Raw genomic sequence first — 115,343 nt, forward strand, 5'->3', positions numbered from 1 at the left:
CAAGCAAAGGTTATGTCACAGTAGAAATTGAGGATAACGGTCAGGGTATTGATGAGGAAGTTAAAAAGCGTATTTTTGAACCTTTTTATACCACCAAAAGAGTTGGAGAAGGAACCGGGCTTGGATTGGCTGTGTCATATTTTATTATAACTGATCTGCATAAAGGTAAGCTGGAAGTATTTTCTGCTCCGGGTAGCTGGACCAAGTTTATTATTTCCCTGCCTGTTGGGGAGATTCGTCCTGCCTGATTTATGGTCAAGAAGCTCACTTCTTTCGTTGCTCATGACTAAAAAAAATTAATTTTGTGCCGATAGAGATATGGGTTGTTTAGAGGGCATAGAATCAACAGCCGCTCTGGGCATGAATGTTTTGCAATATAAATAATGTAATTAATAGCGGTTTGCAGTTTGACAAAACGAAAGCAGGTATTATTTCATATTTCTATAGGGTTATCGGTACATCCCTTTTTGCTTTTGTGAGAAAGGGATATCGCTGCTGGAGAGAAGCAAAGAATCCCGGTACCCGTTAAGCTTGAAAATTATTCGTCTTGTTAATTATTTAACTGACATTCAACATAACTTTTTTACCTGATTTGGTGTCCAGCCTGTGAACGGACGTATTGTTTGTTCTCGATTGGTTAATAGACGTTTCCGGGTTAAAGACAGGAGGATAAATGTCGTCCACAGTTTATGAAGGTGGCAATGCATCCACTGAACAAAATATTTTACCAATGATGTCCCTGCGGGAAGTTGTTATGTTCCCGCGTTCCATAGTGCCGCTTTTTGTCGGCCGTGAGTCTTCCATTAAAGCTATTGAAGAAGCAATTGCCGATTACGATAAGAAAATTTTTCTGGTCACTCAGGAGTTTCCCGAAAAGGAAAAGCCTGAGCCGGAAGATCTTTTCCGTGTCGGAACTGTCAGCAAAATTCTGCAGATGCTCAGACTTCCTGACGGCACTATAAAGGTGCTCTTTGAAGGGATTCACCGTGCGCGTTGGAATCCTGAGTCTGATGATGTTGTTTTCGGCGAGAATTTTCCCCTTGTGACTTTTGAAAAGGTGGAAGACCTGCCAGCCGAGGAACACACCACAGAAGCTCTGGTTCGTTCCGTTCATGAAGCCCTTGAAAAATTTGGCAAAGTGAACAAGAAAATTGCTCCGGAAACTATTCTGGCCATTTCCACTGTTCGCGAATCAGGCAGACTCGCCGATTCCATCATGCCGCACCTTAAAGTAGAATTCCTCAAAAAACAGTCCATTCTCGAAATGGTTGATCCCATTGAAAGACTGGAAGCTGTTTATGAATTGCTGCTTGGCGAAATTGAAATCGTGTCCATTGAAAAACGGGTTAAAAACCGTGTTAAAGGGCAGATGGAAAAGAACCAGCGTGAGTACTATCTCAATGAGCAGCTCAAGGCCATTAATAAAGAAATGGGCCGTGAGGATGACCCTCAGGCGGAAGCTCATGATCTTGAAGAGCAGCTCGAAGCAAAGAACATGGACGATGAATCCAAGGAAAGAGTACGCAAGGAAATTAAGAAATTGCGTCAGATGGCTCCTTCGTCCGCTGAATATACTGTTGTCCGCAATTATGTGGACTGGATTATGGAGCTTCCGTGGAATAGCTACAAAAAGAATAAGCTCAACATAGCCGAAGCTCGTAAAATTCTGGATGAAGACCATTACGGCCTTGAAAAGCCCAAGGAGCGCATCCTTGAGTATATGGCCGTACAGGCTCTGGTGGAAACAATAAAAGGCCCCATTCTTTGTTTTGCGGGCCCTCCCGGAGTAGGTAAAACTTCCATTGCCCGTTCAATCGCAAGGGCCATGGATCGCGAATTCGTGCGCCTCTCTTTAGGCGGAGTTCGTGATGAAGCCGAAATTCGCGGCCACCGCCGTACCTATGTAGGCGCGCTGCCGGGTAAGATTATCCAGTCACTGAGACGCTGCGAATACAGTAACCCGGTCATCTGTCTTGATGAAGTGGATAAGATGAGTACCGACTTCAGGGGGGATCCTTCTGCGGCTCTCCTTGAAGTTCTTGATCCTGAGCAGAACGGCACTTTCAATGATCATTATCTTGATCTTGATTACGATCTCTCAAAGGTATTCTTTATTACCACTGCAAATGATCTGCATTCCATCCCACTGCCTTTGCAGGACAGAATGGAGATTATTCAGCTTCCCGGTTATCTCGAAACCGAGAAAGTGCATATTGCCAAGGATTTTCTGCTTCCGAAGCAGATTAAGGAGCATGGATTGAATGAGGATAACCTCGCGGTTTCCGATAATGCCATGACCGAGATTATCCGTACCTACACACGCGAAGCCGGCGTTCGTAACCTTGAACGCGAACTGGCAAAGGTCTGTAGAAAGACCGCCATGCAGATTGTTGAGTCCGAGGACAGAGAGAAAAGTATGCATGTGACAACTGCCAATATAAGCAAGATTCTCGGTGTGCATAAGTTCCGTCATGGATCAAGTGAAGAAAAGTCTCTTGTGGGCGTTTCCACCGGTCTGGCATACACTCAGGTAGGCGGCGAAATGCTTATGGTCGAAGTCGTGCTCATGCCCGGTAAAGGCAAGGTTGTTATTACCGGTAAGCTGGGTGACGTTATGCAGGAGTCAGCACAGGCGGCACTCTCATATATCCGGTCCCGTTCCGATTTGTTCGGTTTGAAACCGGATTTTCATGAGAAGATCGATATACATGTCCATGTGCCCGAAGGAGCCACCCCCAAGGATGGTCCTTCTGCAGGGATCACATTGTGTACCGCTATAGTCTCCGCATTCCTTAATGTTCCGGTTCGCCATGATCTGGCCATGACCGGAGAAATTACCTTGCGCGGACGTGTTCTGCCCATCGGTGGACTTAGGGAAAAGCTGCTTGCGGCTCACAGAGGACTCTCTAAGACCGTTCTCATACCCATTGATAATAAGAAAGATCTTAAGGAAGTACCCGATGCTATCCTGAAGGATCTCGAAATTATCCCGGTTGAGAATATGGATGAAGTGCTCAGCTGTGCTCTGGATAGTCTTACTGCCGAAGAATTGTTCCGTGGCAGGGATAGCATTACCCCTATCGCCCTTAACCTGATTAAGGAAGAATATCAGACTCAGCCGCATTAAGTCGCCTTAATGATTAAATTATCTTGTAAGGATGCCCCGTTTGGGGGCATCCTTTTTTTTGGTTTATTTTATACAAGGGTGATTTGTGTTATCGTTTGGTATGGGGAGTATTTATAGAATATATGGGAATTTTTTTTGTGTAAAAAAATTAGGCCAGGGAGCAAAGGTTGTTCTGGTCTTTTTATTGGTGTTAATCGGTTATATCAGTTCCAGCGCCTCCGGGCGCAATGATCTCAATAAAATACTTAACGAGGCCATTTATGAATTGAAGATTCCCGGAGCGGTAATGGTTGTGGAAACTCCTGAAGGAATGATCTGGAATTACAGGGCAGGAGTACGCAGATTCGGGAGTCCTATGCCCATGAGCAGGAATTTAAAGTTTCGCATCGGAAGCTTGACCAAGACATTTGTCGCTTCACTTACTCTTATGCTCGTTCAGGAAGGCAGAACTAATCTTGATACTGAAGTTCATAAAATACTTCCGCAGGTCATTACGAAAGATAATCATGTCACAATCCGCCATTTGTTGCAGATGAGAAGTAATCTGGGAGATTTCACCACCGACAGGAAATTTTTGAAGCTGTTCAGGGAAAGACCCTGGATGCATTGGGAGCCAGAAAAATTATTGAAATTCGGAAAGCCCGGGCATCATGGTCCGGGTAAAAAATTTAAATATAATAATTCCAACTATGTGCTGCTCGGAAAGATTATCGAGAAAGTGACAGGCGATAGTTTTGAAAATCAGGTTTTCGAGCGAATATTGAAGCCTCTTAAATTAAATTCAACCTCCTTTCCGGTTAAGAGTGCCAATATCCCAGAGCCTTATGCAAGAGGATATGATTTTAATCCCAAGACAGGTGTGATTAAGAATTTGAGTTTAATGATTAATCCTTCGTGGGCATGGTGTTCCGGCAACGGTATTTCCAATGCTTCGGACCTGCTGAACTGGATTAAGGCGTATCTAACCGGCTATGGAATTTCTGAAAAACTCTTGGCTGAACAGATGACGTTTTTGCCGGTTAATTACGATCGTATCTCATACGGGCTGGGTGTTATGAATAGGTATAGCGCAGTGGGGCATAATGGAAATTTTGCTGGAATTTATTCAGCTGTGGCATATAGATATAAAGGATATTACATTGTTATCTTAACCAACGGTCAGGCAAAAGGGGGAGGGAACACGGCAACTGCAGAATCTGTATTCTGGCATGTGGTGAAGAATTCAGCCTTATTCAGTAATCGTTAAAAACTAAAGCTGAATCCCAGCCCCAGACCTGTAGTTTTCGGTGGATCGTTCGGCCCGTCAAGATTATCATAGTGATCATCATCCAGCCCGAAAATCAAATTTGTCTTAACTGAATCATTAATGTGCAAACCGTTTAAAATAGCACTTAATGATGTTTCATTTTCAGTGGTGATAATTGTTTCCGTGTCCAGTTGTTCTCTAGCGGATTTGTAGCCGAAATCAGCGGCATATGCATTTGTAAGCCCCCAAAAGAGCAGTGCGGCTGTGATTACTATTTTTTTCCACATATTCCACCTTCCCGTTGTTGTGTAGTCTTTTACTCCCTTGGTATATAATTATACAAAATACGGGCCAGTGAATTGTAATGCCAATAATTCAATTGGATGGCGTAATTGAAATTTTAAATGTTGTATGCAGACCGGAAAAATAATCGATTATTAGTTTAAAGTTTATATTAAAGCAGGACAAAAATACCCGTCTCAGCCGATAAGAAAAGCTGACCGGACTGGTTCATAATTGAATTTTATATGAACTATGATGAGATTTAATTTCACACATATTCGTTACTGAAGAACTTTTTGTTAAAATGTGAAAATTTTGAAGAAAATTTTGATCTTCTTTATCTCAAATTTTCGAATATAATTTCAAATTGTTACAATTGTGTTACGATTTATTCTCGTTATTGTCTGACAAAACCGGATTGACAACGATTGAAATCAATCTAAGGTATCTAAACCTTTTGTAATTTGCAGAGGTAACGTGTTGAGTTACAGGTCTGGGATGTTCCTCGTCGAGGACGGGAGGATATCATTAATGCGGCTTGATCCTGCCGGTATTTCCGAGAGTCCTGTACAAGATGTTGCATTGTGAACTTTACAGCAGTCCGGTGTAGAGGTGTACCGGGCATTTGCGGAGTTTACGTTATAATCTTAGTGACCGGGGTTATCCGGTAACGGGATTAAATTTTAAAGTTGAGGAATGTGAAAATGGTTAAAAAAATTATTCGCCCATTGATTCTCGCCGTTTGTCTGGCAATGATTGCCGTTACGGCTTTTGCGGCTGCGCCGAAGTATGTATTTTACTTTATCGGTGACGGTCTCGGACCCAGCCAGCGTATGGCTGCGGAACTGTACAATAAAATGGAAAAAAAAGATGCAGAAGCTCATCTGGTGATGAATACTTTCCCTCAGTCAGCATTGGTAACTACTTATTCGGATAACACTCTGATTACCGACTCAGCTGCAGGCGGCACCGCTCTGGCTTGCGGGTATAAGACAACCAACGGTTATCTCGGTAAATTGCCTGACGGTACCGATATTAAATCCATTGCCGAAGCAGCAAAAGACAAGGGGTATGCAGTAGGCATCGTAACAACCACCCGCCTTACCCATGCGACTCCTGCCGCATTTTCTGCCCATAACACTGACCGCAATGCCGCTAATGCTATTGCAGTTGATCAGGCGGATTCAGGATATGATTTCTTCGCGGGCGGCGGATATCGCTATTTCGTTGCCAAAAACAACGCGCAGGGTCTGAAGTCCAAGCGTAAAGATGACGTGGATGTTGTTAAAATGTTTGCGGATCAGGGCTACAAAACCTTTGTTGGGGATTCCACACGTGATGCTTTCCGCGCTTATAAACCCAAAAAAGGTGAAAAAGTTTTTGCCGCATTGACCTACAGCCACCTTCCCTACGAAGTTGAGCGTCGTAACAGCAAATTGACCGTAAACAAGCTGCCCTCACTCAGTGAACTGACCGGAAAAGCCGTAGAATCCCTTTCCGCACAGGAAAAGCCCTTCTTCCTGATGGTTGAAGGCGGTCGCATCGACCATGCTGCTCACGCTCATGATGCGGCATCTACTATTCTGGATACTCTGGCCATGGATGAAGCTGTAAAAATCGCATACGACTTTTACAAAAAACATCCTGAAGAAACTCTGATTGTTACTGCCGCCGACCACGAAACAGGTGGAGTAGGACTCGGAATCTCCATGGACTCCAAGGGTTATTTTCTTAAGCTGAAATCTCTTGAAAATGTTCGTGTTTCTGCTGAAGACAATCTGAACAAATATTATAACAAGCTCGCCCAAAAGGTATCCGATCTTAAAACACGCCATGCTTCCTTTATCGCTTACGTTGAAAAAGAGTGGGGCCTGACTGATCGCACTGAATCTGAAAATAAGGTTCTTGCCGATGCCATGGATGTTCAGGACAAAAACCAGAATCTGCCTGAAGAGAAGAAAGTAAGCTACGGTTATTCCTACACACCAACCATGGTGGCCGTAACTGATCTTGTGTCCCAGAGAGCCCGCATCTCCTGGACTTCTTTTGTGCATACCGGAACTTTTATTCCTGCAACTTCTATTGGTGTAGGATCTGAAAAGTTCAACGGCTTTATCGACAACACCGATATTCCAAATCGCATTGCTGAAATTATGGAAGTTAAACTTTCTGACATCAAGCATACCGATTCCAAAGCTCTGTTGGGTAAGACCTTTGGTCCTCAGAAAAAATACTCTAAGATTCCTTACAACAAATAATTGTATTTGAAGTTGGAATTTGTCTTGATGAGGTCCCCGTTTGCGCGGGGGCCTCTTTCCATCTTATGAGGTAACCATGAAAAGGTTCGCATCAACTTTATTTTTTATCCTGATGATTGCAGGTATTCTCGCCGTCTTGCAATATGAGAACAACGGCCCTGACCTTAAGGCCGGAACTCACGAATTGCGGGCGACTGTTACCGCAGTAAATAATGAAGCCCTTGTGGAGATGGGGACGGCCCGCATCGGAGGCCAGCATGTTACGGCTATCCTGCAGGAAGGGGAGGCAAAGGGACAGACTGTTATCGGAGTCAACCAGCTTTCAGGACAACCGGATATCGATGAAATTTTTCATCCCGGCGATACAATTCTCATGGCCGTACGCATAGTTGACGGAAAACCCGTTGAAGCACGGGCAGTCAATCAATATCGTCAGGGCTGGGAACTGGCTTTGTTCGGAATTTTTGTCGTTATTTTGCTGATATATGCCAAGGCTATCGGCCTGAAGGCATTATTCAGCTTCATCACCAGTTTTTACATTATCTGGAAATTCCTTATTCCGGGGCTGCTCGGCGGTGGTAACCCCATCCTTTTGACCGTAATTACCCTTACTTTGCTCACCGTGGTGATCATTACTTCTGTCGCCGGATTCTCACGGGTAACGGCAGTGGCTACGCTTGGCACTCTCTGCGGTCTGCTGCTCGCGCTGACCCTGACTCTGTTTTTCGGAGAAAAGCTCAAGCTGGCAGGCATGACAGCCCCGTTTGCGACCCTGCTGATATTTTCAGGTCACTACAATCTCGATATGCTCGATATTTTCTATTCCTCGGTTATTCTCGGAGCATCCGGTGCGGCAATGGATATAGCAATGGATGTCGCCGCATCCATGAATGAGGTGCTCGATAAAAAGCCGGACATATCTCGCAGGGAACTCATTCGGTCCGGTTTCAATGTAGGTCGCATGGTCACCGGAACTATGACCACAACTCTGCTCCTTGCTTATTCAGGCGGTTACCTGACCATGCTTATGGTTTTCGTTACCAAAGAAACTTCATTTACCCGCATGCTGAATTTTAAACTTGTGGCCGCGGAGATTTTCCGTACTTTGGTCGGTAGTGTCGGGCTGGTTATGGTGGCGCCGATAACGGCGATGCTGGCGGGATTCATCTTGTACAGAGTTGGCAAAAAATAAGATTAAAAAACAGCCGCAATATTCAGGATATCTTTCGTGATATTGCGGCTGTTTTAATTTTGTGGTCTTATTAAGAGTTACATGCGAAGCTAAATAGAGGCTTTGAAAGGGATGGCGGCAAGGGGAGGCTAGCTCCAGATAAATTTAAAAGGGCAGCATTCTCCGCCTTGTGCGAGAGTTGTTTCACGGACCATGCTCAGGTGCTCGCTGTATCCTTTGGCGAACGGTTCGTCTCGTGAGCAGGATAACAGAGTGCACAATTCTTCGGGTAACCCCATTGCGCGATATGATTCCTGATAACGACAGCGGACTACTTTTATGGTCAATTCGTTCTCGTTGATGGAAATATCTGCAACTTCGATGGCGTTTTCTGTTTTCCACATTTCTACTACTGTTGAGAAATGCTCAAGGTTGGGATCATCAACCTTTGCGGCGAAAGCCCGACCAGCTTTAAGGGCTGATCTCTGCAGGTTTTCAGTTATGATCTGTAAAGCCTTTTCCTGACCGAATTGATCGGTCATTGTGGCGTAAAGCTCGCCATAAAGTTCCGCTTCGATGAGGCGCCGGGAAATTTGTGATACAGGTTGTACTTTCATAATTAATCCAAAAGAGTTAAAGACTGTTTTGTAGATGAACCCGAATTCACGAGGAGAATAATGCGATTCAGGATTTTAATACTTGTTATCTCGGCTGTTTTTTTGTGCGGCTCTGTTGCGGCTGCAGATGAGCTGACCACCGAGATTCAGAAATCATACGATTCTATTAAAACGTTCAGTGCCGATTTTACCCAGACTTTGACCAATGCCGCAAGCAAAGAACGGGACCTTCGTTCCGGTAAAATTATTTTTAAGCAGCCATCTCTGTTGCGTTGGGAATCCGTTAAGCCGGAGCAGGAACTGCTTATAGTCGGCGATTCCATTGTCTGGGACTATTTCCCTGAAGATCAATTGGTGCTGAAATACCGAACCAAACAGCTTTTTAATTCCAAAACCATGATCAAATTCATTTCCGGGCAGGCCAAGCTCGAAGAGGATTTTGTGGTTGAAAATCAGGGAGATGATAACGGGCTTATCAAGCTAAAGCTGCTCCCAATCGAACCCGAAACAGGCATGGTGTTGGCTTATGTCTGGGTTGATCCGGTGAAAAAGATGATGCAGAAGGTTCTGGTTGTCGATTTTTATGGAAATGGCAATGAGGTTTCCATGAGTAATATTCAGATTGATCCTGAAGTGAATGAAGCACAGTTTCAGTTCACTCCGCCTGAAGGCGTGGATGTGGAAGATAATACTAAAAACAATTAGGGAGTGTTCCCGCAGCCTTTCGGCCGGGGCGACTTCTATGAAAAAGGGCCGGATTTGATCATTAAATCCGGCCCTTTTTTTAATTAATTTTTAAATCTTTTTTCAGCAGACTTAATTCTTTTTCGCTTAATTCCCGCCATGTTCCGGGCTTAAGCTTGCCCAGTTCAATTCGACCCTGCCGGATTCTTTTAAGACGCAGTATAGTCTTTTTATATTCTCCGAACATACGCCTGATCTGGCGGTTGATTCCTTGGCGCAGTTCCATTTCGTATTTAGTGGTTTCACCCACTTCAGAGACGGTTTTTATCTTTACCGGTGCCAGCAGTTCGTCCTTATCATCGAGGAACATACCGTTTTCCATTATGGAAATCTCTTTGTCCGAAAGCTTTCCGCGTATGGTCACATGATATATTTTCGGCAGGTGCCATTTAGGATGCGTCATACGATTACAGAGTTCACCATCCGTTGTCAGGAGAAGCAGACCTTCGGAATAGAAATCGAGCCGGCCTACTGGAAAAACCCTGCGGCTCACTATTTCAGGTGGCAGCAGATCCATCACGGTCTTGCGGCCCTGGGGATCTTTGGCCGTGGTCACGGTTTCAATGGTTTTGTGCAGCATGATGTAAAGATCTTTGGATTTTTTGTCGTGCTGAACCAGTTGGCCATTGACTTCCACATGGTCATTTTCCGGATCAACTTGAATGCCGGGTGAATCCGCAAGTTGTCCGTTGATTTTCACCTTGCCTCTCTGGACAAGTTCATCAGCTCCGCGGCGGGAAGCCAGCCCGGCAGATGCTATATATTTATTCAATCTGATTGTTGATTTTTCGGTCATATGCCTGTCAAAAGTTATAGGTACACTTGAAGGGTAGAGCCCCTTGAGGCACCTTCTTAAGCTTTAATGACTTTGGTGGCAAGCTGCATGCTGGTAACCACATCAAGCATATTAGTGGTTTCACCGACCTGTTTTTTATCGAGCAGTTTAAAATGATCCAGACAGGTTCCGCAAACGAGTATTGATACGCCGGACTTCTCAAGTTCCTGAAGTTTTTCAAGGCACTTACTGTCTTCGGTGGCGAGTTTTACCGCGCTGTTGACCATTATGATTCTCCAGAGAGAGTCGCCCAGCTCTGGCAGGGTGGAGATGAAATTAAACATAAGCCCGGCGCCCAGCTTATCATCACCGCTTCCGAGAAATTCACTATTCAGAAAAACTAGGGTTTTGCTTCCGACTTCTGCGATTTCTTCATCACTCATGACGTTACACACTTCGCATTCCTGCGCAGAAGTGACGTCGGTGACATCTTTTTTGCCTTTCACGACAAAGGTTCCATCCTTATCTTTGACACTTACTTCGTAACCCTTAGTACCCATGAAACGGGATACATTTTCTTTCGCCGCTTCATTATCCACGATAATTTTGATCTTGGCGGGATTCTCGGATTCGATAGCATTCTTACATTTGAGCACAGGCTGCGGACAGGGCAATCCTTTACAATCTATTTTTATTGACATTTTTTAGGTCTCCTTTTTTAATAATTTTAAAATAACAGTATGCGTTTTGTGGTCAAATCGATTAATTTGATTGTTTTTAGGTTGGGCTATAGAAAAAAACTATCATTGTAGAATAGACACTTGCGATTGATGGAAATGAGAAGTAAGGAAAGAGCGCTGTCAGTATTTAGCAATCATCAAGGAGTCAAATTTGCCCAAAGGCGAAAAATATAGCTATCTGAAAAATAAGCATCTTGTTAAGAGATGTCTTTCATATTTCGGACCTTACAAATTTAAGGTTTTTGTTTCATTTGTTTCTATGGCTGTTGTTGCTGCGGCAACAGCTGCCACCGCGTATCTTATCCAGCCTGCCATGGATGATATTTTCATCAACAAGGACCGCGAGGCATTAATGCTGGTGCCAATCGCCTTTGTGATGGTTATGCTCATAAAAGGTTTATTCCGGTTCCTTCAGAGTTATTTGATGAACAGTGTCGGTTTGCTGGTGCTTGAGCAACTCAGGAACGATTTGTTCAGCAAAATTATCTGTCTGCCGATGGATTTTTTCGAGGAAAGTCAGGTGGGCATGCTCATGTCCCGCATTTTGAACGATGTTATCGAAATAAGAGCCAGTCTGCCTTCATTCATAATGATGATCCGCGAGATATGCACCATTATCTGTCTTATCGGGCTGGTCTTTTATCGTGATGCATATCTGGCTTTCTTTGCGGTGTTAGTGCTGCCGCTGGCTATTTTTCCATTTTTTTATTTTGGGAAAAAGCTGCGTAAGCTCGGTCGCAAGAATCAGAGCAAAATTTCGGATATTAATGCCATGCTGCAGGAATCTTTCAGCGGGGTGAAGGTCATCAAGGCTTTTGCCAATGAAAAGCATGAGACAGACAAATTTGCTATAGAAAATAACCGTCTGGTCAGCATCGCCATTAAGTCCGTTTTGAACAGCGAGCTTTCGTCGCGAATTATGGAGATAGTCGGAGCCTTCGGCATTGGTCTTGTTCTCTGGTATGGCGGGTCACAGGTTATTGACGGTCATTCCACACCCGGTACATTCTTCTCGTTTATTGCCGCGCTGGTGATGCTTTATGAACCGATCAAGAAAATCAATACTTCCAACCATACTATCCAGCGAGCTCTGGCTGGTGCGGAAAGGGTTTTTGAGATTCTTGATTCGCCCGGTATTAATGCTGAACAGGGCGGTGAAGTAGAACTTGATCCGAATTTTAAAAAACTTGAAATCAAGAATGTGACCTTCAGCTATTCTTCATCAGAAAAACCGGTTCTCAATAACATTAATCTCGTTGTTGAGACGGGGCAGAAGGTGGCAATTGTCGGTCCCAGCGGATCAGGAAAAACTACGCTGGTTAATCTTATCCCCCGTTTTTATGATGCCGCACAAGGGGATATCGTGCTTAACGGCAAATCCGTCCACGAATATTCACTTAATTCTTTGCGTTTGAATATAGGTATGGTTTCGCAGGAAACGTTTCTTTTCAACGCCTCCGTACGCGATAATATCTCGTATGTGACTCTTGGTTCCGATCTTGAAAATGTGCAGGAATGCGCTAAAACAGCTTTTGCCCATGAGTTTGTTGAAAAACTCCCTGAGGGTTATGAGACCCTGGTCGGCGAGCGTGGGGTAAGGCTTTCCGGCGGTCAGAAGCAAAGGCTTACCATTGCCCGCGCCCTGTTCAAGAATCCGTCGCTTCTCATTCTCGATGAGGCGACCAGCGCTCTTGATACAGAAGCTGAGCGCATCGTGCAGATGGCTCTTGAAAATCTTATGAAGGACCGGACAAGCATTGTGATTGCCCATAGGCTTTCCACTGTTCTTTCCGCTGATATGATTGTCGTCATGGAAAAAGGTGAAATTGTATCCAAAGGAACTCATAAAGAACTACTGAAAAAATGTCCGCTTTATACAAAACTCTACAATATGCAGTTTCAGGATAATTCGTAGTTATGAAGTTGAAGGTTGATCCGGTCATATTCGCACCACAGATAGCTTTTCTGTATCGCTGGTGGGTGCGTACTTTGCGCTTTGATGTTGACGGTTATGACACTATCATCCGCTTGCGTGAGCAGGGAAAACCACTGATGTTTGCCCTGTGGCATAGCGAGCTTTTCAGCCTGATAGGGCTGGGTTTCCTGAAGAATCTACCGCTGGTTACCATGGCCAGCGATAGTAAGGACGGGCAGCTTATAACCGAAGTTCTGGAATGCATCGGATATGAAGTTGCGCGTGGTTCATCCAGCCGTGGAGGCATGAAAGCCATGCTCGGGGTGGCCCGGGGAATGCGCAAAGAAGGAAAGATCGGGGCTATAACCATGGATGGACCCAAGGGGCCGCGACATAAGATTAAGCCGGGGATTCTGGCTATTGCCCAGAAAACAGGTGCCACAATAATTCCCATGCGGGCCTATGCTTCCGCTCCTGTTGTTTATGAAAAATCATGGGACAGGTTTGAATTACCAAAGCCGTTCACTACCTGTAAGATTCTTGCCGGTGAGCCGTTTACCGTTTCGGCTAAGAAGCTTGATCACACAGTACTGGCTGAAGAGGCTCTCCGTCTTGAAATAATTATGAAAAGTATGACTGTGGATTAGAATTACTTACTCGGATAAAGCAAAAGCCGCCTTGTTCCTTTGATGGATCAGGGCGGCTTTTTTTATTGCTTTTCATAAGGAAGTTATATTCCGGCTGCGGTACTCAGTCGCTCGATTAGTTTTTCAAGTTCCTGCGCGGTGCGGGCCAGTGAAGTAATGGAGGCTGCGGATTTCTGCATGTCCTCTTTTGTGTCTCCGGCAAGCATTTTGAGGTCTTCAACACTTTTATGAATCTGATCGTGAGCTTCTGACTGCTGGTCCGTGGCCTGTGCTATTTTTTCAATTTCCGTGGCTGTGTCCAGCGACATACCGGATATTTTTTGAAATGCTTTCACAGACTTGTTTACAAGTTCGCTGGCATGTTCCACTGCTTGCACAGTCTGGTCGGTATTATCAATATTTTCTTTTGCGGAATTCTGAATGCTCTTGATAGCATTCTCCACTTCTCTGGTGGACTGCATTGTTTTTTCTGCCAGCTTACGAACTTCATCCGCTACAACCGCGAAACCGCGTCCGGCTTCACCTGCGCGGGCGGCTTCGATCGCTGCGTTCAGGGCCAGCAGGTTAGTCTGGTCTGCGATATCATTTATCACTCCTATAATTCCGCCGATGGACTGGCTACGATCACCTAGCTGGTGCATATTATCTTTCACCTTATCAGAAAGGGTCTGTAATTGATCAATCGCCACGCTGGTTTCAGTCATGGTCTGCATGCCTTCTTCTGCTCGTGTGCGGGTCTGTTTGGCCTGATCGGATGCAATTTCCGCATTGGTAACCGAATTCATGAGGGTTTGGTTCATTTCAGTAATGGCTTGGGATGAATATTCAATGCGGTCAAACTGTTTTTCTGTGTTTGAGCTGACCTGATCAACCTGTTCTTCCATTTCAGATGCGCCTTGTGTGAGGTATTTAGAAATGGATTGGGCCTTCTCGGTAATTTCCACCATTACCTTGTGCTGCTCACCTATCTGTTTTTCTTTCGCTTTCATGTCGCTAAGGTCGACGATTATTGCGAATCCCCCGATCAATTCGTTATCAAGATCATAGAGCGGTGCGGCATCAATGCGGACATCACGGAAGTTGTCTTTTTTGGTCTTCCAGCGACGTTCCACGTTTAGGATCGGTTTCTTTTCATCAAGACAACTGGTCAGTATCCCTTTTTCACCGGGAGGCGCCTGCAAAAGTTCTTTTACCGGGCGTCCGATCCAGTTGTCGCATGATTTACCGCTTTCCATAAGCTCGCATAGGGGGTGGTTTAGATAAGATATTTTTGCGTCGGTGTCTGATATGAGGCAGGGGACTGTCATTCCGTCGAGCATGCCTTGTGAAAAGCCAAGCTTATTTTTAAGTTCCCCGACCATGATCTGTATGCCGTCAGCGAGGTTTTTGATCTCACTTTTGAATTTTCCTTCAAGTGATGCTTTAAAGTTTCCATTGGCAATTGAACTGACGAAATTCTCAATTCGTTCCAGCGGCCCGAGTATGGAGCTGCGCAGAAAGAGAAGCGTGACGATAATTACGATAACGGCAGTGACGACTGAAATGATAAGTGAGAAATTCCTGAGCCTTGTCACGGCGCTGAAGGCTTCATCCTGATGAATCTCCGAGATGAGGGCCCAGCGTGTATTTCCTACATCAATATGTGTGAAGGCTACTAATTGCTCGATTCCGTTTGTGTCTTTCATCAGGGCGGTATTATGCTTACCTTCAAGAGCCTGCCTGACTGCTGTGGAGTCAACTTTTCCTTTATCGGGATTACTGAATGAATTTTTTACCGTGCGGTATTTCGGATTTAGGTCCGAGTCTGAACGCATCAGCAAATCAGGGCCGACAAGGTACGATTCACCTGTTTCGCCCATACCGGAACGCAGGGTCATAATTGAGTTTATTTCACCAAGGGGGATGCGCAGGGCAACAACTCCCTGAATGTCACCGGCATGAGATCGTACTGGAGCGCATACAAATGCTACCGGAACACCGCCCATGGGAGCGTATGATTCAAAGTCCGCGAAGACGATTTCGCCCTTTACCGCTTTTGCAAAAGCACGGCCCAGATTTGTGTTTTTGTATTTACCTTTTTTTATGTCCGCTCCGAGATCCTTTTCTTTTTTAACGGAGTAGAGCACCCGGCCATAATCATTAATTAGGATAGCATCATCGTAGCCAAGCGTTTTTACGAAAGGGGTAAAAGGGGCTGAGGCATATTGATGAAGTTCTTTATATTCATCAGAGTCAACATCCATGGGTTTACCGGGAACAGCATATTCCATGGCATATTCACCCACCAGTCCTACCGCATTATATACTTCCTTAACATTAGAGAATAATTCAACTTCATGAAACCATTTATGTATAAGGTCATTAAGGTTTTTCTTTTTAACATCACGGACAGATTCCAGTTGTCCGAACGCCTGATCGGATAATGCTCTGGAAGCCATATTCACGCTCAAAGTTCCAATGAGAATCAATGGAATTAGACCTATGGCAACGCAGAAAGTAATTAGCTTTAATTTTAAAGACATGCAGAAGTTCCTCCTCGGCATTGGTTGAGGCGAACTTATGTGTATAAATTGATGATACCATGTCCTGAAGGTTACAATTAGGTTAAGCTTATTTGATTACACGTAGTTAGATTGTTTTATACCAGTTATTTCAAATGGTATCGGGCGTTCCTTGGTTAGTTTTGAGTTACAATTTTCAGGTCATATTTTTCTTTGAATGTTTTAACTTCTCGGGTAGTTGACAGTGGTTTTCATTTTCAATATTGTTCACCCTGTTTTCATAAAAATAAACCGGACAGGAATTTGGTATAAGATGAGAAAGATAGCAGATTTTTTTAAAAGAAGAAGCGGAAACTGGAACAGCGTCGCGAGCATGACTGTGCATCAATTTGCAGAATCTCTTGGTAATGCGATTGATGCCAAGGATCATTACACATGCTCACATTCTGAAGAGGTGGCGGTTGTCGCACAGGCTTTGGGTGTGCAGCTAGGCTTGTGCAAGCATGAGTGTGAATTGCTGCATATAGCCGGTCATCTGCACGATATCGGTAAAATAGGTTTACCTGATGCAATTTTGAAGAAAACGGGCCGGCTGACTGAGGAAGAATATGAAATAGTAAAACAGCATCCGGCAATTGGAGCGGATATTGTTAAACCTGTGGCCTCTGTTGCCGGGCTGGACCGGATCACAGGTATAATTCTACATCATCACGAAAGATATGACGGCGGAGGGTATCCGCATGGACTTAAGGGAGATGACATTCCGTTCGGCGCAAGAGTTATAGCGGTGGCTGATACTTTGTCCGCCATGGCCAGTAACCGTCCTTACAGGAACGCAATCGAGTTCAGCAGAATCATTGAGGAAATAGAATCCTGCTCCGGCAGTCAATTTGATCCACTTATTGTCTCGGAATTCTTGAAAATTTCAGATAAAATCCATGATTATTTTGTCGCTGGTAACGAACCTTGTGAAGAATCTTATGAGCCTCAAAGTTTTGGAATGGCGCAGCATATTTCAGCAGTTAATCAATAATGGCGTTTATGGTTATTTAATTTTTTCTCAAGTTCTCGCACTGCCAGTGAGCAAGGGAAGGTAAGGATGAAGTACATTACAATAACCAGAGACCATATTTCAAAAGTACGGTATGTAGCGGACATTAATTCCTGACCGGCAAAAGTGAGTTCCTGAATAGATATTACTGAAACTATTGACGAGTCTTTGATGGTCGAAATAAATTGTCCTGCAAGAGGCGGCAGTGAGTTGGAAAAAGCCTGCGGTAGAATAATATGGATCAGCTGCTGCCGTCTTGTGAGGCCAAGGGCTGCTGAAGCTTCCCATTGCTCCCGGTCAATTGATTCGATACCTGCGCGTATAATTTCTGTGATATAGGCGCCCTCAAAAAGGGCCATGGTAAGAACCCCTGAAAGAAATGCGGGCAGCTGTTCCACGGGGCCGAACAATATCGAGATTATGGGAGAATTACTGGCATCCAGTGAATATGACAGCTCGGTAATCCCGGTGGCCTGCATTATCTGGTCGCCGAGAAAAAAGTAGAAGATAAAGATCAGCACCAGCGGAGGAAGGTTCCGCACCAATCCCACGTAACTACCGGAAATCATCCGCAGTAGAGGGCGAGGGCTGATCCTCCATATTCCCATGACTGTCCCGGTCAGCAGGGCCAGCAGAATAGACCAGATGGAAAGACGCAGTGTGACCAGCAGGCCACGGGTAAGCATCCCCGCCTGCCAGTCCCCGGAAGAAGGATCGAAGCGAATGATATAACCGGGTATTACGGACCAGTTCCAGTTATAATTCAGGCCATGTGCCAGATGCCGGAAAATTAAAATAACTCCTCCCATGATGCAGGCCAGTACCAGCGCATCACGGGAGGAGATTCTTTTGGGTGAATCAAACATTTAAGGACTATTCTACCTGTGATTTCCATTCATCGGTTTTAAACCAGTAATTGTAGCGTGCTTCGAGCCAGCCTTCGGAATTGCAGACTCTTATCCAGTTGTTCAGGTAGTTCAGGAAATCAGGATCTCCCTTTCGTACTGCAAAACCGATCGGTTCACTGGTAAAATCGGCCTGAAGGGGCAGATAGAGTTTACCGGGATATCTTTTGACCAGATTCTCCGGTAGCGGGTTAGAGGCGACAAGGCAGGCTGCTTTGCCGTTAAGCAGTTCTTGAATGGAGGCTGCTTCGTCATTGAATTTAAGTATTTTGGCTTTAGTGAGAAAGTTTTTCGCTGCCTTTTCCGCTGTGGTGCCGAGGCGTACGGAAACGCGGGTATTGGCATTATTGAAATCGGCGAGGGATGATTTGTCCGCGGCAACATCTTTGTTAGCAACAATGGACATGCCGCTGAATTCATACGGATCGGAAAAATTGACCTTCAGGTTACGTTTTGGGGTGATGCCCATGCCGCCGATAATAATATCGAATTTTCCGGTCAGCAGAGCAGGGATGATGCCATCCCATTTGGTGGGGATAAAACGGATTTTTACACCCATGTCCGAGGCAAGACGTTTGGCTACATCAATTTCAAAACCAATGAATTTACCATTTTTATCTTTCATGGCCCATGGCTTGAAAGTAGAAAATCCAACTCTGAGGCTTTTGCGTTTAATCACTTGTTCAAGAGCACTGTCCTTTGCAAGAGATTGTCTTGCATCTCCAGCCCATACAGCTGACGAAAGGCCCATAATAAGGAGCACAGTGGTAATGCCCACGCTGACGGTTTTCCATAAGGTCATTTTTTCCTCCGGAATGTTTAGTCGGTTGTTACCATTCGCTTTTGAATTTTCGTGCCGCGTTATCCAACGCCCATGAAAGCAAAAGCGTGATTGAAAGATATATGGCTGCAACAGTAAACCATATTTCAAAAGTTAAAAAGGTTTCGGAAATTATGGACTGTCCTTGCATGGTTAAGTCGTAGATGGCGACCGTACTGACCAGTGCGGAATCCTTGACCAGCGCGATGGCCTGGCCTGCCAGCGGCGGAGCGATGCGCGGTACGGCCTGTGGCAGGATGACGTTGTAGTAGGCAAAACGTTTATCTCCGCCAAGACTGAAGGCCGCTTCCCATTGTCCTTGGTCGATGGAGGTTATCCCGGCCCGGAAAATTTCTGAAGCGTAGGCTCCCTCGAACAGGCTTAGCGCGATGACTGAAGCCCAGAATCCATTAATGCCTATGATCGGCGCAATGACAAAATAAATGAAGAAAAGTTGGATCAGCAGAGGAGTATTACGGATAATCTCGAGGTAGACGCGGGCAATGCATTTGGCTGCAAAGGAGCTGGAAAGGCGCATCAGGGCGGTTCCCAGACCGATTGTAAAGGTCAGCACGAACGCCAATCCTGTAATTTTCAGGGTAACTGCCAACCCCTGCATCAGAAGGCCGGGGGTGAATTCCCCGTTATTAATGGAGAAAATAAATTTCGGAACCTGAAACCATTGCCAATTATAGCCAAGTGATTCAGTTCCCCGGTATAGAAAATAGCAGAAACCGCCGACAATCACACAGAAGATCAGGGAGTCGAAAAGGAATATTCTTTTATCCTCGGGCGTTATTCGCTGGCCGTAAGTATTAAACATAATACCTGACTACTATGAAATTAAATACAAATCTAGCTGGTAATTAGATAACGCAGGTCAATGACAATTTGGATGAATTGCTGGTGTTTTTTTACTATGAACAGAAAAAATCCCTCTCAATTCTTAAAATTGAGAGGGATTTTTTGATTGCAATGGGAGTGCTGGTTAGATCATTCCGGCTACTTTGGTCATTAGGCGGACAAGTTGGTTGGTGAAGCTTGCTTCATTGTCATACCAGATGATTAGTTTGAGCATCTTGCCTTCCATGACTTCAGTAAGCGGACCATCCACGACACCGCCGTGGGTATCACCGAGGTAGTCAGTGGAAACGAGGGGCATTTCAGTATAGCCCATGTGTTCATTGGCCGCTTTGGCGAGCACAGCGTTAACTTCTTCCTTGGTGGTATTGCGTCCGAGATCGCAGGTAAGGTCCACGAGGGAAACGTTAGGTGTTGGAACGCGGATGGACATGCCGTCCAGTTTTCCTTTCAGTTCCGGGATGACCATAGTTACCGCTTTTGCGGCTCCTGTGGTGGTCGGTACCATGTTTACAGCACAGGCACGGGCCCGGCGGATATCTTTATGGGAACCGTCCAGAACTCTCTGGCTCATGGTGTAGGCATGCACAGTTGTCATCAGGCCGCGTTCAAGGCCGAATTCATCATTGATTACTTTGGCAACCGGTGCAAGACAGTTGGTAGTGCAGGATGCGCCGGAAACAATGTTGTGTTCCGGTTTGATCTCTGCATCGTTTACACCCATGACAACAGTCAGGTCGGCATCAATACCGGGGGAGCTGATGATAACTTTCTTCGCTCCGCAGGCCAAATGCTTTTCGCAGCTGGCGCGATCACGGAATTTACCTGTGGTTTCCACAACCATTTCGCAGCCGAGGTCTTTCCAAAGCCATTCGCCCGGAGCGCATCTGGTTACTTTGATCTGTTTACCGTCGATGGTAAAACCTTCATCATTTGCTTCAACATCAGCATGAAAGGTTCCATGTACGGAATCGTGTTTAAAAAGAAGGGCTAGGTCTTCATTCGATGCTCTTGCGTTAATAGCTACCAGATCGAAATCTTTACTATTATGAATCAGACGGACAAGGTAGCGCCCGATTCTTCCAAACCCATTAATACCAACTTTTACAGCCATTACTTGTTTTCTCCTTATTCTGTCTCCTTTTCCTGAATGATAGAAACGGTTTTTCTGCCAGTTTCGTCAAATTCAGCAAAAAGGCGGCGGAACACTGAACAGCCGCTATTTTCCCTGGTGCGGCAATGTTCCTTATCCGTAGACATGCTTCCCTTTGGTATCTTAGTTATTAAGATACGGGTCCCTGGTTTATTTTATTACAGGCCGTTTTTCCCTGGAAACGGCCTGTAAAAATTATGCTTTGTTGGAGCAGCCCAGCACATTGATGATCTTGTGACGGACCATTTCCTTAACTGCCTTGCGAGATTCGCCCAGATAGCCTCTGGGATCGAAAACGGTGGGGTTCTCTGCCATAAACTTGCGGATAACTGCGGTCATAGCGAGACGGATATCGGTGTCGATATTGATTTTGCAGACTGCTTTGGATGCGGCCTTGCGCAGCAGGTCTTCAGGAACTCCCTTTGCGCCGGCGATATCTCCGCCGAATTCGTTAGCCATGGCTACGAATTCAGGAACAACGCTTGATGCGCCGTGCAGTACGATGGGGTAGTTCGGCATCATGGAAGCAATTTTATCGAGACGGTCAAAGTCCAGTTTTGCTTCGCCTGTGAATTTGTATGCGCCGTGGCTGGTTCCGATAGCTATGGCAAGTGAGTCGCAGCCTGTGCGTTCTACGAATTCAACAGCTTCATCAGGATCAGTATAAATAGTTTTTTCGGAAACAACATCTTCTTCTACACCGGCGAGGCGTCCCAGTTCTGCTTCTACCCAGACACCTTTATCATGCGCGTATTCAACTACTTTGCGGGTTTCAGCTATATTTTCATCAAAAGGAAGATGTGAACCGTCGATCATTACGGATGTGAATCCACCGTCGATTACTTCTTTGCAGATCTCAAAGTTTGCGCCGTGATCGAGATGCAGTACAACCGGAAGGTCACTTTCCTGTAATGCGGCCTCCATCAGTTTGGTAATGTAACCGAGTCCTGCGTATTTTTTGGCACCGGCGGAAACCTGAAGGATGAGGGGAGCGTTCTCCTCGCAGCCCGCTTCCATGATTCCCTGTATGATTTCCATATTGTTCACGTTAAACGCGCCAATGGCATAGCCGCCGGCATAGGCTCCTTCGAACATTTCCTTGGGCGAAACTAGTGGCATTGTAATCCTCCTTAGTGGATAACTATACTTAAATGATGAAGCGGCAGTTCTTCTGAAATTTTTAAAAGGCAGATAAAATCATCCTCTGCCATACTTCCCTTATTCAGTTTTTATTGCCGCAAATTGGTTCCAAATATATCCTGTATATCCTATCTGTAAACAAAATGTCCACATCCTTTGTAAAAGGACATGGACTATACACCTAAATTTTTCTCCAGAGTCGCAATTGCCTCCCTATCGGTGAAATCGAAATGCAACGGAGTCATGGTGATGTGCCCTCGAGTCAGCAGGTCCCGGTCAGTGCCGGGGCTGATTTTTTCCTTGGGCATTACCCCGTCAAGCCAGTAATATTTATGGCCGCGCGGATCTTCACGTGTTTCATACCAATCCTGCCATGATACTCGGGTGTGGCGGCATATTTTCAGTTCACCGGCATTTTTGACCGGGACCGCCGGAAAATTTAAATTGATGACTGTCTTTTCTCCGAGACTACCCCAGGGAATTTTATTGATCAGTTCAGCACAGTAATCGCCCTGATCTGTTAATTCTTCAGGTTTAAAACTGTCATAGGATACGGACATGGCCGGATACCCCATGAGTGCTCCTTCAGTTGCGGCGGATACTGTTCCAGAGTATAAAATGTCCACTCCGACGTTGGCGCCGCTGTTGATTCCGGAAACCACTATGTCCGGTTTTGTCTCCAGCAATGTGGTCAGGCCGAGTTTTACGCAATCCACCGGAGTGCCGTAGACTCCCAGTCCGGTAAAGCCGTCTTCTTCAAATTTCTTGACACGAAGGGGGGAAGAGAGCGATACGGCGTGTCCTACAGCGGATTGCTCCGCAACAGGGGCCACAACCTGAACGTTCATGCCGGCTCTTTTCAGACCATGATACAGAGCACGCAAGCCAACGGCTTGAATACCGTCATCATTGGTAAGAAGGATGTTCATGAGCTTTCTCCGGTGTTCATTACAAAAATAATTGGACAGCCATCCCGTGGGTTGACTATAAATACAAATTTCGGGCAGTTATATAAACGCCCTCGGCAAGTTTTAAAAAATGCATCGCCTGATGGCGAGGTATCAAAGCAATTCAGGAATAGCAAGAAGTGTCGCAAAAATATACATATATTAAAGATCTTATAAACGGAGAGAGAATAAAAGATATATTTCTCATCGCTGATGCACAATTGCGTGAATCGAGGAATGGCCCGTTTTGGAATTTGCGTTTGCAGGATAATTCCGGTGCCGTGGAAGCTAAAATATGGAGCCCTTTAAGTCAATCTTTCCGGTCTCTTGAGGCTGGCATGTTCGTGGTTGCCGGTGGAATGGTCGGTTCGTTTCGTGATAAACCGCAACTCACCGTGGAAGTTCTTGAAGTGCTTGATCCTGACCGTGCCGGGCTGGATATTACAGATTTTTTGCCTTCAAGTGCGGAAAAGCCCGAAGACATGATGCAGGAACTTGATTACCTGATAGCTGAACATATGGTTCATATTCCATGGAAAAAGTTTTGCCGCAAAGTGCTCAAGGATGAGATAATTTATAGCAAACTCCTGACCGCTACAGGTGCTAAGGCTGTCCACCACGCTTATGTGGGCGGATTGCTGGAGCACACATTGTCCGTTGCCAAGTTGTGCATGTCTATCTGCGATAATTATCCTGATGTTGACCGTCAGGTGGTTCTGGCAGCCGCTATCTTTCATGATCTGGGAAAAGCTTGGGAGCTATCGGGCGGATTGACAAATGATTATACCGATGAAGGGCGTCTACTCGGGCATATTCATATAGGCGTAGAAGTTTTAGAGCCTTTTCTGAATAAGTCAAAAGATCTTGACCAAAAGTTAAAGCTTCACTTGAAGCATTTGATTCTTTCTCACCACGGTGAGTATGAATACGGAGCTCCTAAACGACCTAAGACCCCGGAAGCATTTATTTTACATTTTGCTGACAATATTGACGCAAAAATGAATACAATTTTCGCAGAATTAGGTAAATTGGACAGATCGGACAGTAACTGGACACCGTATCAGCGGTTTCTGGACAGATATTTATACAAGGCGGAAAAATCACCTGATAACCCGTCGAGCAAGTGTGAACTTAAAAAATCGGAGGCTCAATGTTCATTACCTTTGAAGGGATAGAAGGAACCGGTAAAACTACACAGATCAAAATGCTTACCGCTTTTCTTGAAGAATCCGGTCATGAAGTGCAGGTTACACTTGAGCCGGGGGGCAGCCGTATCGGTACGGAATTACGTAAGATTCTTCTTAATATGGATAGTACGGATATAACAGGAGAGTGTGAGCTCTTTCTGTATCTTGCCGATCGGGCCCAGCATGTGGGACAGGTTATAAAACCGGCGATAGATGCTGGTAAGATTATCATATCTGACCGATTTGCCGATTCTACTATAGTTTATCAGGGGTATGGTCGCGGTCTTGACCCCAAACTGCTGCGGGAATTGAACGATGTAGCTGTTTCCGGAAATTGGCCGGACTTGACGATCCTGCTCGATATAGATCCGGAAATTGGTCTTAAACGGGCCATGACCCGCAATCTGCAGGAAAATAAAATGCAGGAAGAAGGGCGATTTGAAGCTGAATCTCTTGAATTCCACAGTCTTGTCCGTGAAGGTTATCTGACTTGGGCTGCTCTTAATAATGATAGAATCGTAGTGATTGATGCCGATCAGACTCCTGATGAGATCTTTGCGGAAATTAAAAAGACGGTTTTGGAGCGTTTGGCGAAAATCTGATTTTAAGTTTTCTCTTATCGATATTTGTTATTAATAACGCAGTCTTAATGGCTGCGTTTTTTTTGGCAGCAAAGATGTGTTATTTTTTTTAATTTAATGTGAATAGTGTAGTTGTTATTGTGAACGCTGATTTTAGCTAATACTATTTACTTTTTTTGTTTTTATACGCCTAAGAGTGCACGTATTTAAAAAAAGTAATATTATGTGTTATTTTTATCTATAATTCGACAAAATTCGTATCTAAAACAATAATCTGCCATTAAGGGTTGACGCTGTAATAGTAAAATGATTTAAGAGTAATTAGAATTTTCAATACATTAGCGTTCGAATGAAGGACAAAATCAGAGTGATACTGTCTGAAATTGAATGTTGATGGAGAATAAAATTAGTACGCATTGCGGTTTGGGGGCGGATATGTTTCTACCTTTGGATTGAAGACCGCGATGTCAGAGGGGTAACCCCACTGATCTTTAATTAGAGGATGGAGGTTTTTATGAAATTCTCTGTGGGACTCGGAAAAGTTGGAGCGGAAGAACGCCTGGAGCAGAATGGCGTTTCCCGCCGCGATTTCATGAAGTTCTGCGCAACAACTGCCGCTGTAATGGGAATGGGACCTGCTTTTGCGCCAACTGTAGCTGAAGCCCTAACCCAAAAAAGGCGTCCTTCTGTTGTTTATCTGCATGCAGCTGAATGTACCGGCTGTTCAGAGGCTGTTCTTCGTACTGTTTCGCCGTATATTGATGCGCTAATTCTCGACACAATTTCCCTCGACTACCATGAAACCATCATGGCTGCCGCAGGACATGCTGCCGAAGAAGCATTACATCAGGCTGTCAATTCACCAGAAGGTTATATCTGTGTAGTTGAAGGCGGTATACCCACTGCAGATGGTGGAGCTTGGGGTAAAGTGGGCGGTAAGACCATGCTGGAAATCGTGGAAGAAATCGTACCGCACGCTAAAGCTACTATCTGTATCGGAACCTGTGCCTGTTACGGTGGTGTTCAGGCTGCTGCGCCGAACCCGTCTAAGACAAAAGGTGTTTCCGCTGCTCTTGGTGGCGTGACTACTGTAAATCTGCCCGGTTGCCCGACCAACCCGTTCAACTTCGTAGGTACCGTTGTTCATTACCTGACCAAAGGTATCCCCGAGCTTGATGATGTTGGCCGCCCGAATCTCTTTTATGGTGAGTCTGTGCATGATAACTGTCCGAGACTTAAACATTTTGATAATGATGAATTTGCACCTTCCTTCTCATCCGAAGAAGCCAAGAAAGGTTACTGCCTGTATGAGCTGGGATGTAAGGGACCGGACACCTACAATAACTGTCCGAAAGTCAAGTTTAATCAGACCAACTGGCCTGTTGAGGCTGGTCACCCATGTATCGGTTGTAGTGAGCCCGATTTCTGGGATGAAATGAGCCCGTTTTACGAGCAGAGCTAGAGCTGTAAACTAAATAGAAGTTTAAGCCAACTTTCTATTCATTTGGAGGATTGTATATGTCTGGTTGCAAGGCTAAAACGGGCCCCGCTGTAATGGCGACCCCTTTTGATAAAAAATACACCGGTCCGGTGATTGTCGACCCGCTTACCAGGATTGAGGGTCACCTCAAGATTGAAGTTGAGGTCGAAAACGGTAAAGTAAGTAATGTTTGGAGTAGCTCCCAGCTTTTCCGCGGTCTTGAAATTATTCTTAAAGGCCGTGACCCGCGTGATGCACAGCACTTCACCCAGCGTTCCTGTGGTGTTTGTACTTACACTCATGCGCTGGCTTCCACACGTTGCGTAGATAACGCTGTCGGCGTTGATAAAAATCTGCCCGAAAATGCACGTCTTATTCGTAACCTCGTGCTTGGTGCTCAGTATCTGCATGACCATATTGTGCATTTCTATCATCTGCATGCTCTTGACTGGGTTGACGTAGTAGCTTCTCTTCAGGCTGATCCCGTTAAGGCGGCTAAGATCGCTAACAGTCAGTCTTCCCGCGTTACCAAAGCAGAAGATCTTAAAGCTGTTCAGGAAAAACTTAAAAAGTTTGTTGATTCCGGTCAGCTTGGTATCTTCACCAATGCTTACTTCCTCGGTGGACATGATGCATACTACCTGCGCCCCGAAGAAAACCTTATTGCCACCGCTCACTATCTTGAAGGTCTGCATCTTCAGGTTAAGGCAGCACGCGCAATGGCTGTTTTCGGCGCTAAAAACCCGCACACTCAGTTCACCATCGTTGGTGGTGTAACCTGTTACGACTCCTTGACTCCTAAACGTATTCAGGAATTCAAGGATCTTTATAACGAAACAATGGCATTTGTTAACGAATGCTACATTCCTGACCTGCTGATGGTTGCTTCCTACTATAAGGACTGGGCTGGAATCGGTGGTACCACCAACTTCCTGACCTTTGGTGAATTCCCCGATGTTGAAGCAGACATTCACAGCCGCTTCCTCGAGCAGGGTGTCATCATGAATCGCGATCTCAGCAACATCATGGATTTCAACCCTGAGTCAATCAAGGAAGACATCAGCCATAGCTGGTATGACGGTGACTCTTCACTGCATCCTTATGATGGTGAAACTGAGCCTAAATACACCAACTATGAAGACCGTGATCGCTATTCATGGATGAAAGCCCCCCGTTACAAAGGGGAATCCATGGAAGTTGGTCCGCTGGCACAGATGCTGGTTTCTTATGCTCGCGGCAACAAGAATGTTGTTCCTGTTGTTAATCATGTCCTTTCCACTCTCGGTGTTGGACCTGAAGCACTGTTCTCCACTCTTGGTAGAACTGCTGCCCGCGGTATCGAAACTGTTGTTGCCGGTACTAAGATGGCCGAATGGGTTAACAACCTTGAAGACAATGTTGCTTCCGGTAACACTGATCTCGCGGTTGAATGGGAAATGCCCGATGAAGCTGAAGGTGTCGGATTTGTTGGCGCACCTCGCGGAGCTCTCTCCCATTGGATCAAGATCAAGGGCGGCAAGATCGAAAACTTCCAGTTGGTTGTACCTTCTACCTGGAACCTCGGCCCCCGCTGTAATCAGAACAAAATGTCCGCAGTTGAGGAAGCCCTCATGGGTACTCCTATCGCAGATGCCAAGCGTCCTGTCGAAATCCTGCGTACTGTTCATTCCTATGATCCTTGTATCGCTTGCGGCGTACACGTCATCGACGCTCATACCAACGAAGTTCACAAATTCAAGATCCTCTAATTGGTATAAGCTTCAAGGAAATATTGCGGGAGCCTGTTGTTCAGGCTCCCGTTTTTTAATTTCTATTTGAAATAGTTGATTTTTTGGTTGTAATTTCATTCCAAATCAAGCTACAGAGAGTCATAGGGTTGGAATAGAGATGGACCGTTAGATAATCTTTTAGAACCCGTAGCGAAGCTCGATAAAAGTTTTTGAAGAGTCCAGAGAAATTTATACAAAAAGTTTTTCTGGTCCTCGGAGAGCCGCCGGAGGTATCTGAATGACAGAGAAAAAAATTTTAGTTCTTGGCGTGGGAAATATACTTTTTACTGATGAAGGCATCGGCGTGAAGGTAGTTAATGAACTGATGACCCAGTACTCATTTTCCGACAACGTGGAAGTTATGGACGGCGGGACGCTTGGCACCAAGCTGATGGGGCCCATGATGGAATGCGATTTTCTTATAGTGGTTGATGCTGTTCTGGGTAATGACGAACCCGGTTCCGTTTACCGCTTGACAGGAGAGGATTTGCGTAGGAGTCTTGCTTTCAAAGATTCAATGCATCAGACCGATCTGCTCGATACAATGGTCCTGTGCGATTTGTGTGACAGACGTCCTGAGTGTGTGGTAATCGGTGTAGAACCAAAAGATTATCAGACCATGCATGACGAAGTTTCCGATGTGACGCTGGAGCGACTTCCTTTCATGATGGAAAAGGTGCTTGAGGAAGTTTCCGCAGCTGGCGGCAGTTATGAAAAGATGGCCTAGTGCCGAGAAGGGGTGTTTTTCATGTGTTTAGCTATTCCTGTTCAGATTAAGTCCATTGAAAATCAAGTAGCCAAATGTAAAGTGGGTGAAGGTGAAACCTACCTTGACGCTTCCCTTATGCTTTTGGACGGTGAAGTTGAGATAGATGATTATCTGATTGTTCATGCCGGTTTCGCTCTGCGTAAACTTGATCCTAAAGAAGCGGAAGAAACTCTCAAAATTTTGCGCGATATGGTTGAATTGACCGAAGCTGAAAGGAATAAGGCTTGTAGCGTGTAGCTTATTTTTCAATCAAAATCCCGGCAGTCTAAAAGGTTGCCGGGATTTTTTTGTTTTTTGACCCCGGCAAGATATGCTGCTGTTGAAAAACTATCACTATTCAACTTTGGTTATCAGTGATAATTAATTGAATTGAATTTCAGTAAGTCTTTGGGAGAGATTATGATAAACAAAGAGCGAATCCTTAATCTTTTTTTTGAACTTGTACGTATCGACAGTCCTTCCTTGCAGGAAAAGGAAGTCGCGGTTTGTCTGCATAAAAAAATGGAAGAAAGAGGGTATACGGTTACAGAAGATAAAGCCGGTGAACTTAGCGGTGGGAATACTGGAAATCTGATTGTCCATGTCCCGGCAACCGGTGAAGGTACTCCGATTGCTTTTTCCGCACATATGGATTGCGTCCATCCATGCCACGGCGTTGAACCGATTGTGGAAGGTGATCTGGTCCGCAGTAAAGGTGATACAGTTCTTGGCGGTGATGATAAAGCCGGGATTGCTATGGCAATCGAAGCCCTGAATCATCTTGAAGATGAATCCATCCCTCATCCTGATGTATATTTTGTTTTTTCCATCTGTGAGGAATCCGGTATGCATGGAGCCAAAAATATTGATACCAGCCTGCTTCCGGCAAAGGACATCATTATACTTGATTCCGGCGGAAAGGTGGGAAGCATCGTTGTCGCAGCACCGGCCAAGGCCGGTATCATGATGAATTTCATCGGTAAATCCGCCCATGCCGGCATTGCCCCGGAAGAAGGCGTAAGCGCAATCCAGATAGCGGCGGAAGCTGTATCGAAAATGAATCTGTTGCGAATAGATGAAAGTACCACCGCGAATCTGGGCCACATTGAAGGCGGCAGCGTGACCAATATTGTAGCTGACTCGGTTTCCCTTACAGCTGAAGCCCGTTCCTTACATGATGAAGTTCTGAATAAACAGTTGGAACATATGGAATCCTGCTGCGCTGATGCCGTTAAGAAAATAGGCGGTAGCTATAAGTTTGAATATGAGATTTCATACCCCGCACTTCATGTGCCTGAGGATAGTACAGTTCTGGCAAAAGTGGAGCAGGCGTGTATTAATATCGGATTAGATCCGGAGAGAGGCCCTACCGGTGGTGGCAGTGATGCGAATGTTCTTTATGGAAAAGGATATAACGCGGTAACTCTCGGCATTGGTATGAGTAAGGTCCATACGACAGATGAGTTTATCAAAATGGAGAGCCTCACCCGGGGCGCTGAATTGGTGGCCGAAATTATGAAAAGCTAGATTATCCTCATAATTCCGGGCAGATGAATTCTTTAAACAGCTTGCCCACCTTAAAAATGCGGAGGTTCATATGCCGTTACCTGAAAAAGATGCCATAATTTTTCATCCAATCGGATACATCCGTTCACCTTTTAAAACAGTTGAAGGAATGCCTATTCAGCCATCTGGAGCCAAGGATGCTGTAGGTAAAATTGAGCTTCATGGCGCCCTTGAGGAAGGTCTAAAGGATCTTGAGGGATTTTCACATATTATTCTGCTGTACCATTTTCATAAAAATGAAGGGTACAAGTTAACCGTTAAACCGTTTATGGATACGGTGGAACGGGGGCTTTTCTCTACACGCGCACCGCGCAGGCCGAATATGATCGGTAAATCCACTGTTGAACTGCTCAGTATTGAGGGCAATATCCTAAATATCAAGGGCGTTGATGTTCTTGATGGAACTCCGCTGATAGACATCAAGCCTTACGTTTCAAAGTTTGATGCCGTGCCGGCTACCCGTTTCGGGTGGCTCGAAACCAATGCAGAGAAATCGGCTACTTTGAAATCAGATGAGAGGTTTGCCGAAGATTGATTGCATTACCCGGCAGGCCATAATCATTTCGTTATGAAAAATTAAAGCCCCCGCTTTTCGGCAGGGGCTTTAATTATGGATTAGACTGTAAGACGGTGAATGCTATTTGATTCCCTCAGGATGACAGGCGGAATTAACGCAGCCGGTCATTTCTTTATCGTTGCCGAATTCCTTTACATGGCATCCGAGGCATGAAGCGCGCTTAAGATTCTTGCGCTTGTAATGCATGGCCTTGAAGTAGGATTTATAACCTTTTACCGGAACCGGTTCAAAGTTGTTATGGCAATCGGCGCAACTGGTCGGTTCACCTGTCTTTTTTGTTTTATGGTGGCAGTCAACGCATTCATAACTTTCATGACTTGAATGGTTGAAGACTACACCGTGGTCTTTAGGACTATTACCTTTGATGTAATTGATGACCAGATCATCTTTCGGGGCTGTCCAATCTTCCTGTGCTCCTGCGCCGATGGCAACGAACACAATGCCCATCATACACAGGCATGCGATCAATAATTTTTTCATCTTATCTCTCCCTGCCCGTTAGGCTTTCTTTTTAAGAGCGGTGAGGAAACCGCGTCTTGAAGTTTTAGACGGGCTGACGCCGGCCATCATTGTTTTGCGCTGCTCGGATGAAGCCAGAAGGTTGTCGTGATAGTTTTCCGGCTTGGTTTCGCAGAGGTAGATAACCCGCACATCCTCGGGATCGGCGAGGTAGGCATTGGGATTGGTCTTTTTAAGTTCCGCAAGCCTTTCGTTGGCGAGTTTAAGCATGTCCGCACGGTCACCGAAGTTCATTGTTCCGGTGGGACAGCTCTGCACGCAGGCAGGGAGCATCCCCATTTCCACACGGTCAATACACATGTCGCATTTAGAGAAGAGCCCTGTTTCCGGGTCCTGACGTGGAACGTTATACGGACACATTTCCCAGCTTTCAATCTTACCTTTCGGCAAAACAGCTTTGTCCGTCATGACTACGGCTCCGGTCTTTTCATCTTGAACGACAGCTCCGGGGGCATACATGTTCGCAATGTACTTGCACGGAGGCTCAAGGCAGTGACGGCACTGTTCCGGGAAGAAAAGCCAGCGGAATTTACCGTTTTCATCAAAGGCCTCGTTGAAACGCACCAAACGGATGGTCTTGGATGACAGGTCCTGCGGATTCTGATGTGAACCTACATTGCGGGTTTTTTCCGCAGGTAGTTTCTTCCATTGTTTGCAGGCAACCTGACAGCCACGGCAAGCGGTACAAAGGGAGAGATCTACAAAGAAGCTTTTACCGGACATTAGTTATCACCCTCCTTCCACTTACGGATGTTGACCATGAAGGCCTTATATTCGGGGATACCGGTGTTCGGGTCACCCACATTGGGGGTTACAATGTTTGCAGAGTCGCCGCCGTTCGTCGGAGTTACCCAGCCGTAATGCCAGGGCATGCCGACCATGTGAACATCGGTGCCGTTAATGTTGTAAGGTTGGATTCGCTTGGTAACCATTGCGATGGCCCAGAGTGAGCCACGTACACTTTCCACGGTGACTTTCTCACCATTTTCAATGCCGCGCAGCTTAGCCAGTTCGGGGCTGATTTCAACAAACATCTGCGGTTCAGCTTCCACCAGCCATGATTGCCAGCGTGTCATGGAACCTGTCTGCCAGTGTTCTGTGATACGGTAAGTAGTTCCGACGAACGGATAGCGCGGATCACATACAGCCTTTTCCTCACCCAGAATCTGTACCGCCGTGGGGTTGTGCAGGGTTTTGGAGAAGGGATGTTTGTCTACCGGACATTCGAGCGGCTCGTAGTATTCCGGCAGGGGACCGTCAGCGCGGCCGGGGCCGAAGAGCTGACCATAACCATGTTTGCGCATAATGAACGGATGGCGTGTGCCGGGCTTCCAGCCACCATCGGGAACGTCGCCGATCCATTTTGATCCGTTCCACTTAATAACCGCTTTTTGGGGTGCCCAAGGCTGTCCTTTTTCATCAACCGAAGCCCGGTTGTAAAGGATGCGGCGGTTTACAGGCCAACACCATGTCCAGTTAGGGAAAAGTCCAATATTGGCCTGTTCCTTCGTCTGGGTGGCATCATGACGTTCGGATTTGTTTCCTTCGTCGGTCACGGAGTTGCAGTACAGCCAGTTTCCGGAGGTAGTGGAACCGTCTGCCTGCAGGTAAGCGAAGCTCGGGACCTGCTGTCCTTTTTTGAATTTTTTACCTTTGACTTCCACGTCGCGGGTAAACCATCCGTTGCAGAGTTTAGCAGTTTTTTGAGCACTGAATTCGAGATGGCCGTGTTCGTTTTCTTCGCACATATTCTCAAAGCTGAGGTGGGTGATAGGTTCAGGGTACACACCACCTTCTTTTTCATACAAAGCTTTAAGTTCTTCCCATATTTCATGGAAGTAGTGACCATCGGTCATAACATTTTCAAAAGCCTCAGGTCCTTTATAACGCCACTGCATCCAGCGGCCGGAGTTGGAAACAGAACCTTCTTTCTCAATGGATGATGCACAGGGGATGAAGAAGGTTTCAGTTTTGACCTTTTTGGGGTCCATTCCCGGACCTTTCCAAAAGTCACTGGTTTCGCATGGGAAGAGGTTGACGTTGACCATCCAGTCCAGCTTGCTGATGGCAGCTCTGGTCTTGAATGAATCAGAACTGGAGCAGGCCGGGTTCATTCCCCAGATCAGTCCGCCTGTGAATTTGCCTTTGTGCATGCGGTCGATAAGCGGAATCCATGAATACTGGTCGGCTCTATGATTATCGAGGCGCGGCAGATACTGATAGCCTTGTTCCGGTGTGTCTTCAGAGTACATGGCCTTGATCAGACTGGCAGAGTACTTGGGATAGTGCTGCCACCAGTTGGCTGATTCCGGGTCGTTACTCTTAGGAGTGTAGGTGTTGTTATATTTCTCAAGAGTATCCTGCCCGGCGAGAGGAGTTTTCAGGTAGCCGGGGAGAATGTGGTAGAGCAGGGCGTAGTCAGTGGAACCCTGAACGTTACATTCACCGCGCAGAGCATTAACGCCGCCGCCGGCGACACCTATATTACCGAGCATAAGCTGGATCATCGCCATGGCGCGGATATTCTGTACACCAACAGAATGCTGGGTCCAGCCCATAGCGTACATGATGGTTCCGGCTTTGTCCGGTTTTCCCGTGGCAGTGTAGGTATCGTAAAGCAGGTCAAGATCTTTTACGGAAACACCTGAAATGGAGGATACTTTTTCTTTAGTATAGCGAGCGTAATGCTTTTTCAGAATCTGGAATACACAATTGGGATTCTGCAGTGATTTATCCTGCTTGGGAATTCCCTTGTCATCCAGCTCAAAAGCCCACTGGGATTTATCATATGAATTGTTCTTGTGGTCGAAGCCTGAAAAAAGGCCGTCTTTGAAATCAAAATCCTTACCAACGATAAAAGAAGCGTTGGTGTAATCAACCATATATTTATGGAAGTAGCGCTTGTTCTTGATGATGTAGTTAATCATGCCGCCAAGAACAGCGATATCAGTACCTGAGCGCAGGGCGATATATGCATCAGACCTTGCGGAAGTACGGGTGAAGCGCGGGTCGACATGAATGATCTTGCCGCCGCGTTTTTGTGCTTTTACAGCCCACTTGAAGGAAATGGGATGGTTTTCGGCAGCGTTACTGCCCATTATAAGAATGCAATCACTGTTCTGAAGGTCATTCCAGTGGTTGGTCATCGCACCGCGTCCGAACGACTCTACCAGAGCCGCAACAGTTGCGCTGTGTCAGATACGGGCCTGGTGCTCAACGTAGACCAGGCCGAGAGAACGCATGAAGCTGTGCATGGCGTAACATTCTTCGTTATCCAGCGCAGCGGAACCAAGGGAAGCTATGCCCATCGTCCGGTTAACAACCTGACCTTTGGCATTCTTCTTTTCAAAGCTTTCATCGCGAGATTTTTTGATCAGCTTCGCAATGCGTTTCTTGCAGAAATCCCAATCCTTTTCTTCCCATTCTTCAGCGTAGGGAGCACGGTACAGAAATTTACCGACTCGATTCGGGTTTTCAGACATCTGGATGGTTGCCGCCCCCTTGGCACAAAGGGCACCTTCGTTGATGGGGTGGTCGGGATCACCTTCCACGTTAACCGCACGTTTGGTCTTAAGATCAGTGTTGACTAAAAGTCCGCAACCGACCGAGCAAAAAGCACAGACCGATGTTGTTTGCTTGGTCCATTTGGGGCTGAGCTGTTTCGCCCGTTCCTCAGCTGTGTTCGCAAAGGCCTTCCCAAGCCCGCCGAACACTGGAACAGCGGCAAACCCCGCAGCTGCCGCCGTCGTCAGCTTTACAAAATCTCTACGATTAATGTTCATTATCGCTCCTGAAATTTGAGGGTGTTCCAATCATCTGTAGAACAACCTACCCGTCAAGAGGAATGAATGAAAAAAAATAATGCTTGTAGTGTTAATGACACAATTTAATATATGCGGGAATTGATATAATTGATGAATTTTACTGATAAGTATTTGTATTTTAAAGAAAAATTGTGTTTATCATTAACTGCCGCGGTCAGTGCTCAATTTGGTTTCATTATATTTGGCGAATAACTTTAGGTCTGTGTTTTCTTAGTTAACATATTGTAATTAAAAGTTTTTATGTTAATGAAAAGGTCGAGCTAGTGGGGTTCCATGATGCTATTGTTACTAATCTGACATAATTAAAACAAATTATCGGTGAATATCGTTTTTTTACAATAGCAAAAATAATTATTTTAATATAATCAATCTGTTACTAGCATAAGGTCAAAGTTAATTGATTCCGTTTTGGTACCAAAAATGAGATGACCTGTACTCAATCCCGTAAAAAATTACGCACAGGGCGAAATTTACTTCTTCTTTTTTTAATTACTTGGGGAACTTGTAGAAAATTAATGATTTCCATTGGGCCGCACATTTTTTTGATTTCGTTGCATACAGATTCCTGTTCCTGAGAATTCAGTACGCCAAGGATAACTATTTTATTCTGTACGACTTTAATTGTAATTTTTGATGATGGATATTCCGGCTCAATCAACCCTTTCAGCTTGATTTCAATCTCAGAAGAAGCATTTTGTTTTGAAGTATCTTTTTTGGGCAGGTAATAGCTGACTCCATTCAAGCCGCCTATTGATTTAGCACAGTGTATAAGTCCGTTTCGCTGAGCTTCATCTTCAACTTCGCCAACCACAAATCCATGTCCTAAATATACATAGCTTGAAATCTCAATCAGGCTTTGGGGATATTTTAATAAGATTTCCTTATGCAATTGCAATTGCAATCTGCTGTCCTGAGCCTGAGTAATATAAGGGCGTTCATCTTTAACCGCTTTGAATATCCTGCCGTAAGGCATGAAGCCGGCGGCAGCTTCAGTCGTGATTAGAGTTGCAGTGACCAGCAGCGCGAGCCAAAAATATTTTTTTATTAGTCTGTCCATAAACTGATTCTAGTTTTTATTTATCTAAAAAGAAACCCCGCCATTACAGCAAATGGCGGGGTTCGTATTTAAAAAGCAGTATAAAAAACTAATCAAATTTTTTACGCGCTGTTCCTTCTTTATAGAAGGGCAGTTCGCTTTTCTTGGCTTCAAGATCCTTGCGAGCTCCTTTGATAGTGAAGGCTTCGGCTTCGGCATCATCTTTATTAATGTATGCAAGTGCAATGGAATAGCCCAGAGTGGGTGAGAAGGAACCGCTGGTTACTTTACCCACTTCTTTGCCGTCGAGCATTACTACATCATCGTGACGAGCAGCGCGGCGACCTTCGATGGTCAGAGGAATGAGGATTTCTTTAACTTCTGTGTAAGCATCTGCGGGAAGCAGGAAACCGTAACCGCCTTCACGGGGGTTGTGCTTGGTATCAAGGTCCTGACCATAGAGCGGGTATCCGCACTCAAGACGCAGTGTATCGCGTGCGCCCAGTCCGATAGGTTCAACCCTTTCATCGGCAACCAGTTTTTCCCAAAGCGAAACAGCTTTGTCAGCGGGCAGGTAGAATTCGTAGCCCAGTTCGCCGGTGTATCCGGTTCTGCTGACAATCAGGTTGTAACCGTCGAATTCGGTTTCTTCAAAGTTGAAGTATTTAAGATGCTTGAAATCGCGACCGAAAACAGACTCGAGAACGTCCAGGGCGAGAGGGCCCTGAAGGTCGATTTTGGCGGTTTCGTATGAAATATTTTCAAAGCTGAGATTATCGGGAAGTCCGGCATCAATCCAGTTGAAGTCACCTTCTTCACAGGCGCCGTTGACTACCAGCATGTAGGAATCTTCAGCAAGGCAGTAAATGATCAGGTCATCAAGAACCCCGCCTTTTTCATTGGGCAGGAATCCGTAGCGGCATTTACCGGCTGCAAGGGTATCCAGATTCTGTGTAACCAGTTTATTCAGGGCGTCTTTAGCTCCCTTGCCGCTAAGTTTAAACTCACCCATATGGCTGATGTCGAAAACTCCGACACTTTCGCGGGTCTGCTTATGTTCAGCAATGATGCCCTTATACTGGACGGGCATTTCAAATCCGGCAAAAGGTACTAGCTTTGCGCCGTTTTCACGGTGCCACTCAGTCAGGGGGGTAGTGCGCAGTGCAGTCAATTTTTTACTCCGTATACATTGAAATGGCCTTTAATTTAAAAGGCTTTTCAAAATTAAATTTAAACCAATCCATTCACGGAAGTTCCTTCATCATATAAGGAACGGCTCTTACGGATTGACCTGAATTCATCTAAGACCACCACCAAACGGCCATAATATTTTCTTACATCAAGACCGTAAGCAGTCAGTTCATCTTCCGGACGGGAAATATAATTCCTTCTCAAGTATGAGTCATTGAGGACTCTGTTGCCGATCTTTAATGCTGTTTCCACCAGCTTGTCAAAGTAGTTGACAATTTCAAATTTAAGATCGTTCATTATTTCGGTCATCACCTGCAGCATTTCAAGGTAACCTATATGTTTACCGCGAAATTTTCGTGATTTAAGATCTTCAAGAACCTTCAGTTTACGGGCCTGCTGGATGTAACTGTATTTGGACCAGACTTCCTGATAAAGATCGGTCAGATCATTGAAAGGTTCATAGTTGTCCGGGGCCAGGAGATAACTGTCCAGTACCTTTACAACCCCGGAATAAAATTCTTCCGAATAACCGATGATCCTGCGTTGGTGTTTGGACAGCCACGCAAAAAGAAATTTTAAACGCCGTTCATGAGTTTCAGTGTCCGCAATCAGTTCATTGCGTTTGTAGACAATGTTTCCCGTGTACTCTCCGCGCACAATATCGTTGAGCAGGATTGTCATACTGGATGCGTCTTTAATCACATTGAAATCGGACGTGCATTCGCCTGTAAGCGGATGTATGACCTCCTGTCTGTAAACAGAAAGGGCACGGTCTTCGCGGACGTTTTCCGGGTTAAATTTGTGTTGGCGGTATCTTACCTTGAGTATGACGACCCGTTTTTTCTCGTCTACAAAAAAACCGCCTTTTTTCAGCCCGGCAATTGTTTCCTTATTATCCTTGCTAACCTGAACCAGCGCTATTTTTTCCACGCGTGGATAGTGTCGTGCTTTGGGATGGGAGAAGAGTGAAGTAATTGTCCGGTCGGACTGACCAAGCACACGGACCATGAATTTTTCACCCATTCGGTGCAGTCTGCGGGCGAAAAGGGCTGAGGAAGTGCGCCGTTCCGAAACAATGGGGAAGCCGTGCAGTTCCATAAGAAATGTATAAACGAATAAGCGGTTGTATTCGTAGAGCAGGTTGTCACCTGGCTTGAATTTACCAATTCTGATTCCGAATCGTTTTAGTTCATTATCCAGATCGGAAGGAAAAGATCCGAATACACCGGAAAGATAGAATTTACCTGTGTTATCCTGCGCCATTACATGAGCGCGTTCAATTTCCAGCAGATGCGGTATGATATCCCCATAATTTTTCAGGGCTGAAATATCTGTGTCGCTGTATTCGCTTAAAAAGTCTTTATGCGAACGTTTGGGAAGCCTGCTTTCAAAGGTTTCAATATTTGCTTTTAAAATGGAGTCAAAAAGCGGGCAGGCGGCTTCGGTGGTGCTATCATCCAGCAATCGAGGGCTGTGTAAAATATCGAACTGGAAAATTTCCTGAAAAAAATTCAGAGGACGTTCAAGGGCGACCATGCTGAAGCCCGGCAGTTTTTTATATTCGTACAGGTCTACTTCAAAAGAAGGCAGGAGTTCCCGGGAATCAACCAGCGGGTACTGATTGCGCTGTTCAAAATAAGGTCGCAACAGGCAGTTTTTTATATGAATATGGTCTAGATACAGGCGAAGCCCATCCAATGATTTTAAATCATAAACATCATGCGAGGAATCGGTTTCCTCGTTACAGGTTTTCCCTGTATATTTGGAAAATGCTTCCTGCCACATCTTCATACCCTGCATGTGCTGTAGAATTAAAAGGGGACCCCTCTTTATTTGTTAAACAATGATTAGCTTGAACCGCAAATAATTACAACAGAATTTATCTAGATAAATTGTAGAAATTGATTTTTTTTTAAAAAAGATGCTATTTTTTGCAGGAGATATTTTTTTTGGGTCAAATATGGTACGAAATTACACATTGGAGTGTGATAATGAGATGAAAAAGGCTCGTAGGTAATCATGGTAGCTGTTGACCGGGGTAGCTCTTTCAAATAAGAATGATACGGATTTGATTATATCATAAGATTTCTCTTTCTAACGACCAGAATTTAAGGATGAAAATATATGAGTCTAGATAGCTGCTCCAATATTGAAAAAAATAAGGTTGATTGTCCCTGTACTTATAGCGGGTGTCCCCGGGCAGGAGCATGTTGCGAGTGCATTAAATATCATCGGGCCAAAGATCAACTCCCGGCCTGTTATTTCACTGCGGAACAGGAAAAAACATATGACCGGAGCATTGACTTCTTTATTGAGTGCAGGACCAAATAAACCATGCCTAGAAACGAAATTTTAATTAATATCCTCAGCATTGTATGCAATGTATTTGAGGCACATAGTGTTGTTTTGTATCTGCCGGACGGGCAGCACGGATACTCACTATCCACATATTTCAGCCTTGGTGATGATATTTCACCTAAAGGAACTCCGCTCCAGAAAAAGAGCCTTGCCGGAATTGTGATCGGGAAGAACGAACCATTGTTCATCAACAATATGGATCGTAAGGGCTCAACAACTCTCGGGTATTACGATAACCGTGAAGATGCAAAGGTTAAGGCCTTTATGGGTACACCGTTGGAGCAGTCTCTCGGCGCCATTTGTCTGGATAGTAAACGAACATATTCGTTCAGCACCAAAGATTTAAAAATTCTTTCCCAGTTCGGGAAGATGATTACCTCCATGCTTTCCTGCATTCGTTCCGTAGATGCAGATGGACGGAAAAATGAATATTTCATGACTCTTAAGCTGCTTCATGATTTACGTAAGCGGCAGCCTAAATGGGGCTCTTTTCTGGATAATCTTTTAAATATGACTGCAAGCACCAGTGGTTTTTCCCATTCTTTCCTTACTGTTATTGATCAGAGAGGAACTTCTTTTTATATTGAAGGGGAAAATAAACCTATTTTGCAAAAAGGTGATTCTAAAACGGCTCTTTTCCCTTTGGGAAGCGGGCTTGTGGGCTGGGTTTATAAAAATAATGAACCCATGTTCATTGAAGAAAACAATGCAGGACAGGCCGCTTCCAGCCTGTTAGGGGCCAGCGCGACAACTCTGGATCTCATGAGTGTCATCTGTCTGCCGCTTGTTTTTCAGCGCAAGACGCGGGGAGTTCTTGTGCTTGCCAATGAAGATCCAAAACGAATTGATGAGGACTTGAAGGATTTTCTATTTATGGTATCAGAATACCTGAACCAGTTTCTTGAGAATCTCTTTCTGAAAAGCAAGCTTGCGGAAGCACGTACTGCCTTGCAGAAAGTCACTCCGAACAAGACCGACCCGGTTTTGATCAACGACAACTAATCGTTCCAACGAGGCCTTATTTATATGTTATGGGCTAAATTAATGAGTTTTTTAGGCAAGGATCTTGCCATGGATCTGGGCACGGCGAATACGCTGCTTTATACCCCGAAGAACGGAATCATTCTCAATGAGCCGTCAGTCGTAGCCTTGGATGCCCGTGATGACTCCGTGATTGCCGTGGGCAAGGAAGCCAAGGAATACCTTGGGCGTACTCCGGACAAGATAAAAGCTATCCGCCCAATGAAGGACGGGGTTATCGCCGATTTTGAAGTGACAAAAAAAATGATCGCTTTTTTCATTAGAAAAGCGATCAAAGGCCGCAATCTCGTCAAGCCTAAAATTATTATCTGTGTGCCTACGGGTATTACTCAGGTTGAGAAACGGGCTGTGATTGAATCCGGACAGCAGGCGGGGGCACGTGAAGTGCGTCTGGTTGAAGAGCCTATGGCGGCCGCTATCGGTGCCGGATTAAATATTCATGAACCGGAAGGGAATATGGTTGTGGACATTGGCGGCGGAACTACCGAAGTTGCGGTGATAACGCTCTCTTCTGTCGCTCACAGTCAGTCTGTCCGCGTGGCCGGTGATGAGATGAATCTCGCCATCATGCGTTACATGCAGGATGAATTTAAATTGCTGGTAGGGGAAAACTCTGCTGAAAGAGCTAAAATACAGATCGGCTCCGCAATAGAATTACCAGAACCGTTGACCATGACAATTTCCGGCCGCAATCTGCTGGATGGTAAGCCCAAAGCGATTGAAATTAATGATTCTCAGATCCGGGAAGCCATTGCGGACCCCGTAGCGGCTATCGTTCATTCTGTCCGGGTCGCGCTTGAGCGTACCCAGCCTGAGCTTGTGGCCGATATTTCCGAAAATGGACTGCTGCTGGCAGGAGGAGGGGCTTTGCTTAAGGGGCTTGATGAACTCATTCACCGTGAAAGTTCCCTTAAAGTTATCATTGATGACGATCCTTTAACAACAGTTGTGCGCGGAACCGGACTTAGTCTACAGAAAGATAAAGGTTATGAAAAAGTTTATATAAACTGATTTGCTATGAAACAACTACTTGAAAAAGCCACAGCTATAGTTCTTGAAGCCGGTGAAATAATCAGGGAAGCATACAATAAGCCTAAGAAAATCAAGCATAAAGGACGCATCGATCTTGTGACTGATACGGATCTTGCCGTTGAAGATTTTCTTAAAGTAAAGCTTGCGGAAATTTTGCCCGGTTCGTCTTTTCTGGCTGAAGAAACTTCCGGAAATGCTGATCTGGTAGACCGTACATGGATTATTGATCCTATTGACGGAACCACTAATTTTGCTCACGGACTGCCTATGGTGGCTACTTCCGTTGCCCTCTGGGAAAATGGTCAGGTCGTTATGGGGATCGTCAATCTGCCTATACTTAATGAAGTGTTTACTGCCGTTCGCGGTCAGGGAGCATTCATGAACAATGAACCTATTCATGTAACGGATTGCGATTCTCTGGAGAAATCCCTGATATCGACCGGTTTTCCATACGCTATTGAAGAACACGTGGACTCTATCACCGAAGCATTAAGTAGGGTGTTGCTGGCCACTCAGGGGGTACGCCGTCCCGGCGCGGCTGCTCTTGATTTAGCCTATCTGGCCTGCGGAAGATATGAAGCATATTATGAGAATTCCCTCAAACCATGGGATATGGCTGCAGGATGGCTACTGGTCGAGGAGGCCGGGGGCAAAGTGACCGAATACGGACAGGATGAATTCAATCTCTACTCACCAGCGATTCTGGCCAGTAATTCTCACATCCATGATTTGATTAGAAAATTGATCCTGCCGGAAGGTTGATTTATTTGAATTTGAAGAGCAGTCCCCGATCGTGAAGGAAGACAAGGGCCGGGACAAGCAGTTCCCGATATTCCTGAACAAGCCAGTTCAATTCGCTTTCTGAATAGAAATAGCCGGATTCAGCCTTTTCCTTGTTCAGTTCCGGGAAGAAACTAAGTTTATCCAGAACGTATAAGTTGACGAATTCATATCCGCTTTCGGAAGAAGCTTTAATTTCTTCAATCAACTTCAGGTTGGAACTGTGTATGCCAAGATCTGTTTCAAGTTCACGCAGGGCCGCTTCCTCTCCGGCTTCGCCGGTATGGACATGGCCTCCTGCTGAAATATCCCAGCGTCCTGAATAGAGTTTTCTTTGCTTGCTTCTTTTTTGAAGAAAAAGTTTTCCTTCAACGTCATAGATCAGTATAATGACCGAGCGATGACGTAGCGACTGACGATGGACTTCGTTTATGTCCATACTGATAAAAGGGAGATTGTTTTGATCGACAACCTCAATATTAACAAAAGTTTTTTTCACTTTTAAACAATTTCTTTTCGTTTTTGAACATCGAGTTCTTTCAATTCAGAGAAATAATGTGTAAGAAGTTCACATTGGCTTTAATTGTGATCTTTCCTTTTCCACTTATGTACGGGTAGATAACCTATTTATGAAAAGCACGGAAGTCACCTCTGGCACTCAAAAAATTTTAGATCTCGGCCCTGACCACATTAGTCAGCTCAGGGCTCTTGAGGCTCTATGTTTTGATTACCATTGGACCGAAGATCAGTTCCGACTGGGGTTGGAGGAAAAAGCCTTCTTTGTCTTAGGGTATGAAGAACGCGGAATGCTGATCGGCTATCTGGCTTATTCAATTGTGCTTGATGAAATGGAAGTTCTCAATTTAGGGGTCCACCCCCGGTTCAGGAGAATGGGAATTGGCAGGGCGCTGATGCTGGAGCTTTTGCATAAGTGCCGGGAGATGAATGTGATTAGAGGGCTTCTGGATGTTAAAGAATCCAACAATCCCGCCATCGGTCTTTATAAAAGCCTCGGCTTTAAGCAGGTGGGAGTACGGAAGAATTATTATCCGGATACAAGGGAAGACGCCCTCTTATATGACTTGGATATTTAGTCAGTAATTAAACCGAATTAACCACGGAGTGAGCATGCGCTTCATTGACCAACTTGACATTGCAGGTAAAAAACTGCTGATGAGAGTTGATTTTAACGTCCCTCTCGACGGCGAAACCATCACTGACGACAACCGCATCAAAGCCGCTGTCCCTACATTTAAATATGCACTTGAGAAAGGCGCTTCGGTCATCGTCATGGCCCATCTGGGCAAACCCAAAGGTAAAAGAGTAGATTCCTTAAGCCTTGCCCCTGCGGCTAAGCGTCTCGGCGAATATCTTGGAATGGAAGTTCCTCTCGCTCCCGACTGCATCGGCTCCGAGGTGGAGAAAATGGCTGCCGAGCTCAAGCCCGGTCAGGTCATGATGCTTGAAAACCTGCGTTTCCATCCTGAAGAGCAGGGTAAAACTCCTGACGACCGCGGTGATTTCGGCAAACAGCTTGCAGCTCTCGCTGATATTTTTGTTAATGATGCGTTCGGTGTGGCTCACCGTGCGAATGCTTCTGTTGTCGACGTTCCTTACGCTTCTAAGGATTGCTGTGCCGGATTCCTGTTAAAACTTGAATGGGAATATCTTGGCGAGGCACTCAAAAATGCGCGTAAACCTTACATTGCTGTTTCCGGCGGCGCCAAGGTCTCTTCCAAACTCGGTATCCTTAATAATCTGATCGGCAAGGTTGATGATTTCATTATCGGCGGTGCCATGGCCAACACTTTTCTGCTGGCACAGGGCAAATCCGTTGGAAAGTCTCTCGTTGAAGAAAGTCTGGTGGATACTGCTAAAGAAATTATGGATAAGGCTGCTTCATCCGGTACAACCCTGCATCTGCCCATTGATTTTGTATGGGGCAGGGATATTGAAACCGCTCAGGGTGTCTGCACCGGTGATTCCGTTCCTGATGATGGTATGCTGCTGGATATCGGACCTGATTCAATTAAAAAGTTCTGTGAAGTTATCGAAAGATCAAAGACCATAGTCTGGAACGGCCCCATGGGACTTTTCGAGAAGGAACCTTTCGCGCAGGGCTCTCTCAAGGTCTGTGAAGCTATGGCCGGACTCGACGATGCAACCACCATCGTAGGTGGCGGTGATACTGACGCAGTTGTACATCAAGCCAAGCTTGAAGATAAATTCACTTTTATTTCTACCGGTGGCGGATCTTTTCTCGAATTTTTAGAAGGAAAAGAACTTCCCGCATTCAAAGCACTTAAGGAGAACAGCTAATGAAAAAATTAATGGCAGCCAACTGGAAGATGTACAAGACTCGCGCAGAAGCAAAAGCAACTGCCGAAGGTCTGCTTGAAAAAATTGAAGGTAAACTTCCCGCTGACCGTGAAGTCGTGATTGCCGCTCCTTACACCGCACTTGAAACAGTCGGTTCCGTGCTGGAAGGTAACGCCGATTGCCATCTTTCCGCTGAAAACCTTTATGCCAAGGCTGAAGGTGCCTTCACAGGTGAAATTTCTCCCGCAATGCTTAAGGATGTAGGCTGTGTATACTCTCTGGCCGGGCATTCCGAACGCAGGTCAATCATGGGTGAAACAGATGAAATGGTAGGTGAAAAGGTCGCTTTCGGTCTTGAAAACGGACTGTCCATGATTCTGTGCATCGGTGAAACTATCGACGAAAGAAAAGCCGGGGAAGTACAGAAGGTTATTGACGAACAGCTTGAAGCTGGTTTAAAGAGTATAGCTTCCGACTTCGCGCCTGAAACTGTTGTCGTTGCTTATGAGCCTGTTTGGGCTATCGGCACCGGTGAAGTGGCAGGCGAGGATGAAATCGTCGAAGCTCATGGCTTTGTTAGAGAAAAGCTGAAAAAACTTTTTCCAGAAAAAGCTAATGAAATCCGTATCTTGTATGGCGGAAGCGTGAAACCTGCCAACTGTGCCCAGATCATTGCACTTGACAATGTGGACGGAGTATTGGTAGGAGGCGCGAGCTTGGACGCGGAAAGTTTCAGCCAGATCGCACTGGCTTAAATCTCTGCCTTATTCCAGGTGAAAAAATAAAGGAAAAAATGCTTTGCAAACGCTCGTAATTACTGTACACATTATCGCTTGCGTCTTTCTGATCGTTTTCGTTCTTTTACAGAGCGGCAAAGAAGACATGGGCGTAATCTTCGGCGGAGGAAGTGGTTCTGTTTTCGGTAGCACCGGAGCAGGCGGGGTTCTCGTAAAGGTCACTGCATTTTTGGCGGCTGTCTTTCTTGTAACTTCTCTCTCTTATAACTACCTCTCCGGCAACAGGATTGCAGATGAGTCTGTCATGCTTGAAGGTGACACCATCATTACTCCTGAAGTAAAAAAGCCTGCGGTCACTTTCGAAGAGCCCACCAAGGCTCCTGCTGCTGAAGAGACCAAATAGTAAGTTTTTAAAAACTTCACTGAAGTTCTTTAAAATATACAGCTCGTATTTCAGAGCCGAGGTGGTGGAATTGGTAGACACGCTGTCTTGAGGGGGCAGTGGAAGAAATTCCGTGGGGGTTCGAATCCCCCCCTCGGCACCAGCTGAAAAAGCAGGTGCTTCTTTATGAAAATCCTAAATATTACGAGCAATTATTTGCAAAAACATCTTGCAAATATGTTTTAGGAGCGTTAAGTATTTCCTCAACGAGACGTTCTTAGAACGACACCTCTTGCCGAGGTGGTGGAACTGGTAGACACGCTGTCTTGAGGGGGCAGTGGAAGAGATTCCGTGGGGGTTCGAATCCCCCCCTCGGCACCATGCAACTGAGAAAGGGTTGAAGCGAAAGCTTCAGCCCTTTTTTCGTATAAGGAATAAAAATGATCATTAACGATATCTCCACATCCGACTATGGACGACTGATAGAGATTTGGGATAAATCCGTTCGTGCTACTCATGATTTTCTTACTGAAAAAGATATTGAATATTTAAGGCCTTTGATTTTGGAAGAGTACTTTGCTGCGGTTGAGTTAAGGTGCGTCAAAGATTCTCATGGCAATATTCTCGGCTTTAGCGGTGTGGCTGATGGAAATCTTGAAATGCTCTTTGTTGACCCACAAAGTATGGGACAGGGCGTGGGGTCGATGTTGTGCAGGTATGCCATCGAAAATTCGGCTGTAACAAAAGTTGATGTTAATGAGCAGAATCCTCGGGCCTTGGGATTTTACGAGCATATTGGGTTTCGTGTTGTTGGCAGGTCTGATCTGGATGGTCAGGGACGTCCTTTTCCTCTCTTGCACATGCAGCTGGCTGGATGCAGCAATCGCTCAAAGGTATAATTTTCGCTCAAAAATATCACTCCTGATTTTGGTTCAGAATCGATTTATAAACATTTTCCCATAGTCAGTGTCACGCTGTATGTATAAACTCGTTAGAATTGATTTTTACCTCAAATCCGCTCGGCAGGAAGTCTCTTATTAGTCCATTATAAAACTAAAATTTTATGGCAGCTATTGATTGATAAATTAAATAGTTTAGCCTGAAATTATTGAAAAAAAACAAATTTTAAAAAGTTTTGAATTATTTTAAAAAACATCTTGCCAAGGGTTCCAGATTTCCGTAAACACTTCTTCACACGACGCGGTTAACGCGTTGTACACCTCTTGCCGAGGTGGTGGAACTGGTAGACACGCTGTCTTGAGGGGGCAGTGGAAGAGATTCCGTGGGGGTTCGAATCCCCCCCTCGGCACCATGCAACAGAGAAAGGGTTGAAGCGAAAGCTTCAACCCTTTTTTGCGTTTGGGTACATTTTGTTTTTTTTACTGTATTGTGCCTTGGTCGGGAGATATACTCATATTTGGTGAAGAAGGGGGCGCATACCGGATAACAGCTTGCGGCTTATTTTTCATTATGCTTATAAACATAGATATTCTTTTCTAATTAAATGGTAATTTATTTTTATTTACCAACTAACAAGCCAATCGGAGTATTCCATGCTTCACAATGTAAAAAAGCACAAGAAAGACAAAACTAACCGTAAAAACTACATCATTCCTATTTATGGCTCACGTGATCTTGAAGACCCAATCCCTAAGTATTCACTTCCAAAAGAGAGCATTGACCCTCGCCACGCCTATTCTCTAGTTCATGATGAGCTAATGCTCGACGGAAATTCGCGTTTGAACCTCGCCACATTTGTCACCACATGGATGGAAGACGAAGCCCGGCAGTTGATGACCGAGACCTTCGATAAGAATATGATCGACAAAGATGAGTATCCGCAGACAGCCGAACTTGAAGACCGTTGCGTTCATATTCTTTCCGATCTTTATAATTCTCCGGACGAAGAACACGCCTGCGGCTGCTCTACCACCGGATCGAGTGAGGCAGCCATGCTTTGTGGTATGGCTTTAAAATGGAAATGGCGTGATCGCATGAAAGCCAAGGGCAAGCCCACAGACAAGCCGAATATGATCATTAGTGCCAGTGTGCAGGTCTGCTGGGAGAAATTCTGCCGTTACTGGGAAATTGAACCGCGCCTGATTCCTGTTTCAGAAGGGCATTACAGCATGAAAACGGAAGACGTGCTTGCCGCCTGCGATGAAAATACAATCGGCGTGGTCGCCATTCTGGGGACAACTCATACCGGAGACTTTGAGCCGGTTAAAGAATACAACGACGCTCTTGAAAAATTTAACGCAGAAACCGGCTACGAGATTCCTCTGCATGTTGATGCTGCCAGCGGTGGATTCATTGCTCCGTTTCTACAGCCGGAGCTTGAATGGGACTTCCGCTTGAAATGGGTCAAGTCCATCAATGTTTCCGGCCATAAATTCGGTCTTGTATATCCTGGAGTCGGCTGGGCAATCTGGCGCACACCTGAAGAGTTGCCGGAAGATCTTATTTTCCGCGTAAATTATCTAGGTGGGGAAATGCCGACCTTCGCTCTGAATTTTTCCAGACCGGGAAATCAGGTTGTTGCCCAGTATTATAATTTTATTCGACTCGGTCGGGATGGTTACACCAGGATTATGCAATCATGCATGGATACTGCAGAATTTATTAAAGAAGAACTTGAAGAAACAGGTATATTTCAAAGTCTGCTACCCAAACTGCATATGCCGCTGATAACTTTCAGAATACGCCGTGATATTGCTGTCGACTTTGATGTTTTCAAGGTTTCTGAAATGTTGCGTCATCGGGGATGGCTGGTTCCGGCTTATACTATGTGTGAAAACTGTGAAGATGATAAGGTGCTGAGAATTGTAGTAAAAGAGGGGATGTCTATGGACATGGCCCATATGCTGATGGACGACATCAGACGCATTATCAAATCTTTCGGTGATGAAATTGAAGAAAAACAAAGCACCAATGCTAAGTTTAAACATTGCTGATGAATTATTTGTAGACATCGCGGTTTGCAGGCAATATTATCTCATTTGTCTATAACCTGAGATGTCTAGTATAACGGAAGGAGTTATATATATGAGTGATATTAAGAAAAGTGTCGATTATATCTTTCATGGGCTTGATGCTCTTGATGTGCTGCTGTGTTCCAAGGAAGCTGAAAATCTTGACGTGCGAAATATTGTAGGGATTTTGCATCCGGTTCTTGATGATGCTAAACGTCGTGCCCATACGGAGATATCCGCCAGAAACGGCAGTAAGGATAAAGAATAGATATATTCAGGATCGAACTCATCGAATTTCTTTCGCATCAAAAAAGGAAGCCCTGCTATGAACAAGCCGGGCTTCCTTTTTTTGGTTGATTGTAGAGGAGAGGGGGAGGCTGCTAAAATGGAAAGCTAACGTCTTTACCTGCTCCGACCTTGGCAAGTTTGTTATCGATAGAATCGAGCCGAGCCTGAGCTGCTTCCTTTTGCGCTTTACGGTCAGCCCGTTTAATTACGGTTTTCAAAAAGCGTTTGGCTGTTTCAAATTGACCTTTGTGTTCGTATATCATTGAAGAGCGGTACATTGCGGTTACTGCCCAGATATTTTGTTCCGGGAATTCCCATGCGAGTTCAAGGTAGTGTTTAAGTGCTTTTTCTTTTTTGCCCATGGCGTGCTCACCTTCGGCAATCCAAAAAAGAATTTCTGCCCGTAATTCGTCATTTTCAAGAGCGTCACGGTCTGACCAGATTCTTTCAAGTATAGCTTGAGCTTTTTTCAGATCGCCTTTCTGCTGGATCATCAGTGCCAGTTTTAATTCCTTATCCGCCGGAAGAACTCCGCCTGATTCGAGTATTTCATTGTAGACCTTCATGGCTTTCGCATCATTGCCTACGGCAAGGTCATATTCGATAGCAGCGGTGAGCCATTTCAAACGCAGTTCCGGTCCGAATTTATCTTGATCAACACGTTTAAGATAATAGGCGGAAAGTTTGAAGTCCCTATTCTGGGCAGCTTTATCCGCTAAGTAGATGAAACTCTCAGCTCCAAGCTTTGATTTGGGAAACAGGAAAGCGCACCGGCGGGCATTCTTGGAATCTTGTTTTGAGCCGGCTCCTTGAGCTATTTCAGCAAATACGAGTAATCTGTCCAGCGGGTTGGAGTTAATAGCCTTATTAAGCTCGTTGCCTTTAATGGGTTCCCAGAACTCAGCATCAATTCCGTGGAAGTAATTGATACCGGCTGCCTCACACAGTCCTGAAATGATATAAAGATGTTCATTGCTTCCGTAGTCGCTGGAGCTGAGCACCGTTGATAACGGCTGCTTAAAAGCTATAGCGCATGCAATGCGGAGACTCATGGGCAGGGTGTCTTCATCAAGACGTTTCAGGACGTTTTCTACAAACTTCATGTCTCCGGTAAGGAAAGCGAAAGCAAGTCTGTAGTTCTGCAACGCATTGACCAATTTGCTGGACAACAGGAGTGAGCCGGTTTCCCTATCGATGGTTTCCAAGGCTGCCTCGGGTTCCATTTCCATCAGCTTTTTGCGGAAAATATTCCATGCCGGGGAGTTCGGGGCGCCAAGTTGCCAGAGAGCAGGGGAGACAGTAGCCGGCTCAAGTACACCGGCTTTAAAAAAAGACGCCGGTCGAATCAGGTTTTGTTCATTATATAATGATACAGATTTAGGGGGCTTGCCGGATTCAAGATATTTATTAACGGATTTCCAGAAGGTCTGAACTGTTGAATTGCTAACAGATCCAAGAGCCTTGTCAGCTTTGGTCCATTCTCCGATGCTGGCTGCAGCCAGTGATTTAGCAATGAGAAGACGGTCTTCATCATTTACAAGGCCGGAGTCGCTGACGACCGGAGTAATGTCTGAAGTACTGTTTAACGAACTAAGTTTATCTTTGCTGTTAATGATAAAATAGGTTGTTGGCCAAACTTCGGTTGCCTGATTAAATGTCTGCTCAAGCAACATCTTGCGGGATTCACGAGCTGATTCAGGAGTTACTTGGTAACCCCAATACAAAGAGCGCCAGACATCGAACCAGACACTTTTAAAATATGGATCTCCCTTAAATTTGTCAGCCATGACACTTTGATCCATTAGCCTGGCAGACTGACTGAACCAGATTACCCCTTTTACCGGATCACCAAGCGCGCGCTGGCATTTTCCGCCCAGCCAGAGTCTAGTGATCTCCTGTGTTTTATCTTTAAAGGCCGGTGTGGATTGCAGAGTTTCCAGACATGCTGAATAGCGACCGAGATTGAAAGCGGTTTCCGCACGCTTCAGCAATAATTCAGGTGTATCTCCGGTCTGGGAATAGTTCTGTTCAAGAATGTCCCAGGCACCGTATTTTTCAAGCCATGACTCAAATGATTTATCCTTCTTAGCAGCAAAAACATTTCCTCCTGCGCCAACGAGTACAGAAGCGGCCAGCAGACAGGGCAATATTTTTTTCTTAAGTTTTAAACTCATGAAAACCTCATAGGTATAGATTTCATTTCAACGTGAATACGTATTCTTGTGAGATAAAGAAAAGCGCTTCAAGAGGCAAATTTTATCCGACCCAATTTGGATATTATCTGCGGTAGCTTCAATTAAGTGATTATTATAGGTCAAATGAGAAAGGAAAATCGCAGCAAAGAGAGTTAGTCATTACGATAAGTACTAAGTGTCTTTATTTTAACATTTTTATTAAATCGTAATTACCGATAAGACTCGCAATAGGTATGGTTGTCATGCAAAATGGAGCGGCTGTATCTTTCAAAGTTTACATAATTTACATTATGAGACAATTATATAAACTGAAATATATCAGTGTGTTGTAAGATTGATGTCGGCAGATCATGATTTTTAAGCATTATCGAAGGTCTCTCGACTCTTCATAGCTGATTTTGGCTTTCTTACGTCTTTAGTTGGGGATGGCAGTTCGAGTTATTCGGTTTTTTGTATTAATGGCTTAGAGGCCAAATTTAGAGACAGGAATAAAAAAGACCCTGTCTGGAATATTCAGACAAGGTCTAATTAGAAAATTCTTTAATTTAGAACTTAACGTTAACTTTCGTTGCGCTTATGTTCCTACTGTTTGGTTACAATATTTAAAACAACCTATTCTGAGCTTTCAGATTCGAGGCGTTTGATATATTTATCGCGGCATTCATAGGAACAGAAACATTCAACCTTTTCTCCGTTCCTAACCCTGATATCACCATTTTTAGGGACATAGGCTCCACAAATCGGGTCTTTGACCATTTCGCCGGTTTTAACCTTTTTATTGAAATCCTTGCCGGTCTGTTCCTGCTTTTTTTTCTGGTCGCCACTGAAAAGCTTCCACATAACGAATGCTGCCAGTGCGATGACAATAAATTTGAGCATAACTTTTGTACCTCAATGAAAAATGGCCGCACCTGTTTAAGATGCGGCCATAGAATTAATCCTGATAAATCTTTCTACCTTCAGTGCGGTAATCAATTTTTTTCAGAGCATCCGCAGCAGATGTTCCGTCAGGGAACACCAGATCCGGATCAATATCCATCAGCGGAATAAGTACAAACGCCCTCTCCATTGCCCGCGGATGCGGAACAGTGAGATAGCTTCCACTATCGATGACTCTGTCTCCGAAAAGAAGAATATCCAGATCAATGGTTCGTGGACCGTTCTTTATATCTCTGACTCGATCCATCTGCCCTTCCACAGCCTGTAGCGTGGATAAGAACCCTTCTGCTGACCAGAGTTCGGGATCAACGTCAAAACGTACAACCTGATTGGCAAACCACGGTTGATCTTTCAGTCCCTGAGGTTCGGTCTCATAAGTTTCGGACCACACTTCAGGATCAATGCCTTCATATTTTTCCAGTCTAGCTACGGCTTGATTCAAATTATCGTCAGTATCTCCAACATTTGAACCAAGGCTGACATAGACCTTTACAGTTTGGATATCCGTGATACAGCCTCCTTGAGCCTATCGGTATCAACAGTCAGCGAAATTCTGAAGTACCCTTCACCGGGTTCGCCGAAGCCGTTACCGGGAGTGACAACAACACCGGTTTCCTTCAGGAGCTTGGATACGAACTCGGAAGAAGTATAGCCTTCGGGAGTTTTAGCCCATACGAAGATGGATGCATCAGGCACCTTGCAGGAAATGTTGATCTTTTCGAGCGCTTCGATGACGCAATCGCGACGCTCCTTGTAGATCTTGCGGAATTCCTTAACATAAGGTTCGCCTTCTTTAAGTGCAACAATTCCGGCTTCCTGTACAGCCTGAAAAATGCCTGAGTCGACATTTTCTTTAATTTTTCCAAGACCTGCAACGAGTGAGGGATTACCTACGGCCATTCCGCAGCGCCAGCCGGTCATGTTGTATGTTTTTGAAAGGGAATGGAATTCTATAGCCACATCTTTAGCACCGGGTGTTTCCAGAATGGAGATAGGCTTTTTGTTTTCATCGTAGTAAACTTCGGTATAAGCGGCGTCCGCTGCAATGATCACATTATGCTTTTTAGCTTTGGCAACGAGTTCTTTGTAGAATTCGGGAGTTGCGGTGGCGGATGTGGGGTTATTGGGGTAGTTTACGAAGATTATTTTGCATTTGTCCCATGTTGCGTCATCGACGGAATCGAGCTCGGGCAGGAAGTCATTTTCTTCCAGCAGCGGGATCATTTTAACATCAGCTCCGGCAAAACCTGATGCTACCGGGTAAACCGGATAGTTGGGGGAAGCCACAATCACGAGATCGCCGGGGTTTACAAATGCGAGCGGAAAGTGGGCGATGCCTTCTTTGGAACCGATCAGGGAAACAACTTCACGTTCAGCATCCAGTTCTACGTTGAATCTTTCTTTGTACCAATCTGCTACGGCCTGACGGAAAGTCAGAAGTCCTACGTATGAAGGATACTGATGGTTAACGGGGTTCTGCGCTGCTTTGTGCAGTTCTTCAATAATAAAGTCGGGAGTCGGAAGGTCAGGATCGCCGATGCCGAGGCTGATGATGTCTACTCCCTTAGCTGCGACCTCAGCTTTAAGTCTGTCGATTTCTGCGAAGAGATACGGTGGGAGTGTTGCGAGTCTGTCGGCAAGTTTGAATTCTGGCATTTCGATATGCTCCTGTCATTTTGTGGTTAAATTATGATCAAAACTGTTTAAATGTGCTTGTTTACTCTGTCAATCAACTTGAGCAGTCGTTACCATATGTGTAATGAATATGGGGTATGACTGAGAACGAAAACAATACATCCTGCAAACACCAATGGGTCGACCGTTATCTGGAATACCTGCTCATCGAGCGAGGTCTCTCGGAAAACAGTCTGAATGGATATCTGAGTGATCTGGAGTCTTTTCAGTCTTTTCTGGAAGAAAGGTCCGCGAAAATAGAAGACGCCACAAGTCAGACACTACTGCTCTACCTTACTTATCTAAGATCAAAAGCATTGAAATCAACCTCTTTGGCGAGGCATCTTTCGTCTTTAAGGGGATTTTTCGCGTTTTGCACGTCGCGGGGATTCATTAAAGAAGACCCTGCAACACTGCTGGAAAACCCGAAGCTCCCCAGAAAAATACCTGAGTTCCTTTCACCGGAAGAAATAGGCCGCATACTCGCTTTGCCCAAGCTGACTGAAAAACTGGGTTTCCGTGATCGAGCCATGCTTGAGCTGCTTTATGCTGCCGGTATGAGAGTTTCCGAATTGATAAATCTTAACATTGAAGACTTTGATCCTCAAACCGGGGTTCTCATTATCTTCGGCAAAGGTTCCAAGGAACGGCTGGTGCCGATTCATTATGTGGCGCAAAATTTCTTAAACCAATACATTAAGGATTGGCGTCCTGCTTTTAATCCTAAGGTCAAGAACATATTCTTAAACAGATCAGGAAAAGGATTGACCAGGCAGGGGGTCTGGAAACTGATCAAGAAGTTCGCACTGGAAGCAGGTATAAAACGTTCAATTTCCCCGCACACTTTCAGGCATTCGTTTGCCACCCACTTGCTGGATGGCGGTGCGGATCTGCGTACAGTCCAGCTGCTTCTCGGTCATTCGGATATCAATGCTACAGAAATATACACTCATATTCAAGCCGGAAGATTGGTCCAGCTTCATAAACGTTTCCACCCACGATCTTTAATGTGAGATTTTAATAATGTCAAAAAATGAAGAGCTCATAAGAGCAGAAACAATAATTACAGGGCACGTAAATGCGGATTTTGATTGTTTGGCCGCCATTGTCGCTGCCGGAAAGCTCTATCCCGACGCCACTTTGGTTTTTCCCGGAAGTCAGGAAAAAAATCTGCGTAATTTTTACATGGAGAGCGCCACATATTTTTTTAATTTCAAACAATTAAAAGAAATTGATAAAAGCGCGGTCAAGCTGCTGGTGGTAGTGGATACCTCCAGACGTAAACGCATTGTTCATGTGGAATCAATTCTTAATAATCCGGGTCTGCGGATTCATATTTATGATCATCACATGCAGTCGGAATGCGATCTTGATCCTGAATTTATTATCAAAAAGCCGTGGGGGTCCAGCGTAGCGATTCTGTCGCATGAAATCCGGGAACGGGGTATTGAAATTAATCAGGAGGAAGCCACCATCATGGGGCTTGGACTCTATGAGGATACCGGATCATTCAATTTTAATTCCACGACCGAACATGATTTCGAGGCCGGGAAATGGCTGTTGAAAAACGGCATGGAGCTGGATGTAATTACGGACCTGCTCAACCGTGATCTCAATGCACAGCAGATCACTCTGCTCGGCCGATTACTGGAAGGCGCGACCACGCATACTATTAATGATCTGGATGTTGTCATATCGGAAATCAGTACTCCGGAATACGTGGTGGATTTTTCTGTTCTGGTTCATAAATTTATGGATGTTGAAAACATAAAGGTGCTTTTCGCACTGGGCCGCATGAATGACCGCATACATCTCGTTGCCCGGTCCCGTACCCCCGATATCGATGTAGGAGCCATCTGCACCGCTTTCGGCGGCGGCGGACACATCTATGCAGCATCGGCGACCATTAAGGACCGCACACTGGCTGAAGTGCGCGATGAGCTCTTTGCACTGCTCTACTCTAAGGTAACCTCGCGTCTGAACATAGAATCCATTATGTCCAAACCTCCGGTGGCGATTCCCCGCAACATGACCATCAAAATGGCTGTTAACAAAATGACCCAGTACAGTCTGAAAGGTGTGCCTGTTGTTGATAATTTGGATAATATGAGGGTTGTCGGCTTGTTGGAGCATAAAATCGCCGATAAAGCCCTTGCCCATAATCTCGGTGATATGGAAGTGGAAATTTACATGCAGCACCCTTTTTCGACTATCAAGTCCGATTCAGGACTGCACAGGGTTATGGAGATTATCCTCGGGCAGAAGCAAAGGCTTGTTCCGGTGGTGGAAAACGATCGTGTTGAGGCCGTTGTTACCCGTACTGACCTGATCAACATGCTGGTGCAGGACCCCGCGCGCATCCCGGAATCATTGTTTCCGGATAAAAAACAGGAACGCAACATACGCAACATCATGCGCAATCGTTTGCCCAACAAGATCCTCGATATCCTCGAAACAGCGGGCAAAATGGCCGCTGAAATCGGAACTGAAGTCTATGTCGTGGGTGGATTTGTCCGCGATGTTTTGCTTACCAAGACCAATTTTGATCTTGATCTTGTGGTTGAAGGTGACGGGATCGCATTTGCTAAAAAATTGGCTAAAAGAATGAACGGACGGGCCAAATATCACCGTAAATTCAAAACTGCCGTTGTCATATTGCCCGATGGACAACGGGTGGATGTGGCAACCGCCCGGCTTGAATATTATGAATACCCGGCCGCCCTGCCCACGGTTGAATTGTCTTCAATCAAGATGGATCTTTACCGGCGCGATTTTACTATTAACGCGCTGGCTGTTCACATCAATCCTTCCAGTTTCGGTAAACTGGTCGACTTTTTCGGCTCTCAACGTGATCTTAAAGATAGGACCATCCGGGTGCTGCATGCCCTGAGTTTTGTGGAGGACCCTACCCGGATCATGCGCGCCATCAGGTTTGAACAGCGTTTTGATTTTAAAGTCGGTGGACAGACTCTGAATCTGATTAAAAATGCGCTTAAGCTCAACCTCATCAGCAAGCTTTCCGGTTACCGCTTAACTCATGAAATGCGTATCATCTTAAATGAAGAAAACGTACTGCGCAGCATTGAGCGCATGAATGAACTGGGAGTGCTGGAGGCGATCCATCCTCTGCTGGTGCTTAATTCGGCTCGTTCGCAGGTGATAGGAGAGTTGGAACGTCTTATGAGCTGGTACAGTCTGCTTTACCTTGAGCCGCCCTTATCCGCTTGGAAAACATACTTTCTGGCTATGTGCATGGGGATTTCCAAAAGTAAAATGGAGCAGATATACGATCGGTTCAGTTTTTCACCTACGGAACGAAGGGAATTTGTTCATCTGCGCGATACGATCTTCTGGGCTGCCGGAAATATAATGAAAATTAAAAAAGAGATGAAGCCCAGTGCTATATACAAGACCCTCAGTCCGGTTCCTCTTGAAGGGGTTCTTTTCATTATGGCCCGGACCAAGAGGGAGATGATAAAAAAATATGTATCGCAATATCTTACTAATCTCAGATTGCAAACAATAGACGTAAATGGTGACGACTTGAAAAAAATGGGACTTGAGCCGGGCCCGGCCTACTCGGAATTATTGAATAATGTAAAGCTGGCCTGTCTCGACGGAGAGGTTAAAGGTCGTCAGGAGCAGCTTAATTTCTTGAAAAAGAAGATAAAGAGAATGAAGAAGTAGGCAGGATTAGAGCGACGAAGTCTTTTAGAAAATATATCACATAGTAATAAAAGTGGTTTCCCTTGCCCTTGTTCGGTAACCCGTGTAGAACATGCAGACTTTTGCAATATATGAAAAATAGGTCTTAAGTAAGTTTTTTTGACGAATAAGCTCTTTTTTTATATTTATTGTTGATAATTAGCTGGTATTTAATTACTGGAAATTAATATTGTTTGATAGAAAACAATAGAACTGATCCTGTTAGATTTTAGCAGGACAATCGGGCAATATCTGAACTGCTTTGTAAAGGTATTGTAAAGGTTGTTGTACAGATGGACGTATTATGGGCACCATGGCGGATGGATTATATTCTTGGTCCTAAACCGGACGAATGTGTTTTTTGCATTCCGGAAAGTACTGAGGAAGATGAAGAAAGATTGATTCTTCACAGAGCTAAGCACTGCTTTGTGATAATGAACAAATTTCCATACAATAACTGTCATTTGATGGTTACACCGTACCGTCATATCAATAAACTCACTGATCTCGAAGAGGATGAAGCTTCAGAGATCATGAAATATATAACCATTAGCTGCGATATTCTGGAAAAGGCATGCAATCCTCAGGGGATTAATGTCGGTCTGAATATAGGGGAAGCAGCCGGAGCTGGGATCGCCGCCCATCTCCACTTTCAGTTAGTGCCCCGTTGGAACGGGGATGCATCGTTTATGGCAGTGTTCGGAGAAACCAACGTTATTCCCGATCATTTGTCTTCAACTTACAAAAGGCTCAAGCCGTTATTTGACAGCTGCTGTCGCTAAGTAACACTAAGGAGGGTTTCATGCGTTACTTGAAGGTTTTGGCTCTGGTAGTTCTCTTTTTTCTTTCCATGGTATTCTTTATTCAGAATACCCCTGAACTTTCCAAGGAAGTAACTCTGTCCATCGAACTTTTCAGTTATAAGTTCATGAGCCAGCCTCTTCCGTACTACCTGTTGATCCTGATTGCGTTTGCCGCAGGTTCTCTCCTGTGTCTTCTTTATTTCATGGGTGACAAAGTCCGTCTTTCCGGTCAGCTCCGTAACTGCCGTACCAGAATGGCCAATCTTGAGCAGGAAGTTAATTCTCTGCGTAACCTGCCCCTCGATGAGGGGAACTATCCCTCCGCAGAAAAAAGCGAAGAGACAGCTTCCGAATAAATCAGCGCATATTCAAGGAGTATAAGTGTCCTTATTAAGCGTATTTAAGAAGAAGAAAGTGACGGCGTCCGAAAATCGGGCGCCGTCTTATTCGTCCGGGGCCGGAAAAGGCCGATCCGGTCTTGCGGATACCCGCGCAGCCATTGATGAACTCAGCAAGGTTGTAAAAGATACTCCTGAAGCTGTAGAAATCTACCTTGCTCTTGGCAACCTGTACCGTTCTCAGGGTGAAATTGAACGTGCCGCTCAGATCAGGAACAGCCTGATTGTCCGGCCCGGATTGGACCCGGCGATCAAGGCCCGCGCCCTCTATGAGCTGGGACGCGATTTCAGCCGTGGCGGTTTCTTGGACCGCGCCGTTAATGCCTTTGAAAAAGCTAGAGAAATTGTAGGTGATTCCCCTGAGATTATGACTGAACTGGCTGAACAGGCTGCAGGCAGCCGGGAATTTGACAAGGCGGCTGAATTTTATTCCAAACTGAATCAACCGGTACAGGAAGCCCACTATCTTGCCCGTCTGGCAGAGGATTACACCTCGGAAGGTGAAGATGCAGCAGCGCAGCGTACCCTTAAAAAGGCCCTAAAAATTTCCTCAAGTTCAGTAGAATCATGGCTTTTGGTTTTAACCAGGTTAAAGCAGGAAGATTCACTGGATAAATTTCGAAAGAAATTCAAATCCGCTCTTGCGCAGGTTCCCAAACACCTTACATTTTTACTTGTTGAAGGAGTTCTGGCGGAATCTCTCATCTTCGGTGACACTCCGATCAGGAACCAGAATCAGGGTAATGACCGTAACTACCCTTTTTATGAAGTTATGGTTGAAGAAATTTCCCAGTCCGACCCGGACGTAGTCATGCATTATTACGGGGCAAGGCTTTTGCAGCTCTGTGGCAAACAGGAAGAAGCCGAGGTCTGGCTTGAAAAAACATTAATGCTTAACCAGAATTTCTGGCTGGCACGACTTGAGCTTTTTAATCTAGCTCAGGATCAGCAGACTCTTACCTCGTCTTTTAAAAACCAGCTGGATTTTTTTGTAAATGTTGCGCGAAAAGTGCAGAGATTCACCTGTTCCAGTTGCGGTCTTAAGCGTGATAGAATATTTTTTAATTGCCCACGGTGTCGCAGTTGGCATTCAATTTCGTTCCGTAAAGAACTGAACCAGTAAGCCCTATATATTTATTGTGAGCAAACCAAAACTCACTCCCATGTTCGAGCAGTACATGCAGATCAAGGCCGAGCACCCTGATTCTCTGCTGTTTTACCGTATGGGAGACTTCTATGAACTTTTCTTTGAGGATGCTGAAGTAGCTGCGCGGGAATTGCAGATAGCTTTAACCTGCCGCAACCCTAATTCAGAAGATAAAATCCCCATGTGCGGCGTACCTCATCATGCCTCACGCGCTTACCTTTCTCAGCTTCTTGAAAAGGGTTACACCGTTACGCTCTGTGATCAGGTCGAAGATCCCAAGCACGCTAAAGGACTTGTAAAACGCGCGGTAACAAGGGTTTTCACGCCCGGAACCGTGGTCGAGGACGATACTCTTTCGGCCAAAACCAGTAACTATCTTGCCGCCTTGCTCTGGGATGAATCAAAGTCAGCCGGTGGTCTTGCCTGGATGGACTTTTCTACCGGCCAGTGGAGCGGAATTCAAAGCAAAAATGAAAATGATCTTTGGCAGTGGACGCTTAAGGTCAACCCCTGTGAGCTGATTCTCCCGCAGGGAAAGAGTGTTCCGGGCCAATACGGTGAAATTGATGCCAGAATAGCCCCTGCTTTTTCTGCGGGCTATTTCAATTACAAATCTGCAAAAGAAAACGTCCTCAATGCCCAGAATGTTTCAGATCTCGGTTCACTTGATCTCGAGGATAAAGTCCAGCTTACACAGGCCTGCGGAGCACTGATTTCTTATCTGCGTCAGACTCAGATGCAGGATTTTGATCATCTCGGTGAATTTAAGCCGCTGAATCTGACCAAGTTCATGATTCTGGACGAAGTCACAGAACGCAACCTTGAGCTTTTCAAAAGGCTGGACGGCAAAAAGGGTAAAGGTACCCTGCTCAACGTACTGGATAAAACCATTACTCCTATGGGCGGAAGGTTGCTTGCCGAGCGACTTAAGAGGCCGTGGCGGGAAATCTCGCCCATTGAGCACAATCAGCGTGCGGTAACTTTTTTTTATGAAGATGATTCCCTGCGGACCAGAATCAGGGAATTGCTTGATACCGTATACGACCTTGAACGGCTCTCCACTCGGGTTGTGCTTGGGCGGGCGACTCCCAAAGACTTTATCAGTCTGCGTGAAAGCCTGAAAACCCTGCCTCCGGTTCACCATCTTTTGCACGATGCAGTAACCGGTGCGGATGAAGATACCCCGGTGACTCCGGCCTTGCAGACCATTGTAAAAAAATGGGATTCAATGGCTGATGTGGCGGACCTTCTTGAACAGGCCCTGACGGATACCCCTCCCCCGGTAATAACTGAGGGCGGCTTATTCAAGACCGGTTATGATCCTGAACTTGATGAACTCATCGAGCTTACCGAGCATGGGGAATCAACTCTTGCCGACCTGCTTGAGACTGAAAAAAAATCCAATGATCTGCCTAAACTCAAGATCGGATTCAATAAGGTTTTCGGCTATTATTTTGAAATTTCCAAAGCCTTTAAAGGACAGGTGCCCGATTATTTTGAAAGGCGCCAGACCCTTGTAAACAGCGAACGTTACATAACTCCGAAGCTTAAAGAGCTTGAGGAAAAACTCATTTCCGCTTCCGAAAAGCGTAAGACGCTGGAATATAATCTTTTCCAGAAGATACGTGAGAATGTGGCCGGAAACAGAAGCCGTTTCATGTTCATGGCTGATGCCATCGCCGCTGTGGATTTCTGGCAGGGACTTGCAGAAGCGGCCCGGTCCAATCGCTGGGCCTGCCCTGAAATTCATTCCGGTATGGAAGTGGTTATTGACGAAGGCCGTCACCCCGTGGTCGAGGCGGTTCAGGGGGCTGCAAATTACATCCCCAACAATCTCACCATAGACGAAAAAAGACGCATCCTGCTCATTACCGGGCCGAATATGGCCGGTAAATCAACCGTTCTCCGCCAAGTTGCGCTTATGGGCATAATGGCTCAAATCGGTTCGTACATCCCGGCCTCAAGTGGACGGATCGGCCTTATGGATCGCGTATTTTCCCGAGTTGGTGCATCGGATAATCTTGCGCAGGGGCAGTCTACTTTTATGGTTGAAATGATGGAAACTGCCCGAATTCTACGGCAGGCTTCCAAACGCAGTCTGGTCATTCTCGATGAGATAGGACGCGGAACTTCAACTTTTGACGGTCTTGCGCTGGCGTGGGCTGTTGTGGAAGAGCTTTCCAAACGCGCCCGGGGCGGAATCCGTACCCTTTTTGCTACCCATTACCACGAACTAACCGCTCTTGAAGGAGTGATAGACGGACTGCGGAATTTCAACATAGCTGTTCGTGAATGGAAGGGAGATATTCTTTTTCTGCGCAGGTTGGTTCCGGGACCTGCGGATAAAAGTTACGGTATCGAGGTTGCCAAGCTTGCCGGGGTACCCAAGCCTGTAGTAGTGAGAGCAAGGGAAATTCTTGCGAATCTCGAAGAAAAATCGCAGGATGTGGATGGTCAGCCCGCCCGTCAGGCTCCGTCCGTACAATCTATTCTGCCCGGTATGTGTTCCGCCGGAAATAAAAATGAAGCTCCGCCCGAGGATCACGCACTTATTAAAGAGCTACGCAATCTTGATGTGAACGGACTTTCACCCATAGAAGCCCTTACCCTTCTGAATCAGTGGAAAAAAACACTGGGAGAAAAATAATGAAATTTCATAATGTTAAAAAACATATTTTGCTGTCCGTTCTGGCAGTAATGCTTCTGGCAACTGCCGGATGCGGTGTTAAGATGTGGCCTGCCCCGACGAAAAGTGAAGATTTTTTCAGCTTTGCCTCTGTTGAAGGCCGCCGAGTGGGCGAATGTCTCAAAGTCGTAGTAAAGGTTGACGGGGCTTATAAAAATGTGGACAATTTAAGTCTTCAATTTCAAGCTGACGGTTCCGGCCCGGGAGAAGGTTGCCCGACATGCCCCTTCTTTCCCGCTATAAGAAAAGAATTCATCCCCGGTTCCGAAGGTATTCAATCTGACGGCTCCACTTTCGTATTCAGCGAATGTGGACTTGATCCCGCTAAGAGCTATCGTTGGAGAGTCGTAGGACGCAATGTTTACGACACACTCGGAGTAGTAATTTCCGACGTATACACAGCTGCACCCTAATCTTTTAATGGAGTCCTTCCACAATGAATTATTTTGAAATCAAGAACAATGAACTGCATGCTGAAAATATCAGCATTAATGAACTGGCCAAAGAATACGGCACCCCGCTCTACATTTATTCTGCAGCAACCCTGCGCAGACATTTTGAAGCTTTTGATTCAGCCTTCACCGGACTTGAACATATGACCTGCTATTCCGTAAAAGCCAACTCCAACCTCAGCGTACTCAAGCTGCTGGCAGAGATGGGCGCCGGGATGGATATTGTTTCCGGCGGTGAACTTTACCGTGCACTCAAAGCTGGAGTACCGGCCGGTAAAATCGTATTTTCCGGCGTAGGTAAAAAAGCTTACGAAATAGCCGAAGCGCTCAAAGCCGATATTCTCATGTTCAACGTTGAATCTGTCGGTGAAATGCATCGCATCAACGAAGTGGCCGAATCCATGAATAAAGTGGCTCGCATCAGCTTCCGCATCAATCCTGATGTCGATCCCAAGACACATCCTTACATTTCTACCGGGATGAAAAAGAATAAGTTCGGTCTGGATATGGTAACCGCCAAGGAAGCCTATAAGACTGCTAAAGAACTTTCTAACGTTTCTCCCATCGGCATGGATTGCCATATCGGTTCCCAGCTTACTACTATCGAGCCTTTTCTCGAGGCTCTCGATAAACTTCTTGCTTTCCGGGACGAATTGAACGCAATGGGTATCGAAATTGAACATCTTGACCTCGGTGGCGGACTCGGCATCACCTACGACGAAGAAGAACCGCCCCATCCTAAAGAATTCGGCGAAGCTCTCAGTAAGGCTCTTTCCGGCAAAGGACTTAAAGTAGTACTTGAACCCGGCCGTGTAATCGCCGGTAACTCAGGTATTTTAGTTGGTGAAGTTATCTACACCAAGAAAACCCCGACCAAGGATTTTCTGATTGTAGATGCTGCAATGAACGACTTGGTACGCCCTTCATTGTATCAGTCTTATCACCGTATTTCCGAAGTTACCCAGAACAATCGTCCTGAAATTGATTATGACGTTGTAGGGCCTATCTGCGAATCCGGCGATTTCCTTGCCAAGGATCGTATGCTGCCTGAAATGAAGCAGGGTGAACTCATTGCGGTATACTCCGCCGGTGCATATGGTTTTACCATGTCTTCCAACTATAACTCACGCTTGCGTGCGGCAGAGATCATCGTCGACGGTGATGACGTTATCGTCGCCCGCAGAAGAGAAAGTTACGAAGACCTGATCAAACTCGAATCTTAATATAAAGCAGGCCTTCGGTTATTCAGCCGAAGGCCTGCTTTTGATATCTTGAGCTTTTGTGCTCTTTTGATTCACTGTCGGCAGCAGACCGAATTAAGCCCCTTTACATTACCGAATAGGGGATTTTTATTTTTGTGAGTATGTAATCATAACGCTATGGCTAGACTGAATTCTTTTTATTTACCTACGGAAAACTGGAAAACGCCCTTTGTTCTTGAGGGTGGTGAAGCCAAGCATCTGGGAAAAGTCCTGCGGACCCGTGTGGGCGATACTGTGAGGCTGTTTGACGGTTGCGGTCGTGAAGGTCTTTTTACGGTGACCGCAATTACCAAGTCCAAAGTTCAGTTTGATGCGGTCGAAGAAAAACACATTCCAGATCCGCGCAATATAACCCTCGCCATAGGCTGGAACAAATCAAGCAGACGCAATTGGATTCTTGAAAAATCAGCTGAATTACAAACTCGCGGACTACTCTTTTTTCAGAGTGAATTCAGTCAGGGGAAAGTTCCTGCCGAAGTAAAAGAGAGCTGGAATGAAAAGCTGGTCGCCGCTGCTAAGCAGTGTGGAAACGCATGGCTGCCTGAGCTTCAGACTCTGCCGGGATCAATTGAAAAATTGATTGAGGTCGCCGCGTCCTATGATAATAAACTGTTCTTGTGGGAAAAAGCGGATAAAGATACGGTTCCGGGTAATTCTGTCTTTGCGGCAGAATCCACATTGGCAGTCATCGGCCCGGAAGGTGGATTCAGCCCGCGTGAAGCCGAATTATTGATTGAAAATGGATTCACCCCGTGCAGTCTGGGTAATTCAATTTTACGCTGGGAGACTGCCGCCCTGCTCTGCATGGGAACCGCATATCTTGAAAGGCAAAAGAACGATTAATATACTGCCTTGACCAGCCGCCGGAGGCTTATAAAATGAAATTAGAACTCACAGATAACCAGCCGCTGGCTGACCGGATCCGCCCCAGAAATATAGACGATTTTTTCGGTCAGAATCACGTTCGTGAAAGAATTGAAGCCTTTGAAAGATCTAAAAGACTTCCCAGTCTGCTCCTTTTCGGTCCTCCCGGCTGTGGAAAATCAACTCTGGCCATGCTCTTGGCTAAATCAACGGGCCGCCATTTTATGCGCGTCAGTGCGCCTGAATCCGGGATTTCCGCTTTGCGTAAAAAGCTGGCGGGCATGGATATTCTTATTCTGGATGAATTGCATAGATTTTCCAAAGCGCAGCAGGATTTCTTTCTGCCCATTCTGGAATCCGGTGAAATCACCCTGCTGGCGACCACCACTGAAAATCCGTCCTTCAGCATAACCAGACAGCTTCTTTCCAGACTGCATGTGCTGAGATTGCGGCCTTTAAGTAAGGTGGACCTGCTGGCGATCTGCAAACGGGCCTGTGAGGAGCTTCAAATTGAATTAAGTGCGGAAAGTCTTAGCCTCATTACCTCAATGGCTGGCGGAGATGGGCGTGCTTTACTGAATTTACTGGAATACACCTCACAATTGCCTGAAGAGAAACGCGAAGCTGAAAATCTGCGTAAAATTCTTCCAGAAACAGTCGTTCGCGGTGACAGGGATGGAGATTCACATTATGAGCTGGCTTCTGCACTGATCAAGTCAATCCGCGGCAGCGATCCGGACGCGGCACTTTATTATCTGGGATGCTTGATCGAGAGCGGCGAAGACCCAAAATTCATCACCCGCAGGTTGATCATATCCGCCGGTGAAGATATCGGACTGGCCGATCCTTACGCTATGACTATGGCTGTTTCATGCCAGCAGGCCGTCGAGTTTATCGGCATGCCTGAAGGTTTTATCCCGCTCTCCGAAGCTGTTGTTTATCTGGCGCTAGCCCCTAAGAGTAATAGCACTTATGCTGCATATCATACTGTGAAGCAAGAGATTCGTCAGAACGGCATGCTTCCGGTTCCCCTGCATTTGCGCAATGCTACTACAAATTTACAGAAAGAATGGGGCTATGGACGTAACTATCTGTATCCTCATTCTTATCCACATTCATATGTTGAACAGGATTATCTACCACCGGAAATCGCTGACCGTATGTTTTATGATCCAAAAGATCAGGGGGAAGAACCCCGTTTAAACGCTTGGCTGAAAGGCCAGCGCAGAAATAGACCGCCTCGAAAGAGGCCTGCTCCCAAAAAATGGGGTAAGTAAAGGTTTTTGCTTTCTATTCTGTTGCCTGTATTTTTATGGACGTGTATAATTTTACTAAAACAGCCATAAGGATACTTCTATGCCTTCCTTTAATTCCATTATTGTTGAAAACATTATTGAGAGCATTGACGTAGGGTTAATGGTTATTTCTCATGAAGGGAAGATTAAATTCCTTAATTCTGCTGCCTGCGAAATTCTTAATCTGAACCGTGAGAAAAGCCTCGGCTTCGGTTGGGGCGAGCTTTTTATTACCGACGAAGTTTTCAATACTGAATTCAATCAGGTTATTCTTGATGTAATAAACGAACGCAAAGCTGGTCTTAAGCATATTGTCCCATATACAGTTAAGGGGATGAAATGTCCGAAAAAACTATCTATTACCTCTTCTTTTCTTACCGAAAATGATAAAGTTCTGGGACTCGTCTTTCTCTTCGATGATATAACTGACATTTTTAATGCCGAACGGCGTGAAAAGAAGATTATTTCCCGTATCGCCGAGCTGCAGAGGGATAGGATTGAAGGCTTGGATTCTCTTTCACAGGCTGTGGCGCATCAGGTTCTGAACCCCACTACAATTATAGGTGGAATGGCCAATCTTGTTTCGCGTAAACTTCAGCCGGAAGATCCTTTACAGCGTGAATTAAAAATTATTTCTGAAGAAGCAATGAAGCTGGAGGGACTGGTCGCTGCGGTCAAGACATATTCCAACATGCCTAAACCTGACATTTCCGCAGTTGATGTTTCAGATTTTTTTAAGGAAGCCTTGGATAATGCCAATTTAATTCTTGAACGCATTGGCGAAAGCATAGAAATGAAGCTAAAATGCTCCGTGGAAAAAATAAATGTGGGCAAAGAGTTATTTAAAACGGCGATAGTGGAACTGCTGCTCAATGCCAGCAATTTTACCCCGGAAAAAGTTACCTTGGTTCATATTGAGGTTGAAAAGGTAAAACATACGATCCAGATTAGAATCATTGATCATGGGTTGGGAATTGAGCCCCAAATGATCAATCATGTTCTGGATCCATTTTTTTCCACCAAAGCCAAAGGGGTGGGGATGGGGTTGCCACGCGTGAACAAGATTGTTTTCGAGCATCAGGGCAAGCTGTATATAAAAAGTCCCGGACCGGAAAAAGGAACTACTGTAACAATTGAACTCCCCTGTCCCGATGTTGAGTGTTGCTCAAAAGGGAAAAAACTTAACTGAAAAAATTATCGAATAATTCTTTTATCTGGAAATCGTAGGCGTCAACGATAGTTTTCAGGCTTTCAACATCGATTGCCAGTTTTTCCCATACTTCATCATCCACACCGGGAAGCACGTACATGCCGCCCTCCGCTATTCCTACTGCAAGAGCAAGATTGTCCGCCGCTTGAAGAATTCCGGCAGCTTTGTACATCTCGCTCTTTTCCGGAGCATGGTGGGAGCTGATTATTTCTGTCAGGTCAGGTGGGAAATTCCATTTTTCGAGCATGCAGCGGGTAACCTGAGTATGATTGAAATCCAGGATAACTTCTTCAGCTTCCACAAGAGGTAGAAAATTTTCCCGTGCAAAAAGCATTACCTGTACTGCGCTGTAGGGCATTTTCTTGAACATGATTAAGCGGCCTACGTCATGCAGCAGTCCGGCGGTAAACATCATTTCCGGGTTCACTCCATCAACCTTTTCGGCGAGAACCTTGGCAAACACCCCGCAGGTTAATGAATGCATCCAGAAAGTCCGCATATCAATCAGTTCCGGGGGAATGTCTTTAAAATAACCAATGGTCGAAAGACCAAGAGCTAGTGTGCAAAGCTCCTGACCGCCGATTAAAGCCACGGCGCGGACCAGATTATCAATTTTGGAAGGAAATCCGTAAAGCGGACTGTTGACCAGTTTCAACAGTTGTGTGGATAGGCCGACATCAAGCCCCACAACTTCGGCAATATGTCCAGCTGAACTGCTAGAATCGTCAACGGCTTCTTTTACTTTGAAAAAAATATCAGGAAACGATGCAACTTTTAATTCTGCATCAACTATATCTTCAAATGTGCCTTCAGCACGAAAGAACATGTCACGCATATCATCTAGAGCTGTAACCTGCTGTTCCTGTTTTGTAGGTAATCTCCACCCTTCCTTCAGCCTGACTGCGGTTTTATATACCGCAATGTCAAACATCTGCATGATAACCGGATCGTTATGATTGACAAACATGAAGTAATCACGGGCGTATATGAAAGCTGCATCAATGTTCTGCTCATCAGGTTCTTCGGATTCTTCAGGAACAATATCAACAGATTCGATGTTCTGATTTTTGAAAATAGAAATATTTTTGTTGGTCAAGACAGACCCTTTAGGCAGAAGCATACGTTGTCCCTGCATCAGGTCTGCGGCTAACACCATACCCGGCTGGACTTCTTCAATATTCACTGTAGGCATATCTAACCTCTCACTTGTTGAATGGCAGGATCAAATTTTATGATAAGTAATAGTTCCAGTGTGCTGCTTAGGTTTAAATTTGTCCGTTACTGTATGTAGTGCTTCAGAATGTCCCACATATAAGTGCCCAACATCAAGTAAATTATTACAAAATCCTTCTAATACTTTTTTTTTCATTTTTTTATCGAAATAAATAATCACATTTCGGCAGAAAATAATGTGGGATTTCGGGATTCGTTTAAGATCGCGGTCTAAATTAAGATTTATCTTTCCAAAGCTGACCAGTCGTTTGACATCAGGATTTATTTGAAAAACATCGTTTCCCTTGTCTGTGAAATATTTGGAAATAATATTTTCCGGTGTGGTCCGCAAAGAATATTTTGTGTAGATCCCTTTTTGCGCCATTTTTAAAACATTATCGGAAATATCATTGGCTGTAATTCTAATACGCCATTTACTGATTTCCTTTTTCAACATTTCATGCAAAATAATGGCAAGGGTATATGGTTCCTCACCGGAAGAACATCCGGCGGACCATATTTTAATCTCACGTCTGCCGGATTTGTTGCCGGCATCGATAAAATTTTTCAGCGTAAAATTCCTGAAAACTTTCAGCTGCGGATTATCTCTGAAAAAGCTGGTCTCATTAGTAGTGATTAATTCCGTGAGCATATTAAGCTCTTCGGTCTTTCCTTTAATGTGATTGCGCAAATAGTCTATATACTCAGTATAACTATTCAGTTCCAATTCAGAAATACGTGGCGCAAATCTATTTTCAATCAAAAATTTTCTGTTATCTTGTAAATATATACCTGACAGCTCATATATAATATCTCTGAGCTGCATAAATTCATTCTGGGTGATCTTGATACGATTGCTGAACCCTTTTCCAGGAAATAAATTTGTCATGTAATTAAACCGTGAAGGCAAAAAATTGAAATTGTAAATATAAAGTATTTATCTGTTGTATGTCTTTCTCCATTCATCAAGAAAAAGAACAGCTGTGTCCAGAGGGTTCAACTTTCCTTGCTGTGCTCTGACTGCAGTTACCAGATCATCAAATCCTACGTTTGCTGGTAATCCTAACTTTTCAATTAGATTAACTATATCATTTTTTAATTCTTCTGGAAAGTTATTATTAAAAAGAGTTCCGGTCTTTCGTTCCAGCGGCCAGTCGGTGAACCTTTCAGCTGTAAAGTCTATCAGGCTTTTCATTCTTACTTCATAAGTGTGTTCCTTAAGTACTCTGGCCCGGGCCTTTTCGGCAAATGCTGCGCGTTCTTCAGGATGTGCGAGAAAATATTTTATTTTACGGTCCAGATCTTCGAGATCTTCAAAATGGGCAAGTTCTCCCTCTGCGAAGGCTTCAGACATGAGCGATCGATTGTCTACAAGCTGAAAAGCACCGCAGGCTGCCAGTTCAAAAGTGCGTGGATTGATAAAATCACCTTTACTTACGAGCTTATCGGCGCTGATTGAAGAATGCAGATTCAGATTGATTTTGGTACCGTTGAAAATCTTCACACATTCTTCAGAAGAAACCCGGCGTCCGCCAAGCTGGAGATAAGGTTCAAGCACATGGTCCCCGTCCCACTCATTGCCCCAGATTTTTAACCCGTGATGAATTAGTTTGCGAAATGCCAGCCGTCTGTTGGGATACCCTGCTCCCATAAAGGAAACATCTCCACCATATTTACGGTTGTCTACAGAGTTAAGATTCTGTTTTTTATGGAAATCAGGATCAGCAGCTAGAGGCAGATAAAGTATGTTTTCTACTCCGATCTGATTCAATTCATTGAAAAAAGGTTCTTTCTGGATAACTGCGAACACATCGTAAAAAGGCGCAAAAGATTGCCAATAGGTAAAGAGCCTGAAATCCTCCACAAACCACATGGCGGTTTTTACATTGTCCTTGCGTAATCTCTTTAGAGCCTGATGGGTGAGCGGTGCTTGAGCCATTGCCAATACCATATCAGGCTCAAATGTTTCCACTTTTGCGAGCACTGCCTGTGAAAGCATATTCAAGTAGCTATTTCGCAAGTATTGATGACGGTCTGATGTGACTTTGAGATCGTCAATGGCGGTGTATGCGCTGTAGAAATCTGGAGCTTCAAATACTTCAACATGATGCCCCATTTTTTCAAGGGCTGAAACACAAAAACGTCCCACAGGTAGCGATCCCCCGTATAGAGGAAGAACCACCAGAATTCGCAGCATTTTATTTATATTCATATCCATACTCGTTTAGGGAGTTATCCAGTCATTATCTTTGTAAAATTTTTCTGCCAGATCGGGAAAAGGACCATATTCTCCAATATCAAGCAGCCCCAGATGGCAACCTATGAATTTTCGCAATCTCTGCCTGCGTTCGCCTGTCGGATCTGTTCCGGCTTTGAGAATATATTGTGTTCCCAGAAAATCGCAGTTCGATTCGAATACAGCAATTTTATCAGGCAGGTGTTCAGGGTTACGGGTTGCTACATAGCGCGAAGCCGAGGGCTCTTTAAATGGTAGAAGGCATTTCAGGGCGTTATAGCATGGAGCCGCCTCCATGCACGGGGAACAGTCAGTATTAGCCTGTAGTATAGTGTGCCCTGCTCCGTAAGGACCGGTCTCGGTACACCATGCCGAGGAAAGGAAGAGTCCAAGAACAGGTACGCCCAGATGAGCGGCAAGATGCATTGTTCCGGTATCCGGAGTAATGAGTAAATCAAGTCCTGTGACAGCGTCTGCGAGCCCTGCCCAATCTGTTTTACCGGCAAGGTTGACTGTTGATTTTGCTACCTGTGACGGGAGTACGGATAATAGCTTTCTGCCTGCTTCGCGTTCCGCAGGGCTGCCGAGTAAAAATAGATTTTTGTTCTTATTGGTGGATCGTGCGGACATAACCAGAGGCGCGAGTACTTCGTACGGTAGAGATCTTCGGCTCTCCCGCCCTGCGAGCACGATACCGATTCCCTTGCCGCCGGGTTCTGCCGCGGGATTAACGTCCGCTGCCGGAATCATGTCCGGGCTTAGCGCCGCCCAATAGTCGACAAGGTTTATGTTGTTACGTCGTTCTGCCGCCAGCCTGAACGCCAGCTCAAACCACGGATCTTTAAGCGGCTGGCCGTTGATCAGCTTGTGTCCTTTAACCTTTTTCGAGTCGAACATGGCGGAAAGGGCATAGTTCATAGTGGAAAAATTAAGATTGTAAATTTCGCTGAAATTTATCTCAGCCAATTGTCTGAAGATTTTGAAATTAACCGGAAGTACTGTATCTGTCCCCTGCCCTTCAATTCCGCTGCCGTGGGCAATAAGCGGGTGTAATTCACAATCGGGATATAAAATACGGGCCAGCCCCTCCAGAGATCTGTCAATGCAGAGATGAACCGAAAAACCTCGCCGCTGGAGGGTAAGCACAAGGCGTTTGGTCTGTACCAGATCGCCGAATCTTGTAAGTTGTATAACCAGAGCCCGTTTCATTAAATATACATATCCTTGCAAGGGTTTGATTTTTTGAATTATATCTTTTTTTCAGCACTTTGTCATTTTACAATGCGCATACACTTTTGTTATGGAAGACTTCTATGACTTACTACCCTATTTTTTTAAAAGTGAAAAACCGCAAATGTCTGCTGGTTGGTGCCGGGGCTGTCGGTGTTCGCAAACTCAAGTCTATTCTTGAATGTGATCCCGATCATGTCACTGTACTCGATACCGCTGATCCGGGGCCGGAAATGCTTGAAATAAGCCGGGATCAGCGCGTATCCTTCGAGCAGCGGCATTTCAGGGCAGAAGATATGAATGATGTCTTCATCACCTTTGCCTGCACCAGCAACACAGAACTCAACCGGCACATAGCCGACCTCTGTGCGGAAAAAAATATTCTCTGTAATATTGCCGACTTTCCTGAAGGAAGCAACTTTATTGTGCCCTCGGTAATTCGACAGGGAGATCTTACTCTGGCCGTATCTTCAGGGGGGTGCACACCAGCACTAACCAAGAAAATACGCCGTGATCTGCAGGATATTTTCGGACAGCACTATGCTGATTTTATCACTTTAATGGGAAGAATAAGACCGTTGGTCCTTGACCTTGGCAAGGAAACAAGCCACAACACCGCTTTGTTCAGGTTACTTGTCGCCTCTCCTATTTTAGATGAACTTGAGGCTGGAAACATGGCTAGGGTAAAGGAAATTCTGACTGAAACCCTACCTCAAGAACTTGTTCCCCGTATACCGGAGTTAATTGATGAACTTATTTGAGTTATTTCAGTATGTTATTATCGTTCTCTATCTTGCCGGGACGACCTTTTTTTTCATCGGAAGCCTTAAAAACGACAAGTTTTTGGGAAAACTTGGAAATCTTTCCGCTATCGGTGGATTTGCCATGCATACCCTTGACTTGCTCCTTGCCGTCACCCTCTACAGGGGAACTGTTTTAAACGGCGGATATTTTTATTTCAGCCTGCTTGGCTGGAGTTTTATCCTCGTCTATTTCGGTCTTTGGTGGAAGCTGCGCAGCACTTTTTTTGCGCTCACCGCCTCCCCCTTCGCCCTGCTGCTTTTCATTATTTCCCTTGCCTCCCAGAGTCTCAAGGTGGCCATACCCGCGCATTTAGCCGGTCTTTTTATCGGGCTTCATATCGCGACTATTTTTGTAAGCATCGCCCTTATGGCAATGGCAGCCGGAGCCGGTGTCGCGTTTTTATACCTGAACAATAAAATTAAAACCAAGGCTAACCTTACCGGAATGGGTAAGGAGATGCCCTCTCTGAATACTTTCGACAATGTGAACCATTGGGCGATTAGTATCGGATTTCCCCTTTACACTTTGGGGCTTGCCGCGGGATTCCTTTGGGCGCGGAGTGCTTTTACCAAGATGTTTTCATGGGATCCGAAAGAAATTGTTACTTTAGTGGTCTGGTTTCTTTTCGCATTCGTCTTTCACCAGCGCATCATGATGGGTTGGAGAGGCAGGAAACCGGCAATTCTGGTGATTATTGTTTTTGTTATCACCATGATATCCCTGTGGGGCATCAATTTTTTTGTCCCCACTCACCATAGCTTTAAAGTCTGATATGGACCATAATATTTATCTAATCGGCCTTAACCACCGCTCCGCCGGGGTGAATGTGCGTGAACGCTATGCCCTGACCAATGTAGAGCAGTTTGAAGAAGGACTGCTTGAAATGGGAGTGCGTGAGGTAATGGCCTTATCTACCTGTAACAGGGTGGAAATTCTGGTTGTCTGCTCTTCCGAGATTACCCGGTTAAATATACTGGAGTACTGGGCAAAAAGGTGTTGCGGATCTGTAAGTGAACTGGAACCGAATACCTACTGTCATGAGGGATTGGGGTCGGTGAAACACCTTTTCAGGGTCGCTTGCAGCCTTGATTCCATGATTGTAGGTGAACCGCAGATTCTCGGGCAGCTCAAGGATTCTTACCGTAAAGCAGTGGATGCCGGTGCCGCGCGGGTTATCATCAACCGTATGCTGCACAAGGCTTTCTTTGTCGCCAAAAGAGTCCGCACCGAGACTTCCATAGCTTCCAGTGCTGTTTCCATCAGTTATGCGGCGGTTGAGCTTGCCAAAAAGATTTTCGGTGAACTGGAAGGTCAGCGGGCTATGCTCATCGGAGCCGGAGAGATGGCGGAACTTGCCGCAACCCACCTGCTGAACAGCGGTGTAACCAAAATCTCCATCGCAAACCGTACTTATGCCCGCGCCGAAGAACTGGCTGAATGTATGGGCGGAAGCGCCGTGCCTTTTGAAAATCTTTATGACCAGCTGATAGATACTGATATTATCATCAGCTCTACCGGAGCTCCTCACGCGGTTATCAGTGCCAAGGAGATGAAGAAGGTCATCAAGAAGCGTAAATATCGGCCCATGTTTTTTATCGATATTGCGGTTCCACGCGATATTGATCCAGATGTAAACGGGCTGGACAACGTGTATCTTTATGACATTGACGATCTTAAAGATGTAGTTGAAGAAAATAAATCCCAGCGTGAAGACGAAGCCGTTAAAGCGGCTTCCATAGTTGAATTCGAGACCCTTTCGTTTGGCAACTGGATTAATTCTCTTGATTTGCAGCCGACCATAGTGGACCTTTTCACCCGCAGTGAAAATGTGGCCCAGCAAGAGTTGGCCAAGACGCTCAAACGTCTTGGCGACGTGGATGCCAAAACTCACAAGGCCTTAGAGACCATGGCCATGTCCATAGGGAAAAAACTTCTTCACGAGCCGGTATCCTTCCTCAAACGTCGAACCGAGGAAGAAGGTAAGGCTGATGAATTTGTTGATCTTGCCCGGCGCATGTTCAATCTTGATAATGAAACTATTCCTGCTGACGCTCATTGCTCCAGGAAAAAGAACCGGAATTCTGAAAGTTAAAGGATTTTACTGATGCGAAACTACCTTCTTGAAGATATTTATGAAGATGATGTGGCTAAAATTGTTGATGCGCTTAAAGACGTCGGATTTTCCGGACCCATCGACGATATTTTCTACCTTCCCATTCCCGACGAACTGCTTCAGGATGTTCAGAAGGAGCATATGGACGAATGCGGCCCTTACTTCATGGCACTTGAAGTCATGGAAAATAGTATGAAAATCGAACTTCTGGTTCGGGCGCAAAGTAAAATCCGCTGCGAATGCGTGGCCTACGCTACCCCGGAACAGCGCAATCATATGCTTGATTATATTGATAAATTCATTATGGATTTAGGTGTGCATCTTTAAAAAGAAGGCTCCTTTGCTTCAACCCTGCCCTGATGATAGGGGCTGAGAATCCCGATAACTTTTAACAGGGCTTTCCGCTGAACCTATATGGGACTACTTCCTGAATCAATACAAGAGCTTAACCCGAAAATGGCTCGGCTGTGTTTAGGTATTGAAAAATTCGGAAATTTGAAGTGCGGAAAAAAATTTGCATCTTCCACAATGATTGTCGGGGTGTCCGGCGGCATTGATTCCACAGCTTTATTAATCATCGCAACCCTGCTCGCCCGGAAATCCGGTGGCAGGGTTTTTTGCGCCCATGTGGATCACGGTTTGCGGGATAATTCTGCCGATGATCGCGGTTTTGTTGAAGATCTTTGCGCGCGCTTAAATATTCCTGTCGAGTCTTTTCAAGCCGATGTCTCCGGGTATGCCTCTAATAATTCCATAGGACTTGAAGAAGCCGGAAGAATCATGCGTTATGATTTCTTCAAGCGCTGCATGAAGAAATTCGAAGCTGATTTTTTATTGCTGGCGCATCATATCGGAGATCTTTCAGAAGATATACTTATGCGATTGATTCGGGGTACCGGCTGGCCCGCTCTGGCTGGGATGGATGCATTTGATCCCAAGCGTAAACTTTTACGCCCCCTGCTCTCTACTACAAAAGATGAACTGGAAGTTTTTTTAAAGTCCATCGGCTGTTCATGGCGGGAGGATGAAAGCAACTTATGCGATGACTATACCCGTAATCGAATCCGCAATCGTGTTATGCCCCTGCTTCGCGAAGAGAATTCAAATCTGGATACGGGACTGCTGAGACTAAAATATCAGGCCGAACTTGATGAAGATTATTGGGCTGAGCAGACTGCTGAAATTCTGAAAATGGCGCAAGTTGACGAGAATGGTGCTCTTAGACTGTCTTGTTCTATTTTGGACAAATGTCATTCAGCTTTAAGATTCCGTATTTATAAGAAAATTTTAGATAACCTTGGTCCGGGACATGCTCTTTTCGAGTCTGTAGTTAAGCTTGATAATGGCTTTTGCGCCCGTAATTACGGCGCAACCTTCCAATTTCCCGGAAATAAGGTTGTTAAAATCAGTAAAAAAGAGCTCTTATTCAAAGTTAATTAGGGCATTGACAGCGACGACAGCAAAGTTTAGAACTTTGTGAAATTTGTTACTAATTCTTTAGGAGGACACAGATGAATATTCTTATTTTTGGACCCAACGGTAGTGGTAAAGGAACTCAGGGCGCTCTCGCTAAGAAAAAATACGATCTCGATCATATTGAATCCGGCGCAATTTTCCGTAAACACATCGGTGGCGGTACTGAACTCGGCATGAAAGCTAAAGAGTACATCGATAAAGGTGAACTCGTTCCTGATGATATCACAATTCCCATGGTTCTCGACGTTCTCCAGTCTTCTGATGAAAACGGCTGGCTGCTCGACGGCTTCCCCCGTTCTATCGTTCAGGCTGAAAAGCTTTGGGAAGCTCTTGAAAAAGACGGCGTAAAGCTCGACTTCGTTATCGAAATCCTGCTGCCCCGCGAAGTTGCTAAAAACCGGATCATGGGCCGTCGCCTCTGCGAAAACGATCCTAACCACCCCAACAACAAATTCATCGACGCTATTAAGCCCGACGGAGACAAATGTCGCGTATGTGGCGGTGCTCTTACCGAACGCGCAGATGACCAGGACGAAGATGCAATCAACAAACGTCACGACATCTACTATGATGACAAGACCGGTACTGTTGCAGCTGCATACTTCTACAAAGATCTGGCTCCTAAAGCTGGCTTCAAATACATCGAACTCAATGGTGAAGGCACCATCGACGAAATCAAAGAGACCCTCATGGCTCAGCTCGTTTAGTTCGAAATTAGCCGATAATAAAAAAGGCCCGCTGTCATTTCTGACGGCGGGCCTTTCTTTGTTTTGATCATTATTTTTAGCTGTCATCGACCACGATAGTCGGAAACATACCTTGCTTGTCTCCGCCCAGATAAGGCTGGAACAGGTTGTAAGAAACGTACTGTGTCTTTTGGGCATGTCCCCTTCTTTCCTGTTTACCGTCATAGCGGGCGCCATTGTCCACCAGAATATGTTCAACACGGTTTTGAAAATCGCGTATGAATGCGGCTGCATCTCCGCTGAAACTCATTCTGCCGATATTAAAATCTTTTTCTTTGGAAAAGTCTGCAAGTGACATGGATTGATTTATCAGATCGCTTTGCTTGGTGATGTATCCCCAGACAATTGTTTTTTCCGGTATATCAATCGGCTCGGAAGCGTGGATGATTGTGTGCGGCATAACAATAGAACCTGAACCGACATTAACCTGATTTTCTTCTGTTCCGTGCAGAAATGAGTTGAAGCCGATAAATACCTTTTCTCCAATATTGGAAAAGACGAGCTTACCGCCGTGCGCAACAACAACGAATCCCGCGAAACGGGAATCAACAATAAAACTGTTTTCCTGTGCATTGGATCCCTTGCCGAGTTCTGAGTTCTCGATATAGGCCCGTTGGGCTACAAGGCAGTTCTCTCCGATCACGCAATCACCCTTGATAACAGCATAACGGCTCACGAAGGCATTATCAGGAACCCAGACCGGAAAAGTTTCCGCCAGAGAATCGTAAACAGGCAGGAAATCACTTCTGCGTCCTTTGAGAAAATCAGCAAACAATCCGGTGAGTTCTCCCTCCTGATCCCATGAAATATATTTTTCAAGGATAGCCTGTGGGTAACGGTAATCGAATTCATATTTATTCTCGACTTTAATCCAGATGCGTCCGGAATCGATACAGATTTTGGAAAGGTCTCCAGCCTGTATGTAGCTGTAATCGCCGACAATACAATTGTGCATTACTGAAAGGTCCGCGGTTGCAAATGCTCCAAGGTAGGCACCTTCGAGGGTTGTTCCGTGGATATTCGCGTAATGCATGGAAACAGTATTTTGAATACGGAAAAGTTCCGGACTTTCAGGATTGCGAGAATGATTATGAACCAGAGTTTTATAAAGGAAGCTGTTCACAACCTGAATAATCTCATCACGGTAAAGCTCAGTTGTAACTTTTCCGAATGTTACCTCAGTTCCGGCCGCCTTAAGTTCATCACCACGAATATCACTTCTGATAATAATTGAACGGTCGACATCACATTTGCCTAAAAAATATGATCCACCGAGATTGCTTTCTCTAAACCTGAAATAAATCGGATGGTCAATTGAAAGTGCATAATACGCATAATCTGTAGCCATTTTATTGCCTAGAAGCGTACTGTTCAAGGCCTGCTCAACATCCAGCCCCATGGGGAGGAGGTTTACGTTTACCCTTGATATAATATGTTTGATCAGTTTTCTGACTCTTTTCATGTTTAACCTCGTAGAGATCTGATGTAGTGGGTAATAAATGAGATGCAGTATTTAAATCAAAAAGCTGCTTACAGAGTTGTAGCGTTTTGAAAGTACCTTTTCCAAAGCCTGCATACAATAGAAAAAAATCGTAATCCTATTGATTGGCATTATCAAAAAGCCCATCTAAGTCCGAGAAGATTCAGATGGGCAGAATGTTTATTTGTACGAAACGAAATATTAGAGAAGGAAGATTCCGGCAAGTCCGAGCAGGGAAAGAAAACCAAAACTATCCGTTATGGTAGTAAGAAAAATAGAGGATGCCTGTGCCGGGTCCCGGCCGAATTCTTTCAACAGGATAGGGATAGCTCCGCCGACCACTGCCCCGAGTACCATATCAATAAACAGCGCCCCGGACATGACCATGGCCAATGTATAATTACTGGTTATCATAAATACCGCGCCCAGCACTAAAAACGAAACACAAATACCGTTAGCAAGGCCTATTTTTAATTCACGCAGAACCGCTTCCCATGATTTTTTACGGTCAAATTTTTCAGTAGCAAATTGGCGGATCATAACCGCGAGGGCCTGCTGTCCCGTATTTCCGGCCTGGTTGGCAACAATGGGCATAAGTACTGCCAATATGGCCATCCGGGTAATATTATCTTCAAAAAGATGAACAACCCATGCGGATACAGCGGAGTTGAGCACATTTATGACCAGCCATGGCAAACGTTTTTTTACCGAATATTTCCATGGGGAATCAACGGTTTCGTCAGTACCCGCACCAACCATTGACTGCATATCTTCACTGGCTTCTTCATTAATAATGTCAATGACATCATCAACAGTGACAACTCCGATGAACCTGTGATCAAAATCGGTTACCGGCATTGCTAGGAAATTATAGTGCGCTATGAGTCTGGCAACTTCTTCCTTGTCCACATTATAGGTCACAGAGATCAGGTGCTGGTTGTGGGTTAGTTCTGTGAGCATTTTACCGGGACGGGCAATAAGCAGGTCGCGCATGGAGACAACGCCGGTCAATTGATTGCGGCGCCCTACTACATAGGCATAATAAGGAATACTCTTATCTTCCACTTCCTTACGGATTTCCGCAATGGCCTGATCCACGGTCATGTTGTCGCGGACAATAGCAACCTCGGTAGTCATAACACCACCGGCGGTATCAGGATCAAAGGTCAAAAGTGTAGAGATTTCCTCCCTGTCTTCCGCTTTGATCTGGCGTAAAAGAGTTTCCTGTGAATCATTATCCAGCCCCTCAAGAATGTCCGTGGCATCATCAGGGGACATTATCTCGAGGATACGGGCGGCCATGCCGACATTCAGTCGTTCAATGAGTTCCCGTTGATCGTTTTCTTCCATTTCCGCAATGGAATCAGCAGCATCACGGATGGGTAATTGCTTGATGAACTTGACCTGTTCTTCCAGACCGAGTTCTTCAATATGGTCAGCAGCATCCGCAGGATGCATGGCATCAATAACACACTGGTCTACTTCGCCAGCGCGCCCTTTGCCGTGTTCCTGCCACTTCCTGAGTGGCCCGGGGATTCCTTTTGGATTAGCCATGGCGCTTCAACTATACCAATTAGAGTTAAAGGTCAAAATTTATCACCTTGAAACAAATGAAAAATTAGTTTGTGAAATCCTTCTCAGCCCTTGTATTGCCTCATAAAACGAGATACCAAATTTTGTTACATGACCTCAAACACAATGTTACAAAATCTTAACAGGAATAATATGACTGAAAACGCATTTAATGACTTCTTTCAGGCCGAAGCTAAAATGTTTCTTTTGGCCACCGTGAGAATAGCTTTAAGCGAAGACGGCCCTGATTTGACCTCAATGGGACTGTTTGAGCAGGACGATATTGCTACCGCCCAAATTATTGCTAAGGAAGATACTGTAATTTCCGGACTGCCCCTTATCAACTTGATTCTTGAATTTGCAGATCAGGAAAACAAGTGTCAGGTGCATCTTAATGTGGACGAAGGAGATAAAATCTCAAAAGGCACGCTCATTGCGGCCATTCAGGGACCTGCCGGCCTGCTCCTCAAGGCGGAAAGGGTTATCCTGAATTTCATCTCACATATGTCCGGGATAGCGACTGAAACCCGAAAATACGTAGACGCGCTTGAGCATTGCGAGACTATACTCCTCGATACCCGCAAGACTCTGCCCGGCCTGCGTTACCCTGAAAAATATGCTGTCCTTTGCGGCGGAGCGAAAAACCACCGTTTAAATCTGGTGGAAATGCTCATGCTTAAGGACAATCACATTGACCGCGCCGGGTCCATCACATCCGCCGTGGAAAAACTGCGTGAGAAATATGGCCAGGAATGCCCGCCGATTGAAGTGGAATGCCGCAATCAGGAAGAAGTTGATGAAGCTGTGACCTGCAAGGTTGAACGCATCATGCTCGATAATATGGGTTTTGATGAAGCCAAGGCCGCAATATCGACCATTCCCGATGAAATTGAAACTGAGATCAGCGGAAACGTAACCCTTGAAACTATTGCCGCGCTTGCTGAAGCGGGTCCGGATTACATATCCGTGGGCCGGATTACCCATTCCGCAAAATGCTCAGACATGAGCATGCAGATCATACCTATGTAGGTGTTACTCTGATGTATTCGGATATAATTGCTGACCAAAAAAATAAATATGGAAAAAGACTGGCCATATTGGGACACCATTACCAGTCCGATGAAATTATAAAACATACCGATCTTAAGGGTGACTCACTGGAGCTGGCCCGTCAGATCGAAAAACTTGAAGCAGAATATATTGTATTCTGCGGTGTCCATTTCATGGCTGAATCCGCTGCGATCGTGCGTCGGGATGACCAAAAGGTTTATATTCCAGATGCAGGCGCGGGTTGTGTCATGGCCAATATGGCCCCGGCATGGCTGGTGGATAAAGTGTTGACCAGACTCATAGCTGAGACTGGTAAAAAAATTATTCCGCTTGCTTACGTGAACACTCCCGCTGCGGTCAAAACCGTTTGCGGTAAACACGGAGGCACGGTCTGCACATCCGCTAATGCTGAAAAAATGTTGCGCTGGGCGCAGGATCAAGGTGACGCAGTCCTCTTTTTGCCGGACAAAAACCTTGCCTTGAATACCGCGGACAAACTCGGCATCCCCGCTGAAAAACGCATGATTCTAAATGTTCGTTCTGAAGGAACGCAAATAGATGTTGCCGAGGCAAGAGATAAAGATCTGCTGATCTGGCCCGGTCTTTGCGCTATTCATCAACGTTTTAAACTATCCCAAATCGAAAAATTCCGTACTGAATATCCTGACTGTAAAGTTGTCGTTCATCCAGAATGTCCTCCTGAACTGGTGCGGGCAGCGGATGGAGCAGGATCCACTTCATATCTTATCAAGTATGTGGAGGAAGCTCCTGCGGGCACCACTATAGTTGTCGGCACGGAAACTAACCTGGTCCTGCGATTAAAAGAGATTTTCCCGGATAAGGAAATCCTCCCTCTGGGGACAAGCTATTGCAGTAACATGGCCAAAATAACCGAAAAAAAACTCGCCGATCTCCTTCAGAGTCTGGAAACTGCTTCATATGAAGATGTTTCTGATGAAATAAGGGAACCGGCGCGGATTGCTTTGCAAAGGATGCTTGACGTCTGCAAATAATTTCTACTGACTGAACCTTTAGCCGGAACCTGTAAAGGCTGCCGTGAAATGAGATATAAGGCATGCAAGAAAACCGAATGAAAACTGAAGTTTTAATTATCGGGTCAGGTATCGCCGGATGTATATCAGCTCTGACGATAGCAGAAAAAGGTATTGAAGTTACACTCTTAACTCCGGGGAAAGATCTCTTTACCGGTAATACGAGGCTGGCCCAGGGCGGCATCGTTTATACCGGACCGGACGATTCTCCTAAGTTGCTTGAAAAGGATATTTTTACCGCGGGTTGGAATTACAACAACAAAAAAGCGGTTCGTGCACTTGCTAAAAACGGACCTGAAGTCCTGAAAAAGCTGTTGCTGGAAAAATATCCGGTTGCATTCCAAAAAAATGATGACGGTGAATACAGCCTGACCCGTGAAGGCGGACACGCTGTTAACCGTATCCTTTATTGCGCTGACCATACCGGACAATCGATTATGGATGTGCTGGTTCAGCAGGTGGCTAACCATCCTTACATCCGAATCTGTCCCGACAGAACAGCCATCGACCTTTTGACTAATCATCACCATGCCCGTGACAATGATTTCAGGTATTCCCTGAACAACAAATGTTTAGGCGCATACGTGTACAACGAGTCCCGGAATATGGTGGAAACATTTCTAGCAGATTTCACCGTGCTGGCAACAGGCGGTCTGGGACAGATCTATTTGCATACCACCAACACTCCCGGTTCCATTGGTTCGGGGATAGCCATGGCCAACCGCGCCAAGGCCAGAGTGATCAATGCGGAAATGGTTCAGTTCCATCCTACCTCCTTCTTTCAACAGGTCAGAACAAGGGCCAGCCGCCGTTTCCTCGTATCGGAAGCCGTTCGCGGTGAGGGAGCAAAGCTGATCAACTGCTACGGTGAGCCGTTCATGCATCGCTATGATCCCCGTGGTGATCTTGCTCCTCGTGATATTGTCACCCGTTCCATTCTTGAAGAAATGCTCCGCACCAATGAAGAATGTGTTTATCTGGATGCTGCGAATCACGTTAAACAGGACTTGCCCACAAGGTTTCCGACCATTTATGGAAAGTGCCTTGAGAACGGCATCGATATAAATAATCAACCTATCCCGGTTGTTCCCGCAGCCCATTACTTCTGCGGCGGTGTGCTGGTGGAAGAAAAAGGCCGGACAACTCTTGATCGGCTTTACGCCATCGGTGAATGCTCTTGTACCGGAGTGCATGGCGGTAATCGTCTTGCCAGTACTTCTCTGCTTGAAGGAATGCTCTGGGGCCATACTTCCGGTGAGGATATTGCCGCACGCCTGTCCCGGAAATCAAGGATTCCCAAAAAGCTTTTCAATGCTATGCCGGATTGGGAAAACGCCGGTTCCAATGAAAACGAAGATCCAGCCCTCATCGCGCAGGACTGGGCCTTTCTCCGCAACATTATGTGGAACTATGTAGGCATCAACCGCTCAACAGCAAGGCTTAACCGGGCAATAGACGATCTTCAGAGTCTGAATCGCAATCTGCGGAGTTTTTACAAACGAACTCCTATCAGCCGTCCGATCATTGACCTTTTCCACGGAAGTCAGGCGGCCTTGATTGTTACTATTGCGGCTCTTCGCAATAAAAAAAGCGTAGGCTGCCATTACCGGGTTGGATAGTTTTTTTCTATTCAGAACTACTTATAAAAAAGGGGAAGCCGTGAGGCCTCCCCTTTTTTTATTCATTTAGATGCAGGTGTCTTCTACAAATTATTTACGCCAGAATTCAGGAACACAAAGGACGACAACTGTGTATATTTCCAGACGGCCCAGCAGCATGCAGAAGATGAGGGCCCATTTTCCCAGTTCCGGGATATGAGCATAGTTTTCTGTAGGACCGACGCTTCCTATTCCGGGACCGATGTTGCCGATGCAGGCCAGAGACGCGGCAAATGAGGAGACAACGTCCACCCCTGTCGCCGCTACCACCAATCCGCCGAGTACGAAAAGCAGTATCCAGAGCACAGAAAAGCCGAGAATATCATTCATGGTTTCCGGCTTAACAACAGTTTTGCCAAGCTTCACCCGGTTAACCGAGCGTGGATGGATGATGCGGAAAACTTCCTGATATGCCTGCTTCAGAAGCAGCATGATGCGCAGATTCTTCATTCCTCCGCTGGTGGACCCGGCACAGCCTCCGAGAAACATACACAGCAGCAGAAGTCCCTGTGCCACTGCGGGCCATATCTCATAGTCGGCGGTAGCATATCCGGTCGTGCTAATTATCGAAGCGACTTGAAAAGATGTGTAGCGGAAAGAATCGCTAATAGATTCATAGTTCGTGGCAGAATATACAGCTATTGTGATTATGGCGATGACTGCGAGGGTGACTACTCCGAAAAATCTGAATTCCGGATCTTTCCAGAGCAGTAACGGACGCCCTTTGATCATTTGATAGTGCAGGCTGAAGTTGACCGCAGCGACCAGCATAAAAAAGGTAATCACATAATCAATGTATGCGCTTTGAAAGTAAGCTACGGAAGAGTTCTTGGTGGAAAAACCACCGGTAGCCAGTGTTCCAAAGGTGTGGCAGAGGGAATCAAAAAAATCCATGCCGCCGAACATGAGCAACACCGCTTCAATTATGGTGAAAAGTAGATAAACTTTCCAGAGCACCAGCGCGGTATCTTTAATGCGCGGTTTGAGCTTATCCGGTACCGGTCCGGGAACTTCTGCCTTGTAAAGCTGCATCCCTCCTACTCCGAGAAAAGGCAGAATAGCCAGCGAAAGAACAATGATTCCCATGCCGCCCAGCCAATGAGTCAGGCTGCGCCAGAAAAGAATTCCCTTGGCATTTTTTTCGATATCCATCATCACCGAAGCTCCGGTGGTGGTAAATCCTGAAAGAGACTCGAAAAAACAATCCACGTAACAGGAGAAAACATCCCCGAAATAGAAAGGCAGACTGCCGAAAAAACCGGCAAAAACCCATCCGAGCGCAACAATGGCCATACCCTCGCGATGGCTCAAGCCTTTTGCTTTACCACTGTTCCTGAAAATCAAAAACATGGCCAGTCCGCTGATGCAGGTAACACAGAAGGACTCCAGCAAAGGTACTATCCCCGCATCCTGATAATAAAGTGAAAATCCCAGCGGGAAAATCATGGTCAGGCCGACACAAAGGGTCAATGCCCCAATGATGTGCAGAACTATCTTCCAACGCATTAATAAAGCTCCAGCTTGGTGGTGAGAGCCTTCTCTATTTTGGGAATATTTTTATGGGTGGAAATAATGAGCAATCTGTCATTAGGCTCGATCACGGTGGTTCCAGTGGGAATGATTACATCATCGCCACGCTGGAAACAAAGTATCAATGTCCCCTTAGGCAGATCGAGTTCCATAATCGGCTTGCCCACAATACCTGATTTTTCCTGTGCGATGGCTTCGAGGGCTTCTGCTTCTTCACCTTTGATTGAAACTGCTGAAATAACTTTACCCTGTCGCACAAAGTGGAGAATGGAGTTGATGGCTGAAAGTCTCGGGCAGACAAGGTGGTCGATGCCGATGGGTTCAATCAGGGGGATATATGCAAATTTATTGATACGGGTGATGGTCTTGCGTACACCGAGATTTTTTGCAAGCAGGCAGGAAAGGATATTCATTTCCTCATCACCTGTCACAGCGATGACCATATCCAGATCACCCACGTTTTCTTCGTTGAGCAGATCTTGATCAGTACCGTCACCGTTAAGGACAATAACGCGGTCCAGTCCCTCGGAAAGTTCGGCACAACGTTCGGGGTTATTATCAATCAAGCGGGTATGATATTTTTTTCTGTCTAAAGCCTGTGCGAGGAGATAACCGACGTTTCCGCCGCCCACGATCATTACTTTCTTGATGGGATCAGAAAGAATTCCGGCACGTTTGAGCAGTGTATTCTGCTGGTCCCTAAGGCATGTAAAATATATGATGTCGCCCTGCTCAATGGTATCAAGGCCGCCGGGAATGATCAGCTCATTATTACGGACAAGGGCGGCAACAACGACGTCAATATCATCACCGAGGTGTTCACGCATCATCATCAGCTGTACACCGACCAGAGGGCTTTCGGCAGGGAGCTTCACACCGATCAGACGAACTTTTCCGCCCACAAAATCATTAATTTCGACCGCACCAGGAACACTCATGACCCGCATGATGGAGTCTACAACTTCTTCATCCGGATTGATCAGGGTGTCAATGTGCAGATCACCTTCTGTAAACATGTCCGCATACCGAGTGTAATCTTCTTTCCTGATTCTTGCGAGCTTGATAATTTCGGGGTTAAGCCTGTTAGCAAAAAAAGTAGCCAACAGGTTTATTTCATCCTTATCTGTCACAGCCAAAAGGATATCAGCTTCATCGACACCGGCCTTTTCAAGAATTTCAGGACTGGAACCGGAACCTTGAAGCGTCTGTACATCCAGAGAATCAGAAACTTTGCTAAGAGCCTTGGAGTTCATGTCGATAACGACAACTTCCTTGTTTTCACCGGAAAGACGTCTGGCAACATTGAACCCAACTTCCCCGGCTCCCACTATGATAACTCTCAATAGTTACTCCTTACGTATTACATCTGGCTATAAGCAAAAAAGTACTGTTTAAATCAAGAGTTGTTTATATCTTGAACAATACAATCCGGCAACACCTAGTTTCTTAAAAACTGCTAATAACGTAAAAAGCCCGTCGCACAAGGCGACGGGCTGATTCAATCTTATAAAGACAAAAAACTTTTAAAGGCACTAAGCCATTTTGTTAACGGCTGCGTTCAGGCGAGAAATCTTGCGTGCTGCGGTGCGCGCATGGATAACTTTTTTGGTTGCAGCTTTATCAAGAACGGAAGTAGCCTTGCGCAGCGCGGTGGATGCGAGGTTGGTGTCGTTAGCTTCAACAGCTGCACGAACTTCTTTTACAACGTTTTTGATACGGGTACGTACAGTGGTGTTGCGCATGTTGCGTTTAACGCTCTGACGGTGCCTTTTGAGTGCGGATTTATGGTTCGCCAAGGTATTTCTCCTTAAAATTAAATTTCTATTTTTTAACCCGGTCAGCCGGGATTACAATCAAACGAAGAGTGTCTTTAACCAATAAACGACTTAACTGTCAAGGTTAGATAACATTTTTTTCAATGAAAAATCTAGAAAATAATGTTTTTGCAGACTCTCTTAAAACCGGATTGCAGGATTATACCTGCAAAGCTCCGAAATCAGCCAGTCTGCTCAGTCTGTCTACCAGAGCTTTAAGCAGATTGAGACGGTTCATCCTAAGGCCCTTGTCTTCGCAGATAACCATTACATTATCAAAGAAATCGTCGACATAGGAACGCAGTTCGCCGAGGATTGCGAACAGTTTAGTAAACTCGTCATTTTCCCAGAGTTCCTCAAAACGGGCAGCTGTTTCATCAAGCTTTACGGCGAGATCTTTTTCCTGCGTTTCTTCCAGCTTATCAACTTCAAAGCCGCCAGTGAGCGACACACCTTGCTCGCTGCCCTGCTTTTTGATGATGTTGGATGCACGCTTGAAAGTAAGAACTGCCTGTTCAAATCCTTCAGTCTTGGCGAATTCAGCCAGTGCTTCGATCCGTGAAGTGAGAGCGGTCACATCGCGGTACCCTGCTCCGAGAGCTGCATCAACAACCCTTGTCTCGAAGCCTTTTCCGGTAAAATAAGCACGTAGTCTGTTGGAAATGAACTCACCCAGTTTTTCGAGGAGTTCAGACTTTTCGAGCTTCCATTTGATATCCTTGGAATAGCCGTCAAAAGCCATTTCCATGATTTCAAGGATGTCCACCCGAAGGTCATATTTTATAATCATGCGCACAATACCCAGAGCGGCACGCCGCAGAGCGTAGGTATCATTTGCGCCAGTGGGGATTTTGTTCAGACCGAAACAGCCGACCAGTGTGTCAGCCTTATCGGACATGGAAACAATAACACCGCCAAGGGTGGAAGGCACGGGGCTTTCCGGTCCGGCCGGCAGGTACTGTTCATACAGAGCTTTGCAGACAACGTCATCTTCGCCGCATTTGGAAGCGTAGATGCCGCCCATTTTACCCTGAAGTTTATCAAATTCGTTAACCATTTCGGAAACAAGGTCAGCCTTGGCAAGACGGCCAGCACGAGCCATTTCGGTCTGCAGGGAAGCATCGGTTTTACCGGCTATCAGCGCTGCGAGACGTTCCATTCTGCGGGATTTGTCGCCCATGGAGCCCAAGGGGCCGAGGAAGACTACATTGTCCAGCTTGGCAAGCCATGTGTCGAAATCTGTCTTAAGGTCGTTCTTCCAGAAAAAACGGCCGTCTTCCAGTCTGGCACGAAGAACTTTTTCCCATCCTTTGCGGACCAGTTCCATGTCTTTGGGGACAAGGTTCAAGGTACACAGGAAATGCGGGAGCAGCTCACCGTCTTCCTTCTGGATGCCGAAACATTTCTGGTGGCTTTCCATGCTGGTCAGCAGAACTTCTTTAGGAAGTTCAAGGAAAGATTCATCAAAGTTACCGATGATGGGCACTGGCAGTTCAACAAGATTGCTGACTTCTTCCAGCAGGGAATCTTTCCAGACCACGGAACCGCTTAGCTCAGCCGCGAGTTTATTACCTTCATTGCGGACGTGTTCTGCCCTTGCTTCAGGAGAAATGATAATGGAACTTTTATCTTTGACCACAGCAAAATAATCATCAGCAGTAGCAACTTCCCAAGGTCCGGCACCCATTACCCGGTGGCCGTAAGTGAGGCGTCCGGAAGGCAGACCAGCCATTTCAAATTCCACAATGTCGGAACCGAACAGGCAAAGCAACCAGCGCAAAGGACGGCCGAAAGCAAAATCAAGGTTGCCCCATTTCATCTTTTTGGGAAAAGAGAGCTTCTTGATTGCGGTCACACAAAGTTCAGGCAGAATTGAGATGGTATCACCGCCGCCAACAGTCTTTTTAGCCGCAAGATAATCGCCTTTAGCTGTTTCAAGGGTGTAAACATCTTCAAGGGCGATTCCCTGAGATTTAATAAAACCCTCAAGAGCTTTAGTGGGATTTCCGTCAGCATCATAAGCAATGCGTGCGGGAGGTCCGGAAACCTCTTCTTCCACCTTTCTCTGTACTGGTTCCATATCCTTGACGAAAATGGTCAGCCTGCGCGGAGTGGCAAAAGTTTCAACGCTGGAGTTATCAATCATGCTCTCTTCAAGAAGAGTGCTGAAAATCTTTTTAATATCTATACCCAGCCGGGGAACAAAGCGGGCTGGCATTTCTTCAATTCCAATTTCAAGTATAAAATCGGCCATCTTAGCTTCCGTTTTTTTAGTCGTTATTAAGCATGGGGTAGTTCATGTTCTCGCGTTCTTGCGCATACAACTTTGCGGCTGCGGAAGCGAGATTACGCACTCTGCCGATATAGGTTGCCCTTTCTGTTATGGAAATGGCTCCACGAGCATCAAGCATGTTGAAAGTATGTGAGCATTTCAAGCAATACTCGTATGCCGGACGTGTGAGACCAGCTTCGCAGAGTTTCTGGCTTTCTGCTTCAAATTTATCAAAAAGATCAAGCAGCATGGCTGAGTCACTATACTCAAAGTTGTATGTGGACTGCTCAACCTCATTCTGGTGGAAAATCTGCCCGTAGGTGACTTTATCGTTCCACTTGAGGTCATAAACAGATTCAACTCCCTGCAGATACATACAGATTCTTTCAAGTCCGTAGGTCAGTTCGACAGATACGGGTTTGAGATCGATTCCGCCCACCTGCTGGAAATAAGTGAACTGTGTTACTTCCATACCATTCAACCATACCTCCCAGCCGAGTCCCCATGCGCCGAGGGTGGGAGATTCCCAGTCGTCCTCGACAAAACGGATGTCATGCTCTGCAGCATCGATGCCGAGAACTTCAAGACTTTTAAGGTACAGATCCTGAACATCATCAGGAGAAGGTTTCAGAATTACCTGGAACTGGAAGTAGTGCTGGAGCCTGTTAGGGTTTTCACCATAACGGCCGTCTGTAGGACGGCGGGAAGGCTCTACATACGCAGTATTCCACGGCTCAGGACCGATTACGCGAAAAAAAGTTGAAGGGTTGAATGTACCCGCGCCGACCTCGATATCAAGAGGCTGGACAATGCAGCATCCGTAATCAGACCAGAAGTCCTGAAGTTTGAGTATAACATCTTGAAAATTCATCAAATTCCTCTCGTCTAGCAAACAAACATTTGTATTGATTCATTCTTCCTCAAGCGCTTCAATACGGGCGAAGAAGAATGTCCGGTTTACAAACAAAAAAGCAGGACAAATCAAGTTTATCCTGAACACGCACTCCACCTGTAAAGGCGGATGAAATTTATATCTTCCTGTAATTGTTGCCTTCCCAGACCAGCCCCATATGATAGGCCATAAATCGGTCCATTACGGAAAAGCACTCCTGCCGGATTTGCGCCGGAAGCTGCAACGATATCCAGCTTTCTGGTCCGGTATCCTGAATCCACGCCAGTGTCCTGACGGTTCCGGGACTTACAGTCTCCCCTTCTCTACCGTCGGTGCAGTCCAGACATCTGATCTGCCCTTTTTCTATATTAAAGACGACGGGACGGGAACTGAACAAAGGTTTGCCGCATTGAGCGCAAATTGTAAAGTCAGGATTGTAACCTTGTTCAAAAGCGACCTTCGCCCGGAAGAAAAGGGGGAAAAAATCATCCGGCTCCGCTTCTTCTATTACGTCCAGCGTTTCGGTCAACAAATCAAAAACAGCGCGGTTTCCATCACGCTCCAGAACCGCAGACTCAATAAATTTAAAACAATTGGCAGCGAGTCCCATTTTGCGAAAGTCAGACCGGATTCCCGGATAGCCTTTGACCAGACTCCCTTCCTGCAGGACCTGATAAGTTCCTGTTTTGTTAGCGCCAGTTTTAAAGAGCACCTGCGAAAACGGCTCCAGACATCCACCGAATCTGCGGCGGCTTCGGCTGCCTCCGAAGGCAAACGCGTTTTGTACTCCCCTTGTAGAGGACATAAAACGCACCCAGATATCATTTTCCTTAAATTTACCGGTCTTCAGTATGATAACTTTTTCAGTCAGTTCCATCAAGATTCACGACCGTACCGGAAAAGCGCTCTACTGAGCTGCCGGGAATTCCAGATCTTTAACCTTTCCCTTTGGCGCGTCAAATTTAAAAGGTTTGCCGTCCGAAACAATTTCAACTCCTCCACCGTTACCGAGTCTTATCTGCAAAGACTTTTTGTACGGCATCGAAATATTGTCACCTTCCTGAAGAACATATTCCTTGGCTTCACCATCGACAACAGCTCTCAACCAGCAGGTTTCACCGGGTTTAACTGTGATGGAGACAACATTCTTTAAAGGAGCTGCTACCGGCTGTTCTTCCACAGCAGGCTGCTCAACAGCTGGTTCAGGTGTACTTTCCGTTACTGCTTCAGCTACTTCAGGTTCTGTTGCTGCTGGTTCTGATTCTGTGATTTCAACTTTTTCTTCAACCACGGGAGCCGCAGGTTCGGCGGCCGCACTCTCTTCATGCGCCTCTTCCGCAACAACCGCAACGGCTACTTTCTCGGCAGATTTGCCGCTAAAAATGGAATTATCGTGCAGATAATAAATCAGGCCGCCGACTATAGCAGCCAGAATTAAAACCAGAAAAATTGTACCGGCAGAACTTTTTTTAGGCTCCGGTCCATACTCAGGTGAATTAAATTCATCTGTTGCAGAATCAGGTCTTCCAGACGACATAAATCGCGAAAATTCTTCACCTATTTCATCTGCATCAAGCCCAAGGGCTTTAGCATAATTCTTTATAAATCCTTTGGCATAAACCTCATGTGGAAATTCATCCTGGTTGCCGCATTCAATAGCAACAATATTGATACGACTGACTTTTGTGATCTCCATAATCTGTTCTATAGTCAGCCCTTGGCGTTCTCTTTCCTCTTTTAAACGGGAACCTAGCTCTTTCAAATCCATACGACCCTCTCGATAAAATCTGGCAGTAATGTTTTCGTTGTCGAAAGCCGCCTTAAAGACGACTTAATTCCGCTACAGTTCTCCCCGAATTATTTAATCTCAATAACAGCTTTTTCCCTAAGCTTTTTAATAAAATCTTCAAATACTTCGTTTTGTTTTTGACGATACAGGCGATTATAAATTTCCTCTTTACTATCTTCAAAGGAAGACTGCTCAGCATGGGCATATGAATCCAGTTTGAGCAGCGCCTTGGATTTCTGTACATCAAAAACTTTACTTATTCCACCGGGTTTGAGGCCTTCAAGTGCTTCGTGCCAGGTCTGGGCAAGATCTCCCCATTCAAGGACTCCAAGATCGCCGCCGCTGCCCATTCCGGGACCGGTTGTGTATTTATCCGCAGCATCTTCAAAGCTGATTTTACCGTCAACAATCTGTTCGCGGACATCTTCCGCTGATGTAGTTGCCGGAAAAAGGATAAGTTTCAGGTGAACACTTTTAGCAACCTCACCCTGATCTGACTGAGTACTGTTCCATGCTGCCTTGATCTCATCGTCTGTAACTACAACTTTGTTCTTTACTTTGTAGGAAAGTAAACGGTGTTTGCGGATATCTTTTCCGATTTTTTCTTTAAATTTGCTAAGAGTGGTCTTTTGGAGAGCAAGCTGACGTTCAAATTCTTCATCATTCAGATTGCTGTTTTCTTTGATGGATTTAATTTCGTTTGCAATGTCTTGATCCGAAACTTCAATTTTGAGTCTTTTGCTTTCCTGATCAATTATCATTTCATTAATCAGACGGTCAAGTATCTGCTTGCGGACCTTTTTAAGCTGTTCCATTTCAACTGCTGACAGTTCTTTTCCGTCAAACTGCTTCATGATAGGGGCCAGCTTTCTATTAAGTTCGTACATAGTAACAATTTCACCGTTCACAACGGCAACAATACCATCAACAACCTTTTCTTCTGCATTGGCAATCGAGGCGAAGCAAATGGTAGTACAGATCAGAATACTGGCAATAATGCGCTTCAATTCAATATCTCCTGAAATATAAAAATACCGGAAACAATCCGGTCATATGATCAAAATTTCCGTATGCCGCCAAGAATAAGGCCAGCATCGGTGATTCCTATGCCTAACTAAACCCTTTCACAGAACTATGCAACTATTGAGCTTTTGCTGCTTCAATGGGGCTATTTTTATGATCGTTATTTTCTTTTTCCGGTAGCAGTTCTTTACTGATTTTTATTTCTGAAGTCGCAATTTTGTCCTTCAGCCATGCCTCAAATTTTTCTTCCAGCATTTTTTCCAGCAGCACTTTTTCCACTGCGGGATAAGCTTGGAGAGGAGTAAGTAACGTAGCTTTTTTACTTTCTTTAAGAATCAGGCATAAAAATTCATTTTTCTGAGTTATTACGGAAGTGGCTTCACCGACTTCAAGCGGGTCTACAAGAGCTTTCCAGCCGGCGGGAATCTGTCCGCTTCTGATCCATATTTCCCGAACTGAAACTTCACGTAGTTTTGCAGATATTTCAGCCGGGGAAAAGCCTTCACGGTATAGCTTTACTCCCTTTAGCACCAGATCTTTGCTTAACCCTTTAACCATAACAAACCGGAATCCGGCGGGCATGTAAAAATCAGAAAGATGGGTCCGGTAATAATTCTCGGCGACTTTGTAATCAATCTTGATTTCGGGGCGCAGAACATCATGATAAAATTTATTCATTACCAACTGATATTTCAGCTGTGACCGCCATTGATTAATATCGATATATTCTTCAATGAGAATCTGTTCAAAAGAATCATCCGGATAATCAGAACGGACTTCGTTTTCAGCATCCTTTAACTCTTTAGCGGAAACAGGAATGTTTCTTTGCTCCAGTTCCTGTGAAACCAATTCCTGAACAATCAGGTCTCCGAGTATCTGGCCGTATTCTTCACGAACCTGTGCAACGGAAGGGACAAATTCTCCGTTTCCTTCGTGGCTGAGGTCATATTTGTATTCCAACTGGGTCAGGTAAATCGGTTTACCGTTTACCCGTGCAACAACTCCCGGCTCTTCATTTTTATTTTGGCAGCCTGAAAGTATAAAACAGGCCAATAGTACGGTGAGAAGTATTTTTTTCATAAAAAATCCGAATAAACCGTCATGCGGTAAAGTTAAAGTAGCGGTTCAAGTTTTTTACAAATAGAATCAAGTCCTTGAGAAATAGATACATTCTGGTCAAGGCGGATTTCAAGAGCTGCCGGCGGCTTTATTTTTGCTTTATCCCCCTGCTCTCCTATCCATGAAATAAGCTTTGCCGGATCTATCGGATTATTGTTTTCCTGCCAGGTCAGGATAACCCTTGTCGGGAACAGGTCAGCGCGGACTACCCCAAGCTTGGCCAGAGTCCTTTTGAGATATAAGACAGCAATAAAGTTTTCAACCTCTTCCGGAAAATGTCCGAAACGGTCCTTGATTTCTGCTGCCAATTCTTCAATCCCGGCTTCGCTCTCAGCAGATGACAGAGCGCGATAATAACGCAGTCTTTCCCTCGCATCGGGTACGAATTCTTCCGGAAGATGAGCTTTGAAGACAAAGTTCATCTCAGGATCACTGACTGTTCTTGAGTCGTCGCCCTTGATCCTCCTCACTTCTTCGTCCAGCATTTCAAGGAATAGATCAAGGCCAACTTTAGCCATCTGCCCGGACTGAACCTCACCGAGGATATTACCAGCTCCGCGTAAACGCAAATCTTCCATGGCGACTTTGAATCCGGCGCCGAGATAATCCAGCTGCAGGATAATCTGCATCCTGCGTTTGGCTTTTTCGGAAAGGGAATCAAGCGATGAAACCACAAAATATGCATATGCCTGACGGGTGCTGCGGCCTACCCTGCCACGCAGCTGGTAAAGCTGTCCAAGACCGAACATCTGAGCCTGATCAACAATCAGGGTATTGGCGTTGGGAAAATCCAAACCGGATTCAATAATTGCGGTGGCCACCAGAATATCCAGTTCCTTGTGCCAGAATTTATGAATGGTCTCTTCGAGATTTTTTTCGGTCATTTGGCCGTGAGCCATTCCGATTTTGGCATCGGGAGCGAGTTTTTTTACGAATTCAACCACCCGCTCGAGTCCCTGCACGCGGTTATGAACCCAAAATATCTGGCCCCCGCGTTCAAGTTCACGGGCGACGACAGATGCGAGTATGGCTTCTTCCCGTTCGATAAGCGCAGTCTCCACCGGCTTACGGTCAACCGGCGGGGTCTCGATGGTACTCAGGCTGCGCACTCCGGAAAGTGAAAGTTGCAGCGTGCGTGGAATGGGAGTTGCCGTCAGCGTTAATGCATCAATATTTTTACGCATCTCCTTGATACGTTCCTTATGGCGAACACCGAAACGCTGCTCTTCATCAAGAATAAGCAGGCCGAGATTGGGGGCTTCCACATCCTTGGAAAGCACCCGGTGGGTTCCGATGAGAATATCAAGTTCACCGGAAGCCATTTGCTCTAATACCCTTTTCTGGCTGGTTTTAGTCACAAAACGGCTGAGCATTCCTACGCTGACCGGAAAACCTTCCATGCGCTGTACAAAAGTTTGATAATGCTGTTCCGCAAGCACCGTTGTCGGGCAGAGCAGGACCACCTGCTTGCCATCCAGAACGGCTCTGAACGCGGCTCGCAGAGCTACTTCGGTCTTTCCGAATCCAACATCTCCGCAGACCAGACGGTCCATAGGTTCCGGGCTTTCCATATCGCGGAAAACATCCTGAATAGCCTTTTCCTGATCAGGGGTTTCTTCAAAACCGAAGGTGGATTCAAATTCCCAATACATCTCATCAAGCGGACCGTAGGCGTAGCCTTTTGCAATTTTGCGGTAGGCGTACATTTCCACCAGTTCGCCGGCGATTTTTTCAATTGCTTTACGGGCCTTTTCACGGGTCTTGGCCCAGCGTGCCCCGCCGAGTTTGTCCAAAACCGGGCAGGTACCCTCAGGTCCTTTAAATTTCTGGACCAGATTCAACCGGTCGACCGGTACGTAAAGCTTGTCTTCGGAATCGAAAAAAAGCAGCAGATAATCGTTTGCAACATCTCCTATATTCATATGATGCAATCCGCCGAATCGGGACAATCCATAATCGCGATGCACCAGCAGGTCATCAAGGAGCAGGTCTTCGTAACTGGTCATCCCCTCGAAGGCTTTATCCCTGCTGCGGGTTCCCTTTACGGCTTGCGGCTGGATTACATCCTCTCCCAGGATAACGGTCTGGTTCCATTCTAGTTCCATTCCTTGGCGCAATGGTGAAACAAGTGCGTAAAGCCCTTTGTTCAAAGGAGAATATTCAGTAGATATCGTTAATTGTTCCGGTTCGATGAGCGAAAGAAATTTCTTGCGTGAACGTTCTGTACGGAAGCTGAGCACAGTCTGAAACCGTTCACTTTTCCATTCTTTAAGAGCTGTTACAAGAGCCGCCCAAGGACGCTTGACCTGTTCCGGTTTCCAGAATAGGTCGCTGAAGGCGGTAATAGAGCGTTCTGAGAGATCGATCCCGTCTCTTTCCCTGCCGATAACAAGGTCTTCAAAAACAATCTGTCTTTCGTCGCGCCATGTTGCACGTGCCTTCTCCTCATTCCAACAAACCACATGCATGGGCCATTTACAGCCGTTATGTGCTGCCTTATCCTGCAAAAAAGTTTTCCAGCCGTGTTCCTGATCCTGTAATTTGGACCGCAGATTAGAGGCGGACGAAAGCACATAGACCGATTTTTTAGGAAAGAAAGCTTTAAGATCAACTGCTTCAGGATAAAATAATCCCGGCCAGATCATACCGTCGGCATTTCCGGCCTTTTCAACCATCCGTGTATACCCTTCCGAGGAAATTTCACCGGTTTTTTTTAGCTGGGCCCAGAACGCATCTGCTTCATTCACATTATTATCCGAAAGCATAGCCGGAGCTACAGGCAGCAGAGTAACTTCATCCAGATCAGCTTTGGAGCGTTGGGAAGCAGGATCGAAAAGGCGGATTTCCTCAAGGATATCACCGAAAAATTCAAGTCGTACGGGAAGATCGTATCCGGGAGCATAGATATCAAGAATATCTCCGCGCATGGACATTTCTCCATACCCGGAAACAAGTTTCGTCCTTGTGTATCCCCAGGTCACGGCTTGCTCCATGAGCATTTCCGGGGCCATCTCCTCGCCCTTGGAAAAAACAATGTAGTTGTTCTCCAGAATTTCCGGGGATGGCCATTTGGGGAGCAGATTGTCGGCGGTCATCAGCACTGACTGCTTTCCCCCGCGGGTCAGGGCATGCAGCGCGGACCAGCGTTCAGCCCAATCGGACGCAGCTGGATTTTTGCTCAAATACGGAGGTAGAAAAACCCAGTCCCTTTCCCAAGCCGGGAAGACTTTACCCTTATTTTCAAGATCGTTGCGACTGAAAAGGGTCAGCAGGGCTTTCAATTCTGAATATTCGCGCGCCCCCGGTGCCACAAGCACTACCGATTCTCCCCCTGAATGAAGGGTGTGGGCGGTAAAAGCCTGCGTTCCATGACCGCTTTTGAAAATACGTATGTTTTTACCGCTTCCAGATGAAAAAGCGGAAAGCTGGGAAGGTAAGGACAATTTTGCTCCAAAAATTTATCAAAATTAAAGTCGTCCTCCACTTATGCGGAGGACGACTTGTTTTTTGCAGAGAAATTGTGTCGTTGTCCAGTTTTAAAACCATGCTTGTAAATAACAGGCTTTTACCAGCTGGTAAAAAACGGGCAATTCTAAGCGACCGAGCTGAAATATACGTTCTTTTAAAAGATTAAACCTGTGCCAATTGTTCCTGTTCCTCACCGGACAGAAGCCTGTTCAGGTCGAGTAGAATAAGAAGTCTATCTTCAAGTTTACCGACTCCGTTTATGTATTCTGACTCAAGGCCTGATACAACGGGCGGCGGCGGTTCAACCGTAGATGCTGGAATTCGCAGGACCTCGGAAACAGAATCCACCACAAAACCTACAATCATATCATTAATCTCGATTACGATTATTCTTGTATGTTGGTCATGCTCACGAAATTGCAGACCGAACTTACTTCTGAGATCAATAATAGGAATAACCTTTCCGCGAAGGTTGATTACTCCCTCAACGAACTGCGGCGCTCTGGGAACTTTGGTAATTTCCATGGTTCGGATGATCTCCTGAACCTTGAGAATATCCACACCGAATTCTTCTTCGCCGATACTGAAGGTAACCAACTGGATCAGTTCCGCATCAAGCGTAGCTTTCTTACCTTCTTCCATATTTATCCCCCTGTTGTTTTTTACAGTGGATGACCAAATGATTTGATCAATTTGAGTTTATTGAAAAACAATAAAATTCATAATTTATTTCATATTATTATTCATCTGAAATATTTGCAAGGTAATCATGAAATTATAAAATAATTATAATGTTTTTTCTTGCCTCAGAATTTGACTAGTGCCTTTTTAATGACTATCAGTGTTTTTGAATAGCAAAAAGCGAAGCTCAGGAGGGTATGGACTCGCATGGCTCAGTTTTCCCCGACAGATAATATTACATTGGAAGACCAGATTAAATCTCTAGCAAATGAAGAACTGCTCGACTTTTGGGAAGAAACACAGTTTCTGGCCAAAGTGCTGGAGCAGGATAATCAGGATAATGTTCAGTACAGCCCGGAGTATGAGAGATTGATCCTGCAGGAGCTACAACTTAGATCATCAATGAAAACTTTGGATCCATAAAAAAAAGGCCCGCATATGCGGGCCTTTTTTTAATATCAGTCAGAACTAGCCTTCGATCCCTACCGGCCGGCGGCCAACACAGAAGTATGCAAATCCGCAACTTCCGAGATATTCAGGCTCATAAAGATTTCTACCGTCAAAAATGAGCGGAGCTTTGAGCAAATCCTTTACCTGTTTAAAATCAGGATTACGGAACTGGTTCCAGTCGGTAACAACAGCAAGGGCGTCGGCATCTTCAAGGACGTCATACTGGCTGTGGACAATCTCCACCAGATCATTATCACGAAGGATTTCCGCCGCTTTTGTGTGGGCGACCGGATCAAAGGCCTTGATTCTCATACCTGCGGAAGTAAGTTCTTCAATAATAGAAAGAGCTGAGGATTCACGCATGTCGTCAGTATTGGCTTTAAAGGCAAGCCCCCATATTGCAAGGGTTTTTCCCTTTACTCCACCCTGAGGTTCAAAATAGTCCAGAATTTTTCGGGAAAGCATTTTTTTCTGGCGGTTGTTGACGGAATCAACAGCCTCAATGAGCTCGGGCTGTGCCCCTACTTCTTTGGCTGTGTTGATCAAGGCTTTCACATCTTTGGGGAAGCATGATCCACCGTAACCTACGCCGGGATATATAAAATAGTAGCCGATGCGGTGGTCGGAACCTATTCCGAGACGTACTTCACGTACATTGGCCCCAACTTTTTCGCAGATGCCGGACATTTCGTTGATAAAAGAAATTTTAGTTGCCAGCATGCAGTTCGCGGCATATTTGGTCATTTCCGCACTTCTGGTGCCCATAAAAATAAGTTTTTCACGGCTACGTGCATAAGGTGCGTAAAGAGTTTCAAATGCCTTGCGGGTATCTTCTCTTTCAGTACCTACCACAACCCGGTCGGGCTTCATGAAATCGCTGACCGCATCCCCTTCTTTAAGGAATTCAGGATTGGAAGCCACGTCGAAATCAATATCCAGTCCACGTTTTTCCAGCTCTTCCTTGATAATAGACCGGACTTTGTCCGCAGTTCCTACGGGCACGGTGGATTTATCAACCACGATTTTAGGTTCAGATATATTTTGCCCGATCTGGCTGGCTACAGTTTCAACGTAGCTAAGGTCACAGCTACCGTCAGAGCCACATGGTGTACCCACGCAAATGAAAATAAAATTTGCGTTTTCCAGCCCTTCTTTAAGGTCAGTGGTAAAGAAAAGTCTTTTATCTTCGTAGTTACGTTTGACAAGGACATCAAGGCCCGGCTCGAAAATATGTATTTTACCCTGTTTGAGGGTTTCAACAACATCGGGGTTAACATCCACGCACCAGACATGGTTTCCCATTTCAGCGAAACACGCCGCACTGACCAGACCTACATATCCGGTCCCTACAATACAAATGTTCATTAGCTGTTCTCTCGTTTATTTATTGCGTTTTAATTTTATAATTAGCTGGCATAATTTTTATTGCCGGGCTTACGTTCGATTGATCCTAGAGCGGATAACGCCATAATGTTTTTAATGTCAACTCCAGCCTGTCACAAAGATATGACGGTTGCCATCAAACTCCATTAACTATATTGTGCTGTTAGCAAGCTGAGACACGGCTTTTATAAAAAACGTTACCATTTATCGGAGGATATAATAATGCCTTTATTAAGCGTCAATGTCGATCATGTGGCCACACTGAGGCAGGCCCGTCTTGGAATTGAGCCGGACCCGATCACTGCCGCCGCAATGTGCGAACTGGCAGGAGCCGCCGGAATCATTATGCATCTTCGCGAAGATCGCCGGCACGTTCAGGACAGGGATATCGACCTGATCAGTAAAACAATCCAGACCGATTTTCATTTTGAAATGGCCGCAACCGACGAAATGCAGCGCATTGCCCTTGATATTGTCCCTGCCACGGTCTGCCTTGTACCTGAAAAACGTGAAGAGCTTACCACTGAGGGCGGCCTGAACTGCATCGGTCAGGAAAAAAGACTGATTGAATATTTAGCCCCCCTGCACGAAAAAGAAGTTGGTTCCAGTCTTTTTATAGATGCCGACCCGGACCAGATCAAAGCCGCTAAAGCTATCGGCGCTGAATACATCGAAATCCACACCGGTCATTTTGCTGATGCAACCGGACGGGCAGAACGTAAAAACGAACTCTCCCGCATCATCGACGGCATCAAAATGGCTCAGGATCTCGGCCTGAAGGTTAATCTCGGGCACGGCCTGAATTATGTAAATATTCTCGATTTCGCGGATGTTCCCGGAATTTGTGAGTATTCTATTGGCCATTCCATCATGGCCCGTGCCATCTACGTTGGTATTGATCGCGCTGTCCGCGATATGGTTGAAATAGTTAGAAACTTTGTTGACTAATCCATGATCATCGGACTTGGCATAGATATAACCGAACTTGACCGTATAGAGCGTTCACTAAAAAAATTTGGTGAACGCTTTGCACAGAAGATTCTTACATCTAAAGAAATGGAACTTATGCCGGAAAAGAATCCCGTTCCATATGTTGCCGCACGTTTTGCCGCCAAAGAAGCCGCGGTAAAGGCTCTCGGGACAGGATTTTCCATCGGGATAACATTTCACACAATAGAAATCACCCGCATGGATTCCGGCGCACCGTTACTTAGCTTTTTAGGTAAAGCTCTTGAGCGCAGCCAAGAAATGGGTGTACAAGGAATTCACCTCTCGATCACTCATGGTCGAGATACCGCAGCAGCGGTGGTTGTGCTCGAAAAATAAATACACGGAGAAGTCCGGATAAAAGTTTCGTGATTCTTAACCCCATTTTGCTAAAAGAGTTTAAAGCCACCGGCAAGGCCGCCGGAAGCAAAAGGAGGCCATATGTTCTCTCCTCTTCCTACTCCCGCAGAAATGTCCAATTGGGACAAGGTCACCATCAATGAAATCGGAATCAAAGGCGAAATCCTTATGGAGAACGCCGGACGTGAGGCTGTTTTCGCCCTTCTTAAAGGCTATGGATATGTGGCCGGTAAAAAAATTCTGATTATTGCCGGATCAGGTAATAACGGCGGTGACGGTTTTGTTATGGGCCGGATTCTCGCCGATATGGGAGCGGAAGTTCTTATCCTGCATACATCGCCCAAGAGCAGTTACAAGGGTGACGCAGCCTATATGCTCAAAGTCGCCGTGCGGCTGGGCGTAAATGTTAAGTTTTTCCGGGCTACGGAAAAGATTATGCTGCCGGAATCGGATATCATTATTGATGCCCTGCTCGGTACCGGATTTTCAGGTGAATTGAGACCTTTTGCCCAGTCGATAGTTGAGGCAGTGAACCTAGCAAAGAGCAGCTTCATTTTCGCGGTGGATATCCCTTCTGGTCTGAACGGGTTAACCGGTCTTCCGCAGCCTGTCGCTGTAAAGGCGCACATGACGGTCACTTTTGAAGAAGCCAAAATCGGCCTTGCATTGCCTCAGGCAGACGCATACACTGGCTGCTTAGTGGTCACTCACATTGGCATTCCCAATGAAGTTAAATACAAATATCCGGCCACGCACCGGTTGATCACAGATCAGGCGCTCGATTATATCCCGACACCTTCACCGACAATGCATAAAGGCAGTTCCGGTCATATATTGCTGGTGGGCGCTTCAAAGGGTCTTACCGGAGCGTTGCATCTGGCGGGAATTTCTGCCCTGCGTGCCGGAGCCGGTCTGGTAACAATGGCCTGTCCTGACGGAATTGCTTCTGAAGTGAAAGGAGGCAGGCCGGAATTGATGACAAAAGGTCTTGGTAGCGGTGATCAATGGAATGATCAGATGATCGCGGAACTGCTGCCGGAACTTGAAAAATATGACGCGTTGGTTATCGGACCGGGACTGGGACGTGACAAAGGCGCTCTGGATCTGGTTTCGGCCATTGTAAAAAGCAATCATCCCCCTGCTGTCTACGATGCTGATGCCCTTTACGCTTTAGCCGAACGCCCCGAACTTATTGAAATAATATCTGATAATTCGATACTTACACCTCACCCCGGGGAAATGGCTAGAATGATCGCAAGCACTATTCCCGAAGTGGAAGCAGATCGCATCGGCACTGCCCTTAAATTTTCCGAAAAGAGCAGAACCCTGCTGGTTCTTAAAGGTGCCGGAACTATTATAGCTGCGCCTGACGGCCAGATCGCGGTATCCCCTATTTCCGCCCCCAACCTTGCCGCTGCGGGGTCCGGGGATATTCTTGCCGGGGTGTGCGGAGCTTTACTGTCTAGGGGAATTCATCCTATGCAAAGCGCTTGTATAGGGGTATACTGGCATGGACTGGCAGGACAGCATCTGGCTGAAAAATTTCCGTATCGTGGAAATATCGCAACTGAAATAGCGGAAGCGCTCCCTCAAGTGCTCAAGGAGGAATTATGCTGAAAGCAAAGGACATCATGACTTCCGGTGCTCTGACCCTCAAACCTGAGACTGATGTTGCAACTGCAGCCCAACTCATGCTTGAAAAACATTTAAACGGTCTTCCTGTTGTTGATCAGGATGGAAAATTGATAGGCGTTCTTTGCCAGAGTGATCTTGTCGCTCAGCAGAAAAGTATTTCAATGCCTTCCCTGTTCACTATTCTGGATGGTTTTATTTCTTTTTCCTCCAATGAGGAGCTTGAAAAAGAAGTGAACAAGATCGTAGCTACAAAAGTGGAGCATGCAATGACTCCAAACCCTGTAACCATTGAACCTGACACAAGTATCGAAAAAGTTGCCGATCTTATGGTAGAGAAAAAATTCTATACCCTGCCTGTAATTGAAGACGGCAAGCTGATCGGTGTTGTCGGTAAAGAAGACGTCTTAAAGGTTTTAGCTAAGTAAAAATGACTAATGATAAACTGATCATCAATCTGCCGGATGTGGAGGCGACGCTCAGGCTCGGCTCCACTCTGGCTTCTTTTTTTCAGGAAACCGGAAAACTGATCCCCATTTTTATGAACGGTGATCTTGGGGCAGGAAAAACAACTTTTGTCCGTGCACTGGTGGAATCTTTTCCTGGTGCGCAAAACGCAGAGGTAAGCAGCCCCAGTTTCAATATACTTAATATTTACCCCACAAAACCGCAGGTCGCGCATTTTGACCTCTATCGTTTGGAGGGGCAAACCCCGGATGATGACTTTTTTGATTTGTTGAATGATAAAAAAACTTTGACAGTTGTAGAGTGGATTCAGTATCTGAATACTGAATTCTGGCCTGAAAGCGCATTGCTCTTCACTTGGACACCTGCCGCATCCGGCAGAACAATAGAATTGACCCTGCATGGTTCAGCGACCTCCCTCTATGAAGAGCTTGCCTCAATTCTCAAATCATTCCAATAATATCCGTTGAACTCATGTGGTAAGGAGATAATGTTCAGATGAACATCGTAGTACAAAAATTCGGTGGAACCTCGGTCAGGAACCTCGAATGCATGAAGCAAGTACTGGAAAAAGTCATGGTGCCTTACGAAAAAGGCAGCAAAGTTATCGTTGTCCTGTCCGCTATGGCAGGTGAAACAAATCGCCTGCTCGATTTGGCCCACGAATGGTCCAAAGAACCGGACCTTGCCGAGATGGACTCGCTTGTCTCCACCGGGGAACAAGTTTCCGTAGCCCTTTTTTCCATGCTTCTTAAAGACCGTGGCATTAAAGCCCGCTCCCTGCTCGGCTTTCAGATTCCTATCAAAACAGATTCAAATTACTCCCGTGCACGCATTCTGGATATAGGCCGCGATAAAATTGAAGAACTGCTGCAGGAGAATGATATACTGGTCATGGCCGGCTTTCAGGGCTGCGACGCTGCAAAACGAATTACCACCCTCGGTCGCGGCGGTTCCGATACTTCCGCTGTAGCCATGGCAGCAGCGATTGATGCTGATCTTTGCGAAATTTTCACTGATGTTCCGGGCGTGTTCACTACCGACCCCAACATCTGTTCACAGGCCCGCAAACTGGATTATGTCTCTTATGATGAGATGCTTGAAATGGCCAGTATGGGAGCTAAAGTATTACAGATTCGTTCAGTTGAATTTGCCAAAAAATATAATGTTAAAGTTCATGTCCGCTCTACTTTTAGCGATGAAATCGGAACTTATGTTACTCAGGAGGATAAAAATATGGAATCAGTACTTGTTTCCGGAATTGCATATGATAAGGACCAGGCTCGCGTAACACTGTCAAAGGTAAATGACGTACCGGGTGTTTCCGCCACCCTTTTCACTCCTCTTGCTGAAGCAGGTATTCTGGTTGACATGATCGTTCAGAACCCCGGCCAAGACGGTCGTACGGATATGACTTTCACCGTGCCCAGAGGCGACCTGAAAAAGACCCTTGAAATTCTGGATGGCATTAAAGACCCCATGGGCGCACAGGATGTGCTTTATGATCAGAATGTATGCAAGGTTTCTGTTATCGGTGTCGGAATGCGTAACCATTCCGGTGTCGCTTCCAAGGCATTTCAGGCCCTGCGTGATGAGAATATCAATATCCTTATGATCAGCACATCCGAAATTAAGATTACCTGTCTTATTGAGGAAAAATATACTGAGCTGGCCATAAGAACACTTCACAACACGTTTGGACTCGATAAACAGGGGTCCGAAGAAAATACGTTCTAGCAAATGAAACAAATAAAAATATATGACACCACCCTGCGTGACGGCACACAATCAGAAGAAATAAACTTAAGTGTGCAGGATAAAGTGCGCATAACCCGCAAGCTGGACGACCTCGGCGTACATTACGTCGAGGGCGGCTGGCCCGGTTCCAATGCCACTGACAAGGAATTTTTCCAAGAAATTCAAAACTACGCCTTAAAAAACTGCAAAATTTCGGCTTTCGGTTCAACTCATATGAACCGCCTTACTCCCGAAAAAGATCCCAATTTGATTGCCCTGGTTGATTCCGGTGCAAAAGTCATGTCTATCTTCGGAAAGACATGGGATTTTCATGCTACCAGTGCTCTCGGTGTCTCTCTTGACAGAAATATTGAATTGATCAGCAACAGTCTCAGCTATCTGCGACCGCATGTGGAAGAACTGTTTTTTGATGCTGAACATTTCTTTGACGGTTTCAAAGCCAACCCTGAATTCACTATCAACTGCCTCAAGGCAGCATATGAAGCAGGTGCAGATGTACTTGTGCTCTGTGATACAAATGGCGGTTCCATGCCGGAAGAAGTCGCTCAGGCGTGCAGGACCGTCTTGGAAAAGATTCCCGGTTGCAGCATCGGAATCCATGCCCACAACGACTGTGAGCTTGCTGTAGCGAATTCTTTGGCTGCTGTAGAAAACGGGGCAATACAGATTCAGGGTACAATGAACGGTTACGGAGAGCGTTGCGGTAACGCCAATATCTGTTCGATCATCCCCAACCTCGAACTCAAGCTCGGCTATAAAACAATCGGTGAAGATAAGCTGATTAAGTTGAAGGAAACTTCTACTTACATTACGGAAATCGCCAACCTTCGCCCTTTCCTTCGTCAGCCTTTTGTCGGACGGGCCGCTTTTGCCCACAAGGGCGGTATCCACGTAAGTGCAGTGCTGAAAGATTCCACCAGCTATGAACACATTGACCCCCTGCTGGTTGGTAATGACCGTCGTGTATTGCTTTCCGACCTTTCCGGTAAAAGCAACGTGCTCTACAAGGCCCAGAAGTACGGCTACGATCTTGATAAAGATGATCCTGCGGTTCAAACCATTCTGGCTGATATCAAGGAACGTGAATCCATCGGTTTTGAATATTCTGCCGCGGAAGCATCGTTCGAGCTGCTTTTCTTCAAAGCGATGGGCTGGTCCAAACGTTATTTTGAATTCATTAATTTCTTTGTGGTCGATGCCAAGCGTAAAAATGATCAGGAACCTTTTTCCGAGGCTACGGTCATTGTAAAAGTGCATGGGCAGGAAAACCATACCGCCGCTTCCGGTGACGGTCCGGTCAATGCGCTTGATAAAGCCTTGCGTAAAGCTCTTGAACCCTTCTACCCTTCCTTGAAAAATGTACGTCTGCAGGACTTCAAGGTAAGAGTCTTGTCCGGCGCTGTTCGTCAGGCAGCAGGAACAAGCTCCAATGTCCGTCTGCTGATTGAATCCACAGACGGCAAAGATCAGTGGACTACAATGGGTGTGAGCCACAACATTATTGAAGCTAGTTGGCAGGCCCTTGTGGACTCTATCAACTACAAGCTTTTTAAGGACGACCCGCAGAAATGGCCATCCAGATAACCGGGCAGTATACGGAACCCTGCAAGGTATCCGTCTTATGCGACAATGAATCCTTGAGTGATAATCTGGGTAGCGAATGGGGCCTTTCCATGGCTCTTCAATTGCCCGGAGATGACCTTTGGCTCTGGGATTGCGGTGCAAGTCCGCTTTTCCTGAAAAACGCGCAAATGATGGACATCGAGGTGGCCAAGGCTAAAGGACTGGTTCTTAGTCACGGTCACTGGGACCATACAGGTGGAATGGACGCGCTCATGCAGGCAAATTTTATGGGGCCGGTCTATGCCCATCCTGATTTTGCCAACAAGCGCTATTCCATAAATGGTAAAGACGGTTCCGGTGATGCCTCGTTCCGGTGCGAATATCCCGGAACAATAATTGTCCGTGACAATGCTGAACTTGATGACAGCCTGTTCATGGTAACGGAAATTCCCCGTCGCGAGGGATTTTTTGAAGCGACAGAGGGATTGTTTGTTGACCCGGAATTGACTCAGCCCGACCATGTTCGTGATGATGCTTTTCTGCTATTGATGAGTAATTCAGGGCCGATTGTGGTTCTCGGCTGCTGTCACAGCGGGCTTGCAAATTCGCTCTACCATCTTCGTGAGTTGACGGGGATAGATTCGGTTCACGCCATTCTCGGAGGACTGCATCTTTACAGGACCGATGTAAATGAATTTGAAAATACAGCCAAAGTAATTGAAGAATTCAATGTTCGCACAATTGCGGCCGGACATTGCACCGGAAAAAAAGGGTATGATTTTTTGAATCAGCGACTCGACTGCGAAGTTCTTCCCATGGGAAGCGGTTCGGTATACGAATTCTGATATACCCTTGAATCAGCATAAAAAAAAGGTCCGCCGAGCAAATCAGCGGACCTTTTTATTTAATGAGCAATTATAAATCAAATCCAATAATTCTAGATAATTCCGGATCATTTTCTCCGATCAGAACTTTATCCCAATAGCAGTTTTGCAGCTTCCATAGATCAAGTGGCAATTCGAGGCTGCGTGCCCGTTCTATTACGTCGCAGATGTTTTCCCAAAGGGTCAGACGATTGTCCAACATCAGGCAGATATGTTTACTTAATTGTTCCATAAAAAAATCAAGTCCCGGATGATCGCGACCTACGGATTTTACGAATTCAATAAAATCATCACTGACTTGATCACCTGAGAAAAGATAATTCCAGGCAATTCCCGGCCAGAGCATTTTCCATTGGGAGTCCGAAGTCTGTATGGTTTGATAGTCTTCAAAGTGATTGAAGAGAACCGGTCCGCATCCGGTACTCAATACCTGATTCTGCCATGCGCTTTCAGAAAATCTTCGGGCCCATGTAAGAGCTATGGTTTGCTTTTTTTTCCACGATATTTCAGTCAGCGGGTAATGTTCTTTCTGACCGCCGGGAAGGGTTATTTCGACCGTTCCGGTTAAAACTCGCTCACCTTTTTCCCATTTCCAGCCATACTTTTTTATTTCTGATTCAAAATTCCAATTGATCTCTGCTTCACCGCGCGCCACGACAAATGAACTGTCGTTGGTCTTTATCAAAACGGAAACTCCGGGCCAACTGATACTCCCTTCTTCTCCGGGTTGCGGGAGCACACCTTCCACATAAAGACGCCCAAGAGCCTGACCAATAAGGCTTCCGGGGGTTTCACTCTGGGGTTTGATTTTACTTGCCCAAAGGTCAGCAGCAGAACCGTACCGTTCTTCATTGGATCTGGCTTCGCCGGCAATGGAAAGAAATTTTTCCTCCAGACCGATCAGGCCGGTTTCTTTGGATAATTCAATCGCCCTTAATGCAAAGCCCATGTTGTTAACCGGCTCAAGGCGGGCCAGATCATCAAAAAACCATCCGCAACTGGCAAAGGAAGAAAGCGCCCATTTCTGCATCGAAAGCAGCTTCCAGCCCAGATCAGCGTCATGAGTTCCTTCCTCAACCTTAAAGTGATGCTTAAAGAAATATTCTTCAGAAACGATTCCGCTCAGAAGCATACCGTAATCAAGCAGGGCAGCTCTGGGGTCCGTGAAAATCTTTTCCCCGTGGTTAAAATAGTGGGCGTTCATCAAATCCCTTACCTGATTAAGCCCGTCCCGCAATGGTTTACGCCACTGTTGATTCCATCCGGGATGCCCTCCTGTGCAGCAGCCGCAATCACTTTTCCAACGCTCAACACCATGGTAGCAGCTCCATGATGAATCTTCACGAATTTTTACTTTCCGGGTCGGTGGATGCTGCTCCAGATAGGCTCCGTAGTTCAGAAGAGAAAGCTCATCCCGTTTATCAATGGCTTGAGAAAGTACATAGGCAAGCGCCATTTCGCCAAATTCAACATGATGACCGTATGTCTCACCGTCAGTGCCGATGGAAAGCAATCCTTCCGAAGATGCACCGGACAGACGGTTCCAGAAATCATCACCATTTTTCAGCAATCCTTCAAAAGCAATTGCCTGCGAAAGAGCGCCGTCATAAAAAAAGATGGAAATAGTCCTGCCGGAAGGCAGTTCCACAAGATAAGGTTCTTTTATATTAATGGAATGTTCATCAACTGTCTGCCAGTCATCGGACCCTAATTCGGCTATTGCTTCCGCCTGTCTGGGGGCCAGCAGTGTGAAAGTTATGCCGTGATCGGCAAGGGTTTCTAGGGTTTCAGTATTGCAGGCGGTTTCGGAAAGCCACATACCTTCCGGTTTACGTTCAAAACGGGATTCAAAATCGGCAATGGCCCACGCGACTTCAATATCGCGATCCAGTTCAGAAGCAAGAGGCATTATCACATGATGATAGATCTGGGCTATGGCATTTCCGTGTCCCCAGCGTTTCAGGCTTAAGGCATCGCCTTCAAGTATTTTGGCATAAAGTTCCGGCTCGGCTCTTTCAATCCAGCGGAAAAGAGTAGGTCCTACATTAAAGCTGATCCATTCATAACAATTGATAATCTCGAAAATTCCTTTACTGCCCATACGTCTGGCCCATGCGAGGGGAGCGTAGCTTTCACGGCAGATTCGTTCGTTCCAATGCCTGAAAGGAGCAGCACTTCCTTCAGGGCAGATCATATCAAGCCATGGATCTTCCCGAGGTGGCTGATAAAAGTGGCCGTGTATACACAAAAATTTTTCTGACATAAGCTCCTCACAGTTCAAATAGGATTCGGTAGATACTATACCAAGTAAATACTGAAATCCAATACAAAGGACGACTGTGTAATATATTAATCCATTACAAACAAAAGGACCCTCCGAGAATCCGGAAGGTCCGATAATTATAATTACTGATGGAGATTATTTTACATACCCGGCCTGTTTTAACATCCGCGAGGCTCTATCAGCCATAACAAATCCATTTTCATATAAAATAGCCGGCCCCTTAATAGATATTTTATTAATATAACCGACATCAAGCAGGACATTGAGGATATTTTCCGAAAATGATTCCAGCAGTACAGACTTGGGGGCAATCCCTCTGAAAATAGAAATTTTTGAAAGATAATAGATGTCTATCAATGCTCGTATATGAACTTTGTCCAAAATCTTATCAAGCTCAACATCAATATGACATAAAGTTTCCCAATTTTGGTCTTTAACCTCTTCGCCCAGGTTGTCCAGTTCCTTTTCAGCTTTTCCGGAAAGTCTGTATCCGTTTAGATTGTTCCCGCAGGAAGTACAGATGCTACCTTCATCAACCAGCCCTGCATCGAGCAATTCATCCACAAGTTCATTTTCGTAGAGATGAGTCTCTCTCTTGGGCAGCAGGCCGTGATACCGTTCGATTTTTGAATAACTTCTGACATGTTTCAGAAATTGCAGATGGCGTTCACTGAGAAACATGGGCTGGAAATCTCCGTTATTTTATATATTAACCGGATCTGATCGGAGAAATGCTTAGTTGTTATCAGAAAAAACTTCCACCACTTTAATGTTACAATACTATTTAAACGAAGGTAAAATACATTAAAAAAATGGAACTGCCTCGCACGTAAGCAGTTCCATTTACAGGTGTTTATTAAGGACTGGGATTTAGATTATCAGTTAACTCAAAATCCTAAGTAAAGGCTTAGTACCCTTTTTGGGTTTGCTTTTATGGATAACATTTCCGGTAGGCATTTTGACAAACAGATTCTGGCAGGAATAACATTCCCAATGTTTTGTCCGCTCTTGGAGCCTGATCAGGACTCCGTCATGATCGTAGCAGACCTGACAATACGGGCCTGTTTTTTCGTTATCCTCATCTATCCAGTATTTCTGCCCGTCAAATTCCATGCACTCTGCAAGATCCAAAATTTCGGCAACTTCTTTAATCTGAGAACGTAATTCCCTGTTCTCTTCATACATAGTGAGGTAATCTTCCTGAATGATTCGCAGTAGACTTTCCGCATCGCTTTCCCGCCCTTCATTGAATAATTCAAGAACCTTTCTAAAATTAGTTGCGTGAAGATTTTTTTTTGCCATTTTTATATCCTAGCCTTCTTTCAAGTTTCAGAAACACCTGATAACTTAATCGACATCACCGGAAAATCCTTTAGAGATTTAAGAAAACTTTTTTCAGTACCATTGACAGCAACATATCCGATAAATATATCAACAGTGCCCGAGAAGTGGCAGTGGCTATGCTGTAGCCGTTGTTACTAATGTTAAAAGTCTATCATTTCAGATATATAAGGAGAGAAACTTGGAAAAATCCATGGAACAATTCAAGACTACACTTGACGAACACCATGATTGGCCCTGTGACTACACATTCAAATTCATAGTGCCGGCCAAAGCCCTTGCGGAGCTTAAATCCATGCTTGAAGGGATTCCCCACTCGGAAAAAGATTCCAAAACAGGCAAGTATACCAGCGTTTCCGTGACAATTTGTGCCTCGTGTTCCGATGAAATCGTGACCATATACCAGAAAGCCGCTACTATCGAAGGTCTCATTTCCCTGTAAAGAATGAAGCAACTCCGGGTTGACTTCCATCACACCTTGTTTAAAGATGACGCCGCTCATTTTTGAGCTTTTTTTATTTTTTTCATATTCACCAAAACGGCTGCTTGCTTTTCCACAGCATGCGAACATTTGTTCATTATAATAGTAAGATATTGGTATTTCTGCCTTTATTATGAACATCTTTTTTTAGCTGTAAAAAATGTTTAAACGGCCTTAATTAATATTATATCCTTAAGATAGTTCCGGAGGACTTTTTCAGTCATGAGCGATTATAAAAAGACCCTGTGTCTGCCCAAGACCAAATTTCCCATGAAAGCCAACCTCAAACAGCGTGAGCCTGAAATGCTCAAACGCTGGGAGGAAATGTCCGTATACGACAAGATGGTCGAAGCTAACGCCGATGCGGACAAATATGTTCTGCATGACGGCCCCCCGTATGCAAACGGCCACATTCACATGGGCACAGCCATGAACAAGGTTCTTAAGGACATTATCGTAAAGTCCCGCAACCTTCAGGGCATGAAGGCCGAGTATGTTCCCGGTTGGGACTGTCACGGTCTGCCTATTGAGCACAAGGTAGAGCAGGAGCTTAAGAAAAAGAAAAAAGAACTGCCCACCACTGTTATCCGCAAACTCTGCCGTGAATATGCTGAAAAATTTGTCGGCATCCAGCGTAAGGAATTCAAACGCCTCGGAGTGTTGGGAAATTGGGAAGATCCATACCTGACCATGAAGCCCGAATACGAAGCTGCTACAGCACGTGAACTGGGACGTTTCATGGAAAAAGGTTCTGTTATCCGTGGTAAAAAGCCGATTCACTGGTGCTGCGACTGCCGCACCGCCCTGGCTGAAGCAGAAGTGGAATACGAGGATCACACCTCCCCTTCAATTTATGTACGCTTCCCATTGAATGATGAGAAGGTGCTGAAAGCATTTCCTGAAGATGCAGCAGCAAAGATGGACCTCGCACGTACATACGTATGTATCTGGACCACTACTCCCTGGACTATCCCTGACAACATGGCGGTAGCTGTTCACCCTGAATTTGAATACGTTGTTGCCGAAGTTAACGGTGATTTTTACGTTCTCGCGGAAAGACTGCTGCCCGTATGCGCTGAATCTTTCGGCTGGGAAAGCTGGAATGTATTAGGCTCAGTTGAAGGTGCTAAACTTGAAGGACTGGTTGCCAAGCATCCCATTTATGACCGCAAATCACCCATCGTACTGGCTGATTACGTAACTCTTGATTCCGGTACCGGTTGCGTTCACACTGCTCCCGGTCATGGTCGTGAAGACTTTGAAACCGGCCTCCGTTACGGTCTGGAAGTTTATTCTCCCATGAACAACAGCGGTGTTTTCCTCAAGGATGTAGAACATTTCGCCGGCCTGAATGTTTTCGAGGCCAATCCTAAAGTCATCGAAAAACTTCAGGAAGTGGGTAACCTGCTGGCTCAGGAAGAAATATCCCACTCCTACCCCCACTGCTGGCGCTGTAAAGAACCGGTTATCTTCCGTGCAACCACCCAGTGGTTTATCGGTATGGAAGAAAACGACCTGCGCGGCAAAGCCCTCAAAGCCATCAAAGATGATGTCGACTGGATTCCTGCCTGGGGTGAAAACCGTATCTACAGCATGGTTGAAAACCGCCCGGACTGGTGCATCTCCCGTCAGCGTAACTGGGGCGTGCCCATCATCGCCTTGATCTGTCAGGACTGCGATGAAGTATACAACGACCCCGAATGGGTTTTCTCCATAGTAGATGAATTTGAAAAGCATGAGCACGGCTGTGACTACTGGTTCGAGAAATCAATTGAAGAAATAGCTCCTGAAGGTCTTAAATGCCCCAAATGCGGCGGCAATCACTGGGCCAAAGAAGACGATATTCTTGATGTATGGTTCGATTCCGGAACCAGCTACGCCGCAGTTGTTGAAAAACGCAAGGAACACCGTTTCCCTGCTGATCTGTACCTTGAAGGTTCCGACCAGCATCGCGGATGGTTTCACAGCTCCCTGCTCGCTTCCGTTGGTACCCGCGGCGTTCCGCCCTACAAAACTGTTCTGACACACGGTTACGTTGTAGATAAAAACGGCCGCAAGATGTCAAAATCCATCGGAAACGTTATAGCTCCGCAGGAAATCATCGACCAGCACGGTGCTGAAATCCTGCGTATGTGGGTTTCCGCTGTGAACTATCAGGAAGATGTGCGCATCTCCGACGAAATCCTCAGCCGCATGGTTGATACCTATCGTCGAGTCCGTAACACATGCCGCTACATTCTCGGTAACCTGAACGGTTTCAATCCCGAGACTGACGCAGTCGCACCCGCGGACATGCTGCCTGTAGACCATTTCGCACTTGATCTGGTCACCCGTCAGCACGAGGTAATGCAGAAGGCTTATACCAACTTTGAATTCCACAAAGTTTACCATACCCTGCACAATCTCTGCACCACAGAGCTGTCTTCGTTCTATCTTGATATTATCAAAGACAGACTTTACGTGTCCGGCGAAAAGAGCCTTGAACGCCGCTCCGCACAGACAGTGCTCTGGCAGACCATGCTCATGCTGCTTAAAGACATGGCTCCCATCCTTTCCTTCACCGCAGAGGAAGCATATTCCCACATGCCTGAAGAGATTAAAGGTAATGCGGAAACCGTCTT

At 45.6% G+C, this 115,343-nt stretch carries 102 protein-coding genes and 3 tRNA genes (2 of these 105 running past the window's edge); 62 read left to right on the forward strand and 43 right to left on the reverse strand.

Going from position 1 to position 115,343, the window contains the following annotated elements; translation table 11 throughout:
- From ACKU35_RS13240 to ACKU35_RS13250, 3 genes are all read left to right on the forward strand, one after another.
- A protein-coding gene (locus ACKU35_RS13240) for an ABC transporter substrate binding protein (RefSeq protein ID WP_319759756.1) crosses the window boundary here: on the forward strand, window positions 1-248 show its 3' end. The gene continues 2,431 nt to the left of window position 1, outside the view; the window shows 248 of its 2,679 coding nt (coding positions 2,432-2,679); its start codon lies off the left edge, out of view; the stop codon is at window positions 246-248.
- Between the two features lie 425 nt (window positions 249-673).
- Entirely contained in the window at window positions 674-3,127 is a 2,454-nt protein-coding gene (lon, locus tag ACKU35_RS13245; RefSeq protein ID WP_319759758.1) for an endopeptidase La, read from the forward strand.
- Between the two features lie 187 nt (window positions 3,128-3,314).
- Window positions 3,315-4,373, forward strand: coding sequence for a serine hydrolase domain-containing protein (locus tag ACKU35_RS13250; RefSeq protein WP_319759760.1), 1,059 nt, complete (start codon window positions 3,315-3,317; stop codon window positions 4,371-4,373).
- Here the strand turns inward: ACKU35_RS13250 and ACKU35_RS13255 are convergent.
- The gene (locus ACKU35_RS13255) at window positions 4,370-4,660 is read right to left on the reverse strand and encodes a hypothetical protein (protein ID WP_319759762.1); all 291 of its coding nucleotides are present in this window, start codon (window positions 4,658-4,660) and stop codon (window positions 4,370-4,372) included. The genes ACKU35_RS13250 and ACKU35_RS13255 overlap by 4 nt on opposite strands.
- A 699-nt stretch (window positions 4,661-5,359) precedes the next feature.
- On the opposite strand from ACKU35_RS13255, the gene ACKU35_RS13260 reads away from it, so the two are divergent.
- Both ACKU35_RS13260 and ACKU35_RS13265 read left to right on the forward strand, forming a co-directional pair.
- The gene (locus tag ACKU35_RS13260) at window positions 5,360-6,913 is read left to right on the forward strand and encodes an alkaline phosphatase (protein ID WP_319759764.1); all 1,554 of its coding nucleotides are present in this window, start codon (window positions 5,360-5,362) and stop codon (window positions 6,911-6,913) included.
- A 76-nt stretch (window positions 6,914-6,989) separates the two neighbouring features.
- Window positions 6,990-8,105 carry a YibE/F family protein gene (locus tag ACKU35_RS13265; protein WP_319759766.1) on the forward strand — a complete coding sequence of 372 codons (1,116 nt, stop codon included), beginning with the start codon at window positions 6,990-6,992 and terminating at the stop codon, window positions 8,103-8,105.
- A 128-nt stretch (window positions 8,106-8,233) separates the two neighbouring features.
- Here ACKU35_RS13265 and ACKU35_RS13270 read toward each other — a convergent pair whose 3' ends face one another.
- Window positions 8,234-8,701: an L-2-amino-thiazoline-4-carboxylic acid hydrolase gene (locus tag ACKU35_RS13270; protein ID WP_319759768.1), complete on the reverse strand. Its 468-nt coding sequence runs from the start codon at window positions 8,699-8,701 to the stop codon at window positions 8,234-8,236.
- 60 nt (window positions 8,702-8,761) lie between these two features.
- Here ACKU35_RS13270 and lolA point away from each other — a divergent pair, with 60 nt between their 5' ends.
- A complete protein-coding gene (gene lolA, locus ACKU35_RS13275; protein WP_319759770.1) occupies window positions 8,762-9,406 on the forward strand; it encodes an outer membrane lipoprotein chaperone LolA in 645 nt (214 codons plus the stop codon).
- A gap of 79 nt (window positions 9,407-9,485) precedes the next feature.
- Here lolA and ACKU35_RS13280 read toward each other — a convergent pair whose 3' ends face one another.
- Window positions 9,486-10,241, reverse strand: a complete 756-nt coding sequence (locus ACKU35_RS13280; protein ID WP_319759772.1) for a pseudouridine synthase — start codon at window positions 10,239-10,241, stop codon at window positions 9,486-9,488.
- Window positions 10,242-10,297: 56 nt separating this feature from the next.
- The gene (gene yedF / locus ACKU35_RS13285; RefSeq protein ID WP_319759773.1) at window positions 10,298-10,921 is read right to left on the reverse strand and encodes a sulfurtransferase-like selenium metabolism protein YedF; all 624 of its coding nucleotides are present in this window, start codon (window positions 10,919-10,921) and stop codon (window positions 10,298-10,300) included.
- A 190-nt stretch (window positions 10,922-11,111) separates the two neighbouring features.
- Here yedF and ACKU35_RS13290 point away from each other — a divergent pair, with 190 nt between their 5' ends.
- Entirely contained in the window at window positions 11,112-12,875 is a 1,764-nt protein-coding gene (locus ACKU35_RS13290; protein WP_319759774.1) for an ABC transporter transmembrane domain-containing protein, read from the forward strand.
- Between the two features lie 2 nt (window positions 12,876-12,877).
- Window positions 12,878-13,522: a lysophospholipid acyltransferase family protein gene (locus ACKU35_RS13295; RefSeq protein WP_319759776.1), complete on the forward strand. Its 645-nt coding sequence runs from the start codon at window positions 12,878-12,880 to the stop codon at window positions 13,520-13,522.
- Between the two features lie 83 nt (window positions 13,523-13,605).
- On the opposite strand, the gene ACKU35_RS13300 is transcribed toward ACKU35_RS13295, so the two are convergent.
- Window positions 13,606-16,044: a methyl-accepting chemotaxis protein gene (locus ACKU35_RS13300; protein WP_319759778.1), complete on the reverse strand. Its 2,439-nt coding sequence runs from the start codon at window positions 16,042-16,044 to the stop codon at window positions 13,606-13,608.
- A gap of 292 nt (window positions 16,045-16,336) precedes the next feature.
- On the opposite strand from ACKU35_RS13300, the gene ACKU35_RS13305 reads away from it, so the two are divergent.
- Window positions 16,337-17,056: an HD-GYP domain-containing protein gene (locus tag ACKU35_RS13305; protein ID WP_319759779.1), complete on the forward strand. Its 720-nt coding sequence runs from the start codon at window positions 16,337-16,339 to the stop codon at window positions 17,054-17,056.
- Here ACKU35_RS13305 and ACKU35_RS13310 read toward each other — a convergent pair.
- The 6 genes from ACKU35_RS13310 to surE form a co-directional block, all read right to left on the reverse strand.
- Window positions 17,050-17,940: an amino acid ABC transporter permease gene (locus tag ACKU35_RS13310; RefSeq protein ID WP_319759781.1), complete on the reverse strand. Its 891-nt coding sequence runs from the start codon at window positions 17,938-17,940 to the stop codon at window positions 17,050-17,052. The two genes, ACKU35_RS13305 and ACKU35_RS13310, sit on opposite strands and share 7 nt — an antisense overlap.
- Before the next feature lie 7 nt (window positions 17,941-17,947).
- A complete protein-coding gene (locus ACKU35_RS13315; RefSeq protein WP_319759783.1) occupies window positions 17,948-18,781 on the reverse strand; it encodes a transporter substrate-binding domain-containing protein in 834 nt (277 codons plus the stop codon).
- Window positions 18,782-18,809: 28 nt separating this feature from the next.
- Window positions 18,810-19,622 (reverse strand): amino acid ABC transporter permease, encoded by an 813-nt coding sequence (locus tag ACKU35_RS13320; RefSeq protein ID WP_319759785.1) that lies wholly within the window; start codon window positions 19,620-19,622, stop codon window positions 18,810-18,812.
- A gap of 165 nt (window positions 19,623-19,787) precedes the next feature.
- Window positions 19,788-20,774 (reverse strand): type I glyceraldehyde-3-phosphate dehydrogenase, encoded by a 987-nt coding sequence (gene gap, locus ACKU35_RS13325; protein WP_319759787.1) that lies wholly within the window; start codon window positions 20,772-20,774, stop codon window positions 19,788-19,790.
- 234 nt (window positions 20,775-21,008) lie between these two features.
- Window positions 21,009-21,932, reverse strand: coding sequence for a class II fructose-1,6-bisphosphate aldolase (fba, locus tag ACKU35_RS13330; protein ID WP_319759790.1), 924 nt, complete (start codon window positions 21,930-21,932; stop codon window positions 21,009-21,011).
- Window positions 21,933-22,126: 194 nt separating this feature from the next.
- Window positions 22,127-22,882 (reverse strand): 5'/3'-nucleotidase SurE, encoded by a 756-nt coding sequence (gene surE, locus ACKU35_RS13335; protein ID WP_319759791.1) that lies wholly within the window; start codon window positions 22,880-22,882, stop codon window positions 22,127-22,129.
- 158 nt (window positions 22,883-23,040) lie between these two features.
- Here surE and ACKU35_RS13340 point away from each other — a divergent pair, with 158 nt between their 5' ends.
- The 8 genes from ACKU35_RS13340 to tsaA all read left to right on the forward strand — a co-directional run bounded on the left by ACKU35_RS13340 (window position 23,041) and on the right by tsaA (window position 30,766).
- A complete protein-coding gene (locus tag ACKU35_RS13340; protein WP_319759793.1) occupies window positions 23,041-24,075 on the forward strand; it encodes an HD domain-containing protein in 1,035 nt (344 codons plus the stop codon).
- The gene (tmk, locus tag ACKU35_RS13345) at window positions 24,051-24,689 is read left to right on the forward strand and encodes a dTMP kinase (RefSeq protein ID WP_319759795.1); all 639 of its coding nucleotides are present in this window, start codon (window positions 24,051-24,053) and stop codon (window positions 24,687-24,689) included. Before ACKU35_RS13340 ends, tmk begins: the two co-directional genes overlap by 25 nt.
- A gap of 493 nt (window positions 24,690-25,182) precedes the next feature.
- The gene (locus tag ACKU35_RS13350) at window positions 25,183-26,130 is read left to right on the forward strand and encodes a hydrogenase small subunit (RefSeq protein ID WP_319759797.1); all 948 of its coding nucleotides are present in this window, start codon (window positions 25,183-25,185) and stop codon (window positions 26,128-26,130) included.
- Between the two features lie 56 nt (window positions 26,131-26,186).
- Entirely contained in the window at window positions 26,187-27,896 is a 1,710-nt protein-coding gene (locus ACKU35_RS13355; protein ID WP_319759799.1) for a nickel-dependent hydrogenase large subunit, read from the forward strand.
- Window positions 27,897-28,155: 259 nt separating this feature from the next.
- Window positions 28,156-28,644: a HyaD/HybD family hydrogenase maturation endopeptidase gene (locus ACKU35_RS13360; RefSeq protein WP_319759801.1), complete on the forward strand. Its 489-nt coding sequence runs from the start codon at window positions 28,156-28,158 to the stop codon at window positions 28,642-28,644.
- A 21-nt stretch (window positions 28,645-28,665) separates the two neighbouring features.
- Window positions 28,666-28,923, forward strand: a complete 258-nt coding sequence (locus ACKU35_RS13365; RefSeq protein ID WP_319759803.1) for a HypC/HybG/HupF family hydrogenase formation chaperone — start codon at window positions 28,666-28,668, stop codon at window positions 28,921-28,923.
- 162 nt (window positions 28,924-29,085) lie between these two features.
- Window positions 29,086-30,192, forward strand: a complete 1,107-nt coding sequence (locus tag ACKU35_RS13370; RefSeq protein ID WP_319759805.1) for a M20/M25/M40 family metallo-hydrolase — start codon at window positions 29,086-29,088, stop codon at window positions 30,190-30,192.
- Window positions 30,193-30,262: 70 nt separating this feature from the next.
- On the forward strand, window positions 30,263-30,766 hold the full coding sequence (tsaA, locus tag ACKU35_RS13375) for a tRNA (N6-threonylcarbamoyladenosine(37)-N6)-methyltransferase TrmO (protein ID WP_319759807.1): 504 nt from the start codon (window positions 30,263-30,265) through the stop codon (window positions 30,764-30,766).
- A gap of 102 nt (window positions 30,767-30,868) precedes the next feature.
- On the opposite strand, the gene ACKU35_RS13380 is transcribed toward tsaA, so the two are convergent.
- The 6 genes from ACKU35_RS13380 to ACKU35_RS13405 form a co-directional block, all read right to left on the reverse strand.
- Complete coding sequence (locus tag ACKU35_RS13380; protein ID WP_319759809.1) at window positions 30,869-31,288, reverse strand: cytochrome c3 family protein; 420 nt, start codon at window positions 31,286-31,288, stop codon at window positions 30,869-30,871.
- A gap of 18 nt (window positions 31,289-31,306) precedes the next feature.
- Window positions 31,307-32,050 carry a 4Fe-4S dicluster domain-containing protein gene (locus ACKU35_RS13385; protein ID WP_319759811.1) on the reverse strand — a complete coding sequence of 248 codons (744 nt, stop codon included), beginning with the start codon at window positions 32,048-32,050 and terminating at the stop codon, window positions 31,307-31,309.
- A complete protein-coding gene (fdnG, locus tag ACKU35_RS13390) occupies window positions 32,050-35,109 on the reverse strand; it encodes a formate dehydrogenase-N subunit alpha (protein ID WP_319759813.1) in 3,060 nt (1,019 codons plus the stop codon). The genes ACKU35_RS13385 and fdnG overlap by 1 nt, the downstream gene beginning before the upstream one ends.
- A gap of 478 nt (window positions 35,110-35,587) precedes the next feature.
- Complete coding sequence (locus tag ACKU35_RS13395) at window positions 35,588-36,208, reverse strand: hypothetical protein (protein ID WP_319759815.1); 621 nt, start codon at window positions 36,206-36,208, stop codon at window positions 35,588-35,590.
- A gap of 88 nt (window positions 36,209-36,296) precedes the next feature.
- Entirely contained in the window at window positions 36,297-37,358 is a 1,062-nt protein-coding gene (gene gcvT / locus ACKU35_RS13400) for a glycine cleavage system aminomethyltransferase GcvT (protein WP_319759817.1), read from the reverse strand.
- 59 nt (window positions 37,359-37,417) lie between these two features.
- Window positions 37,418-39,163, reverse strand: coding sequence for a hypothetical protein (locus ACKU35_RS13405; RefSeq protein ID WP_407944187.1), 1,746 nt, complete (start codon window positions 39,161-39,163; stop codon window positions 37,418-37,420).
- A 339-nt stretch (window positions 39,164-39,502) separates the two neighbouring features.
- Between ACKU35_RS13405 and ACKU35_RS13410 the strand changes: the two genes are divergently transcribed.
- The 4 genes from ACKU35_RS13410 to ACKU35_RS13425 are packed head-to-tail and all read left to right on the forward strand — an operon-like array spanning window position 39,503 to window position 42,571.
- On the forward strand, window positions 39,503-39,709 hold the full coding sequence (locus tag ACKU35_RS13410; RefSeq protein WP_319759821.1) for a DUF6485 family protein: 207 nt from the start codon (window positions 39,503-39,505) through the stop codon (window positions 39,707-39,709).
- A 3-nt stretch (window positions 39,710-39,712) separates the two neighbouring features.
- On the forward strand, window positions 39,713-40,738 hold the full coding sequence (locus ACKU35_RS13415) for a GAF domain-containing protein (RefSeq protein ID WP_319759822.1): 1,026 nt from the start codon (window positions 39,713-39,715) through the stop codon (window positions 40,736-40,738).
- A gap of 24 nt (window positions 40,739-40,762) precedes the next feature.
- Entirely contained in the window at window positions 40,763-41,788 is a 1,026-nt protein-coding gene (locus ACKU35_RS13420; protein ID WP_319759824.1) for a rod shape-determining protein, read from the forward strand.
- Between the two features lie 6 nt (window positions 41,789-41,794).
- Window positions 41,795-42,571, forward strand: a complete 777-nt coding sequence (locus tag ACKU35_RS13425) for an inositol monophosphatase family protein (protein ID WP_319759825.1) — start codon at window positions 41,795-41,797, stop codon at window positions 42,569-42,571.
- A 1-nt stretch (window position 42,572) separates the two neighbouring features.
- Here the strand turns inward: ACKU35_RS13425 and ACKU35_RS13430 are convergent, their stop codons facing one another.
- Complete coding sequence (locus ACKU35_RS13430; RefSeq protein ID WP_319759826.1) at window positions 42,573-43,088, reverse strand: NUDIX domain-containing protein; 516 nt, start codon at window positions 43,086-43,088, stop codon at window positions 42,573-42,575.
- Between the two features lie 130 nt (window positions 43,089-43,218).
- Here ACKU35_RS13430 and rimI point away from each other — a divergent pair, with 130 nt between their 5' ends.
- The 10 genes from rimI (at window position 43,219) to ACKU35_RS13480 (ending at window position 49,267) form a co-directional block, all read left to right on the forward strand.
- Complete coding sequence (gene rimI / locus ACKU35_RS13435) at window positions 43,219-43,683, forward strand: ribosomal protein S18-alanine N-acetyltransferase (RefSeq protein ID WP_319759828.1); 465 nt, start codon at window positions 43,219-43,221, stop codon at window positions 43,681-43,683.
- A gap of 34 nt (window positions 43,684-43,717) precedes the next feature.
- The gene (locus tag ACKU35_RS13440) at window positions 43,718-44,908 is read left to right on the forward strand and encodes a phosphoglycerate kinase (protein ID WP_319759830.1); all 1,191 of its coding nucleotides are present in this window, start codon (window positions 43,718-43,720) and stop codon (window positions 44,906-44,908) included.
- Complete coding sequence (gene tpiA / locus ACKU35_RS13445) at window positions 44,908-45,663, forward strand: triose-phosphate isomerase (RefSeq protein WP_319759831.1); 756 nt, start codon at window positions 44,908-44,910, stop codon at window positions 45,661-45,663. Before ACKU35_RS13440 ends, tpiA begins: the two co-directional genes overlap by 1 nt.
- 43 nt (window positions 45,664-45,706) lie before the next feature.
- Complete coding sequence (gene secG, locus ACKU35_RS13450; RefSeq protein WP_319759833.1) at window positions 45,707-46,048, forward strand: preprotein translocase subunit SecG; 342 nt, start codon at window positions 45,707-45,709, stop codon at window positions 46,046-46,048.
- A 55-nt stretch (window positions 46,049-46,103) separates the two neighbouring features.
- A tRNA-Leu gene (locus ACKU35_RS13455) sits at window positions 46,104-46,190 on the forward strand.
- A 131-nt stretch (window positions 46,191-46,321) separates the two neighbouring features.
- Window positions 46,322-46,408, forward strand: a tRNA-Leu gene (locus tag ACKU35_RS13460).
- A gap of 59 nt (window positions 46,409-46,467) precedes the next feature.
- Window positions 46,468-46,926 (forward strand): GNAT family N-acetyltransferase, encoded by a 459-nt coding sequence (locus tag ACKU35_RS13465; protein ID WP_319759835.1) that lies wholly within the window; start codon window positions 46,468-46,470, stop codon window positions 46,924-46,926.
- 326 nt (window positions 46,927-47,252) lie between these two features.
- Window positions 47,253-47,339: transfer RNA gene (locus ACKU35_RS13470), tRNA-Leu, on the forward strand.
- A 241-nt stretch (window positions 47,340-47,580) separates the two neighbouring features.
- Complete coding sequence (locus ACKU35_RS13475) at window positions 47,581-48,981, forward strand: glutamate decarboxylase (RefSeq protein WP_319759837.1); 1,401 nt, start codon at window positions 47,581-47,583, stop codon at window positions 48,979-48,981.
- A gap of 91 nt (window positions 48,982-49,072) precedes the next feature.
- Window positions 49,073-49,267: a hypothetical protein gene (locus ACKU35_RS13480; RefSeq protein ID WP_319759839.1), complete on the forward strand. Its 195-nt coding sequence runs from the start codon at window positions 49,073-49,075 to the stop codon at window positions 49,265-49,267.
- A 112-nt stretch (window positions 49,268-49,379) separates the two neighbouring features.
- Here ACKU35_RS13480 and ACKU35_RS13485 read toward each other — a convergent pair whose 3' ends face one another.
- The 4 genes from ACKU35_RS13485 to ACKU35_RS13500 all read right to left on the reverse strand — a co-directional run bounded on the left by ACKU35_RS13485 (window position 49,380) and on the right by ACKU35_RS13500 (window position 54,077).
- Window positions 49,380-51,461, reverse strand: a complete 2,082-nt coding sequence (locus ACKU35_RS13485; protein WP_319759841.1) for a tetratricopeptide repeat protein — start codon at window positions 51,459-51,461, stop codon at window positions 49,380-49,382.
- Window positions 51,462-52,094: 633 nt separating this feature from the next.
- On the reverse strand, window positions 52,095-52,361 hold the full coding sequence (locus tag ACKU35_RS13490; protein ID WP_319759842.1) for a transcriptional regulator: 267 nt from the start codon (window positions 52,359-52,361) through the stop codon (window positions 52,095-52,097).
- 55 nt (window positions 52,362-52,416) lie between these two features.
- The gene (gene folK / locus ACKU35_RS13495; protein ID WP_319765405.1) at window positions 52,417-52,932 is read right to left on the reverse strand and encodes a 2-amino-4-hydroxy-6-hydroxymethyldihydropteridine diphosphokinase; all 516 of its coding nucleotides are present in this window, start codon (window positions 52,930-52,932) and stop codon (window positions 52,417-52,419) included.
- Window positions 52,911-54,077, reverse strand: a complete 1,167-nt coding sequence (locus ACKU35_RS13500; protein WP_319759844.1) for an LL-diaminopimelate aminotransferase — start codon at window positions 54,075-54,077, stop codon at window positions 52,911-52,913. The genes folK and ACKU35_RS13500 overlap by 22 nt, the downstream gene beginning before the upstream one ends.
- 116 nt (window positions 54,078-54,193) lie before the next feature.
- Between ACKU35_RS13500 and xerD the strand changes: the two genes are divergently transcribed.
- From xerD to ACKU35_RS13555, 11 genes are all read left to right on the forward strand, one after another.
- The gene (xerD, locus tag ACKU35_RS13505; RefSeq protein WP_319759846.1) at window positions 54,194-55,108 is read left to right on the forward strand and encodes a site-specific tyrosine recombinase XerD; all 915 of its coding nucleotides are present in this window, start codon (window positions 54,194-54,196) and stop codon (window positions 55,106-55,108) included.
- 10 nt (window positions 55,109-55,118) lie between these two features.
- Entirely contained in the window at window positions 55,119-57,782 is a 2,664-nt protein-coding gene (locus ACKU35_RS13510) for a CBS domain-containing protein (protein ID WP_319759848.1), read from the forward strand.
- A gap of 311 nt (window positions 57,783-58,093) precedes the next feature.
- Window positions 58,094-58,582: an HIT domain-containing protein gene (locus ACKU35_RS13515; protein ID WP_319759850.1), complete on the forward strand. Its 489-nt coding sequence runs from the start codon at window positions 58,094-58,096 to the stop codon at window positions 58,580-58,582.
- 20 nt (window positions 58,583-58,602) lie between these two features.
- Window positions 58,603-58,959, forward strand: a complete 357-nt coding sequence (locus tag ACKU35_RS13520; protein WP_319759852.1) for a LapA family protein — start codon at window positions 58,603-58,605, stop codon at window positions 58,957-58,959.
- Between the two features lie 25 nt (window positions 58,960-58,984).
- Window positions 58,985-60,124 carry a tetratricopeptide repeat protein gene (locus tag ACKU35_RS13525; RefSeq protein WP_319759854.1) on the forward strand — a complete coding sequence of 380 codons (1,140 nt, stop codon included), beginning with the start codon at window positions 58,985-58,987 and terminating at the stop codon, window positions 60,122-60,124.
- A gap of 40 nt (window positions 60,125-60,164) precedes the next feature.
- On the forward strand, window positions 60,165-62,795 hold the full coding sequence (mutS, locus tag ACKU35_RS13530) for a DNA mismatch repair protein MutS (RefSeq protein ID WP_319765407.1): 2,631 nt from the start codon (window positions 60,165-60,167) through the stop codon (window positions 62,793-62,795).
- A complete protein-coding gene (locus tag ACKU35_RS13535; protein WP_319759856.1) occupies window positions 62,795-63,247 on the forward strand; it encodes a hypothetical protein in 453 nt (150 codons plus the stop codon). Before mutS ends, ACKU35_RS13535 begins: the two co-directional genes overlap by 1 nt.
- A 23-nt stretch (window positions 63,248-63,270) precedes the next feature.
- Window positions 63,271-64,509 (forward strand): diaminopimelate decarboxylase, encoded by a 1,239-nt coding sequence (lysA, locus tag ACKU35_RS13540; RefSeq protein ID WP_319759858.1) that lies wholly within the window; start codon window positions 63,271-63,273, stop codon window positions 64,507-64,509.
- 156 nt (window positions 64,510-64,665) lie between these two features.
- Window positions 64,666-65,391, forward strand: coding sequence for a 16S rRNA (uracil(1498)-N(3))-methyltransferase (locus tag ACKU35_RS13545; RefSeq protein ID WP_319759860.1), 726 nt, complete (start codon window positions 64,666-64,668; stop codon window positions 65,389-65,391).
- Between the two features lie 35 nt (window positions 65,392-65,426).
- Window positions 65,427-66,689, forward strand: coding sequence for a replication-associated recombination protein A (locus ACKU35_RS13550; protein WP_319759862.1), 1,263 nt, complete (start codon window positions 65,427-65,429; stop codon window positions 66,687-66,689).
- Between the two features lie 79 nt (window positions 66,690-66,768).
- Window positions 66,769-67,896 carry an ATP-binding protein gene (locus ACKU35_RS13555; protein WP_319759864.1) on the forward strand — a complete coding sequence of 376 codons (1,128 nt, stop codon included), beginning with the start codon at window positions 66,769-66,771 and terminating at the stop codon, window positions 67,894-67,896.
- On the opposite strand, the gene ACKU35_RS13560 is transcribed toward ACKU35_RS13555, so the two are convergent.
- The 4 genes from ACKU35_RS13560 to ACKU35_RS13575 are packed head-to-tail and all read right to left on the reverse strand — an operon-like array spanning window position 67,889 to window position 72,574.
- Complete coding sequence (locus ACKU35_RS13560; protein WP_319759866.1) at window positions 67,889-69,109, reverse strand: HDOD domain-containing protein; 1,221 nt, start codon at window positions 69,107-69,109, stop codon at window positions 67,889-67,891. The two genes, ACKU35_RS13555 and ACKU35_RS13560, sit on opposite strands and share 8 nt — an antisense overlap.
- A gap of 30 nt (window positions 69,110-69,139) precedes the next feature.
- The gene (locus tag ACKU35_RS13565; protein ID WP_319759868.1) at window positions 69,140-70,018 is read right to left on the reverse strand and encodes a protein-glutamate O-methyltransferase CheR; all 879 of its coding nucleotides are present in this window, start codon (window positions 70,016-70,018) and stop codon (window positions 69,140-69,142) included.
- A gap of 48 nt (window positions 70,019-70,066) precedes the next feature.
- A complete protein-coding gene (locus ACKU35_RS13570; RefSeq protein ID WP_319759870.1) occupies window positions 70,067-71,341 on the reverse strand; it encodes a glycosyltransferase in 1,275 nt (424 codons plus the stop codon).
- 12 nt (window positions 71,342-71,353) lie between these two features.
- Window positions 71,354-72,574 (reverse strand): glycosyltransferase family 9 protein, encoded by a 1,221-nt coding sequence (locus ACKU35_RS13575; RefSeq protein WP_319759871.1) that lies wholly within the window; start codon window positions 72,572-72,574, stop codon window positions 71,354-71,356.
- Window positions 72,575-72,678: 104 nt separating this feature from the next.
- Here ACKU35_RS13575 and ACKU35_RS13580 point away from each other — a divergent pair, with 104 nt between their 5' ends.
- From ACKU35_RS13580 to ACKU35_RS13605, 6 genes are all read left to right on the forward strand, one after another.
- Entirely contained in the window at window positions 72,679-73,356 is a 678-nt protein-coding gene (locus ACKU35_RS13580; protein WP_319759873.1) for a bifunctional precorrin-2 dehydrogenase/sirohydrochlorin ferrochelatase, read from the forward strand.
- A complete protein-coding gene (locus ACKU35_RS13585) occupies window positions 73,343-74,170 on the forward strand; it encodes a cytochrome c biogenesis protein CcsA (protein WP_319759875.1) in 828 nt (275 codons plus the stop codon). Before ACKU35_RS13580 ends, ACKU35_RS13585 begins: the two co-directional genes overlap by 14 nt.
- Before the next feature lies 1 nt (window position 74,171).
- Window positions 74,172-75,491: a glutamyl-tRNA reductase gene (gene hemA, locus ACKU35_RS13590; RefSeq protein ID WP_319759877.1), complete on the forward strand. Its 1,320-nt coding sequence runs from the start codon at window positions 74,172-74,174 to the stop codon at window positions 75,489-75,491.
- A gap of 12 nt (window positions 75,492-75,503) precedes the next feature.
- Window positions 75,504-75,839, forward strand: a complete 336-nt coding sequence (locus ACKU35_RS13595; protein WP_319759879.1) for a hypothetical protein — start codon at window positions 75,504-75,506, stop codon at window positions 75,837-75,839.
- Between the two features lie 87 nt (window positions 75,840-75,926).
- Complete coding sequence (gene tilS / locus ACKU35_RS13600; protein WP_319759881.1) at window positions 75,927-76,952, forward strand: tRNA lysidine(34) synthetase TilS; 1,026 nt, start codon at window positions 75,927-75,929, stop codon at window positions 76,950-76,952.
- A 71-nt stretch (window positions 76,953-77,023) separates the two neighbouring features.
- Window positions 77,024-77,695, forward strand: a complete 672-nt coding sequence (locus ACKU35_RS13605; RefSeq protein WP_319759883.1) for an adenylate kinase — start codon at window positions 77,024-77,026, stop codon at window positions 77,693-77,695.
- A 76-nt stretch (window positions 77,696-77,771) separates the two neighbouring features.
- Here ACKU35_RS13605 and ACKU35_RS13610 read toward each other — a convergent pair whose 3' ends face one another.
- Window positions 77,772-79,196 carry a transferase gene (locus ACKU35_RS13610; protein WP_319759885.1) on the reverse strand — a complete coding sequence of 475 codons (1,425 nt, stop codon included), beginning with the start codon at window positions 79,194-79,196 and terminating at the stop codon, window positions 77,772-77,774.
- A gap of 219 nt (window positions 79,197-79,415) precedes the next feature.
- Window positions 79,416-80,768, reverse strand: a complete 1,353-nt coding sequence (gene mgtE / locus ACKU35_RS13615) for a magnesium transporter (RefSeq protein WP_319759887.1) — start codon at window positions 80,766-80,768, stop codon at window positions 79,416-79,418.
- Window positions 80,769-80,939: 171 nt separating this feature from the next.
- Between mgtE and nadC the strand changes: the two genes are divergently transcribed.
- The 3 genes from nadC to nadB all read left to right on the forward strand — a co-directional run bounded on the left by nadC (window position 80,940) and on the right by nadB (window position 84,507).
- Window positions 80,940-81,815 carry a carboxylating nicotinate-nucleotide diphosphorylase gene (gene nadC / locus ACKU35_RS13620; protein WP_319759889.1) on the forward strand — a complete coding sequence of 292 codons (876 nt, stop codon included), beginning with the start codon at window positions 80,940-80,942 and terminating at the stop codon, window positions 81,813-81,815.
- An 11-nt stretch (window positions 81,816-81,826) separates the two neighbouring features.
- Complete coding sequence (gene nadA / locus ACKU35_RS13625; protein WP_319759891.1) at window positions 81,827-82,849, forward strand: quinolinate synthase NadA; 1,023 nt, start codon at window positions 81,827-81,829, stop codon at window positions 82,847-82,849.
- Between the two features lie 77 nt (window positions 82,850-82,926).
- The gene (nadB, locus tag ACKU35_RS13630) at window positions 82,927-84,507 is read left to right on the forward strand and encodes an L-aspartate oxidase (RefSeq protein WP_407944188.1); all 1,581 of its coding nucleotides are present in this window, start codon (window positions 82,927-82,929) and stop codon (window positions 84,505-84,507) included.
- Window positions 84,508-84,597: 90 nt separating this feature from the next.
- On the opposite strand, the gene ACKU35_RS13635 is transcribed toward nadB, so the two are convergent.
- The 11 genes from ACKU35_RS13635 to ACKU35_RS13685 all read right to left on the reverse strand — a co-directional run bounded on the left by ACKU35_RS13635 (window position 84,598) and on the right by ACKU35_RS13685 (window position 99,095).
- Entirely contained in the window at window positions 84,598-86,052 is a 1,455-nt protein-coding gene (locus tag ACKU35_RS13635; RefSeq protein ID WP_319759895.1) for a TrkH family potassium uptake protein, read from the reverse strand.
- Window positions 86,052-87,419 (reverse strand): Trk system potassium transporter TrkA, encoded by a 1,368-nt coding sequence (gene trkA / locus ACKU35_RS13640; protein WP_319759897.1) that lies wholly within the window; start codon window positions 87,417-87,419, stop codon window positions 86,052-86,054. Before trkA ends, ACKU35_RS13635 begins: the two co-directional genes overlap by 1 nt.
- Before the next feature lie 189 nt (window positions 87,420-87,608).
- Window positions 87,609-87,872, reverse strand: a complete 264-nt coding sequence (gene rpsT / locus ACKU35_RS13645; RefSeq protein WP_319759899.1) for a 30S ribosomal protein S20 — start codon at window positions 87,870-87,872, stop codon at window positions 87,609-87,611.
- A gap of 178 nt (window positions 87,873-88,050) precedes the next feature.
- The gene (gene glyS, locus ACKU35_RS13650; protein WP_319759901.1) at window positions 88,051-90,144 is read right to left on the reverse strand and encodes a glycine--tRNA ligase subunit beta; all 2,094 of its coding nucleotides are present in this window, start codon (window positions 90,142-90,144) and stop codon (window positions 88,051-88,053) included.
- 16 nt (window positions 90,145-90,160) lie between these two features.
- Window positions 90,161-91,033, reverse strand: a complete 873-nt coding sequence (glyQ, locus tag ACKU35_RS13655; RefSeq protein WP_319759903.1) for a glycine--tRNA ligase subunit alpha — start codon at window positions 91,031-91,033, stop codon at window positions 90,161-90,163.
- A 157-nt stretch (window positions 91,034-91,190) separates the two neighbouring features.
- On the reverse strand, window positions 91,191-91,931 hold the full coding sequence (gene recO / locus ACKU35_RS13660; RefSeq protein ID WP_319759904.1) for a DNA repair protein RecO: 741 nt from the start codon (window positions 91,929-91,931) through the stop codon (window positions 91,191-91,193).
- Between the two features lie 30 nt (window positions 91,932-91,961).
- Window positions 91,962-92,822 (reverse strand): RodZ domain-containing protein, encoded by an 861-nt coding sequence (locus ACKU35_RS13665; protein WP_319759906.1) that lies wholly within the window; start codon window positions 92,820-92,822, stop codon window positions 91,962-91,964.
- Window positions 92,823-92,911: 89 nt separating this feature from the next.
- Window positions 92,912-93,850: a SurA N-terminal domain-containing protein gene (locus ACKU35_RS13670; protein ID WP_319759908.1), complete on the reverse strand. Its 939-nt coding sequence runs from the start codon at window positions 93,848-93,850 to the stop codon at window positions 92,912-92,914.
- A 133-nt stretch (window positions 93,851-93,983) separates the two neighbouring features.
- Window positions 93,984-94,946 (reverse strand): SurA N-terminal domain-containing protein, encoded by a 963-nt coding sequence (locus tag ACKU35_RS13675; protein ID WP_319759910.1) that lies wholly within the window; start codon window positions 94,944-94,946, stop codon window positions 93,984-93,986.
- A gap of 32 nt (window positions 94,947-94,978) precedes the next feature.
- Window positions 94,979-98,428 carry a transcription-repair coupling factor gene (gene mfd, locus ACKU35_RS13680; protein WP_319759912.1) on the reverse strand — a complete coding sequence of 1,150 codons (3,450 nt, stop codon included), beginning with the start codon at window positions 98,426-98,428 and terminating at the stop codon, window positions 94,979-94,981.
- 187 nt (window positions 98,429-98,615) lie between these two features.
- On the reverse strand, window positions 98,616-99,095 hold the full coding sequence (locus tag ACKU35_RS13685) for a chemotaxis protein CheW (protein WP_319759914.1): 480 nt from the start codon (window positions 99,093-99,095) through the stop codon (window positions 98,616-98,618).
- A 246-nt stretch (window positions 99,096-99,341) separates the two neighbouring features.
- Here ACKU35_RS13685 and ACKU35_RS13690 point away from each other — a divergent pair, with 246 nt between their 5' ends.
- Window positions 99,342-99,557 carry a hypothetical protein gene (locus ACKU35_RS13690; protein ID WP_319759916.1) on the forward strand — a complete coding sequence of 72 codons (216 nt, stop codon included), beginning with the start codon at window positions 99,342-99,344 and terminating at the stop codon, window positions 99,555-99,557.
- 45 nt (window positions 99,558-99,602) lie between these two features.
- On the opposite strand, the gene ACKU35_RS13695 is transcribed toward ACKU35_RS13690, so the two are convergent.
- Window positions 99,603-100,949: a UDP-glucose/GDP-mannose dehydrogenase family protein gene (locus ACKU35_RS13695; RefSeq protein ID WP_319759918.1), complete on the reverse strand. Its 1,347-nt coding sequence runs from the start codon at window positions 100,947-100,949 to the stop codon at window positions 99,603-99,605.
- A gap of 240 nt (window positions 100,950-101,189) precedes the next feature.
- On the opposite strand from ACKU35_RS13695, the gene ACKU35_RS13700 reads away from it, so the two are divergent.
- From ACKU35_RS13700 to ACKU35_RS13735, 8 genes are all read left to right on the forward strand, one after another.
- Window positions 101,190-101,915, forward strand: a complete 726-nt coding sequence (locus tag ACKU35_RS13700; RefSeq protein WP_319759920.1) for a pyridoxine 5'-phosphate synthase — start codon at window positions 101,190-101,192, stop codon at window positions 101,913-101,915.
- A 3-nt stretch (window positions 101,916-101,918) separates the two neighbouring features.
- Complete coding sequence (locus ACKU35_RS13705; protein WP_319759922.1) at window positions 101,919-102,293, forward strand: holo-[acyl-carrier-protein] synthase; 375 nt, start codon at window positions 101,919-101,921, stop codon at window positions 102,291-102,293.
- Between the two features lie 102 nt (window positions 102,294-102,395).
- Window positions 102,396-103,931, forward strand: coding sequence for an NAD(P)H-hydrate dehydratase (locus tag ACKU35_RS13710; RefSeq protein WP_319759924.1), 1,536 nt, complete (start codon window positions 102,396-102,398; stop codon window positions 103,929-103,931).
- Window positions 103,925-104,374 carry a CBS domain-containing protein gene (locus tag ACKU35_RS13715; protein ID WP_319759926.1) on the forward strand — a complete coding sequence of 150 codons (450 nt, stop codon included), beginning with the start codon at window positions 103,925-103,927 and terminating at the stop codon, window positions 104,372-104,374. Before ACKU35_RS13710 ends, ACKU35_RS13715 begins: the two co-directional genes overlap by 7 nt.
- A gap of 2 nt (window positions 104,375-104,376) precedes the next feature.
- Window positions 104,377-104,871, forward strand: a complete 495-nt coding sequence (gene tsaE, locus ACKU35_RS13720) for a tRNA (adenosine(37)-N6)-threonylcarbamoyltransferase complex ATPase subunit type 1 TsaE (RefSeq protein ID WP_319759928.1) — start codon at window positions 104,377-104,379, stop codon at window positions 104,869-104,871.
- A gap of 38 nt (window positions 104,872-104,909) precedes the next feature.
- Entirely contained in the window at window positions 104,910-106,148 is a 1,239-nt protein-coding gene (locus ACKU35_RS13725; RefSeq protein ID WP_319759931.1) for an aspartate kinase, read from the forward strand.
- 3 nt (window positions 106,149-106,151) lie between these two features.
- Entirely contained in the window at window positions 106,152-107,753 is a 1,602-nt protein-coding gene (cimA, locus tag ACKU35_RS13730) for a citramalate synthase (RefSeq protein ID WP_319759933.1), read from the forward strand.
- Complete coding sequence (locus ACKU35_RS13735) at window positions 107,738-108,577, forward strand: MBL fold metallo-hydrolase (protein WP_319759935.1); 840 nt, start codon at window positions 107,738-107,740, stop codon at window positions 108,575-108,577. Before cimA ends, ACKU35_RS13735 begins: the two co-directional genes overlap by 16 nt.
- A 70-nt stretch (window positions 108,578-108,647) precedes the next feature.
- Here the strand turns inward: ACKU35_RS13735 and ACKU35_RS13740 are convergent, their stop codons facing one another.
- The 3 genes from ACKU35_RS13740 to ACKU35_RS13750 all read right to left on the reverse strand — a co-directional run bounded on the left by ACKU35_RS13740 (window position 108,648) and on the right by ACKU35_RS13750 (window position 112,202).
- Window positions 108,648-110,879 carry a DUF3536 domain-containing protein gene (locus ACKU35_RS13740; RefSeq protein ID WP_319759937.1) on the reverse strand — a complete coding sequence of 744 codons (2,232 nt, stop codon included), beginning with the start codon at window positions 110,877-110,879 and terminating at the stop codon, window positions 108,648-108,650.
- A gap of 156 nt (window positions 110,880-111,035) precedes the next feature.
- On the reverse strand, window positions 111,036-111,581 hold the full coding sequence (locus ACKU35_RS13745) for a hypothetical protein (RefSeq protein WP_319759938.1): 546 nt from the start codon (window positions 111,579-111,581) through the stop codon (window positions 111,036-111,038).
- 201 nt (window positions 111,582-111,782) lie between these two features.
- Window positions 111,783-112,202 (reverse strand): hypothetical protein, encoded by a 420-nt coding sequence (locus ACKU35_RS13750; protein WP_319759940.1) that lies wholly within the window; start codon window positions 112,200-112,202, stop codon window positions 111,783-111,785.
- Between the two features lie 220 nt (window positions 112,203-112,422).
- Here ACKU35_RS13750 and ACKU35_RS13755 point away from each other — a divergent pair, with 220 nt between their 5' ends.
- Window positions 112,423-112,683, forward strand: a complete 261-nt coding sequence (locus tag ACKU35_RS13755; protein WP_319759942.1) for a DUF493 family protein — start codon at window positions 112,423-112,425, stop codon at window positions 112,681-112,683.
- A 261-nt stretch (window positions 112,684-112,944) separates the two neighbouring features.
- A protein-coding gene (gene ileS / locus ACKU35_RS13760; RefSeq protein ID WP_319759944.1) for an isoleucine--tRNA ligase crosses the window boundary here: on the forward strand, window positions 112,945-115,343 show its 5' portion. It continues 415 nt past the right edge of the window; only the first 2,399 of its 2,814 coding nucleotides appear in the window; the start codon lies at window positions 112,945-112,947; its stop codon lies off the right edge, out of view.

Origin of the sequence: Maridesulfovibrio sp., from assembly GCF_963676065.1 — a bacterium.
In the GTDB taxonomy this organism is placed as follows: Bacteria; Desulfobacterota; Desulfovibrionia; order Desulfovibrionales; family Desulfovibrionaceae; genus Maridesulfovibrio.

What these genes read in the sequence shown, in the direction of transcription:
- ACKU35_RS13405 (WP_407944187.1), bottom strand. Translation starts at nt 39,163, where the DNA reads ATGTGGCAGGAAGCATTTTCCAAATATACAGGGAAAACCTGTAACGAG.
- ACKU35_RS13425 (WP_319759825.1), top strand. Translation starts at nt 41,795, where the DNA reads ATGAAACAACTACTTGAAAAAGCCACAGCTATAGTTCTTGAAGCCGGT.
- mutS (WP_319765407.1), top strand. Translation starts at nt 60,165, where the DNA reads ATGTTCGAGCAGTACATGCAGATCAAGGCCGAGCACCCTGATTCTCTG.
- ACKU35_RS13465 (WP_319759835.1), top strand. Translation starts at nt 46,468, where the DNA reads ATGATCATTAACGATATCTCCACATCCGACTATGGACGACTGATAGAG.
- nadC (WP_319759889.1), top strand. Translation starts at nt 80,940, where the DNA reads ATGACTGAAAACGCATTTAATGACTTCTTTCAGGCCGAAGCTAAAATG.
- ACKU35_RS13715 (WP_319759926.1), top strand. Translation starts at nt 103,925, where the DNA reads ATGCTGAAAGCAAAGGACATCATGACTTCCGGTGCTCTGACCCTCAAA.
- ACKU35_RS13265 (WP_319759766.1), top strand. Translation starts at nt 6,990, where the DNA reads ATGAAAAGGTTCGCATCAACTTTATTTTTTATCCTGATGATTGCAGGT.
- tilS (WP_319759881.1), top strand. Translation starts at nt 75,927, where the DNA reads ATGGGACTACTTCCTGAATCAATACAAGAGCTTAACCCGAAAATGGCT.
- ACKU35_RS13545 (WP_319759860.1), top strand. Translation starts at nt 64,666, where the DNA reads ATGGCTAGACTGAATTCTTTTTATTTACCTACGGAAAACTGGAAAACG.
- ACKU35_RS13685 (WP_319759914.1), bottom strand. Translation starts at nt 99,095, where the DNA reads ATGGAAGAAGGTAAGAAAGCTACGCTTGATGCGGAACTGATCCAGTTG.
- ACKU35_RS13350 (WP_319759797.1), top strand. Translation starts at nt 25,183, where the DNA reads ATGAAATTCTCTGTGGGACTCGGAAAAGTTGGAGCGGAAGAACGCCTG.
- ACKU35_RS13740 (WP_319759937.1), bottom strand. Translation starts at nt 110,879, where the DNA reads ATGTCAGAAAAATTTTTGTGTATACACGGCCACTTTTATCAGCCACCT.
- xerD (WP_319759846.1), top strand. Translation starts at nt 54,194, where the DNA reads ATGACTGAGAACGAAAACAATACATCCTGCAAACACCAATGGGTCGAC.
- ACKU35_RS13580 (WP_319759873.1), top strand. Translation starts at nt 72,679, where the DNA reads ATGACTTACTACCCTATTTTTTTAAAAGTGAAAAACCGCAAATGTCTG.
- ACKU35_RS13585 (WP_319759875.1), top strand. Translation starts at nt 73,343, where the DNA reads ATGAACTTATTTGAGTTATTTCAGTATGTTATTATCGTTCTCTATCTT.
- ACKU35_RS13570 (WP_319759870.1), bottom strand. Translation starts at nt 71,341, where the DNA reads ATGAATATAAATAAAATGCTGCGAATTCTGGTGGTTCTTCCTCTATAC.
- ACKU35_RS13415 (WP_319759822.1), top strand. Translation starts at nt 39,713, where the DNA reads ATGCCTAGAAACGAAATTTTAATTAATATCCTCAGCATTGTATGCAAT.
- ACKU35_RS13635 (WP_319759895.1), bottom strand. Translation starts at nt 86,052, where the DNA reads ATGCGTTGGAAGATAGTTCTGCACATCATTGGGGCATTGACCCTTTGT.
- gap (WP_319759787.1), bottom strand. Translation starts at nt 20,774, where the DNA reads ATGGCTGTAAAAGTTGGTATTAATGGGTTTGGAAGAATCGGGCGCTAC.
- ACKU35_RS13725 (WP_319759931.1), top strand. Translation starts at nt 104,910, where the DNA reads ATGAACATCGTAGTACAAAAATTCGGTGGAACCTCGGTCAGGAACCTC.
- ACKU35_RS13490 (WP_319759842.1), bottom strand. Translation starts at nt 52,361, where the DNA reads ATGCTCAAATTTATTGTCATCGCACTGGCAGCATTCGTTATGTGGAAG.
- ACKU35_RS13300 (WP_319759778.1), bottom strand. Translation starts at nt 16,044, where the DNA reads ATGTCTTTAAAATTAAAGCTAATTACTTTCTGCGTTGCCATAGGTCTA.
- ACKU35_RS13410 (WP_319759821.1), top strand. Translation starts at nt 39,503, where the DNA reads ATGAGTCTAGATAGCTGCTCCAATATTGAAAAAAATAAGGTTGATTGT.
- ACKU35_RS13315 (WP_319759783.1), bottom strand. Translation starts at nt 18,781, where the DNA reads ATGACCTTATGGAAAACCGTCAGCGTGGGCATTACCACTGTGCTCCTT.
- ACKU35_RS13260 (WP_319759764.1), top strand. Translation starts at nt 5,360, where the DNA reads ATGGTTAAAAAAATTATTCGCCCATTGATTCTCGCCGTTTGTCTGGCA.
- glyQ (WP_319759903.1), bottom strand. Translation starts at nt 91,033, where the DNA reads ATGAATTTTCAAGATGTTATACTCAAACTTCAGGACTTCTGGTCTGAT.
- ACKU35_RS13550 (WP_319759862.1), top strand. Translation starts at nt 65,427, where the DNA reads ATGAAATTAGAACTCACAGATAACCAGCCGCTGGCTGACCGGATCCGC.
- ACKU35_RS13510 (WP_319759848.1), top strand. Translation starts at nt 55,119, where the DNA reads ATGTCAAAAAATGAAGAGCTCATAAGAGCAGAAACAATAATTACAGGG.
- ACKU35_RS13475 (WP_319759837.1), top strand. Translation starts at nt 47,581, where the DNA reads ATGCTTCACAATGTAAAAAAGCACAAGAAAGACAAAACTAACCGTAAA.
- ACKU35_RS13395 (WP_319759815.1), bottom strand. Translation starts at nt 36,208, where the DNA reads ATGGACAGACTAATAAAAAAATATTTTTGGCTCGCGCTGCTGGTCACT.
- ACKU35_RS13295 (WP_319759776.1), top strand. Translation starts at nt 12,878, where the DNA reads ATGAAGTTGAAGGTTGATCCGGTCATATTCGCACCACAGATAGCTTTT.
- ACKU35_RS13420 (WP_319759824.1), top strand. Translation starts at nt 40,763, where the DNA reads ATGTTATGGGCTAAATTAATGAGTTTTTTAGGCAAGGATCTTGCCATG.
- ACKU35_RS13710 (WP_319759924.1), top strand. Translation starts at nt 102,396, where the DNA reads ATGTTCTCTCCTCTTCCTACTCCCGCAGAAATGTCCAATTGGGACAAG.
- ACKU35_RS13700 (WP_319759920.1), top strand. Translation starts at nt 101,190, where the DNA reads ATGCCTTTATTAAGCGTCAATGTCGATCATGTGGCCACACTGAGGCAG.
- ACKU35_RS13360 (WP_319759801.1), top strand. Translation starts at nt 28,156, where the DNA reads ATGACAGAGAAAAAAATTTTAGTTCTTGGCGTGGGAAATATACTTTTT.
- ACKU35_RS13665 (WP_319759906.1), bottom strand. Translation starts at nt 92,822, where the DNA reads ATGGATTTGAAAGAGCTAGGTTCCCGTTTAAAAGAGGAAAGAGAACGC.
- tsaA (WP_319759807.1), top strand. Translation starts at nt 30,263, where the DNA reads ATGCCGTTACCTGAAAAAGATGCCATAATTTTTCATCCAATCGGATAC.
- lon (WP_319759758.1), top strand. Translation starts at nt 674, where the DNA reads ATGTCGTCCACAGTTTATGAAGGTGGCAATGCATCCACTGAACAAAAT.
- ACKU35_RS13535 (WP_319759856.1), top strand. Translation starts at nt 62,795, where the DNA reads ATGAAATTTCATAATGTTAAAAAACATATTTTGCTGTCCGTTCTGGCA.
- ACKU35_RS13745 (WP_319759938.1), bottom strand. Translation starts at nt 111,581, where the DNA reads ATGTTTCTCAGTGAACGCCATCTGCAATTTCTGAAACATGTCAGAAGT.
- ACKU35_RS13355 (WP_319759799.1), top strand. Translation starts at nt 26,187, where the DNA reads ATGTCTGGTTGCAAGGCTAAAACGGGCCCCGCTGTAATGGCGACCCCT.
- nadB (WP_407944188.1), top strand. Translation starts at nt 82,927, where the DNA reads ATGAAAACTGAAGTTTTAATTATCGGGTCAGGTATCGCCGGATGTATA.
- recO (WP_319759904.1), bottom strand. Translation starts at nt 91,931, where the DNA reads ATGGAACTGACTGAAAAAGTTATCATACTGAAGACCGGTAAATTTAAG.
- ACKU35_RS13255 (WP_319759762.1), bottom strand. Translation starts at nt 4,660, where the DNA reads ATGTGGAAAAAAATAGTAATCACAGCCGCACTGCTCTTTTGGGGGCTT.
- ACKU35_RS13370 (WP_319759805.1), top strand. Translation starts at nt 29,086, where the DNA reads ATGATAAACAAAGAGCGAATCCTTAATCTTTTTTTTGAACTTGTACGT.
- tmk (WP_319759795.1), top strand. Translation starts at nt 24,051, where the DNA reads ATGTTCATTACCTTTGAAGGGATAGAAGGAACCGGTAAAACTACACAG.
- nadA (WP_319759891.1), top strand. Translation starts at nt 81,827, where the DNA reads ATGTATTCGGATATAATTGCTGACCAAAAAAATAAATATGGAAAAAGA.
- ACKU35_RS13555 (WP_319759864.1), top strand. Translation starts at nt 66,769, where the DNA reads ATGCCTTCCTTTAATTCCATTATTGTTGAAAACATTATTGAGAGCATT.
- glyS (WP_319759901.1), bottom strand. Translation starts at nt 90,144, where the DNA reads ATGGCCGATTTTATACTTGAAATTGGAATTGAAGAAATGCCAGCCCGC.
- ACKU35_RS13310 (WP_319759781.1), bottom strand. Translation starts at nt 17,940, where the DNA reads ATGTTTGATTCACCCAAAAGAATCTCCTCCCGTGATGCGCTGGTACTG.
- cimA (WP_319759933.1), top strand. Translation starts at nt 106,152, where the DNA reads ATGAAACAAATAAAAATATATGACACCACCCTGCGTGACGGCACACAA.
- ACKU35_RS13380 (WP_319759809.1), bottom strand. Translation starts at nt 31,288, where the DNA reads ATGAAAAAATTATTGATCGCATGCCTGTGTATGATGGGCATTGTGTTC.
- ACKU35_RS13705 (WP_319759922.1), top strand. Translation starts at nt 101,919, where the DNA reads ATGATCATCGGACTTGGCATAGATATAACCGAACTTGACCGTATAGAG.
- ACKU35_RS13575 (WP_319759871.1), bottom strand. Translation starts at nt 72,574, where the DNA reads ATGAAACGGGCTCTGGTTATACAACTTACAAGATTCGGCGATCTGGTA.
- ACKU35_RS13320 (WP_319759785.1), bottom strand. Translation starts at nt 19,622, where the DNA reads ATGTTTAATACTTACGGCCAGCGAATAACGCCCGAGGATAAAAGAATA.
- ACKU35_RS13695 (WP_319759918.1), bottom strand. Translation starts at nt 100,949, where the DNA reads ATGAACATTTGTATTGTAGGGACCGGATATGTAGGTCTGGTCAGTGCG.
- ACKU35_RS13365 (WP_319759803.1), top strand. Translation starts at nt 28,666, where the DNA reads ATGTGTTTAGCTATTCCTGTTCAGATTAAGTCCATTGAAAATCAAGTA.
- lolA (WP_319759770.1), top strand. Translation starts at nt 8,762, where the DNA reads ATGCGATTCAGGATTTTAATACTTGTTATCTCGGCTGTTTTTTTGTGC.
- ACKU35_RS13480 (WP_319759839.1), top strand. Translation starts at nt 49,073, where the DNA reads ATGAGTGATATTAAGAAAAGTGTCGATTATATCTTTCATGGGCTTGAT.
- ACKU35_RS13520 (WP_319759852.1), top strand. Translation starts at nt 58,603, where the DNA reads ATGCGTTACTTGAAGGTTTTGGCTCTGGTAGTTCTCTTTTTTCTTTCC.
- ACKU35_RS13280 (WP_319759772.1), bottom strand. Translation starts at nt 10,241, where the DNA reads ATGACCGAAAAATCAACAATCAGATTGAATAAATATATAGCATCTGCC.
- ACKU35_RS13735 (WP_319759935.1), top strand. Translation starts at nt 107,738, where the DNA reads ATGGCCATCCAGATAACCGGGCAGTATACGGAACCCTGCAAGGTATCC.
- tsaE (WP_319759928.1), top strand. Translation starts at nt 104,377, where the DNA reads ATGACTAATGATAAACTGATCATCAATCTGCCGGATGTGGAGGCGACG.
- ACKU35_RS13440 (WP_319759830.1), top strand. Translation starts at nt 43,718, where the DNA reads ATGCGCTTCATTGACCAACTTGACATTGCAGGTAAAAAACTGCTGATG.
- yedF (WP_319759773.1), bottom strand. Translation starts at nt 10,921, where the DNA reads ATGTCAATAAAAATAGATTGTAAAGGATTGCCCTGTCCGCAGCCTGTG.
- hemA (WP_319759877.1), top strand. Translation starts at nt 74,172, where the DNA reads ATGGACCATAATATTTATCTAATCGGCCTTAACCACCGCTCCGCCGGG.
- ACKU35_RS13610 (WP_319759885.1), bottom strand. Translation starts at nt 79,196, where the DNA reads ATGAAAAGAGTCAGAAAACTGATCAAACATATTATATCAAGGGTAAAC.
- rimI (WP_319759828.1), top strand. Translation starts at nt 43,219, where the DNA reads ATGAAAAGCACGGAAGTCACCTCTGGCACTCAAAAAATTTTAGATCTC.
- ACKU35_RS13595 (WP_319759879.1), top strand. Translation starts at nt 75,504, where the DNA reads ATGCGAAACTACCTTCTTGAAGATATTTATGAAGATGATGTGGCTAAA.
- ACKU35_RS13515 (WP_319759850.1), top strand. Translation starts at nt 58,094, where the DNA reads ATGGACGTATTATGGGCACCATGGCGGATGGATTATATTCTTGGTCCT.
- ACKU35_RS13690 (WP_319759916.1), top strand. Translation starts at nt 99,342, where the DNA reads ATGGCTCAGTTTTCCCCGACAGATAATATTACATTGGAAGACCAGATT.
- ACKU35_RS13485 (WP_319759841.1), bottom strand. Translation starts at nt 51,461, where the DNA reads ATGAGTTTAAAACTTAAGAAAAAAATATTGCCCTGTCTGCTGGCCGCT.
- fba (WP_319759790.1), bottom strand. Translation starts at nt 21,932, where the DNA reads ATGCCACTAGTTTCGCCCAAGGAAATGTTCGAAGGAGCCTATGCCGGC.
- ACKU35_RS13565 (WP_319759868.1), bottom strand. Translation starts at nt 70,018, where the DNA reads ATGACAAATTTATTTCCTGGAAAAGGGTTCAGCAATCGTATCAAGATC.
- ACKU35_RS13500 (WP_319759844.1), bottom strand. Translation starts at nt 54,077, where the DNA reads ATGCCAGAATTCAAACTTGCCGACAGACTCGCAACACTCCCACCGTAT.
- ACKU35_RS13305 (WP_319759779.1), top strand. Translation starts at nt 16,337, where the DNA reads ATGAGAAAGATAGCAGATTTTTTTAAAAGAAGAAGCGGAAACTGGAAC.
- ACKU35_RS13385 (WP_319759811.1), bottom strand. Translation starts at nt 32,050, where the DNA reads ATGTCCGGTAAAAGCTTCTTTGTAGATCTCTCCCTTTGTACCGCTTGC.
- lysA (WP_319759858.1), top strand. Translation starts at nt 63,271, where the DNA reads ATGAATTATTTTGAAATCAAGAACAATGAACTGCATGCTGAAAATATC.
- mgtE (WP_319759887.1), bottom strand. Translation starts at nt 80,768, where the DNA reads ATGGCTAATCCAAAAGGAATCCCCGGGCCACTCAGGAAGTGGCAGGAA.
- ACKU35_RS13750 (WP_319759940.1), bottom strand. Translation starts at nt 112,202, where the DNA reads ATGGCAAAAAAAAATCTTCACGCAACTAATTTTAGAAAGGTTCTTGAA.
- tpiA (WP_319759831.1), top strand. Translation starts at nt 44,908, where the DNA reads ATGAAAAAATTAATGGCAGCCAACTGGAAGATGTACAAGACTCGCGCA.
- ACKU35_RS13560 (WP_319759866.1), bottom strand. Translation starts at nt 69,109, where the DNA reads ATGCCTACAGTGAATATTGAAGAAGTCCAGCCGGGTATGGTGTTAGCC.
- surE (WP_319759791.1), bottom strand. Translation starts at nt 22,882, where the DNA reads ATGAACATCCTTCTTACCAATGATGACGGTATTCAAGCCGTTGGCTTG.
- ACKU35_RS13270 (WP_319759768.1), bottom strand. Translation starts at nt 8,701, where the DNA reads ATGAAAGTACAACCTGTATCACAAATTTCCCGGCGCCTCATCGAAGCG.
- ACKU35_RS13675 (WP_319759910.1), bottom strand. Translation starts at nt 94,946, where the DNA reads ATGAAAAAAATACTTCTCACCGTACTATTGGCCTGTTTTATACTTTCA.
- ACKU35_RS13605 (WP_319759883.1), top strand. Translation starts at nt 77,024, where the DNA reads ATGAATATTCTTATTTTTGGACCCAACGGTAGTGGTAAAGGAACTCAG.